At 71.0% G+C, this 95,968-nt stretch carries 89 protein-coding genes, 3 tRNA genes and 1 pseudogene (1 of these 93 running past the window's edge); 26 read left to right on the forward strand and 67 right to left on the reverse strand.

All coding sequences use genetic code 11. The features are described from left to right. Positions 1-689, reverse strand: the 5' portion of a protein-coding gene (locus ACIPY5_RS06660; protein WP_400968191.1) for a PaaX family transcriptional regulator C-terminal domain-containing protein. It extends 130 nt beyond the left edge of the window; only the first 689 of its 819 coding nucleotides appear in the window; its start codon is at positions 687-689; its stop codon lies beyond the left edge, outside the window. Between the two features lie 17 nt (positions 690-706). After that, positions 707-1,177, reverse strand: coding sequence for an Lrp/AsnC family transcriptional regulator (locus tag ACIPY5_RS06665; RefSeq protein ID WP_400968194.1), 471 nt, complete (start codon positions 1,175-1,177; stop codon positions 707-709). A 163-nt stretch (positions 1,178-1,340) separates the two neighbouring features. Between ACIPY5_RS06665 and kynU the strand changes: the two genes are divergently transcribed. The 3 genes from kynU to ACIPY5_RS06680 all read left to right on the forward strand — a co-directional run bounded on the left by kynU (position 1,341) and on the right by ACIPY5_RS06680 (position 4,456). Continuing rightward, positions 1,341-2,606, forward strand: coding sequence for a kynureninase (gene kynU / locus ACIPY5_RS06670; protein ID WP_400968197.1), 1,266 nt, complete (start codon positions 1,341-1,343; stop codon positions 2,604-2,606). Positions 2,607-2,661: 55 nt separating this feature from the next. Continuing rightward, complete coding sequence (locus ACIPY5_RS06675) at positions 2,662-3,111, forward strand: hypothetical protein (RefSeq protein ID WP_400968200.1); 450 nt, start codon at positions 2,662-2,664, stop codon at positions 3,109-3,111. Between the two features lie 142 nt (positions 3,112-3,253). Then, entirely contained in the window at positions 3,254-4,456 is a 1,203-nt protein-coding gene (locus ACIPY5_RS06680; RefSeq protein ID WP_400968203.1) for a pyridoxal phosphate-dependent aminotransferase, read from the forward strand. 125 nt (positions 4,457-4,581) lie between these two features. Here ACIPY5_RS06680 and ACIPY5_RS06685 read toward each other — a convergent pair whose 3' ends face one another. The 11 genes from ACIPY5_RS06685 to paaA all read right to left on the reverse strand — a co-directional run bounded on the left by ACIPY5_RS06685 (position 4,582) and on the right by paaA (position 12,765). After that, entirely contained in the window at positions 4,582-4,980 is a 399-nt protein-coding gene (locus ACIPY5_RS06685) for a VOC family protein (protein WP_400968205.1), read from the reverse strand. A 49-nt stretch (positions 4,981-5,029) separates the two neighbouring features. Continuing rightward, positions 5,030-6,166: a UDP-N-acetylmuramate dehydrogenase gene (locus ACIPY5_RS06690; RefSeq protein WP_400968208.1), complete on the reverse strand. Its 1,137-nt coding sequence runs from the start codon at positions 6,164-6,166 to the stop codon at positions 5,030-5,032. Position 6,167: 1 nt separating this feature from the next. After that, positions 6,168-6,569 carry a MaoC/PaaZ C-terminal domain-containing protein gene (locus ACIPY5_RS06695; RefSeq protein ID WP_309339282.1) on the reverse strand — a complete coding sequence of 134 codons (402 nt, stop codon included), beginning with the start codon at positions 6,567-6,569 and terminating at the stop codon, positions 6,168-6,170. Further along, complete coding sequence (locus tag ACIPY5_RS06700; protein WP_400968212.1) at positions 6,566-7,036, reverse strand: MaoC family dehydratase N-terminal domain-containing protein; 471 nt, start codon at positions 7,034-7,036, stop codon at positions 6,566-6,568. The genes ACIPY5_RS06695 and ACIPY5_RS06700 overlap by 4 nt, the downstream gene beginning before the upstream one ends. A gap of 45 nt (positions 7,037-7,081) precedes the next feature. Further along, positions 7,082-7,864 (reverse strand): sulfite exporter TauE/SafE family protein, encoded by a 783-nt coding sequence (locus tag ACIPY5_RS06705; protein WP_396652873.1) that lies wholly within the window; start codon positions 7,862-7,864, stop codon positions 7,082-7,084. Between the two features lie 209 nt (positions 7,865-8,073). Beyond that, positions 8,074-8,844, reverse strand: coding sequence for an enoyl-CoA hydratase/isomerase family protein (locus tag ACIPY5_RS06710; RefSeq protein WP_400968215.1), 771 nt, complete (start codon positions 8,842-8,844; stop codon positions 8,074-8,076). A gap of 82 nt (positions 8,845-8,926) precedes the next feature. After that, the gene (gene paaE, locus ACIPY5_RS06715) at positions 8,927-10,165 is read right to left on the reverse strand and encodes a 1,2-phenylacetyl-CoA epoxidase subunit PaaE (protein WP_400968218.1); all 1,239 of its coding nucleotides are present in this window, start codon (positions 10,163-10,165) and stop codon (positions 8,927-8,929) included. Beyond that, positions 10,165-10,659 (reverse strand): 1,2-phenylacetyl-CoA epoxidase subunit PaaD, encoded by a 495-nt coding sequence (paaD, locus tag ACIPY5_RS06720; protein ID WP_400968221.1) that lies wholly within the window; start codon positions 10,657-10,659, stop codon positions 10,165-10,167. Before paaD ends, paaE begins: the two co-directional genes overlap by 1 nt. Continuing rightward, positions 10,656-11,498 (reverse strand): 1,2-phenylacetyl-CoA epoxidase subunit PaaC, encoded by an 843-nt coding sequence (gene paaC / locus ACIPY5_RS06725; RefSeq protein WP_400968224.1) that lies wholly within the window; start codon positions 11,496-11,498, stop codon positions 10,656-10,658. The genes paaD and paaC overlap by 4 nt, the downstream gene beginning before the upstream one ends. After that, positions 11,495-11,800, reverse strand: coding sequence for a 1,2-phenylacetyl-CoA epoxidase subunit PaaB (gene paaB / locus ACIPY5_RS06730; RefSeq protein WP_400968226.1), 306 nt, complete (start codon positions 11,798-11,800; stop codon positions 11,495-11,497). The genes paaC and paaB overlap by 4 nt, the downstream gene beginning before the upstream one ends. Further along, on the reverse strand, positions 11,797-12,765 hold the full coding sequence (paaA, locus tag ACIPY5_RS06735) for a 1,2-phenylacetyl-CoA epoxidase subunit PaaA (protein ID WP_400968229.1): 969 nt from the start codon (positions 12,763-12,765) through the stop codon (positions 11,797-11,799). Before paaA ends, paaB begins: the two co-directional genes overlap by 4 nt. A gap of 130 nt (positions 12,766-12,895) precedes the next feature. Between paaA and paaI the strand changes: the two genes are divergently transcribed. Beyond that, a complete protein-coding gene (gene paaI / locus ACIPY5_RS06740; RefSeq protein WP_292716867.1) occupies positions 12,896-13,318 on the forward strand; it encodes a hydroxyphenylacetyl-CoA thioesterase PaaI in 423 nt (140 codons plus the stop codon). Further along, positions 13,315-14,616, forward strand: a complete 1,302-nt coding sequence (paaK, locus tag ACIPY5_RS06745) for a phenylacetate--CoA ligase PaaK (RefSeq protein ID WP_400968232.1) — start codon at positions 13,315-13,317, stop codon at positions 14,614-14,616. Before paaI ends, paaK begins: the two co-directional genes overlap by 4 nt. Before the next feature lie 124 nt (positions 14,617-14,740). On the opposite strand, the gene ACIPY5_RS06750 is transcribed toward paaK, so the two are convergent. The 5 genes from ACIPY5_RS06750 to ACIPY5_RS06770 all read right to left on the reverse strand — a co-directional run bounded on the left by ACIPY5_RS06750 (position 14,741) and on the right by ACIPY5_RS06770 (position 20,148). After that, entirely contained in the window at positions 14,741-15,046 is a 306-nt protein-coding gene (locus tag ACIPY5_RS06750) for a GIY-YIG nuclease family protein (RefSeq protein ID WP_400968235.1), read from the reverse strand. Positions 15,047-15,240: 194 nt separating this feature from the next. Then, complete coding sequence (paaZ, locus tag ACIPY5_RS06755; RefSeq protein ID WP_400968237.1) at positions 15,241-17,298, reverse strand: phenylacetic acid degradation bifunctional protein PaaZ; 2,058 nt, start codon at positions 17,296-17,298, stop codon at positions 15,241-15,243. After that, positions 17,295-18,209 carry a 3-hydroxyacyl-CoA dehydrogenase family protein gene (locus ACIPY5_RS06760; protein WP_400968240.1) on the reverse strand — a complete coding sequence of 305 codons (915 nt, stop codon included), beginning with the start codon at positions 18,207-18,209 and terminating at the stop codon, positions 17,295-17,297. Before ACIPY5_RS06760 ends, paaZ begins: the two co-directional genes overlap by 4 nt. Continuing rightward, positions 18,206-18,961 (reverse strand): enoyl-CoA hydratase/isomerase family protein, encoded by a 756-nt coding sequence (locus ACIPY5_RS06765; protein ID WP_400968243.1) that lies wholly within the window; start codon positions 18,959-18,961, stop codon positions 18,206-18,208. The genes ACIPY5_RS06760 and ACIPY5_RS06765 overlap by 4 nt, the downstream gene beginning before the upstream one ends. Then, the gene (locus ACIPY5_RS06770; RefSeq protein ID WP_400968246.1) at positions 18,961-20,148 is read right to left on the reverse strand and encodes a thiolase family protein; all 1,188 of its coding nucleotides are present in this window, start codon (positions 20,146-20,148) and stop codon (positions 18,961-18,963) included. Before ACIPY5_RS06770 ends, ACIPY5_RS06765 begins: the two co-directional genes overlap by 1 nt. 145 nt (positions 20,149-20,293) lie before the next feature. On the opposite strand from ACIPY5_RS06770, the gene ACIPY5_RS06775 reads away from it, so the two are divergent. After that, positions 20,294-20,956 carry a TetR/AcrR family transcriptional regulator gene (locus ACIPY5_RS06775; protein ID WP_400968249.1) on the forward strand — a complete coding sequence of 221 codons (663 nt, stop codon included), beginning with the start codon at positions 20,294-20,296 and terminating at the stop codon, positions 20,954-20,956. 74 nt (positions 20,957-21,030) lie between these two features. On the opposite strand, the gene ACIPY5_RS06780 is transcribed toward ACIPY5_RS06775, so the two are convergent. Further along, positions 21,031-21,681, reverse strand: a complete 651-nt coding sequence (locus ACIPY5_RS06780) for an MIP/aquaporin family protein (protein WP_400968251.1) — start codon at positions 21,679-21,681, stop codon at positions 21,031-21,033. Between the two features lie 233 nt (positions 21,682-21,914). Between ACIPY5_RS06780 and ACIPY5_RS06785 the strand changes: the two genes are divergently transcribed. Further along, complete coding sequence (locus ACIPY5_RS06785) at positions 21,915-22,094, forward strand: hypothetical protein (RefSeq protein WP_309339326.1); 180 nt, start codon at positions 21,915-21,917, stop codon at positions 22,092-22,094. Positions 22,095-22,175: 81 nt separating this feature from the next. Here ACIPY5_RS06785 and ACIPY5_RS06790 read toward each other — a convergent pair whose 3' ends face one another. Next, the gene (locus ACIPY5_RS06790) at positions 22,176-23,063 is read right to left on the reverse strand and encodes an alpha/beta hydrolase (RefSeq protein ID WP_400968255.1); all 888 of its coding nucleotides are present in this window, start codon (positions 23,061-23,063) and stop codon (positions 22,176-22,178) included. A 162-nt stretch (positions 23,064-23,225) separates the two neighbouring features. Between ACIPY5_RS06790 and ACIPY5_RS06795 the strand changes: the two genes are divergently transcribed. Further along, positions 23,226-24,449: a DNA polymerase domain-containing protein gene (locus tag ACIPY5_RS06795; RefSeq protein ID WP_400968258.1), complete on the forward strand. Its 1,224-nt coding sequence runs from the start codon at positions 23,226-23,228 to the stop codon at positions 24,447-24,449. 80 nt (positions 24,450-24,529) lie between these two features. Here the strand turns inward: ACIPY5_RS06795 and ACIPY5_RS06800 are convergent, their stop codons facing one another. Genes ACIPY5_RS06800 through ACIPY5_RS06815 form a run of 4 tightly spaced genes read right to left on the reverse strand, consistent with a single transcriptional unit; the run spans position 24,530 to position 28,226 of the window. Then, entirely contained in the window at positions 24,530-24,895 is a 366-nt protein-coding gene (locus tag ACIPY5_RS06800; protein ID WP_400968261.1) for a cupin domain-containing protein, read from the reverse strand. A gap of 29 nt (positions 24,896-24,924) precedes the next feature. Continuing rightward, a complete protein-coding gene (locus ACIPY5_RS06805) occupies positions 24,925-26,214 on the reverse strand; it encodes an MFS transporter (protein WP_400968264.1) in 1,290 nt (429 codons plus the stop codon). Positions 26,215-26,235: 21 nt separating this feature from the next. Continuing rightward, complete coding sequence (locus ACIPY5_RS06810) at positions 26,236-27,213, reverse strand: alpha/beta hydrolase fold domain-containing protein (protein ID WP_400968267.1); 978 nt, start codon at positions 27,211-27,213, stop codon at positions 26,236-26,238. Continuing rightward, a complete protein-coding gene (locus tag ACIPY5_RS06815; RefSeq protein ID WP_400968270.1) occupies positions 27,210-28,226 on the reverse strand; it encodes an alpha/beta hydrolase fold domain-containing protein in 1,017 nt (338 codons plus the stop codon). Before ACIPY5_RS06815 ends, ACIPY5_RS06810 begins: the two co-directional genes overlap by 4 nt. A gap of 82 nt (positions 28,227-28,308) precedes the next feature. Between ACIPY5_RS06815 and ACIPY5_RS06820 the strand changes: the two genes are divergently transcribed. Then, complete coding sequence (locus ACIPY5_RS06820; RefSeq protein ID WP_400968272.1) at positions 28,309-29,295, forward strand: LacI family DNA-binding transcriptional regulator; 987 nt, start codon at positions 28,309-28,311, stop codon at positions 29,293-29,295. Positions 29,296-29,363: 68 nt separating this feature from the next. On the opposite strand, the gene ACIPY5_RS06825 is transcribed toward ACIPY5_RS06820, so the two are convergent. The 12 genes from ACIPY5_RS06825 to ACIPY5_RS06880 all read right to left on the reverse strand — a co-directional run bounded on the left by ACIPY5_RS06825 (position 29,364) and on the right by ACIPY5_RS06880 (position 36,863). Then, positions 29,364-29,813 carry a T6SS immunity protein Tdi1 domain-containing protein gene (locus ACIPY5_RS06825; protein WP_400968275.1) on the reverse strand — a complete coding sequence of 150 codons (450 nt, stop codon included), beginning with the start codon at positions 29,811-29,813 and terminating at the stop codon, positions 29,364-29,366. 178 nt (positions 29,814-29,991) lie between these two features. After that, positions 29,992-30,228, reverse strand: coding sequence for a DUF86 domain-containing protein (locus ACIPY5_RS06830; protein ID WP_400968495.1), 237 nt, complete (start codon positions 30,226-30,228; stop codon positions 29,992-29,994). Between the two features lie 102 nt (positions 30,229-30,330). Continuing rightward, the gene (locus ACIPY5_RS06835; RefSeq protein WP_309339354.1) at positions 30,331-30,636 is read right to left on the reverse strand and encodes a nucleotidyltransferase domain-containing protein; all 306 of its coding nucleotides are present in this window, start codon (positions 30,634-30,636) and stop codon (positions 30,331-30,333) included. 60 nt (positions 30,637-30,696) lie between these two features. Continuing rightward, a tRNA-Met gene (locus ACIPY5_RS06840) sits at positions 30,697-30,770 on the reverse strand. A 25-nt stretch (positions 30,771-30,795) separates the two neighbouring features. Beyond that, positions 30,796-30,867, reverse strand: a tRNA-Thr gene (locus tag ACIPY5_RS06845). Between the two features lie 108 nt (positions 30,868-30,975). Next, positions 30,976-31,770 carry an inositol monophosphatase family protein gene (locus ACIPY5_RS06850; protein WP_400968278.1) on the reverse strand — a complete coding sequence of 265 codons (795 nt, stop codon included), beginning with the start codon at positions 31,768-31,770 and terminating at the stop codon, positions 30,976-30,978. After that, positions 31,767-32,933: a hypothetical protein gene (locus ACIPY5_RS06855; protein WP_400968280.1), complete on the reverse strand. Its 1,167-nt coding sequence runs from the start codon at positions 32,931-32,933 to the stop codon at positions 31,767-31,769. Before ACIPY5_RS06855 ends, ACIPY5_RS06850 begins: the two co-directional genes overlap by 4 nt. Before the next feature lie 149 nt (positions 32,934-33,082). Beyond that, a complete protein-coding gene (locus ACIPY5_RS06860; RefSeq protein WP_400968282.1) occupies positions 33,083-33,874 on the reverse strand; it encodes an enoyl-CoA hydratase/isomerase family protein in 792 nt (263 codons plus the stop codon). Positions 33,875-34,134: 260 nt separating this feature from the next. After that, positions 34,135-34,626: an FBP domain-containing protein gene (locus tag ACIPY5_RS06865; protein WP_309339365.1), complete on the reverse strand. Its 492-nt coding sequence runs from the start codon at positions 34,624-34,626 to the stop codon at positions 34,135-34,137. A 10-nt stretch (positions 34,627-34,636) separates the two neighbouring features. Beyond that, positions 34,637-35,119, reverse strand: coding sequence for a GNAT family N-acetyltransferase (locus ACIPY5_RS06870; RefSeq protein ID WP_400968286.1), 483 nt, complete (start codon positions 35,117-35,119; stop codon positions 34,637-34,639). A gap of 133 nt (positions 35,120-35,252) precedes the next feature. Continuing rightward, the gene (locus ACIPY5_RS06875; RefSeq protein ID WP_400968289.1) at positions 35,253-35,768 is read right to left on the reverse strand and encodes a hypothetical protein; all 516 of its coding nucleotides are present in this window, start codon (positions 35,766-35,768) and stop codon (positions 35,253-35,255) included. 495 nt (positions 35,769-36,263) lie between these two features. After that, the gene (locus ACIPY5_RS06880; RefSeq protein ID WP_400968292.1) at positions 36,264-36,863 is read right to left on the reverse strand and encodes a hypothetical protein; all 600 of its coding nucleotides are present in this window, start codon (positions 36,861-36,863) and stop codon (positions 36,264-36,266) included. 268 nt (positions 36,864-37,131) lie between these two features. Here ACIPY5_RS06880 and ACIPY5_RS06885 point away from each other — a divergent pair, with 268 nt between their 5' ends. Further along, entirely contained in the window at positions 37,132-37,362 is a 231-nt protein-coding gene (locus ACIPY5_RS06885; protein ID WP_400968295.1) for a DUF3263 domain-containing protein, read from the forward strand. Positions 37,363-37,584: 222 nt separating this feature from the next. On the opposite strand, the gene ACIPY5_RS06890 is transcribed toward ACIPY5_RS06885, so the two are convergent. From ACIPY5_RS06890 to ACIPY5_RS06905, 4 genes are all read right to left on the reverse strand, one after another. Further along, a tRNA-Tyr gene (locus tag ACIPY5_RS06890) sits at positions 37,585-37,666 on the reverse strand. A 110-nt stretch (positions 37,667-37,776) separates the two neighbouring features. Continuing rightward, positions 37,777-38,781: a LacI family DNA-binding transcriptional regulator gene (locus ACIPY5_RS06895; RefSeq protein WP_400968298.1), complete on the reverse strand. Its 1,005-nt coding sequence runs from the start codon at positions 38,779-38,781 to the stop codon at positions 37,777-37,779. Between the two features lie 74 nt (positions 38,782-38,855). Next, complete coding sequence (locus tag ACIPY5_RS06900) at positions 38,856-41,099, reverse strand: family 78 glycoside hydrolase catalytic domain (RefSeq protein WP_400968301.1); 2,244 nt, start codon at positions 41,097-41,099, stop codon at positions 38,856-38,858. A 43-nt stretch (positions 41,100-41,142) separates the two neighbouring features. Continuing rightward, positions 41,143-42,450 carry an MFS transporter gene (locus ACIPY5_RS06905; protein WP_400968304.1) on the reverse strand — a complete coding sequence of 436 codons (1,308 nt, stop codon included), beginning with the start codon at positions 42,448-42,450 and terminating at the stop codon, positions 41,143-41,145. A gap of 229 nt (positions 42,451-42,679) precedes the next feature. On the opposite strand from ACIPY5_RS06905, the gene ACIPY5_RS06910 reads away from it, so the two are divergent. From ACIPY5_RS06910 to ACIPY5_RS06925, 4 genes are all read left to right on the forward strand, one after another. Then, the gene (locus ACIPY5_RS06910; protein WP_400968308.1) at positions 42,680-45,460 is read left to right on the forward strand and encodes a family 78 glycoside hydrolase catalytic domain; all 2,781 of its coding nucleotides are present in this window, start codon (positions 42,680-42,682) and stop codon (positions 45,458-45,460) included. Further along, positions 45,457-46,623 carry an L-rhamnose isomerase gene (rhaI, locus tag ACIPY5_RS06915; protein ID WP_400968311.1) on the forward strand — a complete coding sequence of 389 codons (1,167 nt, stop codon included), beginning with the start codon at positions 45,457-45,459 and terminating at the stop codon, positions 46,621-46,623. Before ACIPY5_RS06910 ends, rhaI begins: the two co-directional genes overlap by 4 nt. Before the next feature lie 57 nt (positions 46,624-46,680). Beyond that, the gene (locus ACIPY5_RS06920; protein WP_400968314.1) at positions 46,681-48,735 is read left to right on the forward strand and encodes a bifunctional aldolase/short-chain dehydrogenase; all 2,055 of its coding nucleotides are present in this window, start codon (positions 46,681-46,683) and stop codon (positions 48,733-48,735) included. A gap of 139 nt (positions 48,736-48,874) precedes the next feature. Then, positions 48,875-50,302 carry a rhamnulokinase family protein gene (locus ACIPY5_RS06925; RefSeq protein ID WP_400968316.1) on the forward strand — a complete coding sequence of 476 codons (1,428 nt, stop codon included), beginning with the start codon at positions 48,875-48,877 and terminating at the stop codon, positions 50,300-50,302. A gap of 37 nt (positions 50,303-50,339) precedes the next feature. Here ACIPY5_RS06925 and ACIPY5_RS06930 read toward each other — a convergent pair whose 3' ends face one another. Next, a complete protein-coding gene (locus tag ACIPY5_RS06930) occupies positions 50,340-51,047 on the reverse strand; it encodes a hypothetical protein (RefSeq protein WP_400968318.1) in 708 nt (235 codons plus the stop codon). Between the two features lie 94 nt (positions 51,048-51,141). On the opposite strand from ACIPY5_RS06930, the gene ACIPY5_RS06935 reads away from it, so the two are divergent. Further along, a complete protein-coding gene (locus ACIPY5_RS06935) occupies positions 51,142-51,750 on the forward strand; it encodes a hypothetical protein (RefSeq protein WP_400968321.1) in 609 nt (202 codons plus the stop codon). Between the two features lie 108 nt (positions 51,751-51,858). Here the strand turns inward: ACIPY5_RS06935 and rpoC are convergent, their stop codons facing one another. After that, positions 51,859-55,725 (reverse strand): DNA-directed RNA polymerase subunit beta', encoded by a 3,867-nt coding sequence (rpoC, locus tag ACIPY5_RS06940; protein WP_400968324.1) that lies wholly within the window; start codon positions 55,723-55,725, stop codon positions 51,859-51,861. Positions 55,726-55,793: 68 nt separating this feature from the next. Beyond that, positions 55,794-59,294, reverse strand: a complete 3,501-nt coding sequence (locus ACIPY5_RS06945) for a DNA-directed RNA polymerase subunit beta (protein WP_400968327.1) — start codon at positions 59,292-59,294, stop codon at positions 55,794-55,796. Between the two features lie 289 nt (positions 59,295-59,583). Between ACIPY5_RS06945 and ACIPY5_RS06950 the strand changes: the two genes are divergently transcribed. Beyond that, positions 59,584-60,498 carry a sugar kinase gene (locus ACIPY5_RS06950; RefSeq protein ID WP_400968330.1) on the forward strand — a complete coding sequence of 305 codons (915 nt, stop codon included), beginning with the start codon at positions 59,584-59,586 and terminating at the stop codon, positions 60,496-60,498. Positions 60,499-60,543: 45 nt separating this feature from the next. Here the strand turns inward: ACIPY5_RS06950 and ACIPY5_RS06955 are convergent, their stop codons facing one another. Genes ACIPY5_RS06955 through ACIPY5_RS06975 form a run of 5 tightly spaced genes read right to left on the reverse strand, consistent with a single transcriptional unit; the run spans position 60,544 to position 66,081 of the window. Further along, a complete protein-coding gene (locus ACIPY5_RS06955) occupies positions 60,544-61,401 on the reverse strand; it encodes a MurR/RpiR family transcriptional regulator (RefSeq protein WP_309340692.1) in 858 nt (285 codons plus the stop codon). Positions 61,402-61,432: 31 nt separating this feature from the next. Further along, positions 61,433-62,962, reverse strand: a complete 1,530-nt coding sequence (locus ACIPY5_RS06960) for a glycoside hydrolase family 3 N-terminal domain-containing protein (RefSeq protein WP_400968331.1) — start codon at positions 62,960-62,962, stop codon at positions 61,433-61,435. Then, positions 62,959-63,792 (reverse strand): carbohydrate ABC transporter permease, encoded by an 834-nt coding sequence (locus ACIPY5_RS06965; RefSeq protein ID WP_400968333.1) that lies wholly within the window; start codon positions 63,790-63,792, stop codon positions 62,959-62,961. Before ACIPY5_RS06965 ends, ACIPY5_RS06960 begins: the two co-directional genes overlap by 4 nt. Next, positions 63,789-64,766 carry a carbohydrate ABC transporter permease gene (locus ACIPY5_RS06970; protein ID WP_400968335.1) on the reverse strand — a complete coding sequence of 326 codons (978 nt, stop codon included), beginning with the start codon at positions 64,764-64,766 and terminating at the stop codon, positions 63,789-63,791. The genes ACIPY5_RS06965 and ACIPY5_RS06970 overlap by 4 nt, the downstream gene beginning before the upstream one ends. A gap of 10 nt (positions 64,767-64,776) precedes the next feature. Continuing rightward, positions 64,777-66,081, reverse strand: a complete 1,305-nt coding sequence (locus ACIPY5_RS06975; RefSeq protein ID WP_309340683.1) for a sugar ABC transporter substrate-binding protein — start codon at positions 66,079-66,081, stop codon at positions 64,777-64,779. 187 nt (positions 66,082-66,268) lie between these two features. Here ACIPY5_RS06975 and ACIPY5_RS06980 point away from each other — a divergent pair, with 187 nt between their 5' ends. From ACIPY5_RS06980 to ACIPY5_RS06995, 4 genes are all read left to right on the forward strand, one after another. After that, complete coding sequence (locus ACIPY5_RS06980) at positions 66,269-67,135, forward strand: fused MFS/spermidine synthase (RefSeq protein ID WP_309340681.1); 867 nt, start codon at positions 66,269-66,271, stop codon at positions 67,133-67,135. Between the two features lie 144 nt (positions 67,136-67,279). Further along, on the forward strand, positions 67,280-67,807 hold the full coding sequence (locus ACIPY5_RS06985) for a hypothetical protein (RefSeq protein WP_309340679.1): 528 nt from the start codon (positions 67,280-67,282) through the stop codon (positions 67,805-67,807). Positions 67,808-67,930: 123 nt separating this feature from the next. Further along, positions 67,931-68,419, forward strand: a complete 489-nt coding sequence (locus tag ACIPY5_RS06990; protein ID WP_400968337.1) for a SprT-like domain-containing protein — start codon at positions 67,931-67,933, stop codon at positions 68,417-68,419. Further along, on the forward strand, positions 68,416-69,012 hold the full coding sequence (locus tag ACIPY5_RS06995) for a hypothetical protein (protein ID WP_400968340.1): 597 nt from the start codon (positions 68,416-68,418) through the stop codon (positions 69,010-69,012). Before ACIPY5_RS06990 ends, ACIPY5_RS06995 begins: the two co-directional genes overlap by 4 nt. On the opposite strand, the gene ACIPY5_RS07000 is transcribed toward ACIPY5_RS06995, so the two are convergent. From ACIPY5_RS07000 to ACIPY5_RS07020, 5 genes are all read right to left on the reverse strand, one after another. Then, a complete protein-coding gene (locus ACIPY5_RS07000) occupies positions 68,936-70,396 on the reverse strand; it encodes an FtsX-like permease family protein (protein WP_400968343.1) in 1,461 nt (486 codons plus the stop codon). The two genes, ACIPY5_RS06995 and ACIPY5_RS07000, sit on opposite strands and share 77 nt — an antisense overlap. Next, positions 70,393-71,244 carry an ABC transporter ATP-binding protein gene (locus ACIPY5_RS07005; protein WP_400968346.1) on the reverse strand — a complete coding sequence of 284 codons (852 nt, stop codon included), beginning with the start codon at positions 71,242-71,244 and terminating at the stop codon, positions 70,393-70,395. The genes ACIPY5_RS07000 and ACIPY5_RS07005 overlap by 4 nt, the downstream gene beginning before the upstream one ends. 182 nt (positions 71,245-71,426) lie before the next feature. Next, positions 71,427-72,239 carry a permease prefix domain 1-containing protein gene (locus ACIPY5_RS07010; RefSeq protein ID WP_400968349.1) on the reverse strand — a complete coding sequence of 271 codons (813 nt, stop codon included), beginning with the start codon at positions 72,237-72,239 and terminating at the stop codon, positions 71,427-71,429. Position 72,240: 1 nt separating this feature from the next. Beyond that, on the reverse strand, positions 72,241-72,585 hold the full coding sequence (locus ACIPY5_RS07015) for a PadR family transcriptional regulator (protein ID WP_292721679.1): 345 nt from the start codon (positions 72,583-72,585) through the stop codon (positions 72,241-72,243). A 116-nt stretch (positions 72,586-72,701) separates the two neighbouring features. Beyond that, a complete protein-coding gene (locus ACIPY5_RS07020) occupies positions 72,702-73,202 on the reverse strand; it encodes a carboxymuconolactone decarboxylase family protein (protein ID WP_309342650.1) in 501 nt (166 codons plus the stop codon). Between the two features lie 86 nt (positions 73,203-73,288). On the opposite strand from ACIPY5_RS07020, the gene ACIPY5_RS07025 reads away from it, so the two are divergent. Then, positions 73,289-74,158 carry a LysR family transcriptional regulator gene (locus ACIPY5_RS07025; protein ID WP_400968353.1) on the forward strand — a complete coding sequence of 290 codons (870 nt, stop codon included), beginning with the start codon at positions 73,289-73,291 and terminating at the stop codon, positions 74,156-74,158. 136 nt (positions 74,159-74,294) lie between these two features. Here the strand turns inward: ACIPY5_RS07025 and ACIPY5_RS07030 are convergent, their stop codons facing one another. From ACIPY5_RS07030 to ACIPY5_RS07055, 6 genes are all read right to left on the reverse strand, one after another. Further along, positions 74,295-74,933: a response regulator gene (locus tag ACIPY5_RS07030; protein WP_400968356.1), complete on the reverse strand. Its 639-nt coding sequence runs from the start codon at positions 74,931-74,933 to the stop codon at positions 74,295-74,297. A gap of 132 nt (positions 74,934-75,065) precedes the next feature. Continuing rightward, positions 75,066-76,262, reverse strand: a complete 1,197-nt coding sequence (locus ACIPY5_RS07035; protein WP_309342656.1) for a histidine kinase — start codon at positions 76,260-76,262, stop codon at positions 75,066-75,068. 72 nt (positions 76,263-76,334) lie between these two features. Further along, complete coding sequence (locus ACIPY5_RS07040; protein WP_400968360.1) at positions 76,335-77,459, reverse strand: AMP-binding protein; 1,125 nt, start codon at positions 77,457-77,459, stop codon at positions 76,335-76,337. A gap of 36 nt (positions 77,460-77,495) precedes the next feature. Continuing rightward, complete coding sequence (locus tag ACIPY5_RS07045; RefSeq protein WP_400968363.1) at positions 77,496-78,413, reverse strand: 1,4-dihydroxy-2-naphthoyl-CoA synthase; 918 nt, start codon at positions 78,411-78,413, stop codon at positions 77,496-77,498. Between the two features lie 30 nt (positions 78,414-78,443). Next, positions 78,444-79,466: an HAAS signaling domain-containing protein gene (locus ACIPY5_RS07050; RefSeq protein WP_400968366.1), complete on the reverse strand. Its 1,023-nt coding sequence runs from the start codon at positions 79,464-79,466 to the stop codon at positions 78,444-78,446. A gap of 2 nt (positions 79,467-79,468) precedes the next feature. Continuing rightward, positions 79,469-79,804 (reverse strand): helix-turn-helix transcriptional regulator, encoded by a 336-nt coding sequence (locus tag ACIPY5_RS07055; RefSeq protein WP_309342665.1) that lies wholly within the window; start codon positions 79,802-79,804, stop codon positions 79,469-79,471. 77 nt (positions 79,805-79,881) lie between these two features. Here ACIPY5_RS07055 and ACIPY5_RS07060 point away from each other — a divergent pair, with 77 nt between their 5' ends. Further along, entirely contained in the window at positions 79,882-80,895 is a 1,014-nt protein-coding gene (locus ACIPY5_RS07060) for a GNAT family N-acetyltransferase (protein ID WP_400968370.1), read from the forward strand. A gap of 183 nt (positions 80,896-81,078) precedes the next feature. Then, complete coding sequence (locus ACIPY5_RS07065; protein ID WP_400968374.1) at positions 81,079-82,068, forward strand: o-succinylbenzoate synthase; 990 nt, start codon at positions 81,079-81,081, stop codon at positions 82,066-82,068. 382 nt (positions 82,069-82,450) lie between these two features. Here ACIPY5_RS07065 and ACIPY5_RS07070 read toward each other — a convergent pair whose 3' ends face one another. Then, the gene (locus ACIPY5_RS07070) at positions 82,451-83,071 is read right to left on the reverse strand and encodes a TetR/AcrR family transcriptional regulator (protein ID WP_400968377.1); all 621 of its coding nucleotides are present in this window, start codon (positions 83,069-83,071) and stop codon (positions 82,451-82,453) included. A 136-nt stretch (positions 83,072-83,207) separates the two neighbouring features. Here ACIPY5_RS07070 and ACIPY5_RS07075 point away from each other — a divergent pair, with 136 nt between their 5' ends. Both ACIPY5_RS07075 and ACIPY5_RS07080 read left to right on the forward strand, forming a co-directional pair. After that, on the forward strand, positions 83,208-85,997 hold the full coding sequence (locus tag ACIPY5_RS07075; RefSeq protein ID WP_400968380.1) for an MMPL family transporter: 2,790 nt from the start codon (positions 83,208-83,210) through the stop codon (positions 85,995-85,997). After that, positions 85,994-87,958 (forward strand): YhgE/Pip domain-containing protein, encoded by a 1,965-nt coding sequence (locus ACIPY5_RS07080; protein ID WP_400968383.1) that lies wholly within the window; start codon positions 85,994-85,996, stop codon positions 87,956-87,958. The genes ACIPY5_RS07075 and ACIPY5_RS07080 overlap by 4 nt, the downstream gene beginning before the upstream one ends. A gap of 87 nt (positions 87,959-88,045) precedes the next feature. On the opposite strand, the gene ACIPY5_RS07085 is transcribed toward ACIPY5_RS07080, so the two are convergent. The 7 genes from ACIPY5_RS07085 to ACIPY5_RS07115 form a co-directional block, all read right to left on the reverse strand. Continuing rightward, a complete protein-coding gene (locus ACIPY5_RS07085; RefSeq protein WP_400968385.1) occupies positions 88,046-88,342 on the reverse strand; it encodes a DUF2277 domain-containing protein in 297 nt (98 codons plus the stop codon). A 27-nt stretch (positions 88,343-88,369) separates the two neighbouring features. Then, on the reverse strand, positions 88,370-89,548 hold the full coding sequence (locus ACIPY5_RS07090) for an SLC13 family permease (RefSeq protein ID WP_400968388.1): 1,179 nt from the start codon (positions 89,546-89,548) through the stop codon (positions 88,370-88,372). Between the two features lie 25 nt (positions 89,549-89,573). After that, positions 89,574-90,569, reverse strand: coding sequence for a c-type cytochrome biogenesis protein CcsB (ccsB, locus tag ACIPY5_RS07095; protein WP_400968391.1), 996 nt, complete (start codon positions 90,567-90,569; stop codon positions 89,574-89,576). 9 nt (positions 90,570-90,578) lie between these two features. Beyond that, positions 90,579-92,399, reverse strand: a complete 1,821-nt coding sequence (locus ACIPY5_RS07100; protein ID WP_400968394.1) for a cytochrome c biogenesis protein ResB — start codon at positions 92,397-92,399, stop codon at positions 90,579-90,581. A 58-nt stretch (positions 92,400-92,457) separates the two neighbouring features. Beyond that, positions 92,458-93,219, reverse strand: coding sequence for a cytochrome c biogenesis protein CcdA (locus tag ACIPY5_RS07105; protein WP_309342264.1), 762 nt, complete (start codon positions 93,217-93,219; stop codon positions 92,458-92,460). A gap of 64 nt (positions 93,220-93,283) precedes the next feature. Continuing rightward, a complete protein-coding gene (locus ACIPY5_RS07110; RefSeq protein WP_309342266.1) occupies positions 93,284-93,958 on the reverse strand; it encodes a TlpA disulfide reductase family protein in 675 nt (224 codons plus the stop codon). 80 nt (positions 93,959-94,038) lie between these two features. After that, positions 94,039-95,022: a 1,4-dihydroxy-2-naphthoate polyprenyltransferase gene (locus tag ACIPY5_RS07115; protein ID WP_400968398.1), complete on the reverse strand. Its 984-nt coding sequence runs from the start codon at positions 95,020-95,022 to the stop codon at positions 94,039-94,041. Between the two features lie 137 nt (positions 95,023-95,159). On the opposite strand from ACIPY5_RS07115, the pseudogene ACIPY5_RS07120 reads away from it, so the two are divergent. Then, positions 95,160-95,968 (forward strand): annotated as a pseudogene (locus tag ACIPY5_RS07120) (HNH endonuclease); the annotation flags it as partial.

Raw genomic sequence — 95,968 nt, forward strand, 5'->3', positions numbered from 1 at the left:
AGATATGTCAGGCGCCGCCACTGCGTGATCGCGCCGACGTGCGCGGCGAAGGCCTCGCGATCGCTCAGCTCCCGGCTCACGAGCGGGCCGAAGCCGTCGACGAAGCCGCGGTACAGCGGTTCGAGGGCCGGCAGATCCCACCAGCGTCCGACCGCCTCCGCGGGATCGTCCCGCGACACCCGGTCGCCGAGGAAGAGCTCGACGTAGCGGTCGAGCTCCGCGCGGCGCAGCGCGGTGCGCGTCTCGTCCGCGATCAGGCCGGGGGCGATCCACAGACCGCCGCTGATCTGACCGAAGCCGAGCCGCTGCAGGAGCTTGCGCAACTGGTGGCGCAGCGGGCGCTCCCGCTCGGGAACGCTGAAGGAGGCGAGCAGCCACGGATCCGAGGGCTCGGCGCGCCGCTCCTCGAAGATGCGGTGGTCGCCCGCCGAGAACACGCCCTCGAGGGAGTCGGCGAGCCGGTACGCCGCCGCGCCGCCGGAGCGCACGCTGACCAGCACCCCGCGGCGCTTGAGCCGCGAGACGGCCGAGCGCACTCCCGGTGCATCGGCCCCGAGAGCCGCCAGCATCCGGATCAGGTCGGAGACCTGGATCACTCCCCCGTGGGCGCGCACGTAGCGGCCGAAGACGGTGATGATCAGGTGCTGCAGCCGCGCGGTGGAATCGGCCGTCGCGGCGCTCTCGCTCATGCGAGGAGCCTACTGACTCACGACGGGATGACCGCGACGCCCGGATGCTGCTCGAAGATGATCTGGGTCTGGGTCTGACCGAGGGCGGGGACGGATCCGAGGTGCGTGCGCAGGAAGTCCCTGAGTCCCGGAACGCTCTCGCAGGCGACGTGGATCACGAGATCGTGCACGCCGCCGATCAGGTAGACGCGCTGCACACCCGGGATCGTGCGCAGCCGAGCGGTGATGGCGGGCACCTGATCCCGTGCGTCCTCCTTGACCGCGACCATGATGAGCGCCTCGACGCCCGCGCCGGCCGCGACAGGGTCGAGTTCGGCGTGATATCCGCGGATCACCCCGGCCTCCTCGAGCGCGCGCACCCGCCCGTGGCAGGTCGAGCGGGGAAGGCCGACACGGGCGGCGAGCTCCTTGTTCGACAGCCGCCCGTCCCGGGTCAGCTCGTCGAGGATCCTCCGATCCGTCGGGGTGAGCCGGATCCCGTCCGCCATTGTGCCTCCTCAGGGAACACCGATCCGGTGATCCACCGCAGATCATCTCGATTCTCGGATATCTGTCGGAATCCTAGGCGCAGTATCGACGATTCGTCATCATGGAAGCTGAGTTCCGGATCCCGGCCGCCCGAGCCGGATCCCCGACCGAGGAGGATTCACGATGACGGACGCCGCGCCGATCACCCGCGAGCACTGCGAGGCAGCCGATCGGAACGATCCGCTCGCCGGGCTCCGCGCGCGTTTCGCCCTCCCCGAGGGCATCGTCTACCTCGATGGCAACTCGCTCGGGGCGCTCCCTCGCGATGCCGTCGCCCGCGCGGCCGACGTCGTGAGCCGGGAGTGGGGCGCGGATCTCATCGGCAGCTGGAACAAGAACCACTGGTTCGCCCTGCCCCTGCGGATCGGCGAGAAGATCGGCCGGCTCATCGGCGGCGGTGCGGGCGAGTGCGTCGCGACCGACACCACCTCGATCAACGTCTTCAAGGCCGTCTCGGCCGCGATCCGGCTGCAGCAGCAGGATGCACCGGCGCGCCGGGTCATCGTGTCGGAGCGCGAGAACTTCCCCACCGACCTCTACATCGTGGAGGGTCTGATGGCGCTGCTCGACCGCGGCTATGCGCTGCGGTTGATCGACGCTCCGGAAGACCTCGACGCCGCGCTCGACGAGGACGTCGCCGTCGTGCTGCTGACCCAGGTGAACTACCGCACCGGGCACCTCTGGGACATGGCCGAGGCGACGGGACGGATCCACGCCGCGGGCGCCCTGGCCGTCTGGGACCTCTGCCACTCGGTCGGCGCCGTGCCCGTGGCGGTCGCCGACGCGGGCGCCGACTTCGCGGTCGGCTGCACGTACAAGTACCTCAACGGCGGCCCTGGCTCCCCGGCCTTCTTCTGGGTGGCAGAGCGCCACCTCGACCGTGTCGAGACGCCGCTGACCGGCTGGTGGGGGCACGACCGCCCGTTCGCGATGACCGACTCCTACGCTCCGGCGCCGGGCGGGCGGCGCTTCCTCGTGGGCACCCAGCCGATCCTGTCGATGGCGACCATGGAGGTCGGCCTCGACATGCACCTCGAGGTCGACCAGGAGGCGCTGCGCCGCAAGTCGCTCGCGCTGACGACGCTCTTCATCCGTCTCGTGGAGACGCGCCTCGCGCACCACCCGCTCACCCTGATCACGCCGCGAGAGGATGCGCGGCGCGGCAGTCACGTCTCGTTCCGGCACCCCGAGGGCTACGCGGTCATGAAGGCGCTCATCGCGAACGGCGTGATCGGCGATTACCGCGAGCCCGAGGTGCTGCGCTTCGGAGTGACCCCGATGTATCTCGGCCACGCCGACATCTGGGACGCGGTGGAGACCCTGCGCCGTGTGCTGGACGAGGAGCTGTGGCGGGCGCCCGAGTTCCAGGAGCGCGACGCGGTCACCTGAGCCCGGGCCTGCCGGAGAGCGCCGCCCTGCCGGCGGGGCCGCCTACGCTGGGGGCATGACCGCCTCGACCGCTGCGCGCGCCCTCCTCGAAGACCTCGTCGACGAGTTCCTGCGCGACTATCCGCGCGGCGCGCGGCTGCTCGCGGTCGCGAGCCCCGTGGCGGCCCGTTCGGCGGCGTTCGCGGACGCCCTCGCCGACACTCTGCGCGCCCGCGGCGTCGCGGTGTCGGTCGCCCCGCAGGACGACCGCGACGAAGCGCGCCTGCGCACGGAGATCGTGGCCCCGTTCCGCGACGCGGGCGGCGACGCCGTGGTGATCGTGCCCGGCACGACCGCCCTGCTCGCGGAGCGCACCCGCGGACTGTGGCACTTCTCCCTCTGGCTCATCGACGGCGACGAGGTTCCGCACACCGCGGCGACCGCGCTGGTCGACGTGACGGATCCGGAGGCGCCGACGCGACGGCTCGCCGACTACTGCGCGGTCCCGCCGTCCTTCCTGACCTGAGCGGGCACCGGATCCCCTCGCACCCGGCAGGATCCGGTGCCGGATCCGCGCGTCCGCGCCTGTTCGCCACGACGGAGAACGGCGCCCGTGCTTTGTACGTCATGGCCATTTCGCGCCTCAGGCGCGCGAGTACGCTGGTGGCGTGACCGAACGCGCGCCTCTCTCCCGCAAACTCTCCGCCATCGCCGAGTCCGCCACGCTGAAGGTGGATGCCAAGGCCAAAGCCCTCAAGGCCGAGGGCAAGCCCGTCGTCTCGTACGCCGCGGGCGAGCCCGACTTCGCCACGCCGCAGTTCATCGTGGATGCGGCCGCCGAGGCTCTGGCGAACCCGGCGAACTACCGCTACACCCCCGCAGCCGGCCTGCCCGAGCTGCGCGAGGCGATCGCCGCGAAGACGCTGCGCGACTCCGGCCTCGAGGTCTCGCCGAGCCAGGTCATCGTCACGAACGGCGGCAAGCAGTCCGTCTACCAGGCGTTCCAGGCCGTGGTGAACCCGGGCGACGAGGTGCTCCTCCCGGCGCCGTACTGGACCACGTACCCTGAGGCGATCCGTCTCGCCGACGGCGTTCCGGTCGAGGTCTTCGCCGGCGCCGACCAGGAGTACAAGGTGACGGTCGACCAGCTCGAGGCCGCGCGCACCGTGCGCACCACGGTGCTCGTGTTCGTCTCGCCGTCCAACCCGACCGGATCCGTCTACTCCCCCGAGGAGACCGCCGCGATCGCCGCCTGGGCGCTCGAGCACGGGATCTGGATCATCTCCGACGAGATCTACCAGAACCTCACCTATGAGGGCGTGAAGGCGACCTCCGTCGTCGAGGCGCTCCCCGAGGTCGCCGGCCAGACCATCCTCGTCAACGGCGTCGCCAAGACGTATGCGATGACCGGCTGGCGCGTGGGCTGGATGGTCGGCCCCGCCGACGCGATCAAGATCGCCGGCAACCTGCAGTCGCACCTCACGAGCAACGTGAACAACGTCGCCCAGCGCGCCGCGATCGCAGCCCTCAACGGCCCGCAGACCGAGGCCGAGCAGTTCCGCGAGGCGTTCGACCGCCGCCGCAAGCTGATCGTCTCGGAGCTGTCCAAGATCGACGGCCTCGTGGTGCCGAACCCGACCGGCGCGTTCTACGTCTACCCCGACGTGCAGGGCCTGCTCGGCCGCACCTGGGGTGGCGTGACCCCCACCACCTCGCTCGAGCTCGCCGACCTCATCCTCGACCAGGCCGAGGTCGCCGTGGTCCCCGGAGAGGCGTTCGGCCCGTCCGGATACATCCGCATGTCCTACGCACTCGGCGACGACCAGCTGCTCGAGGGCGTGCAGCGCCTGCAGCGCCTGTTCGCCTCCTGACGCCCGCGCTCCATCTACGTCGACGCCCCCTCAGGCTGTCCACGCCCCTCCTGAATTCCGCAATTCAGAGGGGGCGTCGGCCGCCAGAGGGGGCGTCGACGTATCCGGCCGGGGAGCGGCGCGCCTCAGTCCTCGTAGCCGATGAGCCAGCGCACGCCGAAGCGGTCCACGAGGGTGCCGTCGTGCGCACCCCACGGTCGCTCCTGCAGCGGGTCGAGCACGCGGCCGCCGTCGCCGAGCTGCGCGAACCAGCGCGTGAGAGCCTCCGGATCCGCCGTGCCGAGGAGCGAGAAGAACATGCCGTTCATGTGCACGGCATCCTCGTCCGGCGCGGCGTCCGCGGCGGCGAGCTCGACCGGGCCGCGGACGAGCATGCCGTGCGCGATCGCGTCGCCCGGGCCGTCCGCCCTTCCGAACTCGGCGTAGGTGTGCATCGACACCTCGCCGCCGAAGATCGCCTGGTAGAACGGCAGCGCATCGGCGGCGGTCCCGGGGAACAGGAGGTAGGGCACGAGTCCGGTCATGCTGCGAGCGTACGCCCCGGAACCGGCCTCAGCCGAGCAGCAGGACGGCTCAGAGCTCGACGTCGACGAGCACCGGCTCCGGCTGCAGCAGCAGGCCGAACTCGGAGTGCACCCGGCTCTGGATGAACCGGGCGAGCTCGGCGATCTCCCCCGCCGTCGCGCCGCCGCGATTCGTGAGCGCGAGGGCGTGCTTCGTGGAGACGCCGGCGCGCGAACGCGGCAGCTTGAAGCCCTTGCCGATGCCGGCGTGCTCGATGAGCCAGGCGGCGCTCACCTTCACGTCACTCGGGGGCGTCTCTGGCTTGGGCGCCAGTCCGTAGTACGCATCGAGCGGGATCACCGTGACCGTGTCGAGGTCGGGCGTCACCGGCCAGCGCGGGCACTCGGAGGGCAGCGTTCGCGCCACCGCTTCGGAGACGATCGCGTTCTGGAAGAACGATCCGGCGCCGTGCGTATCGGGATCCGCCGGGTCGAACAGCATGCCCTTCGCGGCGCGGGTGGCCAGGATCCGCTCGCGCACCCAGGCGAGGGGCACCGGGTCGTCGCCGGTGAGCTGCAGGGCGCGGCGCAGCTGCTCGCCGCGCACGACCCGACCCGCATCTCCGGTCGCGGCGAGATCGAGAGTGACGGACAGGATCACAGCGCGGCGCTCCGCCACCGAGCCGTAGTGGTGCTTGAGCACCGATGTGCGGAAGCCGAGGCCGAGCTCGGACGCCGGCGTGACGACGACCTCGCCGGAGTGCTCGTCGAGCAGCTCCACCTCGACGAGGGTCTCCTGGATCTCCTGCCCGTAGGCGCCGATGTTCTGCACGGGGGCGGCGCCGACGGTGCCCGGGATCCCCGACATCGCCTCGATGCCGGCGTACCCGCGCTCGACCGCGTAGGCGACGAGCGCATCCCAGTCGTGCCCGGCCTGCGCGCGCAGCCGGATCCGGCCGGCGTGCGGGGACGGGAGCTCCTCGATGCCGCTCGTGCGGATCCGGATCACGGTGCCGTCGAACGGCGCATCCCCCGCGAAGAGGTTCGACCCTCCGCCCAGCACGAACCACTCGTCGCCGCTGGCCCACACCCCGCGGAGGGCGGAGACGAGCTCGTCCTCGGTCGCCGCGTCGATCATGCGCGCGGGCGCGGCGCCGGTCTGCAGCGTGGTCAGCTCGGCGAGGCGGATCGAGTCGATCTCCGCCATGTCAGAGCGAGTCCGCCGCGACGCGCAGCTGCGCCTTGACGAGCACGGTGGTGTCGGCGTGCTTGACCACGAGGTCGATCCGCACCGCGGTCTCGTCCATCGCGCCGACCTTGGCCGTGATCGCGACGTCGGCGCCGGCCTGCGGGTCCACCACGACCGGACGGGCGAAGCGCACGCCGTAGTCGAGGATCCGCGCGGTGCCGGGAAGGGCCGCGATCGCGACCGACGAGGCGACGCCCATCGTGAGCATGCCGTGCGCGAGCACGCCGGGCAGGCCCACCTCGGCGGCGACGTCGTCGCGGTAGTGGATCGGGTTGAAGTCGCCGGACGCCCCGGCGTAGCGCACGAGCGACTCGCGCGTGAGGTGCACGGTGCGCTCGGCGATGATGTCTCCGACGTTCACGCGGCGGCCTCCTCGTTCTCGGCAGGGGCATCGCTCACGAGCAGCACCGCCGTGGCCGTCACGACGTGCGCGCCGGCGGCGTCGCGGATCTCGGCATCGCTCGTGATCATCGCGGCGGGACCCATCGCACGGATCCCGGTGACGGTCAGCTGTGCGGTGAGCTCGTCACCGGCCACGATGGGGCGCGTGTAGGCGAAGCGCTGCTCGGCGTGGATCGTGCGGGACAGCACGATCCCGGAGTCCTCGAGGCCCAGCAGCTGCTGCAGCGTGAGGTCCTGGATGACCATCGCGAAGGTGGGCGGGGCGACGACGTCGGCGAAGCCGAGCGCCTGGGCCGCCGCGACATCGGTGTGCTGCGGGGCGTCGGCGAAAACGGCACGCGCGAACTCGCGCACCTTCTCGCGTCCGACGAGGTACGGGGCCGTCGGCGGGAACTCCCGGCCGACCAGTTCAGGATTCACGGGCACCCCTCGATCCTATCGAGCGCCGCCGATCGCGTGCCGAGCGGGCGCTCAGGCGCTGCGGGGCTTCCGTCCGCGGATCGCCTTCAGCGCCATCTGCACCGCGATGAAGGCCAGGTACACCGCGAACAGGATGTTGCCCACGAGCGGATTGATGAGCGTCGCGAGCCACGCGCCGAGGGCCGTGGTCGTGCAGGCGGAAAGGCCGACGAACGCCGCGGCGACCAGATCCACGTTGTGATTGCGCAGGTTGCCGATCGTGCCCGAGATCGCGGTGGGGATCATCATGAGCAGCGAGGTGCCCTTGGCGACGAGGTCGCTCGTTCCGAACGCCAGCATGAGCGCCGGCACGACCACGATCCCGCCGCCGACTCCGATGAGACCCGCGAGCACGCCCGTGAACAGGCCCAGGACGAGCAGCAGCGGCCCCGTCACCCAGGTCAGCTCGAGCACGGCGCCCCGGGACGGGATGACCAGGAACAGGCTCACGATCACGACGACCAGGAAGCCGACGAAGCACCAGCGCAGCGCGGTCTGCGAGATCCGCGGCAGCAGGCGGGTGCCGATCTGCGCGCCGACGACGGATCCGACCGCGAGGATCAGCGCCGGGATCCACGCCACCGAGTCATGGACCGCGTACGAGACGACGCCCACGAGTGCGGTCGGCACGATCGCGGCGAGCGAGGTGCCCGCACCGAGTCGCTGGTCGAAGGCGAGCAGCAGGACCAGCAGCGGGACGATGACCGTGCCGCCGCCGACGCCGAAGAGGCCCGAGAGGAGGCCCGCGGCGAGCCCGATCCCGATGAAGGACGCGTAGGCGCGCGGCCCCCGCATCCGCTCGACGGCACCCTCGCCCACGTTCACTCCTGTCCGCCGTTCCCGGCGGAGCAGCACCTTCCAGCGTAGTCGGGCCGGCGAGCCGTCCATCAGCTCCGCTCCGCCTCGCGACGATCTGCACACGGCGCGACGATCTGCACACGGATCCCTCGCCCGGCGTGTGCAGATCGTCGCAGGCTGTGCAGATCGTCACGGCCCTGCGAACATCAGTGCCCTTCGAACAGCGGCGGGCGCTTCTCCTGGAAGGCCGCGAAACCTTCGCGGTAGTCGTCCGTGTCGCAGAGGGCGGCCTGGGCCGCGTTCTCCTGGCGCATCGACGCCCACAGCCCCAGGCGCTCGTCGCGCAGGGCGGCGACGAGGCGCTTGCTCGCGACGAATGCGGCAGTCGCGCCGTGCGCCGCGCGGGCGGCCGCCGCGAGCGTGGCCTCGTGCACCATCTCGGGGAGCATCGCCTGGGAGAAGAGCCCCGCCGCGACCGCTTCGGATCCGCTCATCAGTCGACCGGAGTAGATGAGGTCGAGTGTGCGGTGCGCGCCGAGCCGCTCCACGAAGAGAGCGTGCCCGCCCGAGTCCAGCGTCGCGCCGAGCGCGGCGAACGGGGATCCGATCTTCGCGGTGTCGGCGACGTAGACCACGTCCGTCGCGATGAGCAGGCCGAGGCCGACACCGAGGCAGGCGCCCTGCGCGGCCGCGAAGGTCGGCGCAGGGAACGAGGACATGCGCTGCAGCACCGGCGTGACGATCCCGTCGAGGTAGCCCATCACGTCGTCGTCGCGCGGATCGACGCCCGAGATGTCGCGCCCGGCGCAGAACGCCCTGCCCTCGCCGGTCAGTACGAGCGAGCGCACCCCGGCGCGCTCCGCCTCGGCGTAGGCGTCTCCGAGGTCGCGCACGGCCTGCTCGTCGAGCGCGTTGAGCTTGTCGGGGTTGTTCAGCGTGATGTGCGCGACGGCGCCGTCGATCGCGAGGTCGATCATGGTTCCTCCTTGGTCCCTGAGTTTGTCCTTGGTCCCTGAGCTAGCTGACGTGGTCCCTGAGCCTCTCGAAGGGCGGCGGCGCTCAGACGTCGTAGTCGACGACGACGCGGTCCGTCGTGGGGTGGGACTGACAGGTGAGCACGTATCCGCGATCGAGCTCGTCCTGCTCGAGCGCGTAGTTCTCCGTCATCGTGACGGATCCGTCGACGAGGCGCGCCCGGCAGGTGCCGCACACGCCGCCCGCGCACGCGAACGGCACGTCGGGCCGCACGCGGAGCGCGGCGTTGAGGATCGACTCGTTCGCCGACACCGGGGTGTCCACGGATCCGGACTGGCCGTCCAGGGTGAACTCGATCGTGCGCACGGGCTCGTCCTCGCGCACCTCGATCGGGCGCCCGGCCTCGGGCCGCTCCTGTCCCGGCTCCCCCGTCGTGAACAGCTCGTAGCGCACGTGCGCCGACTCGACGCCGATGTCGGCGAGGGTGTCCCGGCACAGCTGCACGAGATCGAACGGCCCGCACAGGAACCACTCGTCGACCGTCGCGGGGAGCACGAGCGCATCGAGGATGCCGCGCAGGCGCTCCTCGTCGATGCGCCCCGACAGCAGCGGAGCCGAACGCTGCTCGCGGGTGAGCACGTGGTGCACCGCGAAGCGCGCCGGGTAGCGGTCCTTGAGGTCGGCGAGGTCGTCCAGGAACATCACATCGGTCGCCCGGCGGTTCGTGTACACGAGCGTGAACCGGCTGGAGTCGGAGCGCGCGAGCACCGTGGCGGCGAGCGCCATGAGCGGCGTGATGCCGGATCCCGCGGCGATGCCGACGACGTGCGCGTCGTCGAGGGCGGCGAGCGCCGAGGTGAACGTGCCCTGCGGGCTCATCACGTCGATCTTGTCGCCCGGGTGCAGCTCGCTCTGCGCCCAGGTCGAGAAGCGCCCGCCGCGGTCGCGCTTGATCGCGACGCTGATGGTCCCCGACCCCGTCGAAGCGTCCCGCGCCGGCGGTCGGCAGAGCGAGTACGAGCGCCGCACCTCGTGGCCGTCGAGCTCGGCGCGCAGGGCGACGTGCTGCCCGGCGAGGTACTCGAACTCCCCCGCGAGCTCCCCCGGCACGGCGAAGGTGACCTCGATCGCCTCGTCGGTGAGCGGTCGCACGTCCTGAACGTCGAGCGTGTGGAACCGGGTGCGCCGGCGCGGAGCCGCGGATGCCCCGCCGACCACGCTGTTCAGGAGCGCGCCGGCGACCTGTGCGGTCGCGGCCGCCTCCGCAGCGGGCGACGGCGCGTCGAGGTGCCAGAGTCTCTGGCCGCCGAGGGGATGCGTCATCAGATCACCTTGAAGTGGTCGAAGGGCTCGAGGCACGCGCGGCACTCGTAGAGCGCCTTGCACGATGTGGACCCGAAGCGGGAGAGCTCGCGGGTGTCCAGGGATCCGCAGCGCGGACAGCGCACGCCGAGCGAGATCCGCACGGGTCCCTGCGACTGGCGGAGGGCCGCGTGTCCGCTGGGCGGGGCGATGCCGTACTCGGTCAGCTTGCGCTTGCCCTCGTCGCTCATCCAGTCCGTCGTCCACGCGGGCGAGAGCACCAGGCGCACCTCGACCTCGCCGAAGCCCGCCCGGGTGAGGGCGAGCTCGACGTCGTCGCGGATCGCGTCCATCGCGGGGCAGCCGCTGTACGTCGGGGTGATGTCGACGCGGATCCGGTCGCCGTCGACCGTGACGTCGCGCAGCACTCCGAGATCCTCGATCGTCAGCACCGGGACCTCCGGATCCTTGACCGCGGCGGCCGCCGCCCAAGCGCGCTCGCGCAGCCCGGTCACCACGTCGCCCCCGGGTGACGGCGGGCGAGCACCTGCATCTCGGACAGCAGGTGACCGAGGCCGGTCGCGTGGGATCCGTGCCGTCCGCCACCGGCCGAGGCCGATCCGACGGGGGCATCCAGCTCCGCCTCGGCGAACACGGCGTCGATCACGGCGTCGAAGCCCGCCCGCAGCGAGGACGGCCGCACCGCCGCGTCGCCGAGGCGGTCGATGAGCGGGTCGTCGCGGAAGAGTTCAGCGGCGTAGGGCCAGACGTCCGCGAAGGCGCGGATGATCCTGGTGCGCGACTCCTCGGTGCCGCCGGCCAGGCGCAGCACCCATTGCACGGCGTGGTCGCGGTGATAGTCGACCTCCTTGACCGCCTTCTCGGCGATCGCGGCGATGGTCGCGTCGGTGCTGCCCCGCAGCGCGCGGTAGAGCTCGAGCATGTAGGTGCTCATGAGGAGCTGGCGCGCGATCGTCTGTGCGAAGTCGCCATTGGGCTGCTCCACGAGCCAGCAGCTGCGGAACTCGGCCTCGTCGCGGAAGTACGCGAGGTCGTCTTCGCTGCGCCCATCCCAGGATCCGGCATAGCGCAGGAACGATCGCGCGTGCCCGAGCAGGTCGAGGGCGATGTTACCGAGCGCGACGTCCTCCTCGAGCTCGGGGGCGTAGGTGATCCACGCGCCGAGCTGCTGCGAGAGGATCAGCGCGTCGTCGCCGAGCCAGAGCGCGTACTCCGCGATGTCGGCGGACGCCGCACGCTCCCCGGATCCGGCGAGCTCCGCGGCGAGCGCGAGCTCGTCGACCGAGACGTCGCCGTGCGGGTCGATCGCACCGTCCAGGTCGTGGGCACTCACAGGTGCGGCACCCCCTCGGAGGCCGTGTAGTACACGGCGTGGCGGTAGTTCTTGCCGGCGGGGCTCTCGAAGAACGCGCCCTTGTCGTCGGGGTCGCTGGTCGTGATCGCGTCGGCCGGGACGACCCACACCGACGTGCCCTCATTGCGCCGCGTGTACAGGTCGCGCGCGTTGCGCAGCGCCATGTCGGCGTCGGGGGCGTGCAGGGATCCGACGTGCACGTGGCTGAGGCCGCGATTCGCACGGACGAACACCTCGAACATGGGCCAGGTCTCCTCGAGGGAGGCTCCGGGGGTGGTCATGCCGCAACCTCCTGCCGAAGTGCCTGCTTGCGGGCGTACTCCGCGGCGGCCTCACGCACCCAGGCGCCCTCCGCGTGCGCGTCACGACGACGCTGCAGCCGCTCGGCATTGCACGGCCCGTTGCCGCGCACGACCTCGAAGAACTCGTCCCAGTCGATCTCGCCCATCGCGTACTGTCCGGTCTCCTCGTCGAGGCGGAGCTCCGGATCCGGCAGGGTCACGCCGAGGATCTCGGCCTGCGGCACGAGCATGCCCACGAACCGCTGGCGGAGGTCGTCGTTGGAGAAGCGCTTGATCTTCCACTGCATCGACTGCGCCGAGTTCGGGGACTGGTCATCCGGCGGGCCGAACATCGCGAGCGCCGGCCAGTACCAGCGGTTCACGGCGTCCTGCGCCATCGCGCGCTGCTCCTCGGAGCCCTGCATGAGCGTCAGCAGGATCTCGAACCCCTGACGCTGATGGAACGACTCCTCCTTGCAGATGCGCACCATCGCGCGCCCGTAGGGACCGTAGGAGGCGCGGCAGAGCGGCACCTGGTTGCAGATCGCGGCGCCGTCGACGAGCCACCCGATCGCACCCATGTCCGCCCAGGTCGGCGTCGGGTAGTTGAAGATCGAGGAGTACTTGGCCTTGCCGTCGATGAGCTGCTGCATCATCTGGTCGCGCGTGATGCCGAGCGTCTGCGCGGCCGAGTAGAGGTAGAGCCCGTGCCCCGCCTCGTCCTGCACCTTCGCCATGAGGATCGCCTTGCGCTTGAGGCTCGGCGCGCGGGTGATCCAGTTGCCCTCCGGCTGCATCCCGATGATCTCGGAGTGCGCGTGCTGGGAGATCTGGCGGATGAGCGTCTTGCGGTACGCCTCCGGCATCCAGTCGCGCGGCTCGATGCGCTGCTCGTTCTCGACGAGTTCGTCGAAGAGCGCCTGGGCGTCCGGATCCTCGGCCAAAGCCACGGGGGGAACAGTCATCGTCGACTCCTGAGTGAATTACCTACCGTTCGTACAGTAATTATGGCACACTCGTATCGTTCGCAGAAGGACGACCTTCGCGAACCGGCACCGCACCCGGATCCGCGCCGCTCAGTTCGAAGGAGAACAGATGACCGACCCCGTCGCCGACCTGCGCCCGATGATGCGGCGCGATCGCGCCTCCTCCGCCCTCGGCATGCGCGTGGAGGTGGACGAGCCGGGCCGCGCCGTGGTCTCGATGACCGTGCGCGAGGACATGCTGAACGGCTTCGACATCACGCACGGCGGGCTGGTCTTCGCCCTGGCCGACACGACCTTCGCGATCGTGTGCAACGAGGACGAGAAGGTCACGGTCGCCGCGGGCGCCGACATCACGTTCCTGAAGTCCACGCGCGCGGGCCAGGTGCTCACGGCCGCGGGTACGCGCCGCGCGCGCAACGGTCGTACGGGCCTCTACGACATCACCGTGACCGACGAGACGGGCGACATCGTCGCCGAGTTCCGCGGTCGCTCGATCACCACGAACCGCCCGTTCCCCGAGGAGAACTCATGACCGACACCGCCGTCGGCGCCGCGCACGACGACGCGGCCACCGCACTGACCCCCGACGAGCTGCGCGCCCTGCAGCTCGAGCGCCTGCAGTGGTCGGTGCATCATGCGTACGAGAACGTGCCGTTCTACCGCATCGCGTTCCAGCGGGCCGGGATCCACCCGGACGACATCCGCACCCTCGCCGACGTCGCACGCCTGCCGTTCACGACCAAGGACGACCTGCGCGAGTACTACCCCTTCGGAATGTTCGCCGTGCCGATGGCCGATGTGCGCCGCATCCACGCGTCCTCGGGCACGACCGGCCGCCCGACCGTGGTGGGCTACACCCAGACCGATCTCGACAACTGGGCCGATCTCATCGCGCGCTCGCTGCGCGCGGCCGGGGTGCAGCCCGGCTGGAAGGTGCACAACGCCTACGGCTACGGCCTGTTCACGGGCGGCCTGGGCGCGCACGCCGGCATCGAGCGCCTCGGCGCGACCGTGATCCCGATGTCGGGCGGGCAGACCGCCAAGCAGGTGCAGCTCATCCACGACTTCGAGCCCGACGCGATCATGTGCACCCCGACGTACCTCCTGACGATCGCCGATGCGCTCGAGCAGGCCGGGCTCGATCCCCGATCCACCTCGCTCAAGGTGGGTATCCTCGGCGCGGAGCCGTGGACCAACGAGATGCGCCACAAGATCGAGCAGCGCCTGAACATCGACGCCGTCGACATCTACGGGCTCAGCGAGGTCATGGGACCCGGTGTGGCGATGGAGGCCGCGGCCACGAAGGACGGCCCGCACATCTGGGAGGACCACTTCCTGCCCGAGATCATCGACCCCGCCACCGGCGAGCCGGTGCCGGACGGCGAGCCGGGCGAACTCGTGTTCACCTCGCTCACGAAGCAGGCGTTCCCGGTGATCCGCTACCGCACCAGGGACCTCACCCGACTGCTGCCCGGATCCGCCTACCCGGCGATGCGGCGGATGGAGAAGATCACCGGCCGCGACGACGACATGATCATCCTGCGCGGCGTGAACCTGTTCCCGACGCAGATCGAGGAGATCGCGCTCGGCATCGAGACGCTCACCCCGCACTTCGTCCTGGAGCTCACCCGGCAGGGCCACCTCGACGCGCTGAAGGTGCGGATCGAGCGGCACCCCGACATCGACGCGGCGAGCGCCGTCGCCGCGGCCGAGGTGCTGAAGCTGCGGATCAAGACGTCGATCGGGACGTCGGTGGACGTGCAGGTCGAGGAGCCGGGATCCCTCCCCCGCAGCGAGGGCAAGTACAAGCGTCTCTACGACCTGCGCTGACCGTCCCAGCCGGTCGTTGAGCGAGCGAACCCCTCCCGCGGTCGTCGAGCGAGCGGAGCGAGACGAAACGCGGTGCCCTCGCGGGAGCGCCGCGTTTCGTCTCGGTCGGCTCCGCCGTCCTCGCTCAACGACCCCGGGGGCGGGACGCGCGCCGCGAGGCCGCGCTCCAGCCTCGGATCGCGTCCAGACCGCCCTCGATGAAAGCTGCCCGCTTCGCGTGACTCCACCCCTGGATCCGCTTCTCCCAGGCGAAGGCCTCGTCGACGCGCTCGAATTCGGCGTGCCACACCAGCGTCACAGGCCGGCGCCTGCGGGTGTACACGGCGCCTTCACCGGCGGTGTGCTGCTCCAGCCGGCGCTCCAGGTCGTTCGTGCTGCCGGCGTAGAAAGTGCCGTCGCTGCACCTCAGGATGTACGCGTAGCCGGTCATGCCGTGAAGATAGCCCAACCCTCGGACGTTCTCCCCGCCCCCGGGGTCGTTGAGCGAGCGAAGCGAGACGAAACGCGGTGCCCTCGTGAGAGCACCTCGTTTCGTCTCGGTCGGCTCCGCCGTCCTCGCTCAACGACCCCGGGGAAGAATCCGACTGCGCCGTCCTCGCTCAACGACCGGGGGCGCTGTGCGGGTCAGGCCGGGGCCAGCTCCTTCTCCACAAGCGTCAGGACGTCGTAGGTCGCCACGATCTCGTCGCGCTGATTGTGGATCACGGCGTCCCAGCGCACCTCGCCGTACTCGTCGGTCTCGCGCGGGATGATCTGCTTGGCGGTGAGGGTCACCCTGATGGCGTCACCGGGCTTCACCGGCGTCACGAACCGCAGGTTCTCCAGCCCGTAGTTGGCGAGCACCGGTCCCGGCTCCGGCGAGACGAAGAGCCCGGCCGCCCACGACACCAGCAGGTAGCCGTGCGCGACCCTCCCGCCGAAGAACGGGTTCGCCTCGGCGGCCTCCTCGTCCATGTGCGCGTAGAAGGTGTCGCCCGTGGAGTACGCGAACGCCTCGATGTCCTCGAGCGAGAGCTCGCGCAGGCCGGACTCCACCTGATCTCCGAGGCGCAGCTCCGCGAGCGACTTGCGGAACGGGTGCACGGCACGGTCGGTACCGGCGCCGGTGTGCCAGACGCCCGTGATCGCGGTGAGGATCTCCGGGGTGCCCTGGATCGCGGTGCGCTGCATGAAGTGCATGACCGCGCGGATCCCGCCGAGCTCCTCGCCACCGCCCGCGCGCCCGGGGCCTCCGTGCACGAGGTGTGGCACGGGGGAGCCGTGCCCGGTCGAGGTCTTCGCGTCGTCGCGGTTCAGGAACAGGACGCGGCCGTTGTACGCGGCGATGCGCGTGAGCAGCTCGGTCGCGACCTCGGGATCCTTCGTGGCGACGCTCGTCACCAGGGATCCGCCGCCGCGCCCGACGAGCTCCGCGGCTTCGGCGACGGTCGAGTATCCGAGCACGCTCGAGACCGGACCGAAGGCCTCGATCTCGTGCACCGCGGGCGCGGTCGTGTCCGCGAAGCCGACGAGCATCGGCGCGACGAAGGCGCCCTCCGGCGCGGGCCCGGTCGTGCCGTCGGCGCGGACGACCTCCGGGGCATCGACGGTGCCGAGGAGCAGCTCGCCACCCGCCTCACGAAGCGCCGCGACCTGGCGCAGCACTTCGTCGCGCTGCGCGGTCGAGACGAGCGGTCCCATCGTGACGGACTCCGCGTGCGGGTCGCCGATCACGACGCGCTCGGCGATCTTCGCCTGCAGCGCCGCGACGAGGGGGTCGACGAGCGGCGCCGGCACGATCGCGCGACGGATCGCGGTGCACTTCTGCCCCGCCTTCGTGGTGAGCTCGATCATGAGCTGCTTCACGTAGGCGTCGAACTCCGGGGTGTCGGGCGTCGCGTCGGGGCCGAGCACGGAGGCGTTGATCGAGTCGGTCTCGCTCGTGAAGCGCACGCCGTCGGCGGTCTGCGCGCGCAGTCCCGCCGCGGTCGAGGCGCTGCCGGTGAAGGCGACGAGGTCGCCGAGGCGGAGCAGGTCGAAGATCCCGGGGAGGGATCCGCTGACCAGTTGCAGGGATCCGTCCGGCAGCAGTCCCGAGTCGACGAGGATCCGCACCCACGCCTCCGCGATGTAGCCGGTCGGGGTCGCGGGCTTCACGATCGAGGGCACGCCGGCGAGGAACGCCGGGGCGAACTTCTCGAGCGCTCCCCACATCGGGAAGTTGAAGGCGTTGATCTGCACGGCGACCCCGGGAAGACGCGTATAGACATGGCGGCCGAGGAAGGATCCGTCCTTCGAGAGGGGCTCGACGGGGCCGTCCAGGAGGACCCTCGCGTTCGGCAGCTCGCGGCGCCCCTTGGACGAGTACGTGAAGAGCACGCCGATCCCGCCGTCGACGTCGGCGTAGGAGTCGCGGACCGTGGATCCGCTGCGCTTGGAGAGCTCGTACAGCTCCTCCTTGTGCGCCGTCAGCACCACGGCCATCTGCTTGAGCAGCATCGCCCGCTGGTGGAACGTCAGCGCGCCGAGGCTCTGCTGGCCGACGGTGCGCGCGTAGGCGACCGCGCCCGCGAGGTCGATGCCCGTGGAGTCGACCCGGACGATCTCCTCCCCCGTCGATGCGTCTCGCACGACGGTCCCGCCCTCGGAGGGCGAGGTCCACCAGGCTCCCTGCAGGTAGCTGGGCAGCAGCTCGGTCGTCATCCTTCGCTCCATTCGTAGAATCCGCGGCCGGTCTTGCGGCCCAGGTGTCCATCCGCGACCAGGTCGCGCAGCAGCTGCGGCGGCGCGAACCGCGCGCCGAGCTTGGTCTCCAGCTCCTCGGCGATCCCGAGGCGCACGTCGAGTCCGACGATGTCGGTCGTGCGCAGCGGACCCGTCGGATGCCGGTAGCCGAGCTCCATCGCCGCATCGATGTCTGCGGCGGTCGCGACGCCCTCCTCGAGCATCCGGATCGCCTCCAGCGCGATCGCGACGCCGAGCCGGCTGGAGGCGAAGCCCGGCGCGTCGGCGACCACGACCGCGGTCTTGCCGAGCGCCGCGACCCAGCCCCGAGCGTCGTCGACGAGCTCCTGGTTGGTGGAGGCGCCGACGACGACCTCGACGAGCGCCGAGGCGGGGACCGGGTTGAAGAAGTGCAGGCCGAGGAAGCGCTCGGGGTGTGCGAGCTCCGCGCCGAGGTCGTCGATCGAGATCGAGGACGTGTTCGAGGCGACCGCAGCGCCCCGCGCGACCGCCGCCTCGATCCGGAGCAGGCTCTCGACCTTGAGCGCCCTGTCCTCGGGCACGGCTTCGACGACCAGCCCGGCGTCCGCGAACACCGCCGCATCCGTGCTCGTCTCGAGTGCGACTTCGAGCGCCGCGATCGTGCGGTCGGTGCTGCCGCGCTCGACCGAGCGCTGCAGGCTCGAGCGGATCCGCTCCCCCGCCGCGGCCGCCGCGACCTCGTCGCGCTCGACGACGACGACCTGGGATCCGGCGAGCAGGAAGGCGTGCGCGATGCCCGCACCCATGCGTCCGCCGCCGAGGACGCCCACGCGTACCGGCACGGCGGGCGCCGCCGGCGCCGCGTCTCGTCCCGTCTGCGGCTCGCTCGACGGCCGGGATGCGCTCATCGGCGGTTCCTCCGTTCCAGGAAGGCGGTCATCCGCCGGTGCTTCTCGGTGCTCTCGAACAGCTCCGCCTGCAGCTCGAGCTCGATCTCGGGATGCGCGTCGGCCGGCGCGAGGAGCGCCGTCTTGGTGTGCCGGGTGGCGAGGGGGTCGTTGGCCGCGATGCGGTCGGCGATCGCATGCGCCGCGGCCAGCAGGTCGTCCGGTTCGTGCAGCGACGAGAGCAGCCCCCAGTCGAGCGCCTCCGCAGCGCTCAGCTGACGTCCGGTGAACAGCAGCTCGGCCGCTCGCGCCTCCCCGACGATCTGCGGCAGGCGCCAGGTCGCCCCGGCCGCGGCGATGATGCCGAGCCCGGTCTCCGGGTTGCCGATGCGCGTGGCGGGCGTGCCGATGCGGATGTCCGCGGCGTAGGCGAGCTCGGCGCCACCGCCGAGGGCGTAGCCGTCGATCGCGGCGATCACCGGCATGGGCAGGCGGCGGATGCGGCGGAACGCGGTCGTGTTGATCCCGGCCCGCGCGTCCTGCGCACGGCGGTCGCGCAGCTGCGCGATGTCGGCGCCGGAGGCGAAGACCCCGCCGGATCCGATCAGGATCAGGATCCGCGGATCCTCCTCGAGCTCGGCGCACAGCGCGTGCAGCTCGTCGATCATCGCCTGATCGATCGCGTTGCGGGTCTCCGGCCGGTCCAGAGTCGCGGTGACGCGGTCCTCGGCGCGCTCGATGCGCAGGCGGCGGGCCGTCGACGCCTCGGCCATCACACCCGCTCCACGATCATCGCGGTGCCCTGACCGACGCCGACGCACATGGTCGCCAGGCCGTAGCGGGCGCCCTCGCGCTCCATCCGGCCGAGCAGGGTGATCAGGATCCGGCTGCCGCTCGAGCCGAGCGGGTGGCCGAGCGCGATGGCGCCGCCGTCCGCGTTCACGATGTCGGGGTCGAGCCCGAGCCGTCGCATCGAGGCGAGCGACTGCGTCGCGAAGGCCTCGTTCAGCTCGACCGCGCCGAGGTCTGCCACGGTGAGCCCCGCCTTCGCGAGCGCCTTCTCGGTCGCCGGCACGGGTCCCAGCCCCATGATCTCGGGGGCGAGCGCGGCCGAGGCGGACGCCACGATGCGCGCCCGCGGCGTGAGCCCGTGCCGTTCGACCGCCGCGGATCCGGCGACGACGATCGCCGAGGCTCCGTCGTTGAGCGAGGAGGAGTTGCCCGCGGTGACGACGCCGCCGCCCGCGACCACGGGACGCAGCCCCGCGAGGACCTCGAGCGTGGTGTCGCGGCGCGGTCCCTCGTCGGTGTCGACGAGCCCGCCGCGCGGGGTCGGCACGGCCACGATCTCGGGGGCGAGGCGGCCGGCGTCGATCGCGGCGATGGCCCGCTCGTGGCTGCGCAGCGCGAATGCGTCGGCGTCCTCGCGCGTGATGCCGTCGAGACGAGCGACTTCCTCGGCGGTCTCGGGCATCGAGAACGTGGCCTTGTCGCGGGCGGCGAGACGCGGGTTCGTGAACCGCCAGCCGATCGAGGTGTCGAAGGCCTCTCCCGGTTTCGCCCATGCCCGCTCGGGCTTGGCCTGCACCCAGGGGGCGCGCGTCATCGATTCGACGCCGCCCGCGATCATCACGTCGGCGTCGCCGGCGCGGATCGCCTGCGCCGCGAGCGCGACGGCGGACATCCCCGAGGCGCACAGGCGGTTGACGGTCAGCGCGGGCAGCGCATCGGGGAAGCCGGCGAGCAGCACGGCCATGCGGGCGACGTTGCGGTTGTCCTCCCCCGCCTGGTTCGCGGATCCGAGGATCACCTCGTCGAAGGCGTCATCGGGAACGCCCGCACGCTGCGCGGCCTCCCGGATGACGAGCGCGGCCAGATCGTCGGGGCGGACCGCGGCGAGGGCGCCGCCGTAGCGTCCGACCGGCGTGCGCGCACCGCCGATGAGATAGGCCTCCGACATGCTCGTCCTCCCGGGGTCTTCGTCGACGGGGTGCGCGGATCCGGGATCCGAAACTGTTTCCCGACCGATCGTTCAGTAAAAGGATGACAGACGGATCCCGGCCGGGCAAGTCCGCCCGGGAGTCCGATGAGGGAGAATGATGCGGATGAGCACCGGATCCGCGCACGCCGGCGAGGCGGCGAGCATCGCCGAGGAGGCGTCCGCCGACGAGCCGGCGCCCCGTGCGCGCCGCGGCCGCCCGGGCTACGACCGTGCGCAGGTGCTCGAGATCGCGGTGCGCCTCTTCAACGAGCAGGGCTACGACGCGACGAGCGTCTCCTCCCTGGCCGCGGAACTCGGCCTGAGCAAGGCGGCGCTGTACCACCACTTCTCCTCGAAGGAGCAGATCCTCGAGATCGCGCTCGACGATGCGCTCGGCGGACTCGAGGCGGTGCTCGACGGCGCCCTGGCCGACGAAGGCACGGCCGCCACGCGGCTCGTGACCGTGATCGCGGGCGCGGTGCGGGTGCTGGCCAGCAGACTGCCGCAGGTCACGCTGCTGCTGCGCGTGCACGGCAACAGCGAGATCGAGCGCGCCGCCCTGGAGCGCCGCCGCATCTTCGACCAGCGCGTCGCGCACCTGGTCGGACAGGCGCAGCAGGAGGGGGCGCTGCGGCGCGACATCCGCCCCTCGGTGACGACGAGGCTCATGTTCGGCATGATCAACTCGATCATCGAGTGGTACCGCCCCGCGCACACCTCGCTCACCCCGGAGGAGCTCGTCGACGACGTCACCCGGGTGATCTTCGACGGACTCCGCGCGCGCTGAGCAAGACTCGAGGCCGCGGAAAACAGATCGCCCCGCGCTCTGGCGAGCGCGGGGCGATCCGGGAGCGAGACGACTCAGGCAGCGGCCTTCTTGTCGTTGCCGCTGAGCACGCGGAACAGGATCGCGGCGATCGCGGCGCCGACGAGCGGGGCGACGATGTACAGCCACAGGTTGCTCCAGGCGAACTGGCCGCTGATGGAGAGGCCGAGCGCGACGGCCGGGTTGAACCCGCCGCCCGAGATGCCGCCGACCGAGACGGCGCCGACGAAGACGGTGCCACCGATGGCCAGGCCGTAGAAGGAGTTGTTGTCGTTGTCCTTCGAGGTGGCGACGTTCAGCACCACCCAGACCAGGGCGAGCGTGAACAGCGCCTCGACGAGGAAGGCGGCGCCGACATTGAACTGTTCGGGCGTTGCCGGCTTAGTCGCCGCGGGCCAGACCGCGAAGCTCGCGAGGCCGGCGAGCGCGCCACCGACGAACTGGGCCACGATGTACGCGACGAAGTCCGTGACGCCGATGGCGCCGCGGATCAGCGCGCCGAATGACACGGCGGGGTTGAGGTGGGCGCCGGAGATGTGACCCGCGGCGTAGACGAGAACGGTCAGCGCGAGGCCGATCGCCAGCGGCGTCAGCGGGCTCTTGCTGTTGATCGCGCCGATGATGCTGAACACGAAGAGGAACGTCGAGATCGCCTCGGCGAGTGCCTTTCCAGCAGTACCAGTCATTTCGAATGCCTTTTCTGTCAGGTCGAGGGTGAGGGCGGAATCTCCCGCACGCCGGCCGGCGCACCCTGGATTGCCGAGCCAGAATACCGGATTCCTGTCAATCGGCTGGGAACCGGAGCCATAATCCGGCACATCCAGGAGGGAACTCTTGACCCTCGAGCCGGATCATCCTACGATTTCATTATCCGATAGATCAATTCCATAATTCGGAATATGAAGCGAGAGAAGAGGCGATGATGCCCCAGACCCCCGACACCCAGGACCACCGCCCCGAGCGCGAGGACGCCCCTGAACGGCGCGCGGCGATCTATCCGCTGATCGATGTCGACCCGGACTTCCACATCCCGGCCCGCCGCGAGGGCGCGCTCACGAAGATGCTCGTCGCCCTGCGGATCCTCCCCCAGGCCTCCTGACGGGACGCGCACGCGAACTGCGCACGCGGGTGCGCGGCTCGCGCCGCGGGCGCGTCCGATGCCGGGGCCCGCTCGACGCCGTCAGCGCCGGGCGTCGAGCACCTCGCGCAGGCGCGCGGCGAAGCCGGCCGGATCGCTCGGGAAGCCCGGCTGCTCGGTGAAGCCGCCGTGGTTGCTCGGGAACTCGGCGGCCTCACCTCCGAGCGCCGCCGCGACCGATCGGGCGGCGCGCGCCGGCATGGTCTCCCCGGATTCGGCGCCGAACGCGATCACGAGACGCTCGCCGAAGCCCTGCAGCTGCGCGATCTCCGGCACGTAGGCGAGGATCGACGGCATGTTGCGGAAGAGCGGATCCGTCCGCCCGCCGTCATCCGCGGTCGGGAGCCCGAACATGCCGGGATCCGGCGCGGGCCGGTCGAGGTAGTCGCCGGGGACCGCGCCGTCGAACATCACGAACTGGATGAACTTGGCCAGAGCAGGGCCGGATCCTTCCGCGGCGTAGGTGCGCTTCTGGTCGGCGACGACCGCGAGCACCGCGTCCCGATCGGGCAGGAACGCGGCCACGGGCGGCTCGTGCACGACCGCGATGCCGACATCGTCGGGGTGGGCGGCGAGCAGCGTGAGCAGGCTCACGCCTCCGCCGCTGCTGCCGAAGGCGTCCACGGGACCGACGCGCAGCGCGGAGATCACGCGATGCAGGTCCTCCGCGTGCCGCTGCGCCGTGATGTCCGAGGTGCCGACCGGGTTGCGCCCGGCGCCGCGCGGGTCGTAGGTGATCACGGGACGGTCGCCGAAATGCGAGGCGAGGATCGCGAACCCGGTCGCGTCCATGGGCGCACCGAAGAGGAAGAGTGCGGGCCGCTCGGCGGTCGCCGTCGCGAGATCTCCGTGCACGTCGTAGGTGATCGCGTCCTCGCCCTCCCCGACCGTGTGCGTGGTCACTGCGCGGGCTGCGGCGTCGTTCGCCATGGGATCCTCCGAATCCTCAAATACAACTGATTGGTTGTAGATTATGACTTCGTACCGTGGAGCACAAGGGCATCGCCCTCCGGCGCGGAAAGGTCGCCGTCGACGCGGACGGCTGCACCGCCCCTCTCGCCACGGTAGACCTTCGCGATCTAACGTGGGTGCATGGCAGGGCGAGCCGAGACGTTCATCGAGATCGACGGCGCCGAGGTGCGCGTTTCGCACCCCGACAAGGTCGTCTTCCCGCAGGCGGGGCTGACCAAGCTCGACCTCGTGGAGTACTACATCGCGGTCGCGGAGGGGGCGCTGCGCGGGGCCGGCGGCCGGCCCATGGTGCTCAAGCGGTTCGTGAAGGGCATCGACGCGGAGCCGTTCTTCCAGAAGCGGGTGCCGGAGCATCCCGCCTTCATCGGCACGGCGGTGCTGCGCTACGCGTCGGGCGGCTCCGCGGAGGAGGCCGTGCTCGGCGACGCCGCAGGGCTCGCCTGGATCGCCAATCTGGGCTGCCTCGATCTCAATCCGCACGCCGTCCGCGCCACCGACCTGGAGCACCCCGACGAGCTGCGGGTCGACCTGGATCCGATGCCCGGCGTGGAGTGGTCGCAGATCGTCGACACCGCCTTCGTCGTGCGCGAGGTCCTCGACGACTGCGGTCTCGTCGGCTGGCCGAAGACGAGCGGATCGCGGGGCATGCACATCCTCGTCCGCATCCGGCCGGAATGGGATTTCGCGGCCGTCCGCCTCGCCGCCGAGACGCTCGCGCGCGAGGTAGAGGCCCGCGCACCGGGGCTCGCGACCGCGCGCTGGTGGAAGGAGGAGCGCGGCGAAAGCGTGTTCGTCGACTTCAATCAGAACGCGAAGGACCGCACGGTCGCCTCGGCATATTCGATCCGGCCGCTCCCGGATGCGCGGGTGTCGACGCCCCTCGCATGGGACGAGGTGCGAGTGCGGCACCCGGAGGAGTTCACGGTGCCGACCGTGCGCGCCCGGTTCGCCGAGATCGGAGACCCGCATCGCGGCATCGACGAAGAGGCGGGGTCGCTGTCGGCCCTGCTGGCCCTGGCCGAGGAGCTCGGGCCGGCCGAGAAGCCGCCGCGCGGATCCGACGGATCCGGCCGCCGCGCCTCGGCCATGCCGCTCATCGAGATCGCGCGCACGAAGACCAGGCCCGAGGCGCTCGCGGCGCTCGAGCAGTGGCGCGCGACGCACGAGTCCGTCTCATCGCTCCTGCATCCCGCCGACGTCCTCGTCGACGGGATGCGCGGTTCGAGTTCGCTCTGGTACCGCGTGCGTGTCAATCTCCAGCACGTCCCGGAGGACCAGCGTCCTCCGCAGGAGCCCCTGCTCGCCGACTACGACCCCTGGGCCGGCAAGGCCTGGCCCACCTGAGCCCGCCTGACGCCCGCCCTTTGACCCGCGACGCTGACCCTCGCGACGGCCCCGCTCGCACACGGGCTCGGCCGCTGCCGCTAGCTCAGCTCCCGCAACGGGGCGGTCCGGTCGCCGCCGGCGTCTCCGGTGTTGACCGTGCCCTGCGGCTCGAACAGGATCGCCTGGACCTCACCCTCCGCCTTCGGACAGTGCTCGACGCCCCGCGGCACGACGAACACGTCGTTCGGATTCAGGACCACGTCGCGATCACGGAGCTGGATGACGAGCCGCCCGCTCACCACCAGGAACAGCTCATCGGTCTCCGGGTGCGAGTGCCAGACGAACTCGCCCTGCAGCTTGACCACCTTGACGTCGTAGTCGTTGATGCTGGTCAGCCGATGCGGCTGCCAATGCTCCGCGACCGCAGAAAGGGCTTCGTGCACGTTGCGAACATCGTCTGCCATGCCCTGAGCCTAGGCTCCATGGTCCGGCCTCAGCGCACGACTCTGATCGGAAGCACGGCGAGTCCGCCCAGGGCGCCGAAGACGATCGCCGCGATGAACAGTGCGGAGTAGTTCTGTCCGCCCCCGCCGATGGCGAGCAGCGGGATGGCGAGCACCGGGACGAGGACCTGCGGCACCTGATACGACAGCGCCACGATGCCGAGATCCTTCCCGGCCTCGTCGAACGTGGGCAGCACCTCGGTCATCATCGCGATGTCGACCGAGACGAAGGATCCCTGCGCCGCACCCACGAGCGTCATCGCCACGAGGAAGACCGGCAGGTCCGGTGCGACGGCCGCCAGCACCAGTCCGGCGGCCGAGAGCAGGGCGGAGATCCAGACGATCGCCTTGCGCCGGCCCGTGCGATCGGAGATCCAGCCGAAGACCAGGGTGGTGACGACGCTGGCCCCGGTGAAGATGAGCACGACCGTCGCGAACAGTCCAGAGGCGCTCTCCTTCGGCACCCCGAGACGATCGATGATGAAGAAGAGGAGGTAGGTCGACACCGTCAGGATCGACATGGTGACGAGCATCCTGCATGCCCACGCCCAGAAGAAGTCGCGGTATCGCACCGGATTCAGCCAGTAGGTCGCCAGCACGTCGGACCATCGCCAGCGCGGAGGCCGATCGGTGCGCACGATGTCGTGCAGGCAGAAGAAGAGGATCCCGCAGAGCAGCGTCCCGATGGTGCCGGGGACGACGAACCAGGTCCACTGCTCGTCGTTGGGCAGGGCGGCGACGAGCGCAGAGCCGACGACGAGCGCGACCGCGTTCGCCGCGCTCGCGGCGGCCGACACCCGTGCGCGGATGCTCGTGCGGATCTGATCGGCGAGAAGCGCATGGACCGCGGCGTTGGCCGCCCCATAGCCGGTCTGCGCGATCGCCCACCCGAGGACGATCTGCCAGAGCTCGGTCGAGAAGGCCAGCACCAGGACACCGGCGAGGCCTGAGATCGCGCCGAGGAGGATCCACGGCCGCCGCTTGCCGAGTCTCGAGGTCGTGCGGTCGCTGAGGCGTCCGAACAGTGGCGTGATCACGATCACGATGACCCCTCCGATCGCCGCGACGATCGACAGTTCGACGCCCTTGGCGCCGTCGTCGGCGAAGGCGAGCATCTTGGGGATCGATGCGCCGATGATCGTGCCGAGCACGAGGCTCAGCCCGAACCAGGCGGCGACGAACGCGACGAGGAAGCCGCGGGGCTGCGGCGAGCCCGGGATGCCGCCCAGGACGGCCGGGCCCGAGGGAACCGCGGGCTCGAGTGTGGTGCGGGACGTCATCGTCTCCTCCTGGGAACAGGTTCAGGCCGCAGGCGCGGCGGAGCGGTAGGCGCGGGTGAGTTCCTGCGCGTGCTGCGCCTGCCACGCACGCGCTCCGTCGAAGACCGCCGTGAGGCCTGGCGTGCCATGGAGGTGCCCGGCGCCGACGACGAGCTCCGTCTCGACGCCGACCGTCCGCTGCCTCGCGGCGAAGGCGATCCCCGCGTCGCGGAGCGGATCGTGCTCGCCGACGAAGATCAGCGTCGATGGGAAGCCGGAGACGTCATCCGCGTCGAGCGGAGAGGCATCGCTGTCCGCGGGCCCGTCCGGGCCGACGTACAGCCCCGCCACCCACGCGAACTCCTCGCGCCACGATCTGCCGGCCTGTTCCGCGGCGCGGCCCACAGGGTGCAGCGCGAGGGCGGGGACTTCGAGGTCGACATGCACGAGGGGGACTCTCCCCCGCAATCGCAGCACGGTGCTCGCCGCGATCGCCGCGCCGGCGGAGTTGCCGCCGATGCCCACCCGTGCGGGGTCCGCGCCGAGGCGGGGCCCGCCCGCGATCAGGGCGTCGAGGGCCGCAGCCGCGTCGTCGCTGGCGGACGGATAGGGATGCTCGGGCGCGAGACCGTACTCGAGCGAGAAGATCTGCACGCCGCTGTCCAGGGCGCGGCGCGCGCACAGCCGTTCGTTGATCTGCTCGTCGACCGAGCCGGCGAAGAACCCGCCTCCGTGCAGCCAGAGCTGAGACGGGAGGGGGCCGGTCCCGCTCTCAGGGCGGTACCGTCTCAGGCGCAGCGGCCCGCGGGGCCCGGGGACGAACAGGTCCTCTCTGGCCACCCCGTCGGGAACCGGCAGCACGGCGTCGACGGCCAGCAGATCGGAGAGCCGGCGTTCGGCGGATCTCCGCAGGAGCGGATCACGGCTCTGCAGTCCGGGGAGCTCGGGCGAGAGCTCCTCGATGCGGGCGATCCACGCGAGGACGCCGGGATCGAGGGCGAGCTCGGAGATCCCGCTCATCGCTCGACGTCCGGGTAGACGACCGGGGCGTCATGCAGCGTCCGCAGCACCGCCACGAGCTCGCGGTGCAGGTGATCCGCCGCGGGGACGTGACCCCGGTAGGTCCCGGATCCGTGGCTCTGCCCGATCACCCTCCGACAGGTCACCGGAACTCCCGCATCGGCGAGCGCCCGCGCGTAGGCCTCCCCGTCGCCGCGCAGCGCGTCGAGCTCGGCGGTGTAGATGACCGCGGGAGGCAGGCCCCGCAGGGACGGGGCGAGCAGCGGCGAGGCATAGGGCTTGCGAGCGGTCGCAGGATCCTTCCCGAGGTACTGGGCGACGATGTTGCGCGCGAAGCGACGGAACAGCGCCTTGGGCACGAGCGAGGACTGCGCCTCGGGTTCGAGGTGCGCACCGGTCATGTCCAGCAGCGGCATCTCCAGCACCTGGAGTCGCACCGGCCGGTTCTTCCGGTCCCGGTTCATCAGCGCGGTCGCGGCAGCGAGGTTGCCGCCGGCCGATCCGCCGCCCAGCGCGAGCCGGTCGGGATCCCCGCCCAGTTCGCGGGCGTGGGTCGCCGCCCATTCGAACACCGCCCAGCACTGCTCGGGCTGGGCGGGGTAGGTCACCTCGGGGGCGTGCGAGTACTCGCCGGCTACGACGATGATGCCTGCGTCCCTGGCGCGCTCGCGGAACATCGCATCCCACCACACCCAGTCGATCCCGGCGAGCTCGAAACCCCCGCCGAAGAAGTAGACCAGGACGGGCAGCCCCGCATCCGCGGCGGCGCGTTCCGGTGTGGGCCAGTAGACCCGCAACCGCGCGTCCGGATGACCGGGCACGGGGATCGAGTGCTCCTCGGTGGCGGCGAGAACCGGCGCGATTCCGAGCTCCGCCGTCATCACCGGATCGAATGCGGCCGCATTGCGCCGGCGCTCCTGCGCCGTCTTCCCCTGGGGTGGCTGCAGCGGCGCGAGCCGCCGTTCGACGGCCTCGACGAACGCGTCCACCTTCGGCCTGTTCCGCCCCATCATGATGATCTCCCTCGGTCTCGGCACTATTGTGAACGGATCGAAGTGCTTCGATGAAGCACTTCGTCGCGGAGAGGACGAGGCCATGCGCGGATCCCCGAAGGTGACCATCTACACGGTCGCCGATCGTGCCGGAGTGAGCATCTCGACCGTCTCGCTCGCGATCAACGCGCCGCACCGCGTGAGCGAGCAGACGCGCGAGAGGGTGATCGCCGCCGCCGGTGCGCTCGGGTACCGCACGACGTCAGAGCGTCGTCCCGTCGCCGGGATGAGGATCGCGGTCGCCGCGCCGTTCACCACCTACCAGACGTACCTCCGGCGCTTCGCCGGGATGCTCCTCCGCGCCCGCGACACGGCGATCGAACTCGCCGCCCACGATCTCCCTTCCGCCGCCAGCGCCAAGGCGCCGCTCCTGGACGCCCTGCCGGCGCGCGGCGGGATCGACGGGCTCATCGTCATGGGCGTCCCGCTGGGCAGCGCCGCGCTCCGGGCGAGCCGGGATGCCGCGCTCCCCCTGGTCCTCGTGGACGTGCGACGTGCCCGTCCGGTCGGCGAGGATCCGCCGGTCGTCCTCCTCGATGACGAGGCCGGAGGGCGTCTCGCCGGCGAGCACCTTCGCGCGCGCGGTCATCACCATGTCGCCTACCTGGGCGAGCCGCTGCTCTCGCGGGACTACGTCGCGGCCGGACAGCTCCGCATGCGCGGCCTGTCCGACCACGTCAGGATCACGCCGATCGTGTGCGAGCTCGACGCGGATCCCACCGCGCGCCTGCGCGAGGTCCTGTCCGGGTCCGATGCGCCGACCGCGATCATGGCCAACCACGACGAACTCGCCGCCCGCGCCTGGCACGGTCTGCGCGCAGAGGGCTTCTCGGTACCCGGCGATGTGGCGATCCTGGGCTTCGACGACGGCCCGCTCGCCCAAGCCCTCGACCTCACCACGGTCCGTCAGCCCTTCGAGGAGTCGGGCCGGCTCGCCCTCGAGATGCTCATCGACGCGATCGCCCAGCCGTCCAGGTCGATCCAGCGGATGGAGCTCGCGCCGAGCCTGATCGTGCGGACGAGCACGTGAGCCAGCCTCCGGCGCGAACCGTGTCTGACCGGGGTCAGAAGACTCCGGGAACCATTCGACGTGGTGGGTTAGCCAAGCCGAGCCGGTGCCCCCGGCGGGAGGTTTCGCACCTGCTCGTGGATCTGTCCCGCGAGATTGACGGCAACTTCGAAGTCGATGAGCTGAAGATTCGCGACTGACAGCGAGCCTCCGAGCACGGGCGGAACTCGGAAGTCATAGATCTCGTCGTCACTGGGCACTAGCCCGTTCGCGTCGGCTTCAGCAGCAAGGCCGACCATGAGGTATTCGTCACGCCCGTCCTTCGTGTTGAGAATCGCGGTCAGCTCCTCGCCCGTCGAGCACAGCTCACTCAATGAACCACCGACCACATCGAGCAGCCAATACGACTTCGGCCCCTGCATGAACACATCGCCGAAAGGGGACGTGAAGAGTGGGTTCTTGTCACCCAAGTCCAGGAAGCCCCAGGACTCCAAGGCCGACGAAACCACTGGATCGGGGAACCGCCGGATCAACTCCATGGGTCGAATCTAAACGCGGACCGGCGCCTGCGGATGCAGGGCGAGCGTTGAAACGAGTAGCGAGATCGCTTCGAGGGAGCGAGAACGCGGCGCGGTCGAACTCGACACGACAGGCCATTTGGAAATCCGAAGCTCTCACTGTGTGGCAGGAGTGAGGATTTAACCCGCGGCCTCACGATTATGAGTCGTGCGCCTGCGCGAGCAGTTGGTCAATGTGAGCGATCAGACCTGCGGTTCGATGGCGTGCCGCGGCCCACACGACAGCATCGTCGATCACGGCGTAGCCGTGAGCAAGAACGTTCCGGAGCCCGACGATGCGGTGAAGATCAGGGATCGCCTCGGCCGTCTCCGGATCCGTCCTCCGAAGGTTCCCGAGCGCCTCCCCACAATCTCCAGCTGACGCTCGACGGCGGATCGACGGAGAGCGTCCTTGCGATAGCTGGCCTCATCGAGACCGGCGATGAACTCGATCACCTGCAGTGCCGCTTCCTTCGCATCCCAGAGAAACGCGGATGACTCAGGCCGCATAGAGTTCCTCGGCGGTCGCGAACGCGCGCTCCCGGAAGAATGGATTGCGCACCGCCTCCGACATGACGAGATCGACCGGGTAGCCGAAGATCCGCTCCAGATCCTCCTTGAGCCCGAAATAGGCGTCGAACGAATCCCCGTCGTCCGTCGCGAGATCGACGAGCACATCGACGTCACTGTGCTCCGGGTCGAACCGATCGGTCACCGCGGACCCGAAGACGCGGAGGCGTCGAACGCCGCGAGCCCGCGCGACGCGCGCGACCTCCTCGATGTCCACGTCGAACCTCAGCACCATGCTCCGAGTGTAGCCACCCAGATACGACAAAACCCCCGGAAATCCGGGGGTCTCGATCTGTAGCAGGAGCGGGGCTTGAACCCGCGACCTCACGATTATGAGTCGTGCGCTCTCACCAACTGAGCTACCCTGCCGCACGGCATCCGCATGGATACTGCGAGCCCCGAGTCAGGATTGAACTGACGACCCCTTCCTTACCATGGAAGTGCTCTGCCACTGAGCTATCGGGGCGTGTGCCCTCAGAGGGCAACCAGACGAGAATACCAAAGAATCTGCGCGCCACCGAATCGGGGCGACTCCTTCGTCACACGGGCGTGTCCGCGTCCGGATCCGGCGATCTCAGGCGGCGTCGAGGATCCTGCGTCGCAGTTCGGCGACGAGCTCGGCGCCGCCGGCGAGGTTCAATCGACGCACGACATCGGGGCCCTCCGGGCGGAGGAAGACCCCGCCCGCCTCCTGCACCAGCAGCGCTCCGGCCGCGTAGTCCCAGGGGCTGAGGCCGCGCTCGAAGTAGCCGTCGAGGCGACCCGCGGCGACGTAGGCCAGGTCGGTCGCAGCACTGCCTCCGCGGCGCAGATCGCGCGCGATGGGCATCACCCGGCCGACCGTCGCGAGATCGCCGGCGTGCGTGCTCGGGTCGTAGCCGAAACCGGTCGCGAGCAGGGCACCCGCGGGCCCGGGCTCGGCGATGCGCAGGCGCTCGCCGTTGCGGAACGCGCCTTCGCCGCGGGCGGCCGAGAACGTCTCCCCCACGACCGGCGACTGCACGACTCCGGCGAGCGCGGTCCATCGGTCGGGATCGCTGCCGCCTTCGACGACCGCGATGCTCACCGCGTAGAGCGGGATGCCGGAGGCGTAGTTGACGGTCCCGTCGATCGGATCGACGACCCAGGTGATGCCGGTCGATCCGTCACCGCCGCCCGATTCCTCGCCCAGGAAGCCATCCCCCGGTCGCTCTGCGTTCAGGCGTGCACGGATCAGTGCCTCGACCTCGCGATCCGCCTCGGTGACGATGTCCGCCAGCGACGACTTGCTCGCCGCGATCGACACGCCCTCCGCGCGGCGCCGCTGCGCCAGCTCCCCGGCCTCGCGGGCGATCTCGATCGCGAGGTCGCGGAGCTCCGCAGCGGTCACGGCGCGGCCGGAGGCGTCGGTGCGGTCGGCGGCGCGGCGGGCGGAGCCGGCGGGAACTCGGGCGCCGCCGTCGACGGCGCAGCCGGATCCGTGTCGGCCGCGGAGGATTCCGCGTGCAGCGCACCCGTCAGGCCGTGGCCACCCGTGGTCGGCTGCGCGGCGACGTCCGCGGCGGGCTGCGCAGGCGCATCCGGGGTCGCCGACGCCGCCGGGACCGGAGCCGTCGCCTGGACCGGGGCGGCCGACTGAACCGCCGCCTCGACGCCGAGCTGCGCCATCGCGGCCTCGGTCGCGGACTGCGCGGGCACGGGCGGGATGGGCGCGGGGAGTTGTCCGGGGATCGTCGCCCCCGGCGAAGGAACACCCGTGTAGTACGCGTTCCAGTCGGGGCTGCCGTCGGCGAAGAACGGCAGAGGGGTGCGGCCGTCGGCATAGGTGGGCCACGGCTGCGGCTCGGCGGTGGGGTACGCGGCGGCGGCCGGTGCCGCGTAGGCCACTGCGGCGGGTGCCGCAAAGGCCGCGGGCGCGACCGGAGCCGGCTTCTTCGGTGCGAACAGCGCGTTCAGGAGCGGGATCAGCATCGTGCCGACCGCAGTGAGGATCGTGAGCGCGACGACGATCCGCCAGTACAGCTCGTCGTAGTGGAAGGTGTGCGGGAACGTCAGGTAGAAGACCAGCATCACGACGAGGCCCGTGAGGAACGCGTACGTCACCCATACGATCGCGCGCGTGAAGGTGGTCTCGTGACGCGCGGCCGCCTTCTGGAACAGTCGCACGTGCAGCAGGGCGAGCTGCAGGATCCCGACGACGAGCACGAGTTGGAAGAAGCGCTCGACGCCCCCGAAGTAGGAGTCGTCGGGCAGCCAGATCTTCACCGCGCCGACCAGCAGCGCGATGATCCAGGAGAGCATGCTGAGCAGCGCGAGCCAGTCCTCGCGGTTCGGCGCCAGGCTGGCCTCGAGGATCGCGATCGCCGCGAAGCCCGCCAGCAGCACGATCGTGAGGAATGCGCGGCCGATCAGCCCCTGCTGGTCTCCGATGAGCACCCAGATGACGCACACCAGCGCGGCGGCGATGAGGGCTCCGATCGCGATCCAGATCGCTCCGCGGATGAGCAGTGAGGTGTTCGGCCCCGTCTTGGCCGGTGTCGTCGTGTTCGCCATGGGATCCCCCCGTCTGTGGTGCTCTCATCCTTGCACGCGTCGGCACGCGCGCTGGGGGCGATTCACGATCGGGGGTGAACTCGTCGGGACCGAGCGGTGTGGAGGCCGATGCGGCGCCGGTGATGAGTCCGGCGGGATGAGCGGAGCGGTCAGCGCCCGGAGGAGCGCTTCGCGAATGCGGCGATGAGCCCCTGCGCCTCCGGACCGCCGAAGGCGGCGGAGATCGTGCGGGCCTCTTCGTCCAGCTGCTCCGGGAAGGTGCGCTCGTCCCGGGAGCGGATCAGGCGCTTCGCCTGCCCGTAGGCGCCGAACGCGCCGGACAGCCAGAACCGCGCGACCTCCTCCGCCCTGGTGCGCACGGACGCGGCGATCGTCGCTGCATCTCCCTCGCCGACCGCCTCGGCGGCGATGCCCCACTCGACGGCCTCTGCGGCCGTGAGCATGCGATCGGTGAGGAGCAGCTGCAGGGCGCGGCGCTGACCGACCGCCGCGGCCAGCTGCGCGCTGACCGAGAGGTCCGGCGTGAGACCGACGTTCGCGTAGAGGCTGCCGAAGAGCGAATCGGATCCGACCACGGCGTAGTCGCTCGCGAGCAGGATCCCCAGGCCTCCCCCGGCGGTGGTGCCGTGCGCGGCCGCGACGACCGGCACGGAAGAGGACGTCAGCGCCGTGATGCCGGAGTGGATGACCTGCGCGAGCCGCTCGATCTCGTCGTTCCCGCCCATGCCCGTCGCCATGTCGATCACGTCTCCGCCCGCGCAGAACGCGCGGCCCTCGCCCTCGATCAGGATCGCGCCCACAGCGCTGTCCGCGACCGCGGCCGCCGTCGCGTCCGCCCACGCGTGCGCGAGCTCGGCGTTGAAGGCGTTCAACCGCTGCGGACGGTTCAGCGTGATCCGGGCGAGGCCGTCCTCGACGCGGTAGAGCAGGGGCTCGGACATGGTGCTCCTTCGGGATCGGCGGTGATCGCACGGCCCGCGGGCCGCTCGTTCAGCCTACCCGCGCCAGGCCGGGCTTTGGCACCGAGTCTCAAGCGATGTGAGCCTGAGGTTCAATCCGTTCGGCGCGCCGGATGCACGATCCGGGAACGGATGCACGACGGATCCGGCGTTTCGATCGTGCATCCGTGCCGCGGTCGTGCATCCGTCGCGAGCCCGCCACGCCCCGAGCCCGCCTAGCCCCGAACCTGCCGGGCGCCGTGTCAGGCCGCGCCGAGCACGGAGGCGACGAAGGAGTAGACGCGGCGGTGCGTGCCGTCCAGGCGGCGGTCGGCGTGCTGCTCGGCGCGGATCTCGTTGGGGGCGAGCGGAGGCACGATCCGCACGCTCTCGTGACACGAGAGGTCGGCGCAGATGTAGGTGCCCACGACGGATCCCTTGCGCCCCTCCGCACCCGCTCGGCGCGCGGCGAACAGGGCGACCTGGTTGCCGGGCTGCATCGTGTGGCAGAGGTTGCACATCCCGGAGCGGACGCGGGACGGATCCGCGGCGCGCAGCACGATCCCCACTGCCTCGCCGTCCTGCTCGATCAGGATGTAGCCGCTGCGGGAGGCGATCGGATCCCGCCAGGCGAAGAAGTCGAGATAGTCCCACTCCGCGAGGAGCAGGTCGTGCGGCATCGCGATCTCGGCGACCTCGTCGGGCTCGGCGTTGCGGAACGACGCCCGGATCTGGTCTTCGGTGAGGGCACGCATGACGACCAGTCTAGGAAGCCGGAGCGCCGTCGCCTCGGTCGCTCCGCGCGAGGTGGAGGATCGGGTACGGGCGACCGTCCCCGTCGAGTTCGCTCCGCCCCGTCTGCGTGAAACCCCGGCTCAGGTAGAAGCCGTGCGCGCCGGTGTTCTGCTCGTTGACGTCCACGCGCGTGACCGCGAGATTCTCGATCACGTGCTGGAGGAGGAGCGTCCCCACGCCCGATCCCCGCGCCTCGTCGGCGACGAACAGCATCTCCAGGGAGCCTTCCGCGACTCCCGCGAAGCCGACCGGACGGCCGTCGCGCTCGGCGACCTCGAGCGTCACCGCCGGGAGGTAGACGGAGGCGAGGTCGCCCTCGATGCGCGCGAAGTCCTCGTCGGCGAGGAAGTCGTGCGTCGCTCGGACGGCGCTCCGCCAGATCTCGACCAGCCGCGGGTAGTCCTCGGCGCCGCGCGCGGGACGGATGGTCAGCGGGGTCGGTTCGGTGGGCATCCTGCGATCCTGCCACGAGTCGGGCCCGGGCGCCGGAGCGCCCCGGAGACGATCCCGTCAGAGACTCTCGCGCGCTCCGGCCATCGCCGGTCGAGGAGCCCTCCCCCGGTGAGGCTCACCACCGCATGACGCGTCACGAGGAGAGGGCGAAAGGCGTCAACGGTTCCACCCGGTCGGTGCCCGCGTTCTCCCGCAGACGGGGAAGCGCTTCGGTGAGGCTCGCGCCGAGGCGGTGAAGCGCGTTCATGCCGCGCGACTCCCACACCGGGAACTCGCCGTCCTGGTCCCGTGAGGAGACGTCCCAGAGCAGGACATCCCCGTTCTCGCTCCAGCCGAACGCTTCCAGTCGCTCGGCGAGATCCCAGTCGCCGTCGGGCTGGACCATCCGGTCGTAGCCGTCCTCACGTCCGTCGAGGAAGACGGCGCGGAATCGAGCGGTGAGGTTCGTCGCACGGCTGCGTCCGTCCGCGAAACCCGGGAGCACGGGCGGGTAGACGAGCCACAGACCGAACGTCCGCGCCCATCCGTGGGAGCGGACGAAATCACGGTAGCTCGGAGGATAGCCGCCGCCATCGGCGAAGCGGAAGGCATCGAGCGCCACGAGGTCGACGTGGTCGAGCACAGGGAACCCAGGCGTGGAACCGACCATGTCCCCATCGTACGGGCGTCTTCACCCGGGACGGATCCTCGACAGCCGGCGGAGCGCCATCGGGAGGCGGGCGACGCCGCCTGCGACGGCGGTGCGTGCAGACTCGGCATGCGGCGCGCAAACCGAGGGAACGCAAGCGGCGCTCGACGCTCCGGAGCGGGCTGGAGGCTGGAGGCTGGAGGCTGGAGGCTGGAGGCTGGAGGGTGAGAATGGCCCCGCGAGACACGGGGCCATTCTCGTTCGGGTCACCCTAGAAGGGATCGAAACCTCAGAACCTCGAATGGCCAAGCGTTCTTGACCGTGGAAGTGCAACAAGTACCGCAAGAGCTCCGAGTACAGGCACAATGAGGGTCAGCAGTCCCCAGAAGAGAACGCGACCGGAGAAACCCTCTCTAAGGCGTACCAGTCTCACGAACACATAGACATCCAATGCGATCGTGACTGCCATGAAGGCAGCGATGATCAGCAAATGCACCCATGAGAGTCCGGCGAACATTAGTTGCTCCAAGCTCCTCGGTCCTTCGCGAACAGGCTCAGCGTAGCCCGGCCATTCGCGACGCCCGTGTTCCAGTTCGTATACAAGTTAATCTGAGCAGCGAGGCTTCCCGACTGATACTGCCTGACCAGCTCAAACTTCGGGTCCGAGCAGGTCATCAGCGGACCGCAGGTGAATGCAGCCTGCCCCCAGTTGTACACGCTTGCCTGGAGATCCATCTTCCGATAAGAACTGACGAAGCTCAGCTCGACGGTGCCGAACCAGCCGTGGACTCGGCAGTCGTTGGCATAGGTGGGGGCATCGACGGCGCAGCTACCGACGCTTCGCGTGAGGGACGCCACATTCGGCTCGATCGTGGCGACCGTGATCGAGCCGTCGTTGAACCGGGCAACGGTCGTCTGCTTGTCACCGTCGACCGTCGTTTCGCTCGAGACCGGACTCGCCCCCGTCATCGAGTCGATACCTTGACCCGCATCGAGCTTCTGCAGCAACACTGCTTGGGTATCGGCAGGCACACCGTATTCGGTCCAGACGGCCTTCATGTCCTGCTCGGACGTACCGAGATCATCAGACGACGCCTTCGTCGTCGTTGCTGCCATTGCGGAGGGAACAGCTCCTACTCCGATGGCCAAAGTGGCCACCAGAATAGCTACGCCAAACATCGAACTCTTACGCGTCAAGTGCATTCTCGTGCTCCTCAATGTTCACACCATGTTCCGTAAGCGCGCACTCTGAATCGTTCGGAGATTCAAGCAGGGAACATGGTCCCTGTGTTCTTCACTCGGAGGCTAGCCGAGCGCCACCGCACCGCACTTGGGCGTTTGTCTAGAAGATATGGACTAAGGTAGCTGGACTATTCGGGGTCGTTTGGGTAGGGCTGGCGTCCCTGTCCGACTTCTCGCCTTCGAGGCGCGCAATCCGTCGTGGCGCGGAGACAACGAGACGCGGATCCGGGACGAGCTCGGTCTCTCCCCCGCGCGCTACGTCGTGCTGCTCGAACGCGCCGCGGCGAGCCTTGAGGGCATGAAGGCGGATCCGCTTCGCGCGCGCCGAGTGCTTAATTTCACGCCGCCGCGGATCCGCTGTGGCTCCCGATGAGTGAGCCGCGAGTCCGAGTGACGTCTCGAGGAGAGCCGTCGGATGCCGCCTGGCATCGACCCGGCGACATCGGCGCTCGGATCCTCGTCAACCTCGCAGAGCGTGATCTCGAAGCAGCGGTCGCGACCGCCGACGATACGGTGCAGATACGGTGCAGACGCCGGAGGGGCTGGCACCTGATGCGGTGCCAGCCCCTCCGTTTCCCGCGGAATTCCGCGGCTGTGGCAAGTGAGGGATTCGAACCCCCGAAGCATTACGCGGCTGATTTACAGTCAGCTCCCTTTGGCCGCTCGGGCAACTTGCCAATGCACGCCCGTCCCGCTTTTCCAGCCGACCGGGGGCGCGAAGATCAAGCATACCCGGCGGATCCGGTCACGAGAAATCGAGCGGACGAAGGCCTGCGCGCACCCGCGTTCATACGCCCAGCGTCGAGGCGCGGGCGACGAGTTCCGGGCGGTAGAGCACGCGCTCCGCGGTCGCCGCGCCGCCATCGGACGCGCCGAGCAGCAGGTCCACCGCGGTGGATCCGATGAGGGCGGCGGGCTGGCGGATCGAGCTCAGCGGGATCACCGCGGCTTCGGCGAAATCGATGTCGTCGTACCCGATGAGGGCGATGTCCTGCGGGACGCGCGCGTCGCCGGCCATCACCAGGCTCTGCAGCAGGCCCAGGGCGACGAGGTCGTTCGCCGCGAAGACGGCATCGGGGCGCTCCGCGGCCGGGCGATCCATGAGGAGCCGGCCTGCGCGGCGTCCCTCCTCGACGCTGAGCGCGCCCGTGGCCATGAACTCCAGCCCCACCCCGGCCGCGGCGGCCACGGCCTGCGCGCCGCTCAGGCGGTCCGAGACCTGTCGCAGCGAGACCGGCCCGCCGACGAACGCGAGCCGGCGCCGCCCGCTCTCCAGGAGGTGACCGGCGGCGATCCGCCCGCCCTCGACGTCGTCCACGGCGACGGAGGAGAAGCCGGGATCCCGCGATTCGCGGTCCACCAGGACGCTGAGCGTGCCGCGATCGCGCATCTGCTGCAGCCGCGGCAGCGCCTCGGCGACCGGCGTGATGAGGACACCCGCGACACGCTGCTCCTCGAACAGGTCGAGGAGCAGGCCCTCGCGACGCGCGCTCTCATCACTGTTGGCGACGAGCACCGACATCCCGTGCTCGTCGGCACGCTGCTCGGCGCCGCGGACGACCTCGGCGAAGAAAGGGTTGCGGATGTCGAGGACGACGAGCCCGATCGTGCGGCTGTGTCCCGCGCGCAGCTGCCGCGCCGCGTCGTTGCGCACGTATCCGAGCCGCGCGATCGAGGCCTGGACGCGCGTCACCGTGTCCGCCGAGACCCGCTCCGGACGATTCAGGACATTCGACACCGTGCCCACGGACACGCCGGCGTCCTCAGCCACTTCCCGGACGCTCACGACCATGGCCGCCCCCTCTCCCGCACAGCGAGCCTAGGGCATGGCCGGGACCGCGCCCGGGAGGTCCGGGCGCGGTCCTCTCATCCGAGGAAGCGGTGCTCGCCTCCGACGACCTCGTGCCTCGCTCCGCCGGGCAGGACGATCTCCGCCGGCACGCCCTCGGGGATCCGCGCCTCGAGCACGAACCCGTCCTCGCCGGCGCTCCAGTGCACGGCGATCTCGCCCGCTGCGGAGTCGTACCGCGTCCGCGCCCAGCTGATCCCCGGCCCCGGGACGGGCTCGATGCGCACCGCCGCATAGCCGGGCTCGGCCGGGCGGATGCCACCCACCACCTGGTGGATCCAGTCGGCCACGGCCCCGAGCGCGTAGTGGTTGAAGCTCGTCATCTCGCCCGGGTTGATGGTGCCGTCCGGGAGCATCGAGTCCCAGCGCTCCCACACGGTCGTCGCCCCCATCGTCACCGGGTACAGCCACGACGGGTTCTCCGTCTCCAGCAGCAGCCGGTACGCATCCTCCACATGCCCGGTCTCGGAGAGCGCCCAGGTGACGAACGGCGTACCGGCGAAGCCGGTCGTGACCCGGTAGCCGCCGGCCCGCACGAGTTCGACCAGGCGGTCCGCGGCCCTCCCGCGGTCCTCGTCGCCCAGCAGGCCGAAGCAGATGGCCAGCGCGTAGACCGTGACGCAGTCGGAGCGCACGAGGCCGCCCTCGACGTAGTGCTCCTGGAAGGCCGCGCGGGTCCGATCCGCCAGTGCCCGCCAGCGCCCGGCTTCCTCCGCGAGCCCGAGGATCCCCGCAGCCTCCGCCGCGAAAGCGGCGCTCCGGTACAGGCACGCGGTCGCGACGACGTGCGGATCCGCCTTCGCCGCGGCCGGGTTCTCCGGCGGGGCGTCGGGATCGAGCCAGTCCCCGAACTGGAAGCCCTGGTCCCAGAGCCCGGTCGGCGAGAGCGCCCTTTCGACGGACTCGAGATGCAGGACCATCGCCGGGTAGTGCGCGGCGAGCCGTTCGCGGTCGCCGTAGGCGCGCCACAGCGCCTCCGGCACCCACACCGCCGCGTCCCCCCAGATCGCCGTGGCGCCCAGCTCGGGGAACGCGAAGTCCTCGGGGAAGTGCGCGTACTTCAGCACATCGGGCACGACGATCGGGACGATGCCGGTCGCCGAGTGGCGCGTCTCGGCGTGCAGGTCCTCGAGCCAGTCGTGCAGGAAGTCCGAGGTGTCGAACTGGAACGAGGCGGACGCCGCGTAGGCGGCGATGTCGCCCGTCCACCCGAGGCGCTCGTCGCGCTGCGGGCAGTCCGTCGGAACGCTGAGGAAGTTGCCCTTCTGCCCCCAGACCGAGTTGTGCACGAGCTGGTTCACGAGCGGCTCGGAGCACTCGAAGGATCCGGTCCGCCGCATGTCGGAGTGCACGACGACGGCTTCCAGATCCTCGGCGCGCAGGTCTCCGGGCCAGCCGGAGACCTCGACGTAGCGGAATCCGTGGAAGGTCAGGGTCGGCTCGAAGACGTCCTCGTCGCCGGACAGCACGAAGACGTCGGTGGCCCGGGCGGCGCGCAGCGGACGCGTCCCCAGCTCGCCGTCCTCGAGCACCTCGGCGTGCCGCAGCACGATCTCGGAGCCGCGCGGGCCGCGGACCGCGACCCGCACCCAGCCCACGAGGTTCTGTCCGAAGTCCACGAGCGTCCGGCCCGAGGGCGATGCCCAGATCCGCTCCGGACGCCGGGTCTCCTGCCGCTTCACCGGCGGTCCTGCCTGGGCCACGAGCCGGGAGCGATCCACGTCGACCGTGCCGACGGCCAGAGCCTCCCCCGGCACGCCGCGCCGGCGCGCATCGATGGTCTCGCCGTCGTAGAGCGAGTTGCGCAGCACTTCGGTGGTCTCGGCGGTCCATTCCGGATCCGTCGCGATCACCTGGACGGAGCCGTCCTCGAACACGAGCTCCAGGGCCAGCGCGGCGGCGATCCGATCTCCGTAGTTGGCGTTCGCCCCCTCGAAGCCGAGGTCTCCGCGATACCAGCCGTTGCCGAGCAGGATCTCGAGGGAGAGGTCTCCCGATCCCGCGCGCACCGCCTCCGTCACGTCCCAGCTCTGGAACGGAAGCCGCCATTCGTAGGCGTTCCAGCCCGGATCCAGAACCGAGTCCGAGACCGGCGCGCCGTCCAGTCGTGCTTCGTAGACGCCCAGCGCGGTGGCGCTGAGGCGGGCGGTGGAGACGGCACGGCGGGGCTGCGCCGGGGTCGCGGTCCGCCGGAAGCGGATCGCGGCCTCGCGCGGAGCATCCGCGGTGAGGAACTCGGACGGGTGGAGGGGGTTGTGCATCTCGGTCCTTCCGGATCGTGGGTGGAGGCGTGAGGCGGGTGGGTCAGGACTCGACCGGTGCGGTCGCCTCCGTGTCGGCCTCGACGTCGACGGTGCGCAGCGACTCGGTGACGAACTGGCTCTCGCCGGCGTTCCGGAACGCGAACCACGCGACGACCAGACCGACCGCGACCACTCCGCTGAGCACGGCGTAGAGCCCCTGCGGGCTGACCGCGATGAGGGCCGGCGTCGCGAAGGCGAGGAGAGCCGCGACCACGCGGGCGACGGCGATGACCGCGCCCTGCGCCGTCGTGCGCAACAGCGTCGGGAACGACTCCTGCGTCCACACCTTCATGATCCCCTCGAAGGCGAAGGCGCCGCCGATGCCCATGAAGAGGTTCATCGCGATGATCGTCGGCAGGCTGAACCCGAGGACCGCGGGCGTCAGGTAGCCGAGCAGCAGCACGACCGCGCCGAAGACGAAGTAGGTCATGCGGCGCTTGCCATCGACGATGCGCATGAACCAGAGACCCGCGATCAGCCCGATCGGGAACGATGCCAGGCCGATCGCCGAGTTCAGCTGGACGGGGATGCCCGCGACGTTGACCGCCAGGTACGTGCCGAACTGGCCGCCGGTGTTCGCCCCGACGTTGGTGAGCGCGTAGAAGACGAGCAGCGCGACGAACGGCCCGAGATACGGCTTGCGCAGCAGGTCGCGGACGGAGGCGCGGTCGGCCCGCACCGTCACGACGCCGCGGCGGCGCTCGTCGCGGGCCGCCAGCCAGAACGGCGACTCCGGGATCGTGAGCCGTGCGAGGAACACGAGCGCGGCGACGATCCCGACCTGGCCGAACAGCAGCTGGCCGCCGAGACGCCCGAGGCCGCCGGCGAAGGTCGCGATCACGATCGTCCCGAGGATCCCGATCACCCAGAGGATGTTGGAGAGCCCGATGATCGCGCCGCGGTTCTTCTCCGTGGCGGCTTCCGAGATCGTCGAGAGCGAGACAGGGAGGTCGGCTCCGGTGCCGAGCCCCGCGAGGACGACGCCCGCGAGCAGCGCGGGGAAGGACTCCCCGAAGACGAGCAGCGCGATGCCGCCGATCACGATGAGCATCGTGACGAGGAAGACCGTGCGGCGGCCCAGCGCGTCGCCCAGCCGGCCGCCGAAGATCGCGCCGATCGCGATCGAGAGCGTGAGCATGCCGGACAGGATGCCGATCTGGTCGGGCGTGATGCCGATCGTGTGCTGGTAGATCACGAGTGCGATGCCGGTCGCGACGATCGTGGCGGCATCGATGTACGACGCCATGCCGCACACGACGCCGACCCACCAGGGGTTCGGGTGACGGACGGCGGGGGCTTCGACGGTCATGGTTCTCCTTTGAACGTGAGCGGTCCGGAGAGCGGCGGCGCGTACCGGCGCTGTGGATCCGAAGTGCTCTGCACGCTAGCAAGCTTTGAATCGATTCACAAGAGTGGATCCTCCGGGATGTGCCGCAGTCGCCGCCGAGGTCGAAGCGGTGTCTGACTTGACGGGGACTCCGGGACCGCTTATGTTCATGATCAGAACTTGAATCGATTCAGAGCAAAGGAGCCCGTCGATGCCCCTCCACCTCACCGACCTTCGTGCGGATCACCTCACCGTTCCGCTCGCGCTGCGCCGCACGACGCCGCGACTGACCTGGCGGCTGCGCGCGGAGGGCGGAGCCTCTGCCGCGACGGCGCACCGGATCCGCATCGTCCAGGCGAGCGGCGACGAGGCGCACGACACCGGGTGGATCGAGTCGTCGGACACCGCCCTCGAGCCCGAGGGCTTCGCCGGAGAGCCGGGGACGGAGTATCGCTGGCACCTCGCGGTGCGCGCGGATGACGGCAGCACGGCGGAGGCGTCTGCCTGCTTCGGCGTCGGACTCGCGGACTGGGACGCGCCCTGGGCCGAACCCGCGCAGGAGCGCGTGCTCGCCGAGGGGCCGCTCATGCTCGGTCCCGAGGCCTTCGCCCCCGCCGAGGGCGCGAGCGCGCCCGGCGAGCGCCTGCACCCGCCCCGCTACCTCCGGCAGGAGTTCGAGCTGCCGGCCGCGCCGCTCTCCGCGCGCCTGCGCATCACCAGCCAGGGCGTGCACCAGCCGTCGCTCAACGGCCTCCCCGCCGGCGACGGCCTGCTGGCGCCGGGCTACGAGAGCTATCAGCACGAGATCTCCGTGATGACCCACGACGTCACCGCCCTGCTGCAGGAGGGATCCAACGTCCTGGGGGTGATCCTCGGCGACGGATGGTACGCCGGACGGATCTCGATCCTGGGTCGCAGCGCCCAGTACGGAGACGTCCTCCGCGCGACGTGGCGGCTGGAGGCCGACCTCGCCGACGGCACCCGCACCGTGATCCGCCCCGACGCCTCGGTGCTGAGCTCGCGCGGCGCGATCGACTGGTCGGACATCTTCATCGGAGAGCGTCACGACGCCAGGGCGGCGACCCCGGGCTGGGACGAGCCGACCCGTGACGCGGGACTGTTCGCCGGCTGGACCCCGTGCGCGCTCGTGCCCGTCGACGTCCCGCTCGTCCCCTTCGTGGGCGAGCCGATCCGCCGTGTCGGCGAGCTCCCCGCCCAGCGCATCCTGACCACGCCCGCCGGGGAGACCGTCGTCGACTTCGGCCAGGTCATGGCGGGGCGGGTGCGCATGCGCGTCCGCGGCGAGCGCGGCACGGTGGTCCGCCTCGAGCATGCGGAGGTCGTCGACGCGGAAGGCAACTTCCTCGACAACATCCTCGGCGTGAACAAGGATCAGGCCGACGAGTACGTGCTTGCCGGAGATTCGGACGGCGAGGAGTGGGAGCCGCTGTTCACGTTCCACGGGTTCCGCTACGTCAAGCTGCTCGGCTACCCCGGCACGCCCGCGCCCGAGGACTTCACCGCGGTCGTGATCGCGAACGACCTCGCGCAGACCGCGTCTTTCTCGTCCTCGCATGCGCGCCTGGACCGCCTGGTGGAGAACACCGTGTGGTCGCAGCGTTCGAACTTCCTCGCGGTCCCGACCGACTGCCCGCAGCGCGAGCGCGCCGGCTGGACCGGGGATCTGCAGATCTTCGCGCCCACCGCGGCGACCCTCATGGGCGTCGCCGCGTTCCTCGACCGCTGGCTGCGCAATGTGCGCGTCGACCAGGCCGCGCATGAGGGGATCGTGCCCATCATCGTGCCCATGCCGCCCGCGATGGACGATCCGGAGCATCCGAACGCGGGCCTCGGCGACATCCGCGACGCCGCCGGCTGGAGCGACGCCATCACGATCGCCCCCTGGGCGCTGTACCGCCACTACGGGGATCCGCGGTTCCTGCGCGACAACCTGGACGCCATGCGCACCTGGGTCGAGCATCAGACCGCCGATGCCGCGGCCGGCCTGCCGGCGCGCCTCGACCCCGAGACGCTGTCCGAGGAGCGCCTGGCCCGGCAGCGTCTGCTGTGGAACGGAAGGATGAACTTCGGCGACTGGCTCGCGCCGTCGACGCTGGACGGATCCCGCCCGGAGGCCGAGGGACTCGACGAGTTCGCGGCGATCATGCTCGCGCCGCAGCTGACCGCCGAGCTCACCGGCCCGCTGTTCCAGATCCGCTCCCTCGACCTCTACGCCGCCTCCGCGGAGGCTCTCGGCGACGCCGCGACCGCGGCGCAGGCGCGCGCGCAGGCCGCCGCCGTGCGCGCCGCGTTCGCCGCGGAGTACGTCGGCGAGGACGGACGGATCGGCCCCGACATGCAGGGGATCGCCGTCCTCGCGCTCGCCTTCGACGCCGTGCCCGGCGACGTGCGCCCGAGGGTGGTCGCCCGCCTCGTCGAACTCGTACACGAGGCCGGGATCCACCTCGACACCGGATTCGTCTCGGTGCCTTTCCTCCTCGATGTGCTGTGGGACGAGGGGCACAGGGACCTCGCCCGCGCTCTGCTCGTACAGGACACCGCACCCTCCTGGCTCTACGAGGTCGACCACGGCGCCACCACGATCTGGGAGGCGTGGCGCGCGGTCCACGAGGACGGCACCGTCGAGCGCATGTCGATGAACCACTACGCGTTCGGCTGCGTCGTCGACTGGATGATGCGCCGCCTCGCCGGCATCGAACTCGTCGAACCCGGCTACCGCCGCACCCGCATCGCGCCCGACCTCGACGGCGTGCTCGATCACTGCCGCGCCCACGTGGATGCGCCCGCCGGCCGCATCGCCGTGGACTGGCGGTGTGACGGCGCGACCGCGGAGCTGACGGTCGAGCTCCCGCTCGGGGTCACCGCGGACGTCGTGCTCGCGCCGGGCTGGACGCTCGACGGACCGGCCGACCTCTCCCCCGGCACGCACGCCCTCCGCGCCACCCGTATCGAAGGAAGCACCGCATCATGACCACGCTCTCCCCCGAGATCCTCGCCGAGCTCGAGAAGCAATCGATCGAACTGCCCAGCTGGGCGTTCGGCAACTCCGGGACGCGCTTCCGGGTCTTCGGCACGCCCGGCACGCCCCGTGACCCCTACGAGAAGATCGCCGACGCCGCCCAGGTGCATGCGCACACGGCGCTGGCGCCGATCGTCGCGCTGCACATCCCCTGGGATCTCGTCGACTCCTACGACGACCTGCGCCGGCACGCGGAGGACCTGGGCGTGGCCCTGGGCACCGTGAACTCGAACACGTTCCAGGACGAGGACTACAGGTTCGGCGCCCTCACGCACGAGGACGACCGCATCAGGCGGAAGGCGATCGACCACCACTTCGCCTGCATCGACGTGATGCACGCGACCGGATCCCGGGACCTGAAGATCTGGCTCGCGGAGGGATCCAACTACCCGGGGCAGAACGACATGCGCGCCCGCCAGGACCGCCTGCAGGACTCGCTGCAGCAGATCTACGCACGCCTCGGCGATGCGCAGCGCCTCGTGCTGGAGTACAAGTTCTTCGAGCCGGCGTTCTATCACACCGACGTGCCGGACTGGGGGACGAGCTATGCGCAGGTCGCTGCGCTCGGCGAGCGGGCGATGGTGTGCCTGGACACCGGCCACCACGCCCCCGGCACCAACATCGAGTTCATCGTGATGCAGCTGCTGCGTCTCGGCAAGCTCGGCTCCTTCGACTTCAACTCGCGCTTCTACGCCGACGACGACCTCATCGTGGGCGCGGCCGATCCGTTCCAGCTGTTCCGCATCCTCTCCGAGGTGATCCGCGGCGGCGGGCTGAACAACCCCGACGTGGCGTTCATGCTCGACCAGTGCCACAACATCGAGGCGAAGATCCCCGGGCAGATCCGCTCGGTGCTGAACGTGCAGGAGATGACCGCGCGCGCTCTGCTGATCGACCGCGATGCACTGGCCGCCGCGCAGCGCTCGAACGACGTGCTGGGTGCGAACGCCGTGCTCATGGACGCGTTCTACACCGATGTGCGGCCCGCGCTCGCCGACTGGCGCGAGCAGCGCGGCCTGCCCGCCGACCCGATGGCGGCCTTCCTCGCCTCCGGTTACCTGGAGCGCATCTCCGCCGAGCGCGTCGGCGGAGCCCAGGCCGGCTGGGGCGCCTGAGCGCACTCCCCGCGACCGTCCGAGACCCCGCACGATCACCGCATCCAAGGAAGAGACATGACCTCCCCCACCGCCGCCGCACTGATCGCGCGCAGCAACCGCCTGGGCGCCGACCCGAAGAACACGAACTACGCGGGAGGGAACACCTCCGCGAAGGGCACCGACACGGATCCCGTCACGGGACAACCGGTCGAGCTGCTCTGGGTGAAGGGGTCCGGCGGCGACCTCGGCACGCTCACCGAGCAGGGCCTCGCCGTCCTGCGCCTGGACCGGGTGCGCGCGCTCCAGAACGTGTACCGGGGCCTGGACCGGGAGGACGAGATGGTCGCCGCGTTCGACTACTGCCTGCACGGGAAGGGCGGGGCCGCACCGTCGATCGACACCGCGATGCACGCGCTCGTCGACGCGGCGCACGTCGACCACCTGCACCCCGACAGCGGTATCGCGATCGCGACCGCGGCCGACGGAGAAGCGCTCACGGCGGAGATCTTCGGCGGCAGGGTCGCCTGGGTGCCGTGGCGGCGCCCCGGATTCCAGCTGGGGCTGGACATCGCGGCGATCAGGGCCGAGAACCCGGACGCGGTGGGCTGCATCCTCGGCGGACACGGCATCACGGCCTGGGGAGACTCCTCCGAGGAGGCCGAGGCGCACTCGCTCTGGATCATCGAGACCGCCGCCGCCCACATCGCGGAGCACGGGAAGGCCGAGCCGTTCGGCGGGGTCCGCGCCGGCTTCGAGGCGCTGCCCTCCGGCGAGCGTCGCGCGCGTGCGGCCGCTCTCGCCGGGACGATCCGCGGCATCGCCTCGACCGACAAGCCGATGGTCGGGCACTTCACGGACGCGGACGTCGTGCTCGACTTCCTCGCCGCGGAGCAGGCCCCGGCCCTCGCCGCGCTCGGCACGAGCTGCCCCGACCATTTCCTGCGCACCAAGGTCAAGCCGCTCCTGCTGGACCTGCCCGCGACGGCGACGGCCGAAGAGCAGATCGCGCGCCTGCACGAGCTGCACGCCGCGTACCGTGCGGACTATCAGGCGTACTACGGCGCGCACGCTTCGGCAGGCTCGGCGACCGAGCCGGCGTCCCCCGCGATCCGCGGCGCGGATCCGCTCATCGTGCTGGTCCCCGGCGTGGGCATGTTCTCCTACGGCGCGAACAAGCAGACGGCACGCGTGGCGGGCGAGTTCTACGTCAATGCGATCAACGTGATGCGCGGCGCCGAAGCCCTCTCCACCTACTCCCCCATCTCGGACGCGGAGAAGTTCCGCATCGAGTACTGGGCGCTCGAGGAGGCGAAGCTGCAGCGGATGCCGAAGCCGAAGAGCCACCAGGGCCGGATCGCGTTCGTCACCGGCGCCGCCTCCGGGATCGGCAAGGCGATCGCGACGCGGCTCGCGGCCGAGGGCGCCTGCGTGGTCGTCGCCGACCTCGACCTCGACAAGGCCAGAGCGGCCGCGGCCGAGCTCGGGAGCACCGATGTCGCGATCGGCGTGGCCGCGAACGTCGCCGACGCCGACGCCGTGCGAGCGGCGCTGGACGAGGCCGTGCTCGCCTTCGGCGGCGTCGACCTCGTCGTCAACAATGCGGGCCTGTCGCTGTCCAAGCCCCTGCTGGAGACCACCGAGGCGGACTGGGATCTGCAGCACGACGTGATGGCGAAGGGATCCTTCCTCGTCTCCCAGGCCGCCGCGCGGATCCTCATCGATCAGCGCCTCGGCGGCGACATCGTCTACATCTCCTCGAAGAACAGCGTCTTCGCGGGCCCGAACAACATCGCCTACTCCGCCACGAAGGCCGACCAGGCCCACCAGGTGCGTCTCCTCGCGGTCGAGCTCGGCGAGCACGGCGTGCGCGTGAACGGCATCAACCCCGACGGCGTCGTCCGCGGATCCGGGATCTTCGCCTCGGGCTGGGGCGCCAACCGCGCCGCGACCTACGGCGTCGCCGAGGAGGATCTCGGCCAGTTCTACGCGAACCGCACGATCCTCAAGCGCGAGGTCGTCCCGGAGAACGTCGCCGACGCCGTCTACGTGCTCACCGGCCCCGAGCTCAGCCGCACCACCGGCCTGCACATCCCCGTCGACTCCGGCGTCGCCGCCGCGTTCCTGCGATGAGCGCGATGCACGACGTACGGGGCCTGTCGCCGCACCCGGCTCGCCGGGTGCACGGCGTCGTGCCGAGTACACCGGAGATTCGCGCGAACAAGCCGTACACGCGACAGCTTCCCGTGCACTCGGCGCCGGGGCCGGCCCGGTGAGCACCGCGCAGCGCCCCCGCGCCTTCGCCGCCGTCGATCTCGGCGCCACGAGCGGACGGGTCATGATCGGCCGCGTCGGCGAGGATCTGCTCGAGCTGGAGCAGGTGGCGCGGTTCCCGAACGGGCCCGTACGGCGCCCGGACGGCCTGCACTGGGACTTCGAGGCGCTCATGGAGCAGGTCCTGGACGGCCTCGCCGAGGCGGTGCGTCGCGAGCCCTCGATCGAGAGCATCGGCATCGACACCTGGGCGGTCGACTACGGGGTGCTCCACGGCGCGGCGCTGCGCGCCGAGCCCTTCCACTACCGCGACGACCGCGGCGCCCGCGGCGTCGACCTCGTGCACGCACGGGTGCCGTTCGCCGAGCTGTACGCCCGCAACGGCCTCCAGTTCCTGCCGTTCACCACGCTCTACCAGCTCGCCGCGGACGACGATGCGGGCGAGGCCGGCACCGTGCTGCTCGTCCCCGACCTCGTCGCCCACCGGCTCACGGGCGCGCGCGTCGCCGAGCGCACGAACGCCTCGACCACGGGGCTGCTCGGCGTGCACGACCGGGAATGGGATGCGGCGCTCGCGGAGAGGATCGGGATCGGCGCGGATCTGCTGCCGCCGCTCGTCGATCCCGGGCAGCGGATCGGGCGGCTGCTCCCCGCCGTCGCGGCGCGGATCGGTGCGGATCCGCCCGTCGTCGCGGTCGGGTCCCATGACACGGCCTCGGCGGTCGTCGCCGCTCCGCTGGCCTCCCCCTCGTCCGCGTACATCTCCTGCGGCACCTGGGGACTGGTCGGACTCGAGCTCGACGCGCCCGTGCTCACCGACGGCGCGCGCGAGGCGGGCTTCACGCACGAGCTCGGGGTGGACGGGCGGATCCGCTTCCTGCACAACGTGACAGGACTGTGGCTCCTCACCGAGACCGTCCGGGCCTGGGAGGCCGAGGACGGCGCTCCCATCGACCTGCCGGAGCTCGTGGCACGCGCCGCTGCCGCAGCCCCGGGTGTCCCCGTCTTCGACGCGAACGCCGAGTCGTTGAGCGCGCCCGGCGACATGCCCGCGCGCATCGCCGCCGTGGTCCGCGCGAACGGCGCCGAGCCTCCCCCGACCCGCGCCGGCTTCGTGCGCATGATCGTCGAGTCGATCGCGCAGGCGTTCGCGAACGCGATCGGAACCTCGGCGGAGCTCACCGGCCGGCGGGTCGACGCGATCGACCTGATCGGCGGCGGTTCGCTCAACCGCCTGCTCTGCCAGACGACTGCGGACCGGTCGGGCCTACCCGTGCTCGCGGGTCCGGTCGAGGCCACGGCGCTGGGCAACGTGCTCGTGCAGGCGCGCGCCGCCGGAGTCCTCGGCGCGGACGCCTCCCTCGAGGACCTGCGGGATCTGGTGCGCCGCACGCATCCTCCCGAGCGCTACGCACCGCGGCGCTGAGCCGGACCGGCCCGACGCCCCCCGTCGCGCGCCGTCCTCAGGTCGCGATGCGGGCGAGCCGTGCTTCGAGCCCGTGCCAGTCCGGCGCAGGGGCGTGCGCGGCGGGCGGATCCGGCAGGAGCCGCACCGGCGCATGGCGGTGCGTGCCCGCGACGATGGGAGCCGGCAGCAGTACGGCCGCGGGCGCCGCGACGGCCTCGGGCTGCGGGGGCGCCTCAGGAACCCGCGCGTCGTTCGCGGCGGGCTGCGCCGCGGCGGGAACGACTGCGGCGGAATCACCGCCCCGTGGGGCGGGCGATTCCGCGACGGGCGCGCCGAGCCCGAACGTGCTCAGCACCTCATCGCGCACCTCGGCGGTCGTCGAGCCCACGCGTTCGCGGAAGTCCACGATCAGGTCGGCCTCCGCCTGGGCGGCGAGCGACCGGCGGGTGTCGGTGAACGCGCTCTCGCCCCGGCGCAGCTCGATCTCGACGCCGCCGCGGTCCCGCACGATCGAGCGGCGCAGCGTGCCCTCGGGCGCAGGGACGGAGACGAGGCGGATCCCGCGGTCCTGCAGCGCCGCGCGGATCCTGTCGCCGTCGGCGTCCTCCGCGACGGGAGCGACCACGGTCAGCACCAGCCCGTAGCCGAGCAGGGCGGTCGCGAGCTCCACGGCGTCGCCGGTGACGCTCTCGCGCACCCCGCCGGGGTCGCGGATCTCATCGACCCGTGCCTCGCCCACGACCACCACGCGATGCTCGGTCATGCCGCCCCCTCTCCCCGGATCCGCTCCGGAGTCCTCCCCAGGCTACTCCGGAGCGCCGCGCGGACCGGGAAGCCCTGAGCCCTATCCTGGCGCCATGAAGACACGCAGCGTCGCGGTCGCACTCACCGCGCTCGCCCTCGCCGCCGCGCTGGCCGCGTGCAGCCCCACGACGCCCGGCACCGCCTCCGGCGGATCCCCCTCGGCGACCGGATCCGGTCCCGCGTCGTCGACGAAGGCGCCGTCCCCGGGGAAGAGCGCGTCGCCGACGCCCACCCCGACGTCGACCCCGGTCGCGCTGCCGAAGGACTGCACCGCGATCCTCTCCGCCGACGTGCGCTCCCAGCTCGGCGACACCCCGCTGAACTCCCCCGTGTTCGGTCCCAGCGGCGTGCAGGCCGACGGGAGCCTGATCTGCATCTGGGCGGATCCGAAGGCCGACACGACGAACATCACCACGACGATCTCCCGCAAGGCCCGCGGCGAGGCGCTGGACATGCTGAACGGCCTCGTCAAGACCGAGGGCTACAGCTGCTACACGCCGGACAAGGGCACGCGCTGCGAGAAGGAGTGGCCGGATCCGACCTACCCTGTCACCGACGGGCGCACGCTGTTCTGGCGGGACGACGTGCTCATCGACACCCGCTACTCGAACCTCGCCCCGACCGGCTACACCTCGAGCATCGTCGCGAGCATCTTCCCCTGAGCCGGCTCCGCTCCGCGAGCCGCCGCTCCGTGATCCGGATCCGGGGTACGCGAAGACCCCCGGATCCGTGTGGATCCGGGGGTCTTCGTCAGACGATCAGTCCGTCACTCAGTTATAGGTGCCGGGCGTGATGTCGTCGGTCGAGAACGCGTCGAAGTCGACGTAGCCGAAGTCTCCGTCGGCGTACGCACCGTCGGATGCGAAGATCCGGTTCGGGTAGCGCTCGCTCTTGGCCTCCTCGGTCGCCTCCACCGTGATGTCGCGGTAGCGGCGCAGGCCGGTCCCCGCGGGGATCAGCTTTCCGATGATGACGTTCTCCTTGAGGCCGACCAGCGGGTCGCTCTTGCCCTCCATGGCGGCCTGCGTGAGCACGCGGGTCGTCTCCTGGAAGGACGCGGCCGACAGCCACGACTCGGTCGCGAGCGACGCCTTCGTGATACCCATCAGCTCCGGGCGACCGGACGCCGGGCGCTTGCCCGACGCGACGGCTTCGCGGTTGACGTCCTGGTAGCGACGGGCGTCGAGCATCTCGCCGGGCAGCAGGGTCGTGTCGCCGTGGTCGACGACGGTGACCTTGCGCAGCATCTGGCGCACGATGACCTCGATGTGCTTGTCGTGGATCGGCACGCCCTGGGAGCGGTACACGCCCTGCACGCCGTTGACGAGGTAGCGCTGCACCTCGCGGGCGCCCATGACGCGCATGACCTCCTTGGGGTCGAGCGTTCCGACCTGGAGCGGCTCTCCGACGACGACGTGCTGGCCGTCCTCGACGAGGAGCGTCGCACGCTTCAGCACCGGGTAGACCACTTCCTCGTCGCCGTTGTCGGGCGTGAGGATGACCTTCTTGGACTTGTCGGTCTCCTCGATCGTGATGCGGCCGTCGGCCTCGGCGATCGGGGAGGCGCCCTTCGGGGTGCGGGCCTCGAAGAGCTCCTGGACACGGGGCAGACCCTGGGTGATGTCACCCGCGGACGCGAGGTGGAAGGTACGCATCGTCAGCTGCGTTCCGGGCTCACCGATCGACTGCGCCGCGATGATGCCGACGGCCTCGCCGATGTCCACCGTCTTGCCGGTGGCCAGCGAGCGGCCGTAGCACTGCGCGCAGACGCCGACGGCCGAGTCGCAGGTCAGCACGGAGCGGACCTTGATGGTCTCCACGCCGAGCGCGACCAGCTTGTCGATGAGCACGTCGCCGACGTCCTCGCCGGCGCTGGCGAGAACCTCGCCGGCCTCGTTCACGACGTCGGACGCGAGCGTGCGGGCGAACACGGAGTTCTCCACGTTCGCGTCGCGCACCAGCTCGCCGGCGCTGTTCGGCGCGGCGATCGGCAGCTCCAGGCCCTTCGACGTGCCGCAGTCGTCCTCACGGATGATGACGTCCTGCGAGACGTCCACCAGACGACGGGTCAGGTAGCCCGAGTCGGCGGTGCGCAGAGCGGTGTCGGCGAGACCCTTACGGGTACCGTGCGTGGCGATGAAGTACTCCGCCACCGACAGGCCCTCGCGGTACGAGGAGATGATCGGACGCGGGATGAGCTCACCCTTGGGGTTGTTCACCAGGCCGCGCATACCGGCGATGTTACGGATCTGCAGCCAGTTACCACGGGCGCCGGAGGACACCATGCGGTTGATGGTGTTGTCCGTCGGGAAGTTCGCCATCATGGCCGCCTGGACCTCGTCGGTCGCGGCGGTCCAGATCTGGATGAGCTCACGACGACGCTCGGCGTCGGTGATGAGGCCCTTGTCGTACTGACCCTGGACCTTCTCGGCCTGCTTCTCGTAGCCCGAGACGATCTCGCCCTTGTTCGGCGGGGTGACGACGTCGCTGAGGGCGACCGTCACGCCGGAACGCGTGGCCCAGTAGAAGCCGGCGTCCTTGATCCGGTCCAGCGACGCAGCCGTCTCGACCTTCGGGTACTCCTCGGCCAGCTTGTTGACGATCTGGGACAGCTTGCCCTTGTCGGCGACGCCGCGCACGAAGGGGTAGCCCTTCGGGAGCGTGTCGTTGAAGATCGCCTGGCCGAGCGAGGTGTCCACGAGACCGTGGCGCTCGTAGCCCTCGGGGGCCTCGCCCTCGAGGAAGGTCAGACCCGGGATGCGGATGCGGACCTTGGCCTGCAGGTCGAGGGTGCCCTCGTCCTTCGCCAGGATCGCCTCGCCCACGGAGCCGAACGCACGACCCTCGCCGACCGCACCCTCCTTGACCGTGGTCAGGTGGTGCAGGCCGATGATCATGTCCTGCGAGGGCAGGGTGACCGGACGGCCGTCGGACGGCTTGAGGATGTTGTTCGAGGCGAGCATCAGCACGCGGGCCTCGGCCTGGGCCTCGACCGAGAGCGGCAGGTGCACGGCCATCTGGTCACCGTCGAAGTCGGCGTTGAACGCCGCGCACACGAGCGGGTGCAGCTGGATGGCCTTGCCCTCGACGAGCTGCGGCTCGAAGGCCTGGATGCCCAGGCGGTGCAGGGTGGGGGCGCGGTTCAGCAGCACGGGGCGCTCGCGGATGATCTCCTCGAGCACGTCCCAGACCTCGGGACGCATGCGCTCGACGGCGCGCTTGGCGGCCTTGATGTTCTGCGAGTGGCCCAGGTCGATCAGGCGCTTGATCACGAACGGCTTGAACAGCTCGATCGCCATCGTCTTCGGCAGACCGCACTGGTGCAGCTTGAGCTGCGGGCCGACGATGATGACCGAACGGCCCGAGTAGTCCACGCGCTTGCCGAGCAGATTCTGGCGGAAGCGACCCTGCTTTCCCTTCAGCATGTCGCTGAGGGACTTCAGGGCGCGGTTGCCGGTGCCCGTGACGGGACGACCGCGGCGGCCGTTGTCGAACAGCGCGTCGACGGCCTCCTGCAGCATGCGCTTCTCGTTGTTGACGATGATCTCGGGGGCACCGAGGTCGATCAGACGACGAAGACGGTTGTTGCGGTTGATCACGCGGCGGTACAGGTCGTTCAGGTCGCTGGTCGCGAAGCGGCCACCGTCCAGCTGCACCATCGGGCGCAGCTCCGGCGGGATCACCGGCACGACGTCGAGCACCATCGCGGCCGGGCTCATGCCGGTCTCCAGGAACGAGTTCACGACCTTGAGGCGCTTGATCGCACGGATCTTGCGCTGACCCTTGCCCTCGGAGATCTGCAGGTGCAGCTTCTCCGACTCGGCGGCGAGGTCGAAGGCCGCGAGGCGGCGCTGGATCGCCTCGGCGCCCATGTGGGCCTCGAAGTACTGACCGAACCGGTCCTGCAGCTCGTGGAAGACGTCGTCCTCGGGACGGAGCGCGCCCACCTCGAGGGTGCGGAAGTCCTCCCACACGCGCTCGAGCTTGACGATCGCCTCGTCGGCGCCCTTGCGGATCAGGGACATCTCCTTCTCGGCTGCGTCCTTGACCTTCTTCTTGGCGTCCGCCTTGGCGCCTTCGGCCTCGAGGGCCGCGAGCTCCTCCTCCAGCTTGGCCAGGCGCTCCGCGATCTTGGCGTCGCGGCGGTCGCCGAGCGTCTTCAGCTCGAGGCGGATGTTGTTCTCCTGGGTCGCCAGGTCGCGGTGACGCGCGTCCTCGTCGACCGAGATGACCATGTACGCGGCGAAGTAGATGACCTTCTCGAGGTCCTTCGGCGCCATGTCCAGCAGGTAGCCGAGGCGCGAGGGCACGCCCTTGAAGTACCAGATGTGGGTGACGGGCGCGGCGAGCTCGATGTGGCCCATGCGCTCACGGCGCACGGAGCTCTTGGTGACCTCCACGCCGCATCGCTCGCACACGATGCCCTTGAAGCGCACGCGCTTGTACTTGCCGCAGGCGCACTCCCAGTCGCGGGACGGGCCGAAGATCTGCTCGCCGAAGAGGCCGTCCTTCTCCGGCTTCAGCGTGCGGTAGTTGATGGTCTCGGGCTTCTTGACCTCGCCGTAGGACCACTTGCGGATGTCGTCTGCGGTGGCCAGACCGATGCGAAGCTCATCGAACGTTGTTGCGTCGAGCACTAGTTCTCCTGTGTCTCAATAAAAACTGCTGATTGCGGGCCGCGAGGGCCCGTCGAATCGGTTCTGGCTCAGATCTCGTCGATCGAGGCGGACTCGAAGCGGCTGGAGATGTTGATCCCCAGCTCCTCGGCGGCGCGGAAGGCCTCGTCGTCGGTGTCGCGGAGGTTGACCGCCGTGCCGTCGGCCGAGAGGACCTCGACGTTCAGGCAGAGCGACTGCATCTCCTTCATGAGCACCTTGAACGACTCCGGGATGCCCGGCTCCTGGATGTTCTCGCCCTTGACGATCGCCTCGTAGACCTTGACGCGGCCGAGGATGTCGTCGGACTTGATCGTGAGGAGCTCCTGCAGCGCGTACGCGGCGCCGTAGGCCTCGAGCGCCCACACCTCCATCTCACCGAAGCGCTGGCCGCCGAACTGGGCCTTACCGCCGAGCGGCTGCTGGGTGATCATCGAGTAGGGGCCCGTCGAACGCGCGTGGATCTTGTCGTCGACGAGGTGGTGGAGCTTCAGGATGTACATGTAGCCCACGGAGATCTGCCCCGGGAACGGCTCGCCGGAGCGGCCGTCGAACAGGGTGGTCTTACCGGTCGAGTCGATCAGGCGCACGCCGTCACGGGTCGGCAGCGTCGAGTCGAGCAGACCGGAGATCTCCTCCTCGCTGGCGCCGTCGAACACCGGGGTCGCGACCTTGGTGCCGGGGGCGACGTCGAACGCCTCCTCGGGAAGGCGCGCGGCCCACTCCGGGTTGCCCTCGATCTTCCAGCCCTGTGCGGCGATCCACCCGAGGTGGGTCTCCAGCACCTGGCCGAAGTTCATGCGGCCCGGGATGCCGAGCGGGTTCAGGATCACGTCGACCGGGGTGCCGTCGGAGAGGAACGGCATGTCCTCGACCGGCAGGATCTTCGCGATGACGCCCTTGTTGCCGTGACGGCCGGCGAGCTTGTCGCCCTCGGTGATCTTGCGCTTCTGGGCGATGAAGACCACGACGCGGCGGTTGACGCCGGAGCCGAGCTCGTCGTCGCCGTCCTCGGCGTTGAACTCCTTGACCGCGATGACGGTGCCCTGCTCGCCGTGCGGCACCTTCAGGGAGGTGTCGCGGACCTCGCGGCTCTTCTCGTTGAAGATCGCGCGGAGCAGGCGCTCCTCGGCCGAGAGCTCGGTCTCGCCCTTCGGGGTGACCTTTCCGACGAGGATGTCGCCGGGGCGGACCTCGGCGCCGATGCGGATGATGCCGCGCTCGTCGAGGTCCTTCAGGAGCTCGGGGCTGACGTTGGGGAGGTCACGGGTGATCTCCTCCTTGCCGAGCTTCGTGTCGCGCGAGTCGACCTCGTACTCCTCGATGTGGATCGAGGAGAGGGTGTCGTCCTTCACCAGGTCCTGGCTCAGGATGATCGCGTCCTCGAAGTTGTGACCCTCCCAGGTCATGAAGGCGACGAGGAGGTTCTTGCCGAGCGCGAGCTCGCCGTTCTCCGTGGCGGGGCCGTCTGCGATGACCTCGCCGACCTCGACGCGCTCACCGGCCGAGACGACGACCTTCTGGTTGTAGGAGGTGCCGTGGTTCGAGCGGTCGAACTTGCGCAGGTAGTACTCCTGCGTCCCGCCCTCGTCGAGCATGACCACGACGCGGTCGGCGGAGACCTCGGAGACGACACCGGCCTTCTCGGCGGTGATCACGTCACCCGCGTCGATGGCGGCGAAGCCCTCCATACCGGTGCCGACGTACGGCGACTCGGAACGGAGCAGCGGCACGGCCTGGCGCTGCATGTTGGCACCCATGAGCGCGCGCTGCGCGTCGTCGTGCTCGAGGAACGGCACGAGCGAGGTCGCGACCGACACCATCTGGCGCGGGGAGACGTCGATGTAGCCGATCTCCTCGGGGAGGAACATGTCGACCTCGCCGGATCCGCCCTTCGGACGGGCCAGCACGTGCGCCTCGGTGAAGCGGCCGTCCGCGGCGAGCGGGGCGTTCGCCTGGGCGATGTTGAAGTCGACCTCCTCGGCGGCGGTCAGGTAGTCGATGTGCTCGGTGACCTTGCCGCCCTCGACCTTGCGGTACGGGGTCTCGATGAAACCGAAGGAGTTGATCCGCGCGAACGTGGCGAGCGAGCCGATCAGGCCGATGTTCGGGCCTTCCGGGGTCTCGATCGGGCACATGCGGCCGTAGTGCGAGGGGTGCACGTCACGGACCTCGACGCCGGCGCGGTCACGGCTCAGACCGCCGGGGCCGAGGGCCGAGAGGCGGCGCTTGTGGGTCAGACCCGCGAGCGGGTTGTTCTGGTCCATGAACTGCGACAGCTGCGAGGTGCCGAAGAACTCCTTGATCGCGGCCACGACGGGGCGCACGTTGATCAGGGTCTGCGGGGTGATCGCCTCGATGTCCTGCGTGGTCATGCGCTCGCGGACGACGCGCTCCATGCGGGACAGGCCCGTGCGGACCTGGTTCTGGATGAGCTCGCCGACGGCGCGGATGCGACGGTTGCCGAAGTTGTCGATGTCGTCGGTCGCGAGGCGGATCTCCGCCTTCTTGCCGCCGCGGATGCCCTCGAAGGTCTCCACGTTCGCGTGCAGGCGCACCAGGTACTTGATCGTCTCGACGACGTCCTTGACCGTGAGGACGGACTCGTCCAGCGGGGTGTCCAGGCCGAGCTTCTGGTTGATCTTGTAACGACCGACCTTGGCCAGGTCGTAGCGCTTGGCGTTGAAGTAGAAGTTGTCCAGCAGCGCGCGGGCGGCCTCGGCGGCGACCTGCTCGCCCGGACGGAGCTTGCGGTAGATGTCGCGGAGCGCGTCCTCCTTGGTGAGGATCGTGTCCTTCGCGAGGGTCTCCTCGATCGAGGCGAAGCCGGCGAACTCGGCGAGGATCTCCTCGCTGGTCAGGCCCAGCGCCTTGAGGAAGACGGTGACGGACTGCTTGCGCTTGCGGTCGATGCGCACGCCGACCTGGTCGCGCTTGTCGATCTCGAACTCGAGCCAGGCGCCGCGGGACGGGATGACGCGCGCGGAGACGATGTCCTTGTCGCTGGTCTTGTCGGGGGTCTTGTCGAAGTAGACGCCCGGGGAGCGGACCAGCTGCGAGACGACGACGCGCTCGGTGCCGTTGATGATGAACGTGCCCTTGGCGGTCTGCAGGGGGAAGTCGCCCATGAAGACCGTCTGGGTCTTGATCTCACCGGTCTGGTGGTTCATGAACTCGGCCTCGACGTAGAGCGGGGCCGCGTAGGTCTTGCCGCGCTCCTTGCACTCCTCGATGGAGTACTTCTCGGGCTCGAGGTACGGGTTCGTGAACGAGAGCTGCATGGTCTCGCTCAGGTCCTCGATCGGGGAGATCTCCTCGAAGATCTCCTCCAGGCCGCTGGCCTGCGCGAGGTCCTTGCGGCCGGCCTTCTTGGCCTCCGCGACGCGCTGCTTCCAGGCCTCGTTGCCCACGAGCCAGTCGAAGGACTCGGTCTGCAGGGCGAGCAGGTCGGGGACCGTCAGCGTGTCGGAGATCTTGGCGAACGAGAGGCGGGAGTGACCGCGTCCGTTCTTGGTGGTGGTGGGGGTGGATGCGTTGCGAGCAGCAGCCAAGGGAATAACCTCCGTGAGCCCCGAAGGGCGTCTCGATTCCTCGTCGTCAGGTGAGTGCGCCGCCTCCCGCGGCCGCACGCTGAAGGCGCTCTGTCGAGGAGCGAGGACGTACGGAGTCTGCCGACCACCATATGAGGGCAGGGAGGAGCGAGGCGCAAATATCAACTATAGGCCCGATATCGCGACATGTCCAGCGCGATTCTTGACCTTCTGCCCCGAGGGGGGTATAACCACGAGCGCGCGGCGCCCGGACGCGTGCATGTCCGCGGGATCCGGTATGGTCGCGAACGTGCCCGAAACACCGTTGATCGCCTGCTTCGGCGAGGGCCTGGTGGCGCTCGTGCCCACCACGGCCGGCCCGCTGGAGAGCAGTCGGACGTTCCAGCGCTCCCTGGCCGGCGCGGAGTGGAACGTCGCGCTCGCCGTCGCGTCGGCCGGATCCCGTGCCGCCGTGATCTCCCGCGTGGGCGATGACGGCTTCGGCCGCTTCCTGCTCGCCGAGCTCGCGCAGCACGGCATCGACGCCTCCGCGGTCGAGATCGACCCCGCGGCTCCGACCGGGCTGTACGTCAAGGAGCTCTCGGCCGAGGGCGAGGGGCCGGTGCAGAGCGCCATGCACTACTACCGGGCCGGATCCGCGGGCAGCCGGATCTCCCCCGCGACCCTGCGCACGCCCGCCGCGGAGCGGGTGCTCGCCGGCGCGGCGCTCGTGCACACGACCGGGATCACGCCCGCCCTCTCCGAAGGCGCCCGCGCCGCGCAGGACGAGCTGTTCGCCGAGCGCGGCGACCGGCTGATCGGCTTCGACGTGAACTGGCGCCCCGCGCTCTGGCAGGGCCGCGAGGACGAGGCGCGCGAGCTGCTCGGCGGCTACCTCGCCGCCGCCGATGTGGCGCAGTGCAGCGCGCACGACGCGGAGGCCGTCTTCGGAACCGGGGATCCGGACCGCCTGCGCGCGCTGTTCCCCGGACCGCGGCACCTCGTCGTCACGCGGGACGACGGCGCCACCGCGTTCGACGGCGCCGAGCGCGCCGACGCCCCCGCCGTGCCGTCGACCGTGGTCGAGACGATCGGCGCGGGTGACGCCTTCGCGGCGGGCTTCCTCGCCGGAGTGCTCAGCGGGCTGTCGCTGAGCGGCTGCGTGGCACGGGCCAACCGCATCGCGACCCGCGCGCTGGGCAGCACCCGCGACCACGTGGACTGAGCGCCACCTCGCCGACGGCGTCGGGCCGGGCGGCGGGATCCGGCCTCAGGCGCCGCGCACCGCACGCCGGGTCGCGCGCAGCGGCGCCGTCACCGTCTCCCCGCGGTGCTGCACGACGCGCACGAACAGCAGGTCGAGCACCGCGAGCTGTGCGATCCTGCTCGACATCGCGGCCATCCGCAGGGGCGATTCCTTGGCGCGCGTGCCGAGCACCACGTCGGCCACGGCGGTGATCGGGGATCCGGGGGCGTTGGTCAGCGCGACGGTGAAGGCCCCGGCCGCGCGTGCGACCTCGGCGGCTCTGACCGTCTCGGCCGTCGCGCCCTCGTGCGAGACCGCCAGGACGACGTCCTCCGCGCCGAGCAGCGACGCGCCCGTGATCGCGATGTGCGGGTCCGGCGAGTGCACGGCGACGCATCCGATCCGGGCGAGCTTGAGCTGCATGTCCTGCGCGGTGAGCGAGGACGCACCCTGACCGAACAGGTGCACCTGCCTCGCGGTCGCGACCACGACGGCGACGCGGTCCAGCGCGGCGAAGTCGAGGCCCGCCACGGTGTGCTCGATCGCACCGATCTCGCTCGCCGCCAGCTTGGCCGCGACGGCCTCCACCGGGTCGCCGAGGTCGATGACCGCATCGTCGAAGCCGAAACGCTCCTGCTCGGCCTGCGCCCGCGCCACGGCGCCCGCGAAGGCGACGCGCAGCTCGCGATAGCCGCTGAAGCCCAGGGTCTGCGCGAAGCGCGCGACGGTCGACAGCGAGGTGTGGCAGAGCTGTGCGAGGTCGGTGATGGCGAGGTCCACGACGAGCGTCGGATCCGCGAGCACGCGCTCGGCGACCCTCGCCTCGGCGGCGCTCAGCCGCGGCAGTGCTCCGCGCACCACGGCGAAGACATCCGCGTCCATCACACCCCCTCCGCCTCCCGAAGAGAGCGGATCATCGCACGGCGCCGATGAGCCTCTCCCGGGCGAGCTCGGCGCCGATCCTACTCGCGGAACCCACCTCGATCACCGGCACGCCCACGTCGCCCGAGGGCAGGCCGACGTTCACCGCGACGATCTCGGTCGCCCGGGCGGCGAACTCGCCGACGAGCGCGCGCTGCGCCGGGTCCGTGTCGATCCGGTCCACGAGCAGCGCGATCCGCCGGCCGTCGGCCTGCGCGACCGCCGCGGCGACGGCCGCACCGCGCTGCGGCTCGTCCAGGTGCGCGGCGTCCAGACGCACCGTCGCGCCCCCGGCGGCGAGCGCCTCGGACACGTAGCCGGCGGCGCTGTCCACGGCGAGCGTCGAGCTGCGGCGAGCGTCGACCACGAACGGCGCATCCGCGGTCTTCAGCTCCCCGCGCACGCGCAGCGCGCGGCGCACGATGCCGGCGCCGTCGTAGGGGGCGGTGTCCGCGTCCTCCGCGGAGGACGCCGCGGCGAGCTTCGCGGCGAGCCGCGCCACCCTGGCGCCGGCCTCGGCGACGCGCTCGCGGGACAGGGATCCGTCCCGCAGGGCGCCGACGATCGCGTCCCGCGCCGTGCGGTAGTCGTGCTCGTCCTGATCCGGCAGCGCCGCGGCGCCGGGGTTCGTCGGGTTGCCGATGCAGAGCAGGTCGGCCCCCGCGGCGAGCGCGAGAACCCCTCCCCCGCCGATCCCGACGGTCTCGCGGATCGCGGCCATGTCGAGGGCGTCGGTGATGATGACCCCGTCGAAGCCCGCCTCGCGCAGCATGCCCAGCACGCGCGGGTTGAGCGTCGCAGGCTCCTCGCCCCACGCCGGGACGACGATGTGCGCGGTCATCACGGCGTCCACGCCCGCGGCGATCGCGGCGCGGAATGGCGCGAGATGCACCCGCTCGATCTCGGCCGGATCCACGGCGATGCGCGGAAGGTCGTGGTGCGAATCGACGTGCGTGTCGCCGTGCCCGGGGAAGTGCTTGACGCAGGCGGCCACGCCGCCCGCCTGGATGCCCTCGACCGCGGCGACCACGTGCCGCGAGACCAGGCCCGCGTCGGCGCCGAACGCGCGCACGCCGATGACCGGGTTGCGCGGATCCGTGTTCACATCGGCCACCGGTCCGAGCACGACGTCCGCGCCGACGGCGCGGACGCGGCGGGCGAGCTCCGCGCCGGTCGACGCGGTCGCGGCCACGTCATCGAGCGCGCCCAGCTGCGCGGCGCCGGGGAGGGTGGATCCGGTCGCGGCCTCGAGCCGGGTGACGCTGCCGCCTTCCTCGTCGACGCCGATGAGCGCCCGGGGGTTGGCGGCGCGGATCCCGGTGCTCAGCGCGGCGAGGTCGGGGCCGATGTTCTGCGCGAAGTACACCACGCCGGCGAGACCGTGCTGCAGTGCCTCCTCGAGCCAGGCCGGCACGGTGCGGCCGTAGAAGCCGGGCCACAGGACCGCGTTCGCGAGGCGCTCGAGCTCCGCCGTCTCGGCGTCGCCTGCTGATCGGTCGTCGTTCGCCTCTGCCACGCTCATCCCTTCACCGCTCCTGCGACGAGTCCGGCCGAGAGGCGGCGCTGCACCAGGACGAAGAAGATCATGACCGGGATGGTGATGATCGTCGACGCCGCCATGATGCTCCCCCAGTCGTTGGAGTGCTCGCCGAAGAAGGACTTCAGACCGATCGAGACAGTGTACTGATCCTTCGCCCCGCCCAGCATCGTCATGGCGAAGATGAACTCGTTCCAGGCGGTGATGAAGCTGAACACGCTCGTCGCGACGAGTCCCGGCATCACGAGCGGGAGCAGCACGGAGCGGAACATCCGCCACCAGCTCGCACCGTCGATGTAGGCGGCCTCCTCGAGCTCGACGGGGACGGCCTGCACGAAGCCCCGCAGCATCCAGATGCCGAAGGCGAGCGAGAGCGCGGTGTAGACCACCATGAGGCCGAGGATGCTGTTGAGCAGCCCGAGCGTCTTGACCTGCAGGAACAGCGGGATCACGAGCGCCTCGAGCGGCACCATCTGCACGACCAGGATCATGAGCAGCACCGAGGTGCGGAACTTGAACCGGAACCGGGCCACCGCGACGGCGGCGAGCAGGCAGACGAACCCGGAGATGAGCACCGTCACGAGCGCGACGAGCAGCGAGTTGCGCAGGAACAGGAGGAATCCGCCGTCGGTGAGGACGAAGGCGAAGTTGTCCCAGGTGAACTCCTTGGGCAGCAGGGACTGCCCGCCGCCGGAGGCGCGCTTGTCGAAGGCGCTGGAGACCATCCAGTACACGGGGAAGAGCGTGAACACGAGGACCACGGCCACTGCGACGGTGATCCCGATCCTGCCGAGCACGGGGTGACGCGATTTCACAGCTCGTCCTCCTTCATGAGCGCGCGCACGTAGATCGCGGTGATCCCGAGCAGCACGAGGGTGAGCAGCACGGCGAGTGCGGATCCGAAGCCGAACCGGTTCTGCCCGAAGGATTCGACGTAGGACCACACGCCGAGGTTCAGCACGCTGCGGTTGCTGCCGTCACCGCCCGGCATCAGGAAGACCTGGGCGAAGACCTTGAAGTCCCAGATCGTGGAGAGGATGATCACGACCGAGAACACCGGCTTGAGGGTCGGGAAGACGATCTTCCAGAACCGGCGCCACGCGCCGGCGCCGTCGAGCGCGGCCGCCTCGATCATCTCCTTGTTGACCCCGAGCAGGCCCGCGAGGATCGTCACGGCGACGAACGGGAAGCCGTGGTGCACGATGTTCAGCAGCACGATGGCGAAGAACGCCCACCGGTTGGTGAACCAGTTGACCTGGCCGTCGATGAGGCCCAGATCCTGCAGCACGCTGTTGAAGATGCCGTGGTCGGCGTCGAAGATCCAGATCCAGACGTAGGTGCCGGTGACCGCGGGCATGGCCCACGCGATCATGATGCAGCTCGCGACGATCGTGCGCCACACCGGCCCGAGGCGGGCCAGCAGCAGCGCGACGAGCGTGCCCACCACGACCGTGGTGAACACCGAGACCACCGCGAGGCCGACCGTGTTGGGCAGCACCACGGTCCACAGCGTGGGGTCGCCGAGCGCCTCGATGTAGTTGCCCAGGCCGATCCAGTTGGTCCGTCCCGTGTTGATCTCGCGCAGGCCGTAGTTCTGCAGCGAGAAGATCACGACCTGGATGAGGGGCCACAGCATGAGCGTCGCGAGGATCGCGAGCGCGGGGGCCAGCAGCAGCCAGGGACGGGCGGTCGCCCAGCGGAACCGGCGCTTGCCGGACGGGCCGCCGGCCGCGGAGGAGGAGCCGTGCTCCCCTTCCGCGACCGGCTGCGGTGCCTGCACCATCGACATGGAGGAGGACCTACTTCTTCTGGTTCAGAAGGTCGGTCATCTCCTTGGCGGCGTCCTTCGTCGCGGTGGCGACATCCTTCTGGCCGCTCAGGATCGACTGCATCATCGAGTTGGTCGTCTTCTTCGCCTGCACGGCGCCGAAGTTCGGGCTGACCGGAACGGATCCGCCGCCGTCGACCATCTGCTTCGCGAACGGCGCGACGAGCGGGTCGGTCGAGGCCAGCGCGTCCTTCATCGCGGACTGCACGCCCGGGAAGTAGCCGGTCTGGCTCGCCCACTCCTTGGCGAGGTCGCCCGTGGTCATCATCTTGGTGAACGCCCACGCGAGGTCGGGGTTCTTGGTGGTGTTGAAGATCGACAGGTGCGAGCCGCCGAGGACCGACGGGGCGATGCCGCCGTCCTTGCCCGGGATCACCGCGGCGCCGATCTTGCCCTTGAGGTCGGGGTTGGCCTGGATCAGGGCGTTCGGCGTCCACGAGCCGGAGAGCATCATCGCGACGTTGCCCTGGGAGAACGCGTCCTTGAGGTCGGTCTCCTTCCAGGTGGTCGCGCCGGCCGAGGAGAAGCCGTGCTTCGTGGCGAGATCCGTGTAGAACTGGATCCCCTCCTGCGACTTCGCACTGTCCATCTCGCTCGTCCAGGTGCCCTTCTTGTCGGTCGCGATCTCGCCACCGGCACCCCAGACCCAGGGGTAGACCTGGAACTCGGCGGCGCCGGGCACGGGGAACGCGAGCATGTTCGGGTCGGCGGCCTTGATCGCGTCGCCGGCCTTGACGATGTCGTCCCACGAGGTGGGCGCCTTGAGGCCGAGCTTGTCGAAGACGTCGGTGCGGTAGACGATCGAGCGCACGCCGGCGTACCACGGCATGCCGTAGAGGTGGCCGTCGTAGGTGCCCGCGGTCTTGAGACCCGCGACGAGGTCGTCCTTCAGGCCCTTCTCGGCGTCGATGTACTTGTCCAGTTCGAGCAGCGCGCCGGCGTCGGCGAACTCCGGGGTCCAGGTCGTGCCGACCTCGGCCACGTCGGGCGTGGTGCCGCCGGCCATCGCGGTGGTGAAGCGGTCGTGGGCGTCGGCCCACTGCACCTCTTCGATCTTGACGGTCGCGCCGGTCTCCTTCGTGAACTCCTTCTCGACCTTGTCGTAGAAGGCGGTCGCGTCGGGGTTGGTGCCCTTCATGATCCAGACGTTGAGCGTCTTGCCCTTGCCGTCGACCGGACCGTTGGTGGCCGCGGGGGCGCTGCCGCCGGAGCAGGCTGCCAGGCCCAGCGTCGCCACGACGCCGAGTGCCGCGACGGACAGAATGCGCTTGTGCATCGGGTGAATCTCCTCTTTGAAATCGCTGGGCGAACGTGCCAGTAGGAAAAAGTATCCACGCTGAACAAACTCTCTGCAAGTTTCTTCCAAGCCCGTGATCGAGCCGTGACCTGCGCGTGGCGCTCGCCCCGAGTGCGCCGATGCGGGGGCGTCCGCGCTCGCGACCGCTGCGCCGTAGGCTCATCGCATGGGCAGAGCGCGCGCGAAGGACACCGAGCATCCGGCAGCCCGGCTCGCATCGGGCGGGATCGCGCGCGTCGTCCCCGCGGAGTTCGGCGGCGGCTTCGAGCTGCTCATCGAGGACACCCCGCAGTCGCACGTGGACCTCGCCGATCCCACCCATCTGCACTTCGAGTACATCGTGCGGATGGGGGCCCTGATCGACCAGCTCGCCTCCCCCGGCGCGGCGATCACCGCCGTCCATCTCGGCGCGGGTGCGATGACGCTTCCCCGCTACATCGCCACGACCCGGCCCGGATCCCGCCAGCAGGTGATCGAGCTGGAGGCCCCGCTCGTCGAGCTCGTGCGCGAGCATCTCCCGCTGCCTCGCGGCGCCGCGATCCGCATCCGCATCGGCGACGCCCGCGAAGGCGTGCGCCGCCTTCCGCCGGCGCTGAGCGGGGCGGTCGACCTCGTCGTCGCCGACGTCTACTCCGGGGCGCAGACCCCCGCGCATCTGACCAGCGTGGAGTTCTACACCGAGCTCGCCCGGCTGCTGGGGCCCGCCGGCGTCCTGCTCGTGAACGTCGCGGACGGTCCGGGGCTCGCGTTCGCCCGCCGGCAGGTGGCGACGATCCGTGCGGTGCTCCCGGAGGTCGCCATCCTCGCGGACGCGCAGATCCTGAAGGGCCGCCGCTTCGGAAACCTCGTGCTCGCGGCGTCGCGGGGACCGCTTCCGGCCGACGCGCTGCCGCGCATCCTCGCCGCGGGTCCGCACCCGGCCAAGCTCGCGCACGGCGCCGAGGTGATCGCGTTCGCGAAGGATGCGGCGATCGTCACCGACGCGACCGCGGTGGCCTCTCCCCGGCCGGATGCCGGGCTGTTCCTGCGCTGAGTCCCGGCCCGTCGGCGGCGCGGACCGCCTCCCGATCCGGCCCCCGGCACCGGTTTCTCACGGCACGCCCTGGGGCCTTCGCGGATGCGCCGGATCCGGAGGCAGACTGGAGGGCACGGCGAGGCAGTGCAGGAGGACGGGCGCGTGGGCTACATCAAGGGATACGACCCGGACTCTCTGCGCGAGCGGGTGGATCCGCCCGAGTGCGAGGCGCGTCTGGACGAGATCGCCGACCTGCGCAGCCTGCCGTCGATGCTCGAGAGGGTCTGGCTGCTGAAGGTCCTGGGCGACCTGGATGACGCGCTCCGCCTCGCGGACGAGACCGTGCGGCAGGCGCGCATGGCCGGCACCAGGAAGGACCTGCTGCGTGCGCGCGTGCTGCGCGCGACCGTGCAGCAGTACCGCGGAGCGCACGCCGCCGCCGACCACGAGCTGGCCGCCTGCGTCGCCGAGGCGGAGGGTCAGGGCTGGGTCCCGATCGCCGCCTTCGCGCATCAGCACCGCGGCCGCAACGCCTTCGAGGCCGGCGACTACGACCAGGCCAGGGAGAGCTTCAAGCGCACCGTGTTCCTTCGCCGCGAGGCCGGCGCCGACGACGCGGCCCTGGAGGCCGCGCTGCTCGCCGTCGACACGGTCGAGCGCCGCCGCGACCCGGTCGCCGTCAACGGCTGACCCGGTCGTCCTCCCCTGGCGGACGCGGTCTTCGTCGACCGTGGACGCGTGCCGCGCGGGGAGCGCGACGTCGTTCTCGCCGCAGCGCGCCGCAATGTCTGCGGCGTCCCCTAACGTGAGAGCATGGCCGAGTTGGAACGAGTCCGGATCTGGGGCGAAGCGCTCATCCGGCTGCATCTCGATCCGACCTGGTCGTTCGGCTTCGACAACGCCAAGCGCCGGGCGGGTGCCTGCAACTACCGCGACAAGCGGATCACCGTCTCGCGCTATCTTGCCGCCCGGTTCGACGACGACGAGATCCACCAGGTGCTCCTGCACGAGGTCGCTCATGCCGTCGCCGGCCACGACGCCGCGCACGGCGTCGCCTGGAAGCGGATCGCCCGGTCACTGGGATACGAGGGCGGCACGACGCATCACGGCGAGACCGCGACCGAGCTCGCCCCGTGGGTGGGCCGCTGTCCCACCGGCCACGTGACCTACCGGCACCGGCGCCCCACGCGGGCGTCCTCCTGCGCGCGCTGCTCGCGGCGCTACGACGAGCGCTTCCTCCTGGTCTGGACCCGGCGCGAGATCACCGCGGCCGACCGCCGCGCGGCGGTGATGCCGCGATGAGGACGACCGCCCTGAGGCTGCGGCACGTGCAGCTGCGATTCCGGATCGCCGCGAGCGCGGACGCCGCCTGGGCGGCGCTGCACTCGCCCGCCGTGCTGACCGCGCTGTACGCGCCGGTGATCGTGGTCGAACCGCTCACGCACGCCGACGAGGGTTCGCTGCTGCACAGCGCGGTACGACTGCGCCTGTTCGGGCTGGTCACCGTGGGCACGCAGCTGATCGGGGCGTACGACGAGGTCCGCGAGCACAAGGGCCAGACCGTGCGGATCCTGCGCGACAGCGGCATACCGCTCACCGGGCCGCTCTCCTCGCTCGACGTCTGGGATCACCGCATGGCCGTCTCGGAGCTGCCGGACGGCCGGGCGCTGTGGCGCGACCGGCTCGTCTTCGGCGGTCCGGGATCCCTCCTGCTGCTGCCCGTGCTCTGGGCGGCGTGGCAGTGGCGCGGCTGGCGGATCCGCCGCCTGTCCCGCACCTGGGACGGGGCCGCGGAGATCCCCCGCGGCCCCGCATCCCTCAGTCCGCGGCGAGCGCCTCGACCGGGGCGACGCGGGTCGCGAGCCGGGTCGGGGCGGCGGACGCCACGAGCGTGAGCACGGCCGTGCAGGCCACGATCGCGACCACGGGCACCCACGGCACGACCGGAGGGATGAGCCCCGCAGGCTGGAAGTCGGGCATCGACGGGACGGATCCGAGCAGGGACTGCGCGGCGATCCACCCGTAGACGACGCCCAGCACGAGCCCGGTCGCGGTGGCGGCGATCGTCACGTGCGCGGCCTCAAGCAGCACCATGCGTCGCACCTGGCGGCTGCTCAGTCCGATCGCGCGCAGCAGGCCCAGCTCGCGCCGGCGCTGCACGACGCCGATCGTGAGCAGGTTGACCAGCCCGACCGCGGCGATCACCGCCGATACCGCGACCAGCACCATCATCACGGTGCCGAACGCGTCGAAAGGCGCGAAGAACCCGGGCGGCAGCTGGTCGGCGCTCGTGCGCACCATGAGCGCCTTGGCCGACTCCAGCGCGACCGCGAACATCGTCACGAGCGTGACGCCCATCACGACGCCGATGGCCATGCGGCTGGACCGCTCGGGGTGGCGCAGCGCGTTCTCGGCGGCGAGCCGGGCGGTCGCGCCGCGTCCGAAGAGGCGTCCCACCAGGCGCAGCACCGGGGGCATCACCAGGACAGACCCGATCGCGAGCCCGCTGAACGAGAACACCCCGCCGAAGAAGGCGACCACGACCCCGAGCGGCGAGGACAGCCCGACCACGACGCCGCCGGCCAGCAGAACGCCGCCGAGCACGAACATCGTGATCGCGCCGAGGTGCCTGGTGCCGCCCGCTGCGGTCTCCGCGACCGAGCGCTCGGCGGATCCGGCGAGCGCCTGCAGCGGGGAGACGGTCAGCACGCGCCGGGATCCGGCCCAGGCCGCGAGCCACGTGGTGAGCGCCACGCCCACGGCGGGGATCAGCGCCCCCGGCTGCAGCGGCGTGAAGCCCTGCGGCGGGTGCGCGAAGGCGAGGGATCCGATCGCGGCTCCGCCCCAGCTCAGCAGGACGCCTGCGGCCAGACCCAGCACGGCGCCGATGACGCCGACCGCGAGGCCCTGCCCGGCGACCTCCGAGCGCTGCGACCGTGCGGAGGCGCCGATCAGTCGCATGAGCGCGATGCGCCGGGTGCGGCCGGCCACGATGGTCGCGAAGGTGTTGGCGGTGACGATCGCCGCGACGTACATCGCGACGGCGGTGAGCAGCACCGAGAGGATCCGCACCACGTAGGCGAGGGTCTCGCTGTCACCGAGGAACGGGTCGTTCTGCAGCAGGGCGCCCAGGTAGAACGTGGTGTCCACGAGGATCACGCCGAACGCGGCCGTGAGCGCGGCGACGAACACGCTCGAGCCCATGCCGCGCTCGCGCAGGAACGCGAGGCGCGACGGCGTGAGGGGCGTCTCGAGCAGGGTCGGGGCGAGGGCGGTCATGCGAGCGCTCCGCTCGGCTGGGCCGCGGTCGCGGAGACCGCGGTCGCCGCAGGCACGGGTGCAGCGGCCGGGGCGGGCGCGGCGGCCGGGGCGGGTGCGCCGCCGGAGAGCATGAGCGTCGCGATCTCGTCCGCGGTGCGGCGCGGGTGGTCGGCGACGATGCGGCCGTCGCCGAGGAACAGCACCCGGTCGGCGTAGCTCGCGGCGACCGCGTCGTGCGTGACCATGGCGATCGACTGGCCCTGCTCGCGGCTCGCGGTGGAGAGCAGCTGCAGCACCTCGCGCCCTGAGGCCGAGTCGAGGTTGCCGGTGGGCTCGTCCGCGAAGACCAGGTCGGGGGCGGTGGCGAGCGCACGGGCGATCGCGACGCGCTGCTGCTGCCCGCCGGAGAGCTGGTGCGGGCGGTGGCGCAGCCGCGGTCCGATCCCGAGGATCTCGACGAGGGAGTCGATGCGCGCCCGCTCGATCGCAGACGGGCGCCGCCCGTCGAGCTCGAACGGCAGCAGGATGTTGCCGAGGGCGTCGAGAGTGGGCACGAGGTTGAACGCCTGGAAGATGAAGCCCACCCGGCGCCGGCGCAGGATCGTCAGGTCGAGGTCGCCGAGACCGGTGATCTCGGTGTCGCCGATCCACGCCCGCCCGCCGGTGGGGGTGTCCAGGCCCGCCATGATGTGCATGAGCGTGGACTTGCCGGAGCCGGATGCGCCCATGATCGCCGTGAACTGGCCGCGGCGGATGCCGACGCTGACGTCGTCGAGGGCACGCACCGCGCCCTCGCCGGATCCGTAGGTCTTGGTGAGGTGCTGGACGCGGGCCGCAAGACCCAGGTCGGTCGTCGTGATCTCCATGTCTTCGACGCTAAGGATCCGCCCCCGCCCGCCGCGTCGCTCTCGGGATCCATCCCCGTACATCGCAAGGATGATCCCCTCCCCGCCCCGCCCCCGCCCCATTTCCGCGTCGTCCCTGTGAGCGCACGCCAGGGGGTGCGCTCACAGGGACGACGCGGAAGTGGAGGGGACCGTGGCGGGGCTCAAGCGGGGGCGCCGGTGGGAGCGGAGGGAGTGGAAGGCATGGGGGGCCTGGAGACGCCGCGGCGGAGGAAGCGGGCGAGCAGGATCACGGCGACCACGCCCGCCACCAGCGCGATCGCACCGTCGCTCAGGCGTACGCCGACACCCGCCACCGCGAGGCCGCGGACGAGATCGAGGATCACCGAGAGCGCCCCCCAGCCGAAGCCGACCAGCCCCACGCCCAGGAAGGCCACGGCGCTCGCGACGAGCAGCATGCGGCGATCCTCGCGCGCGATCGGCACCGCGCCCCGGAGCCGCCGCACCAGGAGCCACGCCGCCAGCAGCACGAGGCCGAGGATCCCGGCCGCGAGCCGCTCGGAGACGATCTCGTCGGAGTGGTGCATCGCGGCCGCCGCGGCGCAGCTGCCCGCCTCCGGGAAGAAGCCCTGGAAGTCGGCGCACCGCGCGGCCGTGTAGGTCACGCCGTTCACGTCGCCGGCGAGGAACGCCGGCCCCCAGATCGCCTCGAGCCCCCAGGACACCAGTCCGCTGAGTCCGATCACCACGAGCCCCAGCGAGACGACGAGCCAGCCGCCGCTGAGCAGCCCCACGGCACGACGTCGCGGCGAGCGCGCCTTGGCGACGGCGGCAGGATCCCCGAATCGTCGCACCGCGAGCTCCGCGGCCTCGGCGGGATCCATCCCCTGCGCCTGCAGCGCCGACTGCGCGTCGCGCAGGTGGCCGTCCGTCTCGGCGAGCAGGCGCCAGGTGTCCTGGCCGGCGCCGAGCCGGTCGGCGAGCTGGGCCACGTAGCGGTCGATCGCATCGGTCATCTCACACCCCCTGCACGGCCGGGCGGATCGAGGGCGCCGCGAGCGTCGACGCGACCCCGTCGGCGAAGCGCTGCCACGCACCGGTCTCGCGGGTCAGCTGGGCAGCGCCGGCCGCCGTGATCGCGTAGACCCGGCGCCGACGGCCGTCGTGCACCCACTCGCTCGTGATCGCGCCGGAGCGCTCCAGGCGGTGCAGCGCCGGGTACAGCGAGCCCTCCGGAACGTCGAACTCGCCGCCGCTCGCGGTGCGCAGCGCCTCGGCGAGCGCATAGCCGTGGGCGGATCCGCGAGCGAGAGTCGCCAGCACCAGCATCTCGAGATTGCCTCGGAGTCGTTCGTCTGCCATGAGCCGACTTTACCTAGACGGTCGATGCATAGACAGTCTTGGTTGCTGGGAGTTCGCCCAGGGGGGCCCTCCGCCCCGGCTCCGCGCTGACCCCCTCCGGCCGACCCGGTCCGCGCCTACATCGATCCGGTCCAGGCGTGCGTCGAGACGCCGACGGCGTTCCACGCGTTGATCACGACGATGAGCGAGACGAGCGCGCCGAGCTCCTCCGGGGAGAAGCGCGTGGCGGCCGCCGCCCAGTCCGCATCCGGGACGTGGGTCTCGGAGAGACGCGTGATGCTCTCGGTGAGCGCGAAGGCGGCACGCTCACGGGCGGTGAAGAAGGGCGACTCCTGCCACACGGCCACGGCGGCGATACGGGCGGCGGTGTCGCCGGCCTTGGCCGCATCGCCCGAATGCAGGTCGACGCAGTAGCTGCAGCCGTTGATCTGCGATGCGCGCAGGCGCACCAGTTCGCGCAGCCGGGCGTCGATGCCCGCCGCATCGAGTTCGCGGACCATCGCGGCGTCGAGCCCGGCGAGAGCGCGGGAGAAGCGCGGCGCGACCGTGTCGATGTCGAGACGGACGGGGATCGGGACGGTCGGCTCGGTCGGGGTCGAGGTCTCGGTGATGGTCATGGGGATTCCTTTCGTCTCCTTCAGGATCGAGGATCCGGATCCATCCGTCCAACAGCTGATACCTATCGCTATCATCTGTTTCAGAGATGGAACTTCACCAGCTGCGCTATGTGCTCGCCGTCGTCGAGACCGGCTCCTTCACGGCGGCCGCCGAACGCGTGCGCGTCAGCCAGTCGGGGGTGAGCACGCAGGTGCAGAAGCTCGAGCGCGAGCTCGGCGTCGCCCTGTTCGACCGCTCCTCCCGCCGGGTCGCGCTCACCCAGGAGGGCGAGCGCCTGATGCCCGCGATCCGCGCCGCCCTCGAGGCGATCGGCGAGATCGGCGCCACGGCGGCGGACCTCCGCGGGCTGCTGCTCGGATCCCTCCGCGTCGGCACCGTGTTCGGGCTCACCTGGCCGCGGTTCTACGACGCCCTTGCGGAGATCAGCGCCGCGCATCCCGGGCTCGAGCTGCGGCTGCGCGAGGACACGTCCGCGCAGCTGATCGGCGCGATCCGGCGCGGCGAGCTCGACCTCGCGCTCGTGGCCTGGGCCGAGCGCCCTCCGGACGGCCTCGGATCCACGGTGGTGTTCGACGACCCGATGGTCGCGGTCGTCGCCCCCGCGCACCCCTGGGCGGCACGGCGCGGGATCCGCCCGGACGAGCTGGTCGGCATGGATCTCATCGCCCTCCCCGAGGGCACGGGCGACCGGGCGGCGCTCGACGCGCTGCTCGCGGGACGCCCCGGCGCGGGAACACCGCACTGGGAGGTGTCGACGCCCTCCGCCGTCGAGAAGCTCGCGGTGCGCGGGCTGGGGGTCGGCGTCGTCAGCGCGGCCACGTGCCGCCGCTGGGAGGGCATCCGCGCGATCCCGATCGACGCACCCGACGTGCGCTCGCGCCTGGGCGTGGTGTGGCGGGCGACTCCGACCCGCGCCGCTCGCGCCCTCCTGGAGCTCCTGCACCCCGACGCCTGACCCCGCCGCCTCTTCGCCCCCCTTCCACCTTCGAGTCGCCCCCGTGAGCGGACGCCAGGGGGTGCGCTCACGGGGACGACTCGGAAATGGAGGGGCACCGCGGAGGGGCGCCTGATGCCGGGCCGCCGGCCGGGCCTCAGTTCAGGCCGTGCTCGAAGGCGAAGACCACGAGCTGCACGCGATCGCGCAGGGCGAGCTTGGTGAGGATCCGGCTGATGTGCGTCTTCACGGTGGCCTCGGAGAGGAACTCGCGGGCGGCGATCTCGGCGTTCGACAGGCCGCGCGCCGCGAGCGCGAAGATCTCCTTCTCGCGCTCGGTGAGATCGCCGTAGCTCGCCGGGACCGGGGTCTGCGCGGGCGCCGCGAAGTGCGCGAACAGATCGCGGGTGGCCGACGCCGCGATCACGCTGGATCCGGAATGCACCGTGCGGATCGCCGCGAGCAGGAACTCCGGATCCGCGTCCTTGAGGAGGAAGCCGCTCGCGCCCTGACGGATCGCGCGCGCGGCCGCCTCGTCGAGGTCGAAAGTCGTGAGCATCACGATGCGGGGCGGATCCGACTCCTCCAGGATGCGCGCGGTGGCGGTCAGACCGTCCATGACCGGCATCCGGATGTCCATCATCACGACGTCGGGGCGCGTCGCGCGCACGACGTCGATGGCCTCCTGCCCGTTTCCCGCCTCGCCGACGACCTCGAGGTCGGGCTGCGACGCGACGAGCATGCGGATCCCGGCGCGGAACAGCGCCTGGTCGTCGACCAGCACGACACGGATCATCCTGCCTCCTCGTTCCGCGCGATCGGATCCGCGCCTCCGGAAAGTCTGTCATCCTCCGGCGCGGCACCGGGACGCGGTGCTGCGCCGGCGGCGGGTCAGCGCACCTCCGGCCCGCTATCGGGGGACCGCGGCCTACGCGGCACTCGTCCCGATCGGGAGCGCCGCGCGCACGACGAAGCCCTCCGCCTCGTGCTCCGCACTGAGCGTCCCGCCGACCAGCTGCGCGCGCTCGCGCATGCCGATGAGGCCGTGGCCGCGCTCCGTGTGCGCCTGCCGGGGCATCGGCGGCACGCCGTTGCGGACCGTGATCTGCACATGGTCGGCGTGCCAGCCGAGCCAGACGTCCACATCGCCGGCGCCGTGCCGGATCGCGTTGGTCAGCGCCTCCTGCAGGATCCGGTACACCGCCAGCTGGATCCCGGCCGGCGGCTCCCCCGGCGGCATCGGATCGACCGTCACCCGCGGCTCGATCCCGGCGGCGCGCACCTGCGAGTACAGCGTCTCGAGGTCGGCGAGAGTGGGCTGCGGCCCCTGCCCCTCGCTGTGCCGCAGCTGCGCGAGCAGCAGCCGCACGTCGGAGAGGGCCGCCCGCGCCGTCTGCCCGATCGTGGTGAGCGCGGCAGTCGCCTGCGCCGGATCCGCGGCCGCGGCGTAGCGCGCGCCGTCGGACTGCGCGATCACCACCGCGAGGGAGTGCGCGACCACGTCGTGCATGTCGCGGGCGATCCGCACGCGCTCCTGCTCCGCGACGGCGACCGCCTCGGCCCGCACTTGCGCCTCCCTGGTGCTCCGACCGCGCAGCACGACCCGCCACAGGAGACCCGCGCCCCAGGCCATCACCAGGGTGAGCACGGACACCGTGCCGAGGAGGACCGCGACCAGCGCCAGGCGCAGCCCGGTCTCGGTGTCCTGGATGAGGGCCCCCTCGTTGATCAGCGACATGTAGCCGCCGGCGAGGAGCCCGCCGCCCAGCGCGGAGGCGCCGCCGATCCACAGGAGCCTCACCGATCCCCAGGCCGAGGTCGCGAAGACCACGGCGAGGATCGCGAGGTTGTAGGCGCCCGGCGAGAAGCCGCACGCCATCTGCAGCAGCGCGCCGAACCACGCCACGATGAGGGCGAGCACCGGGGAGAGCCGGCTGATCGCCGCCGCGCCCCACTGGATGACCGCGACCAGCAGCACGAGCACGATCGAGACCGCGCCGTCCGGGATCCAGCGGCTCATCGTGCCCGCCTCGAACGTGTACGTGAGCGGCAGCGTGAGGAGCAGGCCGACGACGCTGCCCACGATGTCGAACACGAGCCAGAAGCGCGGGATGGGGCGGATCACCCCCTCACGGTACGCGACCGGATCCGGCCCGGTCATCCGCCGGGAGATGTATCCCCCGCGCCGAGTACGGACTCAGTCCGCGGACGCGAGCACGGCGATCGCGCGGCGGTCGGGCTTGCCCGAGGAGAGCATCGGCAGCGCCTCGACCGGGACGATCCGGGAGGGACGCGCTTCGGCGCCCACCTCGGCGGCGACCCGCTCCCGGGCCTCGGCGAGCAGCCCGTCCGCGGAAGCGGACCCGCCCGGCAGCGCGGCCACGATCGCGGACCCCTGGCCCCAGCGCTCGTCCGGGACCGCCACCACCACGGCCCCTTCCAGTCCCGCCACCGTGCGCACCGCGCGCTCCACCCGGTCCAGAGACACGTTCACGCCGCCCGAGACGATGACGTTGTCGACGCGCCCCGTGACCGCGACCCGGCCGTCGCGCAGCTCGCCCGCATCGCCCGTGCGATACCAGCGATCCCCGGCCTCGTCGGCGACGAACGTGCGGGCGGTCAGCTCCGGGTCGCCGAGATAGCCCTGGGCCAGCGTCGGGCCTGCGAGACGCAGCTCGCCGTCGAAGGACGCGACGCGCACACCGTCCAGCGGGACCCCGTCGTACACGCAGCCGCCGGCGGTCTCGCTGGATCCGTAGGTGCGCACGACACGGGCGCCGAGATCCGCGGCACGCTCCCGGAGCGCCGGCGGCAGCGCCTGCCCGCCGAGGAGCAGCGCCTGGTAGGAGGACAGCGCGGCGCGCACCTCCGGATCGTCGGCCGCGTCGAGCAGCGTCGCGAGCTGCGCGGGCACGAGGGAGGCGTATCGCGGCCCCGCGCTCATCTCGCGTGTCGCCGCCGCGAACGAGGCCGCCGTGAACCGTCCCCCGAGCAGGACGGGCTCCGTACCGGCGAGGTGCGCGCGCACGAGCACCTGGAGCCCTGCGACGTAGCCGGCCGAGAGCGCGAGCATCCACTGCCCGGATCCGATCCGCCGCGCGGTGGCCTCCGCGCTCGCCGTCAGCGCCGCCGCGGAGAGGACGACCCGCTTCGGCACGCCCGTGGATCCGGAGGTCGCGATGACGACCGCGGTGCCTTCGGCGACCTCGTCGCCAGGACCCGGCACGAAGCCGAGCGCGAGGGGGGCGACGCCGTCGAGCGCGGCCGGCAGCCCCGCCCCGACCTCGGCCGGATCCGCCCCGTCGACGGCCCGCAGCCTCATCGGGTGCCCGCCGTTCCCGCCGGATTCGACGTCATGTCAGAAGTGCCACGGGTACGGCGACCAGTCGGGCTCGCGCTTCTCCAGGAAGGAGTCGCGGCCCTCGACCGCCTCATCCGTGCCGTAGGCCAGACGGGTCGCCTCGCCTGCGAAGACCTGCTGGCCGACCAGCCCGTCGTCCACGGCGTTGAACGCGAACTTCAGCATCCGGATCGCGGTGGGCGACTTCGTCAGGATCGTCCTGGCCATCGCGATCGCCTCGCGCTCGAGCTCCGGGTGCGGCACGACGCGGTTCACGGCGCCCGCCTGCATCGCGCGCTCGGCGGAGTACTCCTCCGCGAGGAAGAAGACCTCGCGCGCGAACTTCTGCCCCGTCTGCCGGGCCATGTACGCGGATCCGTATCCGGCGTCGAAGGATCCGACGTCGGCATCGGTCTGCTTGAACCGGCCGTGCTCGGCGCTCGCGATCGTCAGGTCGCAGACCACGTGCAGCGAGTGCCCGCCGCCTGCGGCCCACCCCGGCACGACCGCGATGACGACCTTGGGCATGAACCGGATGAGCCGCTGCACCTCGAGGATGTGCAGCCGGCCCGCCCTGGCCTGCTGTGCGGCCGGCACCGCCGCCTCGTCCTCGGAGTACTTGTAGCCGTCGCGCCCGCGGATCCGTTGGTCGCCGCCGGAGCAGAACGCCCACCCGCCGTCCTTCGGACTCGGTCCGTTCCCGGTGAGCAGCACCACGCCGATCCGCGGATCCTGCCGGGCCTCGTCGAGGGCGCGGTACAACTCGTCGACCGTGTGCGGCCGGAAGGCGTTGCGCACCTCGGGCCGGTCGAAGGCGATACGGGCGATCCGTCCGTCGTTCGAGACGTGCGCGGTGATGTCGGTGTACTCCCCCGCGCCCGGCGCGAGCGTCCACTCGGCGGGGTCGAACAGGTCGGAGACGGGCTTCTCGGTCACGGATCCAGCCTATTCCGGGTGCCGGGCCGATCAGACGTCCGCGGCGACGGAGGGGACCCCCCCGCACCGCACCCGGCGGAGCTTGAGCCAGCCGTCGGCGATGTCCCAGGCGGGGAACGCGACGAGGCAGAAGCCCAAGAGGACGCCGAGGATTCCGAAGACGCCGCCCTGTGCGGCCGATGCCCGCTGGCCCTGCGCGAAGCCCTCGCCGCCCGCCTCCGCGATGAAGGAGAGCAGCGACGGGTTGACGAGCTCGCCGCGGACGAGCAACGTCAGCGTCGCGGCGGCGAAGGCCACCGCGAGCGCCGTGTTGACCACGGCGAGCGCCGTCGTCCAGCGCCGGCGGGCGTAGAGCACGATCGCGAACGCCGCCTCCAGGACGATGAAGCCGAAGAGCACGATCCACGGCCACGGCGTCGGAGCGAGGACGGGGATCGGGGCGCCGCCGGTCGGGAAGAACCCGAGGACGCGATCCCACACGATCGCCCCGGCGGCGATCGCAAGGAACACGAGCGAGGCGATCAGGTCCATGCGGCCGGAGCGGGCGTCGGCGGGCTGCGGCAGCTGGTCGGGGTTCCAGTCCAGGATCGTGTCGCCCGTGGATCCGGTGCGTTCGAGTGCGAAGAAGACCAGGGTCGTCCAGAAGCCCACATGCACGATCGTCTGGATCAGCACGGCGATGGCGCTGCCGAAGATCGCCCCTGCGGATGCTCGTGCGATGAGCTGGCCGAGCACGACCCCGCCCACCGCGCAGAGCGGCACGATCCAGAGCAGCAGGCGGAGCAGGCGCAGCCAGGCCGCGTAGTAGCGGGGGCCGACGACCCACATCGGACGGTCGATGAGCGAGGACGCGTAGGCGATCGGCTCGCCGAGACCGGCGACGACCTCGCGCTCGGCGGCGTCCCTGTCCTCCCCCTCGGCGACACGGGGCTCGACCTGCTCGGCGATGGACGCTTCGAGCTCGGCGAGGATCTCGGCGCGCGAGGAGGCCGGAACGGCCCGGCCCACCGCGGCGAGGTAGCGGTCGGCGTAGGCGGATGCGGTGGCGGTCATGATCAGCGTTCCCCTTCGGTCAGGGCGGCGGTGGCGGCGGCGATGGCCGCGATGTCACGGGTCAGAGTGTCGGCCAGGCGGAGCCCGGCGTCCGAGGTGCGGTAGAACTTGCGCGGTCGCGCCTCCTCGGTGTTCCACTCGCTCACGAGATAGCCCTGCTTCTCGAGGCGTCGCAGCAGCGGATAGAGGGTGTTGGAGTCGGTCGGGAAGCCGGCGGCGCTCAGTTGCTCGAGCAGGCCGTAGCCGTATCCGGGCTCGCGCAGCAGCCGCAGGCTCGCGAGCACGACCGTGCCGCGCCGCAGCTCCTGCAGATGTCCGTCGAACTCCTCATCGCTCATGTTCATCACCATATTGTGTGTCGCACACTATTGTCAATGACACGATCCTGTTCGTCGCACTCGCCTAGCGTGGAAGTATGACGATCGAGATCCAGCCCGTCGACGCCTTCGACGCCGCCGCCGTGGACGCCTGGTGGGATGCGTATGCCGCAGCCCGCCGCGCCGATCTCGGCGAGGATGCGACGGTCTGGTCTCGCGAGGAGAGCCGCACCGAGCTGCAGCAGGAGTCCGCGACCTTCCGCCGCCAGGCGTTCACCGCGGTCGAGGAGGGCGTCGTGGTGGGATCGGCGTCTCTCGCCCTGACCCTCAAGGACAACCTGCACGTCGCCGCCGTGGGCGTGAACGTCCCGCCTCAGCATCGACGGCGCGGCGTCGGATCCGCCCTCCTCGCCGCCCTCGAGGACGAGGCCACGCGAGCGGGTCGCACCACGATGCGCGCGGATATCTTCTGGCCCTCGTCCCTGCCCTCGGATGGGGCAGGAGCGGCGAATCGCGAGTTCGCGCGTCGGCACGGATACGACGTCGCGCTGGGCGACCTGCAGAACCGACTCGACCTGCCGGTCGCGGAAGAGGCCGTCGACGCCCTGATCGCCGAGGCGCCGGCCGTCGGATACGTGATCCGCAGCTGGGTCGGCCCGGTCCCCGAGGAGTTCGTCGCCGAGTGGGCGGCCCTGGACGCCAGCCTCGACACCGAGGCGCCCACCGGCGAGCTCGACATCGAGGCGGCGTCCGCCGATGTGCAGGACTTCCGCGCCGACGAGGCCGTGCAGGCGGCCCAGAACCGCACCTCGTTCGGCACGATCGCGATCGCGCCGGACGGGCGCATCGCCGGGTACACGCAGGTCGTGGTCTCCGGCGACGACGGGAACGCCTATCAGTGGGGCACCCTGGTGCGCCGCGAGGACCGCGGGCACCGGATCGGCCTGCGCATCAAGCTGGAGAACCTGCGCGCACTGCAGCAGCACTCCCCGCAGACACCGCGCATCTACACCTTCAACGCCGAATCGAACGAGCACATGCTCGCAGTCAACACCCGGCTGGGCTTCACCATGACCGCCCGGATGGCCGAGCTGCAGAAGCGGATCGGCTGAGCCCGGCCCGCACGGCCGTGTGTCGGGACGATCTGCACGCGATGCGACGTTCCGCACACGGATCCGGGGATTCGGTGTGCGGAACCTCGCGACCTGTGCAGATCGTCGCACGCCCGTGCGCGCCTCCCGAGGACACGTCCGAACCCGCGCGGCGGAGCGGATCCGCGGGTGCATGATGGGGGCATGACCGACGCCCCCGCGCTCTCCGAGATCCTCGACACCGCGCGGGTGGTCGCGCTCCCGATGCACACGCGGTTCCGCGGGGTCGACGTCCGCGAGGCCCTGCTGTTCGAGGGACCGGAGGGCTGGGCCGAGTTCTCGCCGTTCACCGAGTACGACGATGCCGAGGCGTCGACCTGGCTGTCCGCCGCGATCGCGGACGCCTGGCTTCCCCGCCCCGCGGCCGTGCGCGAGGGGATCCGCGTGAATGCGACGATCCCCGCCGTGCCTGCGGAACGGGTGCCGGGCGTGCTCGCGCGTTTCGACGGCTGCCGCACGGCGAAGGTCAAGGTCGCCGAGGCCGGCCAGAGCCTCGCCGACGACGTCGCCCGCGTTCGCGCCGTGCGTGCGGAGATGGGACCGGAGGGCCGGATCCGCATCGACGCGAACGCCGGCTGGAACGTCGACGAGGCCGAGCGCGCGATCCACGCCCTCGCACCCTTCGACCTCGAGTACGCGGAGCAGCCCTGTGCGACCGTCGACGAGCTCGTCGAACTGCGCGAGCGGATCCGCTACCTCGACATCCCGATCGCGGCGGACGAGAGCGTCCGCAAGGCGACGGATCCGCTCGCCGTCGCTCGCGCGGGCGCCGCGGATCTGCTCGTCATCAAGGCGCAGCCGCTCGGCGGCATCGACCGCGCGCTGCGGATCGTCGCGGAGGCGGGGCTGCCCGTGGTCGTCTCGAGCGCACTCGACACCGCGGTCGGCCTCTCGCTCGGCGCCGCTCTCGCCGCGGCCCTGCCCGTGCTCGACCACGATTGCGGCCTCGGCACGGCCTCGCTGTTCGCCGACGACGTCGCCGACGCCCGCCCGCACGGCGGCGTCGTGTCCGCCGCTCGGGTCATCCCGGATCCGGCCGCGCTCGCCCGCCTCGAAGCCCCCGCCGACCGCCGCGATTGGTGGCTCGCCCGCCTCACCCGCTGCCACGGGCTGCTGGCCGCGGATCGTTCCTGACGCCGGACACGGTCCGGCCCGGCCCGCGCCGGCCGTTCGGAGCCCGGTCCGTTTCGGGGCGCACCCGGCCGGTGTCGCCCGGCGCGTGCTCCGTTTCGGGGCGCACCCGGCCGTTTCGGGGCGCACCACGCCAGGATCCCGTGCCCTCACGCGCCCCAAAACGAGAGATCGCGCCCCGAACCCGAGATCACGTCACCACTCACCCCGCGCCACCCTGCACGAGGCCGCACGATTTGGGGCGCGCCCCGCCGGGTTGGGGCGCACCCCGCCAGGATCCTGGGACGTCACGCGCCCCAAAACGTCAAGGGACGCCCCAAAACGCACTCAGGACCGCAGGCACGAGCCAACCCCAACACGCGCGAACAAGCCCGACCCCGACCCCTCACCCCAGCAGCAGGGACACCAGCCGGCCGAGCTCAACGCTGCCGGTGCGGCGGAGCTGGGCGTCGTCCTTGCCGGCCATGGCGCCGCGCACGGTCGTGCCCTCCCAGATGATGAGCAGCATACGGGCGGCGACCTCGGAGTCGACCCGCAGCGAGATCGTGCCGGTCGCGGCGATGTCGTCGATGATGCGGGCGATGCCGGCGACCATCTCCTGCTCCTGCTTGAGATACGCCTTGCCCCAGGCGTGGTCCCGGAGAGCGCGCAGGCGGATCTCGCTGAGCAGCATGACGCCGAGACGGTCGTCGCTGCCGGTGTCCATGACCTGCTGCACGAGCGTGGTCGCATCGCAGTCCTGGGCGAGCGCGCCGGATTCGTTGAGCTCGGTCACCCTCGCGCGCACGGCCGTCAGCCTCTCGGCGGACACCGTGCCGGCGAGTTCGAGGAACAGCTCGTCCTTCGACTCGAAGTTCGAATAGAACGCGCCGCGCGTGAAGCCCGCGCGCTCGCACACGGCCTCGACGGTCGCGCCGTCGAGACCTTCCTCGGCGAACACCAGCGCCGCCGCCTCGAGCAGCCGCGCGCGCGTGTTCTCCCGGCTCCTGGTCGCACTGCCGGTCATCCGCACCTCCTGCGGGCCTGGGCCCGCGATTCACATCCCGCGCACAGACTATCCCGGCGCCATCGTTCTACGATACAGAGACGTATCGAATACACCAGTGTATCGAACCCGCCCGAACTCCCTCCGGAGGAAACCCGTGTCGACACTCCTCTCCTCGCTCGGCCGCTGGTCGTTCCGGCACCCCTGGCGGGTGCTCGTCGCCTGGCTGCTCGTGCTCGGCATCGCCGGCGGCGCGGCGCTCGCCCTCGGCAAGGGCACGGACAACACGTTCTCGATCCCGGGCACGGAATCGCAGGCGGGCCTGGAGCAGCTCGAGCGCACCTTCCCGCAGGTGAGCGGCACGAGCGCGCAGTTCATCGTCGTCGCGGCCGACGGCGACAGCGTGACCGCTGCCGACTACAAGACGCCGATCGAGCGGACCGTGACCGACCTCGGGAAGATCGACGGAGTCCTCGCCGCCACGAGCCCGTACGACGAGCACGTGACGGGCATGGTCTCCGACGATCACTCCGCCGCGATCGTGCGGCTGCAGTTCGACGGCCAGGCCTCGGACGTCTCGGCCGCCACCAAGGACACCCTGCGCACCGCGGTGAGCGACCTCGAGAAGGAGCTGCCGCAGGGCTCCCGCGCGGTCATCGGCGGCGACCTCTTCTCGATGTCGATCCCGGCGATCTCGATCACCGAAGGGATCGGCCTGGTGATCGCGCTGCTCGTGCTGATCGTGACGTTCCGCTCGTTCGTCGTGGCGGGCATGCCGCTGCTCACCGCCGTGCTCGGCGTGGGGGTGTCGATGGCCGCGATCTTCGCCGCCACCGCCTTCGCCTCGGTCTCCTCGACCACTCCCCTGCTCGCGCTCATGCTCGGACTCGCGGTCGGCATCGACTACGCGCTGTTCATCGTCGCGCGACATCAGGATCAGGTGCGGGCGGGGGTGGATCCGGAGGAATCCGCCTCCCGCGCGACCGGCACGGCCGGATCCGCGGTGGTCTTCGCCGGCATCACGGTGCTGATCGCGCTCATCGGGCTCGGCTTCGCCGGTATTCCGTTCCTCACCACGATGGGGATCGCTGCGGCGGTCGCCGTCATGATCGCCGTGCTGATCGCCGTGACGCTGACGCCGGCCATCCTCGGCTTCCTCAAGGGCCGCGTGGCCGGCCGCCCCGCGGCGCCCCGCCGTGCCAGGAAGGGCAAGGCCGAAGCAGCCCCGCGCCGCCCGTTCTCGCAGCGCTGGGTGGGCGGCGTCACCCGGCATCCGATCCTCGTGGCGGTCGCGATCGTCCTCGGCCTCGGCGTCGTGGCGGTGCCGGCGGCGAACCTCGCGCTCGCGCTGCCCAACTCGGGCGTGCAGCCCCAGGGATCCGAGGCGCGGGAGAACTACGACCTCACCGCGGAGCACTTCGGCCCCGGCTTCAACGGCCCGCTCATCCTCACCGGCACGATCGTGACCTCGACGGATCCGGTCGGTCTCATGAAGGACCTGGGCGACGCGGTCGGCAAGCTCCCCGGTGTCGCCGAGATCGCGCTCGCCACCCCGAACCAGACCGCCGACACCGGCATCGTCCAGGTCATCCCCACGACCGCGCCGGACGCCCCCGCGACCGCCGACCTCGTGCGCGAGCTGCGCTCGCACCACGACGAGTGGCTCAAGAAGTTCGGGATCGACGTGAAGGTGACCGGATTCACGGCCGTCGCGATCGACATCTCGGATCAGCTCGGCGCGGCGCTGCTGCCGTTCGGCATCTTCGTGATCGGCCTCTCGCTCGTGCTGCTGACGATCGTGTTCCGCTCGATCTGGGTGCCCGTCACCGCGGCGCTCGGCTACCTGCTCTCGATCGTGGCCGCGTTCGGCGTGGTCTCCGCGGTCTTCGAGTGGGGCTGGTTCGCCGACGCCCTGCACGTCGCCCGGGTCGGGCCGATCATCAGCTTCATGCCGATCATCCTGATGGGCGTGCTCTTCGGCCTGGCCATGGACTACCAGGTGTTCCTGGTCTCCCGGATGCGGGAGGACTACGTGCACGACGCGGGATCCCGCAGCGCCGACCGCGCGGAGCGCCGGGCCGCCGCGCTGCGTGCCGTGCGCGGCGGCTTCACCGGATCCGCCAAGGTCGTCACGGCCGCGGGGCTCATCATGTTCGCCGTGTTCGTGGCCTTCGTGCCCGAGGGCGACTCCTCCCTCAAGCCGATCGCCCTGGGCCTCGCCGCGGGCATCGCGATCGACGCCTTCCTCGTGCGGATGACCCTGATCCCCGCGCTCATGGCGATCCTCGGCGAGCGTGCCTGGGAGATCCCCGCCTGGCTCGAGAGGATCCTGCCGAGCGTCGACATCGAGGGCGAGGCCGTGGAGCGCGAGCGTCACCTGGCCGACTGGCCGGGTGACGACTCGGTGATCGCCGCGGACGGCGTGACCGTCGCCGGCGCGATCGACGGGCTCGATCTGCGCGTGCCCGCCGGATCCGCCCTCGTGCTCACCGGCGGCGACGAGGCCGTGCGCCGCGCCGCCGCGCTCGCCCTCACCGCGCGCGTGCCCGCCGAAGGCCGCCTGCGCGTGGCGGGGCACCTGCTGCCGGGGCGCGCCGCCTGGGTGCGCGCGCACGTCGGCTGCGTGATCGTGGACGGCGGGACGGATCCGCTCCGCGAACTGCGCGACGCCCTGCGCGGCCGCACCACGCTCGTGGTGATCGACGGCGCAGACCGCCTCACCCTGGCCCAGAGCGAGCAGAGCGTCGCCATGCTGCGCGACGCGGCCCGCCGCGGGCCGCTCGCCGTGCTCGCCACGGCCGCCGACGCCTCCGCCGCCTCGCGGATGCTGACGGAGGCCGGGTGGGCGGATCCGCAGACGAGGGATCTCGACCACCCGCCGGTCGCCCCCGAACCGCCCGCCGGCGCCGACGCGCCCACCACCGACCTCGACGAGGTGACCGCATGACCAACCGCCTGTCCGCGCTGATCGAACGCGCCCGTTCGCACAAGCCGATCACCGCTCTCACGCTCATCGGCGTGCTGCTGCTGCCCGCCGTCCTCGGCGGCGTGCTCGTCGCGGCCCTGCAGGATCCCACGCAGCGCCTCGACACCATGACCGCCGCGATCGTGAACGACGACGAGCCCGTCACGGTGAACGGCCGGCTCGCCCCGCTCGGACGCCAGCTCTCGGCGGGACTCGTCGACGGCACCGGAAAGAAGGACGAGAACCTCACCTGGGTGATCTCGAACGAGAAGGACGCCGCAGCGGGCCTCAAGGACGGCACCTATCAGGCCGTCGTGCGGATCCCGAAGGAGTTCTCCGCGGCCGCGGTCTCGGGCGGCAGCGCCGTGCAGGATCCGACGAAGTCCGCCGAGAAGGCGACGATCTCGGTCACGACGGCCCCGCAGGCGCGCGCCGCGGACGGCCTCATCGCGAACCAGATCGCCGCGACCGCCGCGTCGACCATGGGCAGCGAGATCTCCAAGAGCACGCTGCAGAACGTGCTCCTCGGCTTCGGCACGCTCGGCGACAAGATCGGCGAAGCGGCGGACGGCGCCGACAAGCTCGCCGCGGGCGCCGCCTCCGCCGCGACCGGCGCCGCCGCGCTCCCGGACGGCGCGACCAAGCTCGCCGACGGCGCGGGCCAGCTCGCCGACGGCGCCTCGCAGCTCTCGAACGGCCTCGGCGCGATCGCGAACGGCATCACGTCGGCGCAGACCGGGGCGAGCCAGATCGGCGCTGGTCTCGCGCAGGGCGCAGACGCGCTGACGACGCCGGGCAAGGGTGTGACCGACCTCATCGCCGGAGCCAACCGGACGGCGCAGGGAGCCACGATCACCAGCACGGGCGTCGACAGGCTCGAGCTTGGCCTCCGCGACGCCGTCACCATGTGCGACTCGACCACGCAGGAGAAACTCTGCAGCCTGCTGAAGGAGCTCTCCGGCTCCGCGACTGAGACTCAGCTTGCGGCCACGGGAGCAGCTGCGGGCAGCGCCTCCGTCGCCGCGGGAGTCTCGGGATTCGCCGCTCTGCCCGGCCAGTTCCGCGCCGCGGCCGACGGCGTGAACCAGCTCTCCGCGGGGCTCGGCCAGCTCGCCGACGGCACGTCGCAGAGCGCGACCGGCGCGGGCAACCTCGCGACCGGCGCCACCGGGCTGCAGTCGGGCGCGACCCAGCTCTCCGACGGTGCGGCGCAGCTCAGCACCGGCATCGGATCCCTCGCGACCGGCACGTCGGGCCTCGCCTCGGGCCTGCACCAGGCGGCGGACTCGCTGCCCAAGCGCACCGACACCGAGGCGTCGTCGCTGGCGTCCGTCATCGCCGATCCGGTGAAGGCCGACACCTCGGGCGGGATGTTCGGACCCACCGCGATCCCGCTGCTCGCGGCCGTCGTGCTCTGGTTCGGCAGCCTGGCGTCGTTCCTCGTGATGCGGGCGTTCACGGCGCGGGCGCTCACCTCGCGCCGCGCCTCGGCCTCGCTCGCCCTGCGCGGGTTCGCTCCGGCCGCCGCGATCGGCGCCGCGCAGGGCCTGCTGGTCGCGCTCGTGGTCGAAATCGTCGCCAAGTACGACCCCTCGCGCTGGTGGGGCTTCGCGGGCGTCGCGGTGCTCGCGGGGATCGCCTTCGCCGCGGTGAATCAAGCCCTGGTCGCCGTCCTCGGCGGGGTCGGCCGCTGGATCTCCGCGGTCGTGGGGGTCGCCGCGCTCGGTGCGGGGATCATCTCGACGCTGCCCGGATGGCTCGCCACGATCGCCGGATTCCTGCCCACGTCTCCCGCGGCCACCGCGCTGCTGGGCGATGAAGGGGTCGGATCCGCGATCGCGGCGCTCGCGGTCTGGGCCGTGCTCGCCCTCCTCGCGACGACCCTGTCCGTGACGGCCCGCCGCACGACCTCGGTCCGGGCGGTGCTGGCGCCGGCGGTCTGAGTCCGGAAGCGGCAGGCGCGGCCCCACCTCCCCCGGGGCCGCGCCTGTCTTCGCTCCGCGACGGGGCGGGAGGGCGCGCGTCCGGGATCAGGGCGTCGCGGTGCGGATCCTGACCTCGCGCTCCATGCGCTTCTCGTGGCGCTGACGCCCCTTGATGGCCTCGGCCTCGCGGGTCTTCGGAGGGGCGTTCGTGACGAGCTGATCGAGCATCCGCCGGGTCGCCTGCGCGATCTCGTCGATCGCCTGCTCGAAAGCGGGGGTGTTGGCGCGCGACGGGTGCGTGGATCCGCTCACCTTGCGGACGAACTGGAGTGCGGCCTCGCGCACCTCGTCATCGTTCGTCGGCGGCTCGAAGTTGTGGAGGCAGCGAATGTTCCGGCACATGCCGCGACGATAACCCGGATCCGCGATTCAGGAAACGGCTGCGAGCGCGAGCGCGGCGACTCCCACCGTCGCGGTGGCGGCGCCGAGGCCCCACAGGGCGAACCGCCCCCACGGGATCGAGACACCGAGCGCCGTGACCCGGTGGTGCCACAGCAGGATCGCGAGCGAGGCCCAGGGGGTCACGAGCGGCCCGAGGTTGACGCCGATGAGCAGGGCCATGAGCGCGACCGGGTCGTGCGCGGCGATCGGCTCGAGCACGAGATACGCGGGGAGGTTGTCGATCCCGTTCGCCGTGAGCGCTCCGATGCCCGCCACGCGCAGCAGCTCGAGAACGCCGTGCCCGCTCGCGGCGAGGGGCGAGAGGAGCGCCGCGAGCCCCCGCACATGCGCGGCCTCGACGATCACGAACAGCGCCGCGGCGAGCCCCAGAGCCTGCCACGGGACCAGGCTCAGCCGCAGCGCCCTGCGCCTCCGGACGGCGAACAGCACGATCAGGATCAGCGCGGCGGCCGAGGCCGGGATCCAGACGTCGCGCACGAGTGCGAGCAAGGGCAGCAGCGCGACGAGCACGACGGCCGACACGAGGAACAGCACGCGGTCGGCCGGTTCGGCCTGCACCGGCGATGCGTACCGCCCGAACAGCGTGCGCCGGTGGGCGAGCGTGAGGATAACGACGGGCACGACTACGCCCGCGAGCGCGGGAGCCCAGCTCAGTGCGAGGAAGGCGAGCGGATCCGCGCCGATGGCCGGAGCCGCGAGCAGGTTCGTCAGGTTCGAGACCGGCAGCAGCAGGGACGCGGTGTTGGCGAGCCACACCGTCGCGAGCGCGAAGGGCAGCGGCGATACGCCCACGCCCTGCGCGAGGAGCACGACGACCGGCGTGACGATCACGGCGGTCGTATCGAGCGAGAGGAAGATCGTGCTGATCACCGCGAGGAGGATCACCGCTCCCCAGAGCGCGATCACCCTGCCACGTCCCCACCGGGCCAGATGCTGCGCGATGACGTCGAACACGGCGGCATCCCGCGCGAGCTCGGCGACGATCGTGATCGCGATCACGAAGCCGAGCACCGGGGTCGTGCGTCCCGCCAGCGCTCCCGCGTCGGCGAGCGGCAGTATCCCGCTGATCACGACGCCCGCGGCGACGAGCGCCAGCGCGATCACGGCGAGCGCGCCCGGCCGCAGCCAGGCCCGCCGAGCGCTCACCGCCTGCCCTGCGCGGTCGGGCCGCTCAGCTCAGGCCCGAGTAGACGTGCAGGCCCTTGAAGAACAGGTTGACGATCGTGAAGTTGAACAGCACCGCGGCGAAGCCGACGATCGACAGCCAGGCCGAGCGGGATCCGCGCCAGCCGCGCGTCGCACGGGCGTGGATGTAGCCGGCGTAGAGCACCCAGATGATGAACGTCCAGGTCTCCTTCGTGTCGAAGCCCCAGTAGCGGCCCCAGGCGTCGTTCGCCCAGATGGATCCGGCGATGAGGGTGAACGTCCAGAAGATGAAGCCCACGGTCGCGAACCGATAGGCGAGGCCCTCCAGGCGCTCCGCGGAAGGGAGCGTGGCGAGGAAGCGCGGTCCGGTCTTCGGCGCCTCCGCGAGCACCTTCGCCTCGCGACGCGCCTGCATGAGCTGGAACACGCTGAGCGCGAAGGCGAGGGCGAAGAACGCGGTGCCCAGCGATGCCACGAACACGTGGATCACGAGCCACACGCTCTTGAGCGGGTCGGCGAGCGGCACGACCTCGACGTAGAAGCCCGTGGCGGCGCCGCCGAGCAGCACCACGACGAGGCCGACGATGAAGGTGCCGAGGTACTTCAGGTCGAACCAGATGTTCACCGCGATGTAGACCGCGATGATCAGCAGCGTTCCCGTCATCGAGAACTCGTACATGTTCGACCACGGCACGCGGCCCGCCGCGACGCCGCGCAGCACCGTGCCCGCCAGGTGGAAGAGGAAGCCGAGCGTGGTCAGCGCGGTGCCGATCCGCGCCATGACGAAACGCTGCGGGGCCGATGCCGTCTTGCCCGCGCCGCCGGAACCGGTCGCGCGACCGGCCGAGGACGCCGGGGCGCCCACGGCCGCGCCGACGAGCTCGCGCTCCGGCACGACGGCCTTGGCGTCGGCGGCGACCTGCGAGCGCTTGGCGAGGTCGAACGCGTAGGCGATGAAGGCCGCGGCGTAGATCGCGACCGCGGTCCAGATCATCAGGATCGACAGGGAGTCGAAGTTCATGCTGTCAGCCTACTTCCGCGGAATTCCGCTGTCATCGGGCTCTGATTCGTCGGAGGTCGCGGTCTCGGCAGCCGCGGTGGTGTCGGGGACCGCCGCGGTCGCGCCGTCGGCGTCGAGCAGGCGCGCATGCCCGTCGCGCAGGTCCTCGACGGCGGCGGCGAGGGTAGGATCCTCGCCTCGGGCGAGGCCCGCGTATTCCAGGTGCACCGCGCCGTCCACGACGGTCGCCTTGACCCACATGCGCCGGCGCGGCACGAACAGCGCGAGCACGAGACCGAGGAGGGCCACGATGGCGAAGACCAGCACCCACTGCTCGGAGGGGTCGTGGTGGATCTGCAGCGAGACGTAGCGCTTGACGGACTGCGAGTAGTCCTTCGCGCCCTTCGGCGCCTCGTTGTCGAACGTGATCGTGCCCATGCCATTCGGCAGGGCGGTGGTCTCGCCGGGCGCGAGCTCGATCGACTTGGTCCCCGTCTTGCCGCCGGTGAGCTGCTTCATGGATCCGGTGTCGAGCACGTACACCGAACGCGGGGTTCCGTCGTCGATGCCGAGATCGCCGGCGAAGACGTTCAGCGTGAGCGTGGGGTTGATGAGGTCGGGGTAGACGGAGGTGAGGGCGCCCGTGGCCAGCTTCGCCGAGGTCGGGTAGAAGAATCCCTGAAGTCCGAGCTGCTCGGGGAGGCCGTCGGCGACCTTGACGATGCCGATCGACATCATCGTGCTGTTGTTCTGCGGCAGGAACGGCACCGAGTCGTGGAAGACGACGTCGCCCTTCGCGTTCTTGACCGTGATGGTGGGCGCGTAGCCGTTGCCGAGCAGGTAGACGCGGTCGCCGGCGATGCCGAGCGGGTGGTTCACCTGCACCTCGGCCTTGTGTTCCTTCTGTCCCGGCTCCGAGACCGTCACGTTCGCGGCGAAGTCGCCGGCCTGACCTGAGGACGACTTGTTCGGATCGAACGGCTGATACGTGACGTCGAAGGAGTCCAGCGTCATCCGGTAGGGCGCGAGCGCGTCGTCGGAGACGAAGCGGCCGCGGTTCATCGACGAGTAGTCGAGGAGGGTGTTGACGAAGCTCGTGCCCTGCACGACCACGCGCTGCCCGGTGTAGGCGAAGCTGCCGCCCACGCCGACCGACACGAGCACCCCGAGCAGGGCCAGGTGGAAGAGCAGGTTGCCCGTCTCGCGGGCGTAGCCGCGCTCGGCCGAGACCGAGAAGCCGCGCTTGTCGTCGTAGCGCTGCACGCGGTAGCGCAGTGCGCGCAGCTGCTTCTCCGCGATCGCGATGCTCTGCTCCGCGGCGGCGGAGGGGTCGGATCCGCTGACGGTGCGGGTCGCCTCGCGGTGGTCGTCGAGGCGTCCCAGCCGCACGGGCGTGCGCGGCGGACGCGAGCGCAGCGCCTTGAGGTGGTGCTTGATGCGCGGGATCACGCAGCCGACGAGCGAGAGGAACAGCAGCAGGTAGATGGCCGAGAACCACGCCGACAGATAGACGTCGAACAGCTGCATGCCGTCCAGGATCGGGAACAGATCCGGGTGGTCGGCCTTCCACTGCGTGACGCCGTTCGGATCCGCCATCCGCTGCGGGAAGATCGACCCCGGGATCGCGGCGATCGCGAGGATGAGCAGCAGCACGAGTGCGGTGCGCATGCTGGTGAGCTGCCGCCAGCCCCAGCGCAGCCAGCCGACGACGTTGAGCTTCGGGGAGTCGATCCCGTCGCCGCGGGAGTCCCCGTCGCCGTCGATGTGGTCGCTCGGGCGCAGCGGGTCGGTCGCGCGATCGGCGCCGGCCTTCTTCTTCGAGCCTTCGCGCTTGTTCGAGCCTTCGCGCATGGGATCCTTCACGGTCGCGGATGCCTCCGGCGTCTCGGGGGCCTCGGGCGCTTCGGCGTCAGAGCGGGAGTTCGACACTGCCGACCACCGCCCCGATGCTCGACATGATCGCCTTCCAGACGCCGGTCACCATGAGCAGACCCAGCACGATGAGCAGTGCACCTCCGACGATGTTGACGACGCGCACGTGGCGGCGCAGGAACGAGAGCGAGCGCGTCGCCCAGCCGAAGCCGAGGGCGACGAGCAGGAACGGGATGCCCAGCCCGAGCGAGTACGCGATGCCGAGCCACACCGCGCGGCTCACGTCGCCGACGTTGACCGAGAGCGCGACGATCGCGGAGAGCGTGGGGCTCAGGCAGGGGCTCCAGCCGATGCCGAGGGCGACGCCGAGCAGCGGGGCGCCGATGAGTCCCGCACGACCCGACACGTTCATCCGCACGGTGCGCTGGGCGAAGCCGAAGACGCCGATGAAGACCAGGCCCATGACGATGATGACCGCGCCGAGGATGCGGGTGATCAGGTCGCCCCAGCGCAGCAGGAACACGCCCGCCGTGCCGCCGACGACCGCCATGAGGATGAAGACGAGCGTGAAGCCCAGGATGAAGAGCAGCACCCCGAGCACCATCTGGCGGCGTGTGGGGGCCTTCGTGGTGCCGTCCTGCTGCGGCGCGGATCCGCCCACCGCTCCCCCGACGAAGCCGAGGTAGCCGGGCACGAGCGGCAGCACGCAGGGCGAGAGGAACGACAGGAGCCCGGCGAGCATGGCGACCGGAACGGCCGCCCAGAGGGCGCCGGATCCGACGATCGCGTCGATGTTCACGCGGTCGCCCCCCGCGGGGCGAGGATCGCCGCGGCGGCGTCCGTGCGGGCTGCGCTCACGCTCGTCACTTCTCGTCCAGCGCGTCCTGGACGAGCGTCTCGAGGATCGAGGCGGATCCGATCGGGCCGATCACCCGCGCGGCGACCCGGCCCTGCTTGTCGAGGACGAGCGTGGTCGGGGTGGCCTGGATCGAGGTGACCTCGGCGAACGCGAGCTTCGCGCCGCCGGTGTTCACGTCGATGATGCTCGGGTAGGTGACGCCGTACTTGTCGTTGAAGGCCGTGGCGGTGCCGGCCTGGTCGTAGGTGTTCACGCCCACGAAGGAGACCCCCTTGCCGTCGAACTTCTTCCAGACGGACTCGAGGTCCTTCGCCTCGACCCGGCAGGGACCGCACGCGGCGTACCAGAAGTTCACGACGGCGACGTCGCCCGCGATCGAGCTGCTCTCGAAGGCTTTGCCGCTCTCGAGCGTGCCCCCGAACGTCACGGGCTTGGTGCGGTCGGCGGGCTTGATCTCCTCGACGCGCATGCCGTCGGAGCCGATGTAGCCCTTGTTGTCGCCGTTGCGGTACTGGTCGGCGACGGTGTCGTTCGAACAGGCGGCGAGGCCGCCGGCGAGTGCGACGCCGAGCAGGGCCGCGGTGGTCCGGACGACGCGCGAGCGCCGGGATGAGCGTGCGACCCGCCGGTCTCCGAGAGTGTCAGTGGGCGCGGACGGGCGCGACGAACTCAGAGGCATGCTCGGAATCTTACGAAAAGACTCTATGCACCCGGTGGGCGGGGCCTGGACGGCGACCCGCCGCCGGGATCCCGATCCGCTCACACCGCGGGCGAGATGAACGCCCAGAGCAGCGCCCCGGCGTAGACCAGCGTGCCGAGCGAGGTGAGCGCGAGGGCGATCACGAGCTCCTTCGGCTCCCGGTACGCCCACACGATCACGAGCGCCGGCAGGAACGCCAGCAGCGCGAGCAGCCCCACCCAGGCGACCGGGTAGAACAGCGCGAGCAGCACGAGCGCGAGGAAGGGCAGGATCACGAACACGGTGTAGACGATCTGCGTGGCCCGCTTGCCGATCACGACCGTCAACGTGCGCTTGCCGACCAGACGGTCCTGATCGATGTCGCGGAGGTTGTTGGCCAGCAGCACCGCGCACGCGAAGAGGCCGACCGCGATCGCGCCGATCCACGCCTCCTGCGGCAGCTTCAGCGACTGCACCCAGGTCGTGCCGAGCGTGGCGACCAGACCGAAGAACACGAAGACGAAGACCTCGCCGAGCGCGTTGTAGCCGTAGGGCCGCTTGCCGCCCGTGTAGAACCAGGCGGCGACGATGCAGACCGCACCGACCGCGATCAGCCACCATTGCTGGGTGCGGATCGTGATGCCGATGCCGGCGATCGCGGCCAGCGCGAAGAACGCGAGACCCGTGTACAGCACGCTCTTCGCCGACACGCGTCCCGAGGCGGTGAGCCGGGCGGGACCGACCCGGTGCGCGTCGGTGCCGCGGACGCCGTCGCTGTAGTCGTTCGTGAAGTTCACGCCGATCTGGAGGCACACGGCGACCGCGAGGCAGGCGAGCGCGATCACCCAGTGGAACTGAGGGTCCCCCAGCCGCGCGGCGCCCGTGCCGACGAGCACTGGAGCGATCGCGAGCGGCAGGGTGCGAGGGCGGGCGGCGCCGATCCAATCCCCCAGGGTGACCGGCGACAGCTGCTCGACCGGACGCTTCGCGGGGTTGCCGGAACGGGAGCGCGCCGCAGGGCGCGCGGACGCGGGTGCGGTCTTCTTGGTCTTGCGGTTCGCCACGCAGGAATCCTAGCGGCGGCGGGTATGCGACCACCCGAGGGGGCGTCGATCACGATGTGATGTGTTTGTGATGTTTCGCCTGGTGAGGGGGTGGTTTTCGGGGTGGGAATGTCGGTGGTCCCGTGTTGACTTGACTCATGACGAACACGGTGGGTGCGGTGGTGGATCCCGGGGTCGATCCGGTGGATCCGGTCGCGGTGCTGCGCCTGTTGAGGGAGGGTGTGGCCGCGGCGGAGGCGACGATCATCCGGTTCCAGGCGTTGCGGGACGCGCAGCTCGGGGCCGCGCAGCGTGTCGCGGGGGAGATCGCCGCCCGGGACGCGGGTGCAGGGCCGGTGCGGGGCGAGGCGGTGGATCTCGCGACACGGTCGGTCGCGGCGGAACTGGCCGGGGTGCTGCACATGTCGGATCGGGTGGTGCAGGCGCGGATGGCGCGGGCGGCGGACCTGATGACCTTCTACCCGGAGGTGACCCGAGCGTTCGGGGAGGCGCGGATCAACGCCGCCCATGTGCGGGTGATCCAGGACGCCGGTGCGCGTCTCGATGAGACGGTGCGGGCCGAGTTCGAGCAGATCGCGGTCGCCGCTTCGGAGGGCGAGACACCGCATCGTGCGAAGCGGATCATCGAACGCGTCGCGGAACGCCTCGCCCCGCGGAGCCTCACGGACCGTCACCGGGACGCGCAGCAGCACCGGAGGGTGTGGCGGGAGGATCTCGGTGACGGGCAGAAAGCCCTCGGCCTGATCCACTCCGCCGCTGTGATCGACGGGATCTACGACCGGCTCACCCAGCAGGCCCGAGCGGTGAGCGTCGCGAACGTGCAGGCCGCGAAGAACGCGGCCGGTGGGGTGGCGCCGGATCTGGGCGGGCTCGGCGACCCCGGTGACGACCGGACCATGGATCAGCTGCGCGCGGACTTGTGCGCCGACACCCTCCTCACCGGGAC

It is taken from the genome of Microbacterium sp. NPDC089698 (genome assembly GCF_044749045.1).
Lineage (GTDB): Bacteria > Actinomycetota > Actinomycetes > Actinomycetales > Microbacteriaceae > Microbacterium.

Excerpts from the sequence above, each read along its gene's own strand:
- ACIPY5_RS06665 (WP_400968194.1), bottom strand. The coding sequence starts at position 1,177 with ATGGCGGACGGGATCCGGCTCACCCCGACGGATCGGAGGATCCTCGAC.
- kynU (WP_400968197.1), top strand. The coding sequence starts at position 1,341 with ATGACGGACGCCGCGCCGATCACCCGCGAGCACTGCGAGGCAGCCGAT.
- ACIPY5_RS06675 (WP_400968200.1), top strand. The coding sequence starts at position 2,662 with ATGACCGCCTCGACCGCTGCGCGCGCCCTCCTCGAAGACCTCGTCGAC.
- ACIPY5_RS06685 (WP_400968205.1), bottom strand. The coding sequence starts at position 4,980 with ATGACCGGACTCGTGCCCTACCTCCTGTTCCCCGGGACCGCCGCCGAT.
- ACIPY5_RS06690 (WP_400968208.1), bottom strand. The coding sequence starts at position 6,166 with ATGGCGGAGATCGACTCGATCCGCCTCGCCGAGCTGACCACGCTGCAG.
- ACIPY5_RS06705 (WP_396652873.1), bottom strand. The coding sequence starts at position 7,864 with ATGCGGGGGCCGCGCGCCTACGCGTCCTTCATCGGGATCGGGCTCGCC.
- ACIPY5_RS06710 (WP_400968215.1), bottom strand. The coding sequence starts at position 8,844 with ATGATCGACCTCGCGATCGACGGCGCCGTCGCGCACATCACGCTGAAC.
- paaE (WP_400968218.1), bottom strand. The coding sequence starts at position 10,165 with ATGACGCATCCCCTCGGCGGCCAGAGACTCTGGCACCTCGACGCGCCG.
- paaB (WP_400968226.1), bottom strand. The coding sequence starts at position 11,800 with ATGACCACCCCCGGAGCCTCCCTCGAGGAGACCTGGCCCATGTTCGAG.
- paaA (WP_400968229.1), bottom strand. The coding sequence starts at position 12,765 with ATGACTGTTCCCCCCGTGGCTTTGGCCGAGGATCCGGACGCCCAGGCG.
- paaI (WP_292716867.1), top strand. The coding sequence starts at position 12,896 with ATGACCGACCCCGTCGCCGACCTGCGCCCGATGATGCGGCGCGATCGC.
- paaK (WP_400968232.1), top strand. The coding sequence starts at position 13,315 with ATGACCGACACCGCCGTCGGCGCCGCGCACGACGACGCGGCCACCGCA.
- ACIPY5_RS06750 (WP_400968235.1), bottom strand. The coding sequence starts at position 15,046 with ATGACCGGCTACGCGTACATCCTGAGGTGCAGCGACGGCACTTTCTAC.
- paaZ (WP_400968237.1), bottom strand. The coding sequence starts at position 17,298 with ATGACGACCGAGCTGCTGCCCAGCTACCTGCAGGGAGCCTGGTGGACC.
- ACIPY5_RS06760 (WP_400968240.1), bottom strand. The coding sequence starts at position 18,209 with ATGAGCGCATCCCGGCCGTCGAGCGAGCCGCAGACGGGACGAGACGCG.
- ACIPY5_RS06765 (WP_400968243.1), bottom strand. The coding sequence starts at position 18,961 with ATGGCCGAGGCGTCGACGGCCCGCCGCCTGCGCATCGAGCGCGCCGAG.
- ACIPY5_RS06770 (WP_400968246.1), bottom strand. The coding sequence starts at position 20,148 with ATGTCGGAGGCCTATCTCATCGGCGGTGCGCGCACGCCGGTCGGACGC.
- ACIPY5_RS06775 (WP_400968249.1), top strand. The coding sequence starts at position 20,294 with ATGAGCACCGGATCCGCGCACGCCGGCGAGGCGGCGAGCATCGCCGAG.
- ACIPY5_RS06780 (WP_400968251.1), bottom strand. The coding sequence starts at position 21,681 with ATGACTGGTACTGCTGGAAAGGCACTCGCCGAGGCGATCTCGACGTTC.
- ACIPY5_RS06785 (WP_309339326.1), top strand. The coding sequence starts at position 21,915 with ATGATGCCCCAGACCCCCGACACCCAGGACCACCGCCCCGAGCGCGAG.
- ACIPY5_RS06790 (WP_400968255.1), bottom strand. The coding sequence starts at position 23,063 with ATGGCGAACGACGCCGCAGCCCGCGCAGTGACCACGCACACGGTCGGG.
- ACIPY5_RS06795 (WP_400968258.1), top strand. The coding sequence starts at position 23,226 with ATGGCAGGGCGAGCCGAGACGTTCATCGAGATCGACGGCGCCGAGGTG.
- ACIPY5_RS06800 (WP_400968261.1), bottom strand. The coding sequence starts at position 24,895 with ATGGCAGACGATGTTCGCAACGTGCACGAAGCCCTTTCTGCGGTCGCG.
- ACIPY5_RS06805 (WP_400968264.1), bottom strand. The coding sequence starts at position 26,214 with ATGACGTCCCGCACCACACTCGAGCCCGCGGTTCCCTCGGGCCCGGCC.
- ACIPY5_RS06810 (WP_400968267.1), bottom strand. The coding sequence starts at position 27,213 with ATGAGCGGGATCTCCGAGCTCGCCCTCGATCCCGGCGTCCTCGCGTGG.
- ACIPY5_RS06815 (WP_400968270.1), bottom strand. The coding sequence starts at position 28,226 with ATGATGGGGCGGAACAGGCCGAAGGTGGACGCGTTCGTCGAGGCCGTC.
- ACIPY5_RS06820 (WP_400968272.1), top strand. The coding sequence starts at position 28,309 with ATGCGCGGATCCCCGAAGGTGACCATCTACACGGTCGCCGATCGTGCC.
- ACIPY5_RS06825 (WP_400968275.1), bottom strand. The coding sequence starts at position 29,813 with ATGGAGTTGATCCGGCGGTTCCCCGATCCAGTGGTTTCGTCGGCCTTG.
- ACIPY5_RS06835 (WP_309339354.1), bottom strand. The coding sequence starts at position 30,636 with ATGGTGCTGAGGTTCGACGTGGACATCGAGGAGGTCGCGCGCGTCGCG.
- ACIPY5_RS06855 (WP_400968280.1), bottom strand. The coding sequence starts at position 32,933 with ATGGCGAACACGACGACACCGGCCAAGACGGGGCCGAACACCTCACTG.
- ACIPY5_RS06860 (WP_400968282.1), bottom strand. The coding sequence starts at position 33,874 with ATGTCCGAGCCCCTGCTCTACCGCGTCGAGGACGGCCTCGCCCGGATC.
- ACIPY5_RS06865 (WP_309339365.1), bottom strand. The coding sequence starts at position 34,626 with ATGCGTGCCCTCACCGAAGACCAGATCCGGGCGTCGTTCCGCAACGCC.
- ACIPY5_RS06870 (WP_400968286.1), bottom strand. The coding sequence starts at position 35,119 with ATGCCCACCGAACCGACCCCGCTGACCATCCGTCCCGCGCGCGGCGCC.
- ACIPY5_RS06875 (WP_400968289.1), bottom strand. The coding sequence starts at position 35,768 with ATGGTCGGTTCCACGCCTGGGTTCCCTGTGCTCGACCACGTCGACCTC.
- ACIPY5_RS06880 (WP_400968292.1), bottom strand. The coding sequence starts at position 36,863 with ATGGCAGCAACGACGACGAAGGCGTCGTCTGATGATCTCGGTACGTCC.
- ACIPY5_RS06895 (WP_400968298.1), bottom strand. The coding sequence starts at position 38,781 with ATGGTCGTGAGCGTCCGGGAAGTGGCTGAGGACGCCGGCGTGTCCGTG.
- ACIPY5_RS06900 (WP_400968301.1), bottom strand. The coding sequence starts at position 41,099 with ATGCACAACCCCCTCCACCCGTCCGAGTTCCTCACCGCGGATGCTCCG.
- ACIPY5_RS06905 (WP_400968304.1), bottom strand. The coding sequence starts at position 42,450 with ATGACCGTCGAAGCCCCCGCCGTCCGTCACCCGAACCCCTGGTGGGTC.
- ACIPY5_RS06910 (WP_400968308.1), top strand. The coding sequence starts at position 42,680 with ATGCCCCTCCACCTCACCGACCTTCGTGCGGATCACCTCACCGTTCCG.
- rhaI (WP_400968311.1), top strand. The coding sequence starts at position 45,457 with ATGACCACGCTCTCCCCCGAGATCCTCGCCGAGCTCGAGAAGCAATCG.
- ACIPY5_RS06920 (WP_400968314.1), top strand. The coding sequence starts at position 46,681 with ATGACCTCCCCCACCGCCGCCGCACTGATCGCGCGCAGCAACCGCCTG.
- ACIPY5_RS06930 (WP_400968318.1), bottom strand. The coding sequence starts at position 51,047 with ATGACCGAGCATCGCGTGGTGGTCGTGGGCGAGGCACGGGTCGATGAG.
- ACIPY5_RS06935 (WP_400968321.1), top strand. The coding sequence starts at position 51,142 with ATGAAGACACGCAGCGTCGCGGTCGCACTCACCGCGCTCGCCCTCGCC.
- ACIPY5_RS06955 (WP_309340692.1), bottom strand. The coding sequence starts at position 61,401 with ATGGACGCGGATGTCTTCGCCGTGGTGCGCGGAGCACTGCCGCGGCTG.
- ACIPY5_RS06960 (WP_400968331.1), bottom strand. The coding sequence starts at position 62,962 with ATGAGCGTGGCAGAGGCGAACGACGACCGATCAGCAGGCGACGCCGAG.
- ACIPY5_RS06970 (WP_400968335.1), bottom strand. The coding sequence starts at position 64,766 with ATGTCGATGGTGCAGGCACCGCAGCCGGTCGCGGAAGGGGAGCACGGC.
- ACIPY5_RS06975 (WP_309340683.1), bottom strand. The coding sequence starts at position 66,081 with ATGCACAAGCGCATTCTGTCCGTCGCGGCACTCGGCGTCGTGGCGACG.
- ACIPY5_RS06980 (WP_309340681.1), top strand. The coding sequence starts at position 66,269 with ATGGGCAGAGCGCGCGCGAAGGACACCGAGCATCCGGCAGCCCGGCTC.
- ACIPY5_RS06990 (WP_400968337.1), top strand. The coding sequence starts at position 67,931 with ATGGCCGAGTTGGAACGAGTCCGGATCTGGGGCGAAGCGCTCATCCGG.
- ACIPY5_RS06995 (WP_400968340.1), top strand. The coding sequence starts at position 68,416 with ATGAGGACGACCGCCCTGAGGCTGCGGCACGTGCAGCTGCGATTCCGG.
- ACIPY5_RS07000 (WP_400968343.1), bottom strand. The coding sequence starts at position 70,396 with ATGACCGCCCTCGCCCCGACCCTGCTCGAGACGCCCCTCACGCCGTCG.
- ACIPY5_RS07005 (WP_400968346.1), bottom strand. The coding sequence starts at position 71,244 with ATGGAGATCACGACGACCGACCTGGGTCTTGCGGCCCGCGTCCAGCAC.
- ACIPY5_RS07010 (WP_400968349.1), bottom strand. The coding sequence starts at position 72,239 with ATGACCGATGCGATCGACCGCTACGTGGCCCAGCTCGCCGACCGGCTC.
- ACIPY5_RS07015 (WP_292721679.1), bottom strand. The coding sequence starts at position 72,585 with ATGGCAGACGAACGACTCCGAGGCAATCTCGAGATGCTGGTGCTGGCG.
- ACIPY5_RS07020 (WP_309342650.1), bottom strand. The coding sequence starts at position 73,202 with ATGACCATCACCGAGACCTCGACCCCGACCGAGCCGACCGTCCCGATC.
- ACIPY5_RS07025 (WP_400968353.1), top strand. The coding sequence starts at position 73,289 with ATGGAACTTCACCAGCTGCGCTATGTGCTCGCCGTCGTCGAGACCGGC.
- ACIPY5_RS07030 (WP_400968356.1), bottom strand. The coding sequence starts at position 74,933 with ATGATCCGTGTCGTGCTGGTCGACGACCAGGCGCTGTTCCGCGCCGGG.
- ACIPY5_RS07040 (WP_400968360.1), bottom strand. The coding sequence starts at position 77,459 with ATGAGGCTGCGGGCCGTCGACGGGGCGGATCCGGCCGAGGTCGGGGCG.
- ACIPY5_RS07050 (WP_400968366.1), bottom strand. The coding sequence starts at position 79,466 with ATGACCGCCACCGCATCCGCCTACGCCGACCGCTACCTCGCCGCGGTG.
- ACIPY5_RS07055 (WP_309342665.1), bottom strand. The coding sequence starts at position 79,804 with ATGAGCGATGAGGAGTTCGACGGACATCTGCAGGAGCTGCGGCGCGGC.
- ACIPY5_RS07060 (WP_400968370.1), top strand. The coding sequence starts at position 79,882 with ATGACGATCGAGATCCAGCCCGTCGACGCCTTCGACGCCGCCGCCGTG.
- ACIPY5_RS07065 (WP_400968374.1), top strand. The coding sequence starts at position 81,079 with ATGACCGACGCCCCCGCGCTCTCCGAGATCCTCGACACCGCGCGGGTG.
- ACIPY5_RS07070 (WP_400968377.1), bottom strand. The coding sequence starts at position 83,071 with ATGACCGGCAGTGCGACCAGGAGCCGGGAGAACACGCGCGCGCGGCTG.
- ACIPY5_RS07080 (WP_400968383.1), top strand. The coding sequence starts at position 85,994 with ATGACCAACCGCCTGTCCGCGCTGATCGAACGCGCCCGTTCGCACAAG.
- ACIPY5_RS07085 (WP_400968385.1), bottom strand. The coding sequence starts at position 88,342 with ATGTGCCGGAACATTCGCTGCCTCCACAACTTCGAGCCGCCGACGAAC.
- ccsB (WP_400968391.1), bottom strand. The coding sequence starts at position 90,569 with ATGAACTTCGACTCCCTGTCGATCCTGATGATCTGGACCGCGGTCGCG.
- ACIPY5_RS07100 (WP_400968394.1), bottom strand. The coding sequence starts at position 92,399 with ATGCGCGAAGGCTCGAACAAGCGCGAAGGCTCGAAGAAGAAGGCCGGC.
- ACIPY5_RS07110 (WP_309342266.1), bottom strand. The coding sequence starts at position 93,958 with ATGCCTCTGAGTTCGTCGCGCCCGTCCGCGCCCACTGACACTCTCGGA.